Source organism: Ensifer sp. LBL, assembly GCF_050435225.1.
In the GTDB taxonomy this organism is placed as follows: Bacteria; Pseudomonadota; Alphaproteobacteria; order Rhizobiales; family Rhizobiaceae; genus Ensifer.
On the sequence record NZ_JBNDJY010000011.1, the window covers coordinates 1 to 82,911 of the forward strand.

The window sequence follows — 82,911 nt, forward strand, 5'->3', positions numbered from 1 at the left end:
AAGTTCCAGCCGATCTTGTCAGCTGTCTGATCGACCGCATCCAGCGAGAAGGTCCCGAGATAACCACGGCCCTGCGGCAAGAAGCTGGCGCTGTGAGTGTCGAGCGTATCGACGTCCGTAAACGTCACCGCGCCGTCCTGCGTGTGCGTCACCGCATTCTCGCCAGTCGCCTTGTCGGCGATCTCCGTCACCGCACCGCTCTGCACACCCGAGGTGATCACCGGGGCGTCGTTGGTGCCGGCGATCACGATCGTGACCGTCTGCGTCGCCTTGCCGCCGTGGCCGTCATCGACGGTGACGTCGTAGGTCTGCACCAGGATCTGGCCGGCCTGCAGCGAGTCGAGCACGCTGTCGGCAACCTGGAAGTTCCAGCCGACCTTGTCGGTTGTCTGGTTCAGCGGATCGAGCGAGAAGGTACCGAGATAACCGTTACCGCCGGCGGTGAAGCTGGCCGTGTGCGTGTCGAGCGTATCGACGTCGCGAAAGCCGATCGTGCCGTCCTGGGTGTGCGTGACCTTGTTCTCGCCCGGAAAACCGTCAAAGCGTTCCACCACGCCGCCGAGCTGCCAACCGGACGTGATCACCGGGGCGTCGTTGGTACCGGTGATCGTGATCGTCACGGTCTGGGTCGCCGTACCGCCCTTGCCGTCGTCGACGGTGACGTCATAGGTCTGCGTCAGGGTCTGGCCGGCCTGCAGCGAGTCGAGCACGCTGTCGGCGACCTTGAAGCTCCAGCCGACCTGATCGGTTGCCTGGTTCAGCGGGTCGAGCGAGAAGGTGCCGAGATAGCCGTTGCCGTTCGCCTTGAAGCTCGCCGTATGCGTGTCGAGCGTATCGACATCGCTAAAGCCAACCGCACCGCCCTGCGTGTGCGTGATCGTGTTCTCACCCGTCGCCTTGTCGGCGATCTCCGTCACAGCACCGCTCTGCACACCCGAGGTGATGATCGGCGCGTCGTTGGTGCCGGTGATCACGATCGTGACCGTCTGCGTCGCCGTGCCGCCCTTGCCGTCGTCGACGGTGACGTCATAGGTCTGCGTCAGTGTTTGCCCGGCCTGCAACGAGTCGAGCACACTGTCGGCGACCTGGAAATTCCAGCCGACCTTGTCGCCCGCCTGATCGACGGGATCGAGTGAGAAGGTCCCGAGATAGCCGTTGCCACCTGCCTTGAAGCTCGCCGTATGAACATCCAGCGTGTCGACGTCGCTAAAGCCAACCGCACCACCCTGCATATGCGTGACGGTATTTTCGTCGGTCGCCTTGTCGGCGATCTCCGTCACAGCACCGCTCTGCACACCCGAGGTGACGAGTGGTGCGTCGTTGGTGCCGGTGACCGTAATCGTCACCGTCGTCGACGATTTGTCACCGTCTCCATCGGTGATCTCGTAGGTGAACGTATCCGTCACCATCTGGCCAGCGGCAAGGCTCTGCACACCGGCGGTCGCGTTGTTGAGCGTGTAGGTGTAGCTGCCGTCGGCGTTGAGCACCAACGTGCCGTACTGACCCGCCGTCGAACCACCGACCAGGCCCGCCGTGCCGCCAAATGAAACGGAAGTCACCGATACGCCGTCGGCGCCCGCCACATCCTTGGCGCCGTCCGTGCCGTTCGCATCCGAACCACCCGAACCGGTCAGCACGTTGCCATCGGCCACAAGGGCGCCGTCTTCGGATACGCTGTCCGCATCCGCGACAGCGAGAGGCATGTCGTCCGAGACCGCGATGGTCACCGTGCCTTCAGCCCTGTCGCCGTCGGTATCGGTCGCAATCACCTTGACCTGGCCGAGGTTTGCAAGGTCATCGGGCGTGATGCCGGAATGGCTGGCGTAGTTGCTGTTCAAAGTCGCCGTTACCGTCGCGCTATCGCCTGCGCGAACCAGGTCGAGCGTGACGACAGCCGTACCACCGGCCCGACCGACGACCTGGGTATCGGAAACACGGTCCCAAACCAGCACACCGGTCAGCCCGCTGATGTCACCGAACGCAATTGCCGCGATCGCATCCGAACCCGCGACAAAGCCGATCGTGCCACTGCTCGTCTCGGCACCACCGACCGGCGCCGAGCCGTTCACGAGGTTCTGCTCATCGAGCGTCAGCGCTGCGGCTGCGGCAGGCGGATCGACCGACGGACCGGCACCGTCGATCACCTTGATCGTCTGGCTGTCGCTCGTCGTGTCGTTGTCGCCGTCCTTGGCCGACAGCGAGAACGTCACGTCGAGACCGCCGGCATTGTTGAGATTGCTTGCTGCCGTAAACGACCAGGTCTTATCCGCGTTGACCGTCAGCGTGCCCTCGGCGAGCGCGAATTCGACCTTCTGGCCTGCGGTCAACGTCAGCGTCTGCGTGGTGTTGCCGACCGTCACGTCCACCGTGCTGACACCGTCGGCACCTGCCGTCAGCGTCCAGCCGCCATTCAGCGTCTGCCCCTCAGCAACCTGTGCGGTCTCCGGGTTCGTGATGCCGATCACGGGAATGTCGTCAACGACGTCGACGCGCAGCGTGGCGGTGCCGGTCGCGCCGTCACCATCGGTGACCGTCAGGGTGAAAGTATCGCGATCCTGTTCGACATTGGCGCCCGGGTCGACGCCCGAGCTGGTGACCGGGCTCGTCAATTCATAGGTATACTGAGCGACACCTGTCGCGGGATCATAGGCAGTGATGGTCAGCACGCCGAACTGGCCGGCAACCGATTGCCCGACGAGACCGCCAATGGGAAAAGTCCGGCCGTTAATCGTCAGGCTGGCGATATCGCCGGCACCATCCGGATCGGAAATGGTGAAGATGCCCTTGACCGACGCGCTCCCGTCGCCGGCGCGCGAACCGCTGGCAAGGCCCGCTTCATCGACCTGTCGGTCGCTGACGAAGATGCCGCCGGGGCCGCTGCTGCCGTCGGGGACGATCGACGGCGCGTCGTTGGGGTCAAGCGTCGGCGCCAATAGCTCGGTCGTCTCGAGCGTCGGAAACTGCAGCGCTGTCGCCGCCAGCAAGTTGATGACCGGCCCGGCCTCGCCGATATCGACATTCGCCCCTGCGAAATCGCCGCCACTGCTCTGGTTCGAAACGACGCTGATGCTGCCGTCCGGGCCGGCCGCGACGTTGATGCCGTTTTCCCCAAGCACCGCCACGAGCGTTTCGCGCGGGATTTCGGCGTCCCCGATTAGGAAGGTCGGGACCTTCAAAGCCGCGTTGTGAATGGTGATCGTGGAACCGTCAGGCTGTTCCAAAACGATATCGCTGCCGACGACCTTGATCTTTTCGATCGACGCGCCCTCAGGCAAATGCACGACATTCGAAGCATCGGCGCTGACTTCCGCCGGCATGGGCGCTGCCTGAGGCGCCGTTTCGACGCCTTTCACGGGAGCGCCTGTCGCGGGGTCGATGAGTTCCGGCTCTCCTGCGGGAGCAGCCTGCGCAACCAGGCGGCCAGCCTTGCCGTCCGGCGCGTTGCGGAACTCGATCGCCTCTGCCGACAGAGCGGCGGCCTCGTTGGAAATTGCGGTGCCTTCGGTTGCCATGAAAATACCCCTCGACCTTTGCGGGGGACGAAAACATCAACCTTCCGGGAGCGCAATTGGCGCTGACGCCGCCGATCCAAAACGGCATACTATGTTATGCTAATACCCAAAATTGGTGACGTTAGTACAAATTTAGTATTTCTGGCCATCGCTTGGAAACCAACATCGCTTGCGGACCAGCGCCGCGATGCGGCAACCGCAAAATGCGCCTCATTTCAGCGAAGAGGACGACTGGATCTCCAGGCAACAGCGCAAGCCTTCGTTAGAGCTGAGCGGGTGTGTCCGGCGGCGGATGTCATCGGCAATGATCACCACGCCCGCCATGTCTCTTCAAGAAAGAAGAGGCCTGATCCGAAATAATACACAAGTATAAAATTTGAATAAAATTTTAGATAAAACGTATTTTTTCGAAACACTCTAAATAATACATACGGCTTTACCGGCATTTTTCTTTTCATTCGTACAGTGCTCTCAAGAAACCGAGAGACACGGCGATGAACAAGACGCGTTTGAAGCACGGCGGGAAATACCTGAAGACTTCGGTCTTCGCGATCGGCCTTGCGTCGCTTTTCGCAACGACACCCGCGCAGGCTGGCCAGCCGGCCGTGCTCAGCCCCGGCCTGCTGCACCAGATGGTGAGCCTGGCAAGCCCGCTCGCTGCCGTTGCGGCCCAGACCATCGACAACTGGTCGAAGCAGGCTTCCGAAGCCCTTAAGCGTCAGAACGTGCAGCAAGTGGCGCTGGCCACCCGCCCGGATCTGCGGCCCCAGTCGTCCGCGCAGCCGGAGCCATCTGCCGTTTTCCACTCGGTTGCGTTCCGCGTGTCATCGATCCCGGTCGCCCGCAAATGGAAGACGGTCTACCCGGCGGTCGTGGCAGCGGACTTCAGCCATTGCGCACAACAGAGCGGTTGCGCCGCCCGTGACATCCTCGGCAAGGCGATCGAAAACGCGAACGGTCTTGCCTTTCGCCAGAAGATCAGCGGCATCAACCGGACTGTGAACCGGATCGTTCGCTACCAGCCGGACGCGGAAAACTACGGGTCCAAGGACTATTGGGCGACGCCGGACGAAATTCTTGCCCGCGGCAAGGGTGACTGCGAAGACTATGCCATCCTGAAGATGGCTGCCCTGAAGGCGGCGGGGCTGCCGCCGGAGGCGATGTCGATCGTGGTTCTGCGCGACGTCAGGCGCAACCTCTATCACGCGGTTCTCGCGATCACGACGAGCCAGGGCCACTTCATCCTCGACAACCTCAGCGACGAGGTGAAGCTCGATAGCGCCTTGCCGAGCTATCAGCCGCTGTTTTCGGTCAGCGCCGATCGTTCGTGGATCCACGGCATCAAGACCACCGGCGACCAGGTCGCCGCCGCCGCACCGCCTGCCGACGTCATGCCCGGCGAAGGCATCGCCGTTCGCTGACCGTGCCCGCCAGGCTCGACCTGCCCGACGGCGCTGCCGTCAGCCGAGAATGAAGCCGATGATCACGTCCTGGTCGACGAGCGGGGCGAGTGCGGCGCTGAGTTTGCCACGCGTAACCTGCCCCTGCACGCCGATGGTGAAGCCCGCCGGCTGCGGTTCACCCGGGGCCGCTTTCAAGCGCTGGACCAGATCGACGAACTGAACATCGAACGAAAGTCTCAGCCCACGCGCCGCCTGCGGCTGCTGCGAGCGCAGCACGCGCGTCTGGACGAAGGCGAGAAAGGCGGCGTTGTAGGCGACGATGTGCTTGCTGCCCGTGAGCGCGAAAGCTGGCGACGGGCTGGCGCGCACCTGGCTGGCGACGGCCGCCAGGCTGCCGCGTTTCCTGGCCGATTCAAGCTGATCGTGAAGGTGGCGGGTGGCGACATAGCGCAGACGTGCCGTCAAGTTGCCTTCGCCGTCGAGTTCTCTTTCGCAGGCCGCGACGATATCGGCAAGTCGGCAGCCTTGCCGGGTGGCAAGCTCGCCCAGGCAATGCCAGTAGATTTCCTCGAGCTTGATGCCGCGGCGTTGACCGCTGACGGTAACGACGCGGAACCGCAGCGCGCTCATGTCCTCTTCATGTGCCAGAGGCGGCGTCTCGTTCATCGGTCAGCGCTCCCGCAGCGCTTCCTCGCGGGCCTTGTTGATCGGCTTCATCAGATAGGCAAGAATCGTTTTCTTGCCGGTCATGATGTCCACCGAGGCAATCATGCCCGGCATGATCGCATATTCGCGCCCATCCTTCACGAGGGCGGCCATGTCGGTTTTGACGCGCACGAGATAATAGGTCTCGCCGCTGTTCTGGTCGACGAGACTGTCGGCGCTGACGGTCTCGACAATTCCGCCGAGCCCCCCATAGATCGAGAAATCATAGGCCGAGATCTTGATCAGCGCCGGCTGTCCGGTGCGAACGAATGCGACGTCCCGTGGCGAAAGCCGCGCCTCGACGAGCAGCGTCTCCGACGTCGGCACGACGCCGCCGATCACCGCTCCGGGCGTCACATAGGCGCCGACCGTGTTGACATCAAGCGTATTGATGATGCCATCAACCGGCGAGCGAATGTCGGTATTGGCAACCCGGCTGGTGGCGCCGCGAATGGTCTCCTCGATCACTGAAAGCTGCGAAAGCGCCTCGGTTTTTTCCGCCAGGGCCTCCTGTTTCAGTTGCAGCGAGAGTTCGGTCACCTGCAGCGAAGCTTCCTTCAGCGCCGCCTCGAGCTTGCCGACCGATTCCTTCCAGAGCGCAAGCTGCCCCCTGGTGTCGGTCAGCTCCTTCTCGACCCGCAGCAGCTCCGTCTGCGCCACGAGCTTGCGTTTGGCCATCGGCTCGAGCAGTCCCTGCTCGCGCTCGGTGAGCTGCAGGCTTTCGCTCAGGCGGGTGATATTGGCCTGAGCCTCCGCCAGCTCCTTCTGACGCTGGCCCTCGCGGGCCTGCATGACCGAAAGCTTGTTGTTGAAATTGCCGGCCTTGGCCTGAAGCAGTTGCTCCTCGTTGGCGCAGATGGCGGGCGCAACTTTGTTGACATCCTCCGGGCAGCTGTACTGGGTGTCGTAGGCCCCCGTCTCTTCCAGCGCCAGCCGTGCGATCTGTGCGCGCAGCGAGCGGGCCTTGGCTTCGAGTTCGCCGAGCGACGAGCCGCTTGCCGTATCGTCGAGCCGCAGGATCAGGTCACCACGGCGCACGACCTGGCCGGGCTGCACGGCGATCTCGCGCACGATACCGGGCTCGCTCGATTGAATGATCTGCGTTTTCGAGACGGGAATGACCTTGCCTTCGCCGCGGGCGATCTCGTCGACCTCGGCGATCGCCGCCCAGGCGACGAAGGAGCTGATCAACAGCCCGATCACCAACAGTCCGGCGCGCGCGGCCAGCGGCGGTTTCTCAGTCATCTCGGCGCCCTCCGAAACGCGGGGACCGGCATTGCTTCGTCGTCGCGTGGGGAGAGTGGATCACAGCCCCGCTCCTTCCGCCGGTCCGGCAGGACCGGGACGCCGCTGCAACTGCTCGATGACCGCAGCCTTCGGCCCGTCGGCGACGATGCGCCCCCGGTCGAGTACCAGCAGCCGATCGACAAGGCTCAGCATGCTGTGGCGATGCGTCGAGATCAAAAGGGTGACGTCGCCGCTGAAGACGTTGGAAAGCTTGTTGATCAACTCGCGCTCGCTGGCGAGGTCCATAGCACCGGACGGCTCGTCCAGAAACACCACCTTCGGCTTGCGCAACAGTAGCCTGGCGATGGCGACCGCCTGACGCTGTCCGCCGGACAGCTGGGAACCGCGTTCGCCGACCGGCATGTCGTAGCCCCGCGGATGATGCGAGACGAACTCATCGACGCCGGCCAGCCTCGCAGCCGCAACCACCTCTTCGTCGCTGGCGGTCGGGTTCGCCATCAGCAGGTTTTCCTTGATGGTGCCGGAAAACAGGTCGGAATTCTGCGAGACGAACGAGACGGCCGAACGGACGACGGAAGGGTGCAGCTGCCGAATATCGACGCCGTCGAGCAGGATGCGCCCGGCGCTCGGCGCATAGAGACCCGCCAAAAGTCGGCCGATCGTCGTCTTGCCCGAACCGATGCGGCCGATAATGCCGACACGCTCGCCGGCCTTGATGGTGACGTTCATGCCGCTGACCACCTTGTGGTCCGTTTGCGGGTAGGCGAAATCGAGATTTGTAAAGGTGATGCTGCCGTTGCGGATCTCGCGGTTGACGAAGCCGATCGTGTCCGGCCGGTCTTCCGGCTGCTCCATCACGGCATTGAGGATCCGCAGCGACAGAATGGCCTGCCGCAGCCGCGCCAGCGTCATGGCGATCTGGCCGAGCGGCGCGACGGCGCGGCCGGAAAGCATGCTTGCGGCAATAATCGCACCGGATGAAATCTTGCCCTCGGTAAATTGGTAAGCGCCAGCCACCACGATGCAGACCGTGACCAACTGCTGCACGAACTGCGTCGCATGCGAAGCCCAGGAGGAAATCTCCTTGATCTGCTCGGACGTGTTGGAGGAATGCTTGGCGAGCTCGTTCCAGCGGCGAAGCAGCTGCTTTTCCGAATGCAACGTCTTCACCGTCTCGATCGCGCTGATCGTTTCGACCAAAAGCGCCTGACGCTGGGCGGATTCATTCGACGCGGCGGCAACACGGTTGCCGATCTTGTACTGCGCGACATAGCCGATCAGGAGGCTGAAGATGAAGGCGACCGCCGGGATTATGGCGATCCATCCCGCCACCGCGTAGACGGCTGCGATGAAAACGAAGACGAAAAGACTGTCGATGATCGTGCTGAGCGTGTTCGACGTGAAGAACTCCCGAACGAATTCGTACTGCATCGCCCGGTTGGCATATTCGCCGGTCGAAGGCGGCCGCGACGCCATGGTCGCGTGCAGGATCTTCTCGAACAGCATATAGGAGAGCTTCAGGTCCGCCTTGCGGCCGGCATAGTCGATCAGCGCCGCGCGCACCGTCTTCAAAAGGAAATCGAAGAGAATGGCGGTGCTGATGCCGAGCGCCAGCACCCAGAGCGTTGCGATCGCCTTGTTCGGCAGGATGCGGTCGTAGACGTTCATCGTGAAGAGCGGGGCTGCAAGCGCCAGCACGTTGATGAAGAACGCAGCGATGGCCACCTGCACATACGCCTGCCAGAACGGCTTGACCGTGGCGGTCAGCCAGTGGCGGCGATCGATGTTGCGCGCCTCGCCGACGCCACGCCCAGACGCGGTATTGAGATAGGTGGCCGAGAAGGACAAGGCATAGGCAAGCCCGCCGACGTCGAGGTCGGACAGCCTTATCGGCATCTCGCTGGGCGCAGCCAGCCTGTTGGAAAGGCTCAAAGTTCCGTCGGGCGCCTCTTCCAGAAGCGCCATGGCACGGCCATCCCGAAAGACGAGCAGCAACGGATAGACGAAATCCCGATTGCCGATCGCGCGCGCCGAAACGGGCTCCGTTTCCAGGCCGACCCGCTCGGCAATACGGGACACGTCCTCGGCGCTCGGCAACCGAGGGTCGAAGGGCACGTCTGAATAGAGCACGCTGTCTGACGAGGGGCGGTTCAAGAAGATGCAAATCTCCTTGAACGCCTCGGAAAAGCCGGTCAGAGACGGGCCAATCTGCACATGCCTGTCAATGCCTTGCATCACCACCGGTTGTGTCCACCCTGACGAGGACTATTCATTTCTGCCGGATCGGCGCCAAAAGGTCGAGCGGCAGATCGTTCGTCTGGCGCGACGGGACACGGCGATAGGTTTCTGTGGCCGGCGCATCCGGGACATTGAACTCATTGCGCGCATAGGCTTCCGCCTGCGCCGGCGCCTTGATTTTCATGGTCGGCAATAGCTGGCCTGTTGCCGCCAGCAGCCGGTACTCGGCAAACAGCGCTGCATACTGCGCGGTCTTCGCGAGAACGCTGACGTTGAAACGCGAATTCTGCGCACCGAGCACGTCGAGCAGCGAACGCTGACCGACCTTGAGCTGCTCGCGATAGGATTCGACGAGCTGCACGTTCATCTGCGCCTGCTGGTTCAGCGTGCGGGCAATGTCATACTGGCTGCCGCGGCGCTCCCATGAGATGCGCACGGCTTCCTCGACCTCGCGATGCGCCTGGTGGAAGACCAGGCGCTGCTCGCTTGCGCGGCGCATCTGCTCCTGCTCGTTGGCGACATCGATGCCGCCACGATAGAGGTTCCACTTCGCGACGATCCGGCCCTGGGCGTCCCAGGTATTGCCGGTCGAACCGTCGATATCGTTGCCCGTGCGTACGCGACCCTCGGCGAAGACTTCAGGCAGCATGTTCGAACGCGCCGCCTTGACCTGCGAGTCCGCGACGTTGATGTCGGAATCGGCGGCCTTGATCCGCGGATTGTTGGTGCGGGCAATCCCGATCGCTGTCTCCAGCGTCTTCGGCAGCGCGCCGGCGACCGACTTCGGCATGGATGGATTGGTGAGCGGCTGTCCGACCAGGCGGTTGAAGCTGATCTTGACCGTATCGAAGGCTTCTTCCGCCTCCTGCAGGCGCGCCTTGGCCGCAAGCAACCGTTCGCTTGCCTGCTGGCGGTCCGCGTCGGTGAGGGCGCCGCCCGAAATCAGCGAGCTGATATCCGACAGGATTGACTGGTGCACACCGACGTTCTTGCGCGCTTCGGCAACGATCTGCTGCTGGAGAATATATTCGAAATACTCGCGCACGATCTGCAAACCGATCGTCTCGGAGCGCTCCAGCACGCGGAAGGAGGCGCTGTCGACGCGCGCTGCCTGACGCTCGAGTTCAGCGCGACGGCCACCGCCATCGAAGAGCTTCTGCGTGATGGTCAGTCCAACGTCGGAAGGATAGAGCGGATCGTTCTCGATCGAACCAAGGCGACGGCTGCTGTCTTCGAGATGGCGCACGCCAGTCGAGGCTTCGACGTCGACACTTGGCAGATAGAGGCCACGTGCCTGCCGCAGTTCGAATTCGATCGCCTCACGGTTCTCGATCGACTGACCGATTTCCGGATTCGATTCCATCGCGATCTGAAGCGCTTCCCTCAGCGTCATCGCTTCCGCAGCACCACCCGCAAATACCGTCGACGCGAGCAGAATGGAAAGCAGCCCGCCCCCAATAAATTTCCCCACCTTCAAGTCTATCCCCCTCAGTACGCCATGCTGGTTAATCCAAGCCTACGCCGCAACTGCCTTATTTATCGACAGATAATACAGAGGTAATATAAAGCGGGGACCAATTTTGGGGTGGTCCCGAAAAGCCTCAAGCTTTCGCACGGCTATGTTGCAAAAATGGAACAACGGTGTTGCGCCGAAAGATTTCAGTAACCTATTGAAATGAAATAGGCCTCGCGACCGCACCGCTGATCACAGAAACCCCGTTGCAACAATGGGGTCAAGTGTACCACAACCCTAACGCGACCAAAAGACCTAACCTCAGCCGCCGCGAGCGATCGTTGCCTATCATCCCGACGCAAGCAACGTCACGACCTGTCCTTCAGGCCGATGGCAAGCGTACGAAGTCAACACGCTGGGTCCCCTCGCCGGCGACCATCACCGTCTCGGAGGCTGCAGCCCGGCGCAGGCGTTCCAGATCGACGCTGCCATCGAACAAGGCACCGCCAACGCTGAGTTCGAGGTCGACCTTGCTGCCATCGGCAGAGAAATGGGCGGACGACAGCGCCTTCGTCAGGCGGTTGGAGACATGTTCCGCATCGGTCTCCGTTGCGCCCACGAGCAGCACGTCGAAACTGGCGGGACCGGTTCGGGCGACGATATCGTCGCGACGCACGGACGTGCTGATCGTCGAGGCGACGAATTGCAGCAGTTCTTCGCTCCAGGCCGGACCGAAAGCGTTTCCGACGTCATCGAGATTGTTGATGCGCAAATGGATGAGCGCGCCATGCAGTTCCTCGCCGGCATGCTGGCGGCGGCGTTCGAGGCCATTGACCTGCTGAACGAGCCCGCGACCGGTCACGCAGCCTGTCGTGGCGTCATGGGCGACGACGTGATTGATCTGGTTGCGCAGGCGTTGCGCCCGCCGAAACTGTGTCGCTGCCACAACGATCAGCGGCACGCCCATCAAAAGGGAGATCAGCGCGGCACCGACCACGGCGGCCGCATAGGGCTGGTCGACCAGGGCGACCAGGCTGAGATAGACCAGGAGCTGGGCAAGCACGGCAAATCCAACAATGCCACCGACGGCATATCGCGCGATCCGCCAATCTTTCTGCCCGTTGAACTGCACGTCTCTCTGCATGCCTCGCTCCCGATTCACGAATGACGATCGGTCTAGCGTGAGTTTATGGATTTTCCATTTCGATGGTACCTACAACTTTATGCAGTGCGCCGGTTCTCCGCAAAAATGCATCAAAATGGGAATCGTTTTTCCGCCGCTGTGCCCGATGGGGCGCGCTCCGGCCGTCTGAGGCGAGGCACCTCACCCCGCATACAACACCGCGCCGGGGACGGAAAATAGTCCCCAGCGCGGCGCGACGTTGATTTGCTTATCGCGAATTGACGATCCAGAAGTCCTGCCAATCCTGCAGCTTGGCGAAATCGGCCTCCGAGGTCTCGGAATGCGGGACGTGCAGTTCATGCACGACGTCGATGACGCCGGAGGCTTCTTCCTTCGGAATTTTCGCTTCCTGGTTGGAGGAGATCTTGCCGTCGGCGAGCTGCGGCGCCATGCCCTCTTCGGTCATCATGAAGTGAACGAAGAGCTTGGCCGCGTTCGGATGCTTCGAGCCCGAGGCGATGACGGCCACGCGCGGGGTCAGCTGACCGACCCAGGGCTTCAGGCCGGCGCAGATGCCCATGCCGTAGCCATTCTTCTTCGCGTCACGGAAGATGGCGGAGCTCAGGAAGCCCATGAACGGCTTTTCCTGTCCGGCCGCACCGATGATCGGGCCGACATCGGTATCGCTGCGCGTCACGCTCGGCTTGTTCTTGGCCAGACGCTTGACCCATTCGGCCGTTGCGCTTGCCTCTTCCGTTTCGAGCGGCTTGCCGAAGAAGGCCTCGTAGGCCTTGCGCATCGCCTCGTCGTCATGGGTTTCGATCTGGTTGAACCAGAACATTGTCTCGTTACGCAGCAGCGGATCGGGAATGGCGACGCGGCCCTTCCAGTCCTCCGTCGTCAGCGCCCAGACGTTGTCGATCGGGCATTTGTCGCCATGCACGTCCGTGTTGTAGGCCCAGACCCAGGGGTTGAGGCTGGTGATCGCGGGCGTCTGGTACTGGACCGGCACGACCTCCTTCAGGTCCGGTGGCATCCAGCTGACGCCGGCGCCCTGTGCAATGATTTCCGTGGTGACCGAGGGAAGATTGCTCATGTTGAAGACGTCGGAGCGAACGCTGCCTGCAACCGCTTCACGCAGGATGACCTGCTGCTGGTCCTGGCCGCTGAGCTTCACGCCGGTCGCCTGAATGCCGTACTTCGCCGTGAAGTTCTCGGCCATGGAAACGATCTTGCCGGTCGCATCGACGACGGTGATCGGTCCTTCCTTCTTGGCCGCCTCGATCAGCGCTTCCAGCGTATAGTCGGCATCGGAAATACCGAGCTCGGCTGCGTCCTGCGCTGCCGCGGGTGCGGCGAGCGCCACCAGCGACACGCCGGCCAGAATGGCGCGGCGAACGGACTTTGGCAGTCTACCTTCTTGTATTGACAGCATTTTATCCTCCTTACGGTCAATTGCTCTGTCGGTACGGGATTGCTTCGTCTCAGGCGGCGATGCGCCGGCCCTCGGTATCGAAGATGTGCAGGTGATGGGGTTCGGCGTGGAAGAACACGGTGTCGCCGCGGGCAGCCGCCGGCAGCTCGCCGGCGATCGCGAAGAACTGTTCGCCGTCGACCGAAAGCTCGACGATCCAGCTTCCGCCGGTTGGCACCACTTCGACGACCCTCGCCTCCTTTGCGCCTTCCACCTTGGTGCGCGCCAGGCGCACGGATTCCGGGCGGATGCCGACGGAGCCCGCCGGCTGCGGCAATGTCCTTGAAGCCAGTTGGCCCCGCATCCAGGCGACCAGGGCGCCGGATCGCTCGCTGCCAAGCTCGATGATGTTGATCGGCAGGTTGCCGACGAATTCGGCGACGAAGCGGTTGGCCGGACGCTCATAGATGTCGTCGGGCGTGCCGAGCTGCTGCAGCTCGCCCTCGCTCATGACGGCGATGGTGGTCGCGAGCGTCATCGCCTCCCACTGGTCGTGGGTCACGAAGACGATGGTGGAACCGAGCTCCTGATGGATCCGCTTGAGCTCCGCCCGCATTTCCAGGCGCAGCTTGGCGTCGAGGTTCGACAGCGGTTCGTCGAGCAGGATGATGTCGGGCTTGAGCGCCAGCATGCGGGCGAGTGCCACGCGTTGCTGCTGGCCGCCGGAGAGCTGCGACGGCAGGCGCGTGCGGTAGCGGTCGATCGCGAGCTTTTCGAGGACCTCGGCGATGATCGCGTCGCGCTCGGGCTTGGCGACTTTGCGCAGCTTCAGCCCGAAATCGATGTTCTGTTCCACCGTCATGTGCGGCCAGAGCGCATAGTTCTGGAAGACCAGGCCGAGGCCGCGTTTTTCCGCCGGCACGTAGATGCCGTCTTCAACCGACACGATGGTGCGGTCACCCAGGTGAATCTGGCCGGCCGTCGGATGCTCGAGGCCGGCGATCATGCGCAGCGTCGTCGTCTTGCCGCAGCCGGACGGGCCGAGGAGGCAGAGGAAATCGGATTTCGGAATCTCGATGCTCAACCGCTCGACAGCCGCCTGCGCCGTGTTGCCGTAGCTCTTTCTGACATCGCGGATGCTGATGCTTGACATTACTTGCCTCCCAAACCGTCGGACAATTTGCTTTTTGTGAGTTTCTGGACGATCAGCGTGCCGCCGAAGGCGATGATGCAGATCATCAGCACCACGGCGTTGGCCGCCTGGCCGTAGCCGTAGTCGACCAACCTGAGCGCATAGGTCGTCAGCACGTCGGTCCCGGGGACGGCGAGCACGACGACGAGGCTCAGTCCCTTGATGCCGGAAATGAAGGGCAGCAGGATCCCGGTGACGAGCGCGCCCTTCTGGATCGGCACGACGACCGATGCCAGCCGCCGGAACCAGCCGGCACCGGCAATCCGGGCCGCCTCTTCCGGATCACGCCCGAGCTGCATCATCGCCGAGATGCCGGCCCGCGAGGCAAAGGGCATCTGGTCGGCAAGGATCGCCAGCACCAGAATGATCGGCGTACCGTAGAGTGCGGGAACGGGTCCGCGCTGAACCGCGAACATCGAGAGATACGCGGCGGCAAAGGCTATTCCCGGCACCAGATACGGCAGGAACGTCACTTGCCGCAGGAACGTGGCAATCATCGTCGAGGACGTGCGGGTAACGGCATAGCCGACGAGGAGCCCGAGGAAGCCTGCGCCGGCAGCAGCCGACCCGACGATCCAGAGCGTATTCCACGTCGCCTGCCAGAATTCCGGCGTCAGGAGGATGCCCTGCTTGAGCGCCGTGGTGCCGAGATCGGAGCCGATCCAATAGGCGAGCGTGAAGTTGTCGAGCGCAAAGACGCCGGGCACCTTCATCACCGTGGTCATGGCGAGCGCCAGCAACGGGACGACGGCGCTGACCAGGAAGACCAGCGTGGCGAGCCCCGCTGCGGGCAACCGGTAACCCCGCAGCGACGTCGTGCGGCTCATCGACCCCTTCGAGCCGATGACCACGAAACGGCGTGCTTCCTTCAGCAGGTACATGTCGAGCGTGATCGAGATGGTGCCGAGCACGACGATGGTCAACGCGAGGATCGCGCCCATGCCGGTCTGGCTGGTGGAGATGGCGCGAAACAGCGAGGTCGCCAGTACGTCGTAGCCGACGGGAACGCCGAGGATATAGGCGACGCCGAAGTCACCGAGACATTTGGCGAAGATCAGCGTGCAGGCCGAAACCAGCGACGGCAGCATCAGCGGCAGGATGATCTTGCGGGCGATCACGCCGTTGCCGGCGCCGATGACACGGGCGGAATCCTCAAGTGTGGAATCGAACTGCCGCAACGCATTGCCGAACAGCAGGATGACGAAGGGCGTATAGTGCAGGGCCAGGATCAGCGTGATCGGCAAGGCGCCGTAGGCGAGCCAGTCCGGCGGGGCGAAGCCGAGCGCTTCCATCCAGCTCGGCTGTCCACCGGTGGTCCGGTTCTTGAAGAGCGTCTGCCACGCAAGAGCAAAGGTCCAGGACGGCAGCATGTAGGGGATGATCAGAACGGTGGCGAACCACTTCTTGCCGGGCATGTCGGTTCGGCTGATCAGCCAGGCCATCGGGATGCCGACCACCAGCGCGACCGCGATCGCACCGAGGGCTATGGTCCCGGTGTGGAAAAGCGGCTGCCAGAAGACGTCGGTGGCGATCTTCGACAGGAAGACGCGGTTGAAATAGTAAAGCGTCAGCTCGCCCATCGATTGCCCGGAGCGGGCCTGGTCGGCGAACTGCACGAAGAACGCATCCGAAAGCAGAAGCAGGATGGGCGCGGCAATCAGATAGGCGAACAGCACGACCAGACCGACGCCCACCATCGTGGTGGGGTCCTGGTTGTGGACCCTGTAGTTGTAAATGGCTTTGCCAAAGTTTCGCATAGCAATCCCGTGGGTTGGAAGCCGCACAGCAGCCTCGGGCGGGTTGGCCCGGCCTGCGGTGACGTTTGTGGTAGGCGCGCGACAGGGCCTGCGCACGCGGCGCATCGGTCTCCCGTCGGGCTGTTGGATGAGGTCAGAAAGTGGAAGCGCCGGCCTTGTCGATGACCTCGCGCACGCTTGCCCAATCCCGATCGTAGCGGATCGGCAGGAAGCGCTCGTCGCCGTGAAACTCGCTCTTCATTTCCGCGGTGAACTCAAAGTCGAAGAAACACCGCTTCATCGCCGCGACCAGCGGCGGGGCGAGATCATGCGCATAGGCAAAGGACGACGTCGGAAAGATGCCGCTGGTGAAGATGACGCGGAGGTCTTCGCGCTTGACCATCCGCCGCTCAATCAAACGTTCCAACACGTCGGACGCGACGGCCGCCATGTCGTAGTCACCCGAGATCACGCCGAGAATGGACTTGTCATGACCGCCGGACATGATCGGCGCATAGTCCTCCCCCGGGCTCAGGCCTTCGCCCGGGAAAAGCGCGCGCGGCGCCAGATGCCCTGAGTTCGAGAACGCGGACGCGTGCGCCACGCGCCGCCCCTTGAGATCAGAGAGCGTCTTGAACGGGGAGTCCGCGCGAACGATGGCAATCAGATTGTAGCCGCGCACTACCTTTCCGATGCCTTTCGCGGCAAAGGGAACGGCGCCGGCGCGGTTGACCGCCTCGACCGTCGGTCCGGTCGAAAAGCCGGCGAAGTGCAACCGCCCGGAGCGCATGGCTTCGATCTCCGCCTTGCTCGACTGCACCGGGTAATAGACGATCTGGCGGCCGAGACAGGCGCCGAGATGGGTGGTGAAATCCTTGAACAGGCTGGCATAGATGGCCGGCTCCTCGATCGGAGCATAGGCCCAGACGAGCGTCTGCGGATCCCGCCATTTCGAAGGGTCTGTCGGCGCATCGGCAACGAAGTCCTTGTCGGCGTCGCAGTAGCGCTCGTCGAGATCGGGGCTTGTCCCGCAACCGGCTTTCGCCGTTGTCGACACGGGCAACAGCAGCACGCACGCCAATGCGAGGCCGGCCAAAAACAGCCTGTGCGCGTTCATGTCTACCCCTCCCCGAAGCTCCGCTCTCCCGGCGAAAGCTTCATAGTTCTCATCTGCTTTTGATCTGTGTATGGGAGTATCACTGTCACAATCCTGTCACCTGGAAACGCGATGCGCATTCTCCTGATCGAAGACACCCCCGACATCGCCTTTGCCATTTCCATGCGCCTGGAAAAGGAAGGCTACGAGGTCACGACCGCGTTCGACGGCGCGGAAGGAGAGCGGCTCGCCCTCAACGCCTCGCACGATCTGGTGATCCTCGACATCAACCTGCCGAAGCGGGACGGCTTCGCCATCCTGAGTGCCATGCGCCAGGGTGGGTTGACGCGTCCCGTCATCGTCATCACCGCCCGCAACCAGGTGGCCGACAAGGTCGACCTGCTCGAATTAGGCGCTGACGACTATCTGGTCAAACCCTTCGACCTACACGAGCTCGTCGCGCGCATCCGGGCCGTCTCCCGCCGGCACCTGGGAGCGGCGCAATCGGTTCTGCGCTTGGGCTCGATCTCCATCGACCTTTCGGCCCGCGCGGTGATGCTCGAAGGCCGCCCGCTCGACCTCGGCCGCCGCGAATTCGACGTGCTGGAGGCCTTGGCGACCCGCGCCGGCACGACGGTCAACAAGGAGCAGCTGGTCGTAAAGCTCTTCGGCTATGAGGACACGGGCACGCCGAATGCCGTCGAGTTGCTGGTTTCCCGGGTGCGCCGGAAGCTCGAGGACTGCGACATCGAGATCGTCACGCATCGCGGCGTGGGCTACATGCTGCGCCAGCGCACCGGGGGCGGCGCAAGCGGTGCGGTCTGACTATTCGATCGAGCGCCGCATCCTGTTCAGCGGCGCTGCCCTGCTCATCATCATCGGGCTTTTCCTGTTCTGGATGGTGCGCTGGAATGCACACAACGCAGCCGAAGAAGCCTTCGACCGCGTGCTCGGCGCGGCCGCACTTTCGATTGCCGACACGGTCTCGATCGAGGACGGCACCGCAAGCGTCGACCTGCCGCATTCCGCCTTCGCCATCCTCGGCACATCCCGGCTCAATCGCATCTTCTATCGGGTGGCCGCCCCCGACGGCACGATCATCACCGGCTCGCCGATCCTCGGTCTGGAGATCCCGCACGGGACGGGACCGCAGTTGCGGCTGGCCGACAGCACCTACAGGGGCGAGCGGATCCGCATCGCCGCCGTCGCCCGCTACAGCACCGACGCAGCCGGCGGCGGCTGGGTCGACGTTCTCGTCGGCGAGACCCGCGAGGCGCGCGATCAGCTCGGGCTGCACCTGACCTTCAATGCGGCCCTTCCCGCAATCGCCGTATCCGTGCTGGCATTCCTGCTGATCTGGCTGGCGGTCCGCCAGGCTTTCGCACCGCTGAGAACGGTCGAGGCCGATTTGCGCCACCGAGCCTCGTCTGATCTGAGCCCGGTCTCCGGCCCGGTGCCAAGGGAGGTGAGCGCGCTGATCTCGGCGCTGAACGACTTCATGGGCCGGCTTGATTCCGTGCTCGTCGGCCTGAAGAGCGTGACGGCCGACGCCGCCCATCAGTTGCGCACGCCGCTGACTGCCTTGCGCGCCCTTGCAGAACTTTCGATCGACGAAGCGCCGTCGGGCAGATTGCGTGACATTCTCGGGCGCATCCACGCCAACTCGGTCAATGCCAGCGTTCTCGCAAACCAGCTTCTGTCGGATGCAAGCACGCTGCACGGCATTGAATCGCGTCTGCGCGAGACCCTCGACATACGCCTCGTTGTGCGGGAGGCCATCCGTCGCCTGCAGGCCGAAGGTTCCTATCCCGCCCTCGACGACATGCTCACGCTTAACCTGCCCAGCAACGCCGTCGAGATCGAGGCAGAGGCCGTCAGTCTGCGCGAGATGATACGCAACATCATCGAAAACGCGCTGGTACACGCGCCGGGATCTATCGAGGTCACCGTGACGGAGGCGGATCGCCTGGTCCGTTTCGTTGTTTCCGATCGGGGGCCCGGGATTCCCATGGAGATGCGCAAGCAAATGTTCGAACGCTTTTCCCGGGCCGACAGCAGCAAACCGGGCTCGGGCCTTGGGCTTGCCATTGCCAGAACCGTCGCGGAAGCCATGGGCGGCAGCATCAGCCTCGACGATCGGGATGGAGGCGGGTTGTCGGTTGCGGTTTGCCTGCCCAAGGAGGGAACTCCGGCATGATCGTTCGCTTCACGTTCATGCTTCTTGTCGCACTCTTTGCCGCATCGCCGCCGGCGCGGGCCGCCCCGGAACGGCTGACCATCGTCGGGGTCGATGCACAGCCGACGATGCAGCCGCTGCTCGACGCCCTTCGGGCCGACATGCCGCACACGAAGGGCCAGTACAGGCAGGCGCGGCCGAGCCAGATCATTTCACGGCTGCTGGCGGGCGTCGACGACGCCGACCCGATCGACGTGCTCGTGCTGCCGACGCCGGATCTTGCCGTTTACCTCGCCAACGAAGGCAGTGTCTCGCGGCATGGCGCTTCGGCGGTCAAGCACCGGCCGCAACAGCAGGCCCACTGGCGGAGCGAAGTCTTCAGCATCGGCTACGACCCGGCGGTCTTTGTCGTGCGCAAGGGCGCGCTGGCACCGTCCGACGTCCCGCGCACCCGAACCGAGCTCGCGCGTACGCTGGAGCAGAACCGCGCGCGCCTGCTGCGCCGGGTCGGGCTGGTCAACATCGGCATCGACGATGTCAGCTATGCCTTCGCCTCGCAGGAGGCGCTTCGATCGCCGCTCTTCTGGCGCATATCCCGCGCTGTCGGTGCATCGCAGGCCCGCATATTCGACAGCAACGAGGAACTGTTGCAGGCGATGGCGGAAGGCCGCATCGACATTGGCTACAACGTGCCCCTGTCCGCCGTGCGCAAATGGATGCGCAAGACCGCATCGATCGAGATGGTCATCCCTGAAGACTACGTGCTGGCGCTGCCCTGGACGGCATTGATCCCGGAGAAGGCGCGCAATCGCTCGACCGCCGGCGATGTGGTCGATTTCCTGCTTTCCGATCGCGCCGACCGCGCGCTCGAACAGGTCGGCCTGACCCGGTCGCGCGACCTCGACACGATGAAGAACGTGCAATTCATCGAACTGGGACCGGAGCTGCTCGTCTATCTCGACGCCGTCAAGCGCAGCCGATTCCTCGACACATGGTTCCAGCTCGTCATCCAGGACTGAATAGCGAGACGTTGGAGCGATGCTCGCACGCCCTATGACTGCGCTGCAGCCTGGAAGGCAATAGCCAGCTTGCGGACCGCCCCCTCGATCTCGCCTGGCGTATAGGCAGCAAACCCCATGAGAAACCCGGGCTCGGGCTTGCCGCCGGCGTAAAGCGCCGACAGTCCCATGATCTCGATCCCCACACGTCGCGCGGCATCGACGGCCACGGCCTCCGAGATCGCGCCCGTCAGTGCGCACGGCATCTGCAGGCCGCCATCGGGCACCCGTGCTTCAAGGAACTGTGGCAGATGTTTTCCGACGAGCGTCGCCATAAGGTCGAGCCGGTCGGCGTAGATTCCGCGCATGCTGCGCACATGGGCGCCGAAATGCCCACCTTCCATGAACCGGGCAAGCGTCAGCTGCGCCATCGGCGCGGAGTGTCCGTCAAGCAGCGTGCGCGCCACGGTCATCGGCTTGACCAGCTCGGGCGGCAGAACGGCGTAGCCGATCCGGAGGCCGGGAAAGAGCGATTTGGTGAAAGTTCCGATGTAGATGGTCCGGTCGTGCGGATCGAGGCCCTGGAGACAGGCCGTCGGTTTGCCGGCGTAGTGGAATTCGCTGTCGTAATCGTCTTCGATGATCCAGGCCTGATGGCGGCTGGCCCATTCGATCAGCGCCAGGCGGCGATCGAGCGCCAGCGTCGCCCCGGCCGGGAACTGGTGCGAGGGCGTCAGAAACACCGCCTTGACCTTGCGTGTCTCCGCCTTGATCTGGTCGACGGCGATGCCGTGGCGGTCCACGCGGATCGGCACACATTCGAGCCCCGCCGCATCGAACGCCTTGCGTGCGCCGTAGTAGGCCGGATCCTCGATGAAGATACGGTCGCCGGGATCGAGCAGCATGTTGGCGCACAAGGTCAGCGCCTGCTGCGAGCTGGTGAGGATCAGCACCCGTTCGGCCGTGGCACGGGCGCCGCGCTCAAGGTTCACATAGTCGGCAATGGCACGGCGCAGCTCTTCGATCCCTTGCGGGTCGCCGTGAAGCAGCGCCCGTCTGCCGGTTTCGCGCAGGACCTGCCGTCCGAGGCGCTCCCAGAGCGCGAGCGGAAAACTGCGCGTCTCCGGCACGCCATGGGCGAAGGGGCGCGGCAACAGCTGCTCGCTGACGCCGCCGCTGCCAAACATGGCATTGCCGCGCCTGCTCAGGGCCGGCGCCTGGTTGAGCGACTGCGTGCGTCTTGGAGACTGGCGCCTGCCGGGCGCAAACTCCGTCACCTCGGCCACGAAGCTGCCGCTGCCGACGCGCCGGTCGATGAAGCCTTCGGCATGAAGCTGGCCATAGGCCGCTTCGATCGTATCGCGCGACACGCCGAGAGATTTGGCCAGCGCCCGCGAAGCCGGAAGCGGCTTTCCCGGCCCAAGCGCACCGTCGAGGATCAGCTGCCGGATCGCCCGCTGGATACGCCCATGAAGCGGCATGCCCGCCTGGGCGGGCTGGGCAATCCATGCCTTCACGGACTCGAGTTGGGAATGCTTGAACAAATGGTCTGGCCAGATTGAGAAAAGTGGATGGGTATATCGGGCCAATGACTGGCTATTTGTCAACGAGGCCTTCCAGTCCTCCCCGAAAATTCAGGAGCCCGATAGATCATGACCTCCCATGTCTCCCCGTCATCCCTTCGCTTCAACGATCTTGCTCATCCCATCGTCGCGGGCCTGATCTCCGTCATCGTCAATTATGGCGGCACCTTCATCCTGGTTTTTCAGGCTGCGAAGGTGGCTGGGCTCAGCCCCGCGGTGACGGCGTCCTGGGTCTGGTCGATATCCATCGGCGTCGGACTGACAGGGCTCTGGCTGAGCTGGCGCTACCGCGAGCCGATCATCACCGCCTGGTCGACGCCGGCCGCAGCCTTTCTCGTCACAGCGCTTGCGACCACGCCCTACGCCGAAGCCATCGGCGCCTACATGATCTCGGCCCTGGCTTTCGTCGCGCTCGGGCTTTCGGGCTATTTCGAGAAGGTCATCCGGCTGATCCCGCCCGGCATCGCCGCTGGCCTGCTCGCCGGCATTTTGCTGCAGTTCGGCATCGGCGCATTCGGCGGCGCAAGCGTCGACCCGCTGCTCGTCGGCCTGCTGATCGTCGCCTATGTCGTCCTGAAGCGCTTCTCCGCCCGCTATGCCGTGGTGGGCATTCTCGTCCTCGGGCTCCTGTTCCTGCTCGCAAAGGGCCGGGTCGACCTGTCGGGCCTGAAGCTCAAGTTCGCGGCCCCCATTTTCACGATGCCGGAATTCTCACTGAACGCGCTGCTTTCGGTCGCATTACCGCTGTTTCTGATCACGCTGACCGGCCAATACATGCCGGGAATGCTGGTGCTGCGGAATGACGGCTTCAAGACCAGCGCGAACCCGATTGTCACCGCGACGGGCCTCGGCTCGCTGATCATGGCGCCTTTCGGCTCGCACGCCTTCAACATCGCGGCAATCACGGCGGCGATCGCCACCGGCAAGGAGGCCCATGAGGATCCGTCCCGGCGCTGGATCGCGGGTATCGCTGCGGGCTTTTTCTACGTGCTCGTGGGCGTGTTCGGCGTCACGCTTGCGGCCGTGTTCATGGCGTTTCCGGCAACCTTCATCACTACGCTTGCGGGCCTTGCCCTGCTCGGCACGATCGGGGGCAGCCTTGCGGCAGCGACAGCCGACCCGGCCTCCCGCGAAGCGGCGCTCATCACGTTCCTGGCCTCCGCCGCCAACATCAAGTTGCTCGGCATCGGCGGGGCCTTCTGGGGTCTGGTGATCGGCCTTCTCGCCTATATCGTTCTGAACGGCCGCCTGCCGCAGCGCCGCGGGAACAAGCTGTCCTTGAGCGAGGGCGCAACGAAGTGACGGCACGACCGGACCCAGCCGCATTTTGGCGACCGCATCCGTGATGCGTGGCCCTATGGTGGGTCTGGGTCCGTCTCGCCGCCCCGCCCTTCCAGGAAGATCGGCAAGGTCCACCACGATAAAACCAAACGTCTCGGCGGATGGCGGCAAGTCAGGCCGCCATCCGCCGCCCACAGGCGAAGTCACAAAACGCCAATCGCTTTGGCGCGACCAAGCCTCACCATCCTTGACGCCAAGGTCGCCGCAGCGCTCGCAGCGAACAGCCTTTGACACCCTCGCCGGCTCAGATGCAAACGCCAGGTTGTTGCCGCTGGACAAGAGAAACGTAACGCTATAACACAACGAACGTTACGTTATTACATTATAGGAGATTTCATGTCCCGCTCCGGTTTGCCCGCGCTTTTTGCCACGACCATTCTTGCGACCCTCGCCTTTCCGTTGACCTCCCATGCCGAGGAAGAACAGCAGCGCGAGACCTGGCGTTTGTTCATTGCCGACCACACCAAGCCCGTGGTCCGCGCCATCGATCTGGAAACGGACAAGGAAATCGGCCGTTTCGACCTTGAGGGCTACGCCGCCCTTTCGTTGAGCGATACCGGGCGCACGGTCTTTGCCGTCCAGGGCGAACAGAACCTGATCCATGCCATTGACACCGGCATCGCCCTTTCCGATCACGGCGAGCACCGAGACATCGAAGTCAAGGAGCCAAGGCTTCTCGAGACGACGATCCGCGGACAAAAGCCGGGCCACGTGGTTGCCCATGGTGACGATCTCGCCATCTTCTACGACCGCGGCGGCAAGTTCGATCTGCTTGGCGAAAGCGCGCTTCTGGACGGCAAGGCGGAACTCAAGGCTTACGACACGACCGCCGCACACCATGGCGTCGCGGTCTCGACCGGCAACCATCTTCTCGTTTCGGTCCCGAACCTCGAAGCCCCGGTCAAGGAAGGCGAGCTTCCCCCTCGCCTGGGTCTGCGCGTCCTCGACAAGGAAGGCAAACAGGTCGGCGATGTCGCAACCTGCACGGGGCTCCACGGTGAAGCAACGTCCGCACGTCTGGTCGCCTTCGGTTGCGCCGAGGGCGTCCTGGTCGCGCGTCCGGGCGGGCTCGACGGCCCCAAGCTCGAGATGCTCGCCTATGGCGACAAGCTGCCGGAAGGCAAGGTCTCGACCCTGCTCGGGGGCACCTCGATGCAGTTCTTCCTTGGGAACTACGGAGAGGACAAGGTGGTGCTGGTCGACGCCGACGCGAAAGAACCCTACCGCCTCGTCGAACTGCCGCTGCGGCGGGTCGACTTCATCCTCGATCCGGCAAAGTCACGCAACGCCTACATCCTGACGGAGGACGGCAAACTTCACCTGCTCGACGTCGTGGATGGCGTGATCACCAAATCGGAGACCGTCACGGAACCCTATAGCAAGGATGGCCACTGGCGCGACGCAAGGCCCCGCCTGGCCGTCGCCGGCAACCACCTCGCGATCACCGATCCGCGCCAGAGCCTGGTACGCCTGGTCGACACGGATACCCTGAAGGAAACCCGCACCATCGCGGTTGAAGGACACCCCTTCGCGATCGTCGCAGCCGGCGGATCGGGTGCAACCCACTAGGAAACACAGGCAATAAAGTCTGGGCGCCGGCCGAAGGGCCGGTGCTCATCAGCAGGAGAGCCGACTGAATGCCCACGATCGCTCGGCCTTTGCTCTCGAAGGGCCGGCACACTCTCTAACTGTCCGACCGAAGTGCACCGACCGGCCGCCCCGAAAGTGCTCGTCCGGCACAAGACAGACTTCGAACAAATGTCGATTTCCTAGAGCCACCAGTCGATCAAGGGCGACTGTTCGGCGTGGTCGATCGCCACACCCGACCGCAGTGCCACCGAACAGCAATCTCCCCACCCGCTCTCCCAGCAGCTTAAGAAGGGAGACCAATGCTCGGCGAGCATTCACGGGTGCCTGGCGCCACACCCCACTCGCCCCGCCAGCTTCAGCGCGCCGACCACAGGTGGGTCACGCACGAGAAACACGATGAGGCCGTATCGCTCCCGGATGAGGCGGCTCACATGGCTGAAGAACCGGGCCTGGCTTTCCAATAGGCCGCCTCCGGCAAAAACCGGGCCGGGTGCGCCGCGTCGGTGAAGCCTGCCGACCAGATCTGCAAGACTGGACGCCCCGTCCTCCAGAACGCGCCCGGCGATCCTGGAGCCACGTGCTGCAACCTCGAAGATCGCCGGCACGTGGCATGCCAGGGAAGCCGCGGAAGGTGCCTCCGCCAGCCGCTCGTTCGCGCGCAGAAGTCTTGGGATCGCCAAGCTCTCCATCAGCGCCTGCGAAAGCAGGCGATCCGGCATTCCAAGGTCCTCGGCGGCGAGCGCCTCCTGAAGGGCGCGCCGGACCAAGCCGGCCCCGCCGCCGTCATCGCCAATGAGCCATCCCCAGCCGCCGGCCGATATCAGCGTGCCGGCGCGGTCTCTCGCGACAGCAATGGACCCCGTTCCGGCAATGAGCGAAATGCCTCGCCCATGGCCTGCAGCCGCAAGCAGCTCTGCGTCGTTCACGACCCGGATGTTCCACCCCGTCACATCACAAAGCGCGGTCTCGCAACGGCGGAGTGCCTGTTCGTCGTTGCAGCCGTTCGCCCCCATGACAACCCTCGACGGCGTAACCCCGTCGAAGGTCGCCTCCACGAGGCGCTTCAACCGAAGGCAATCCTCGTCGGAGTAGCTGGCGTGCCTCCAGGCAACCGTCGGAACCTGATGATCGACCCGAAGGACCCCGTCGTGAGCGATCATCCAGCGCGTCTTGGTGCCGCCGACATCGATGCCGAGAGCGACTTCGGGCGCCCGCATCAGATGTGTTGCCCGAGGTTTGCACCATCGCCGACGGCAACGACACCCCCGATGATCACCGACTTCACGTTGAGATCACTGTCGAGCACCACGAAGTCCGCCAACTTGCCCGTCTCGATGCTTCCGATGTCGCCGGCAGCGCCAACCAGTTCCGCAGGCGTCAGCGACGCCATCCGAATGACCGAAGGCAGATCGCGTCCGACGGCATGAGCCATCGTTCGAACCATCCGGTCCATCCCGTGCATGGAACTTGCAAGGCTTCCATCGGCGCCTCTGACCGAATTGCCGTCGCTGAACACCCAGGTGCCGTCATCTTCCGAGCCGAACCTGTACTTGCCGGGAGGCGCATCCATGGCGCGGTTCGCGTCCGTAACCAGGCAGGTCCTTTGCGGGCCGATCATCTCGAAGGCGAAGCGCAGGAGATCGTCGGAGAGATGGATTCCATCAGCGATCACCTCGGTGCTCATCTCGTCGTTCATGAGAACGTATTGTTCCATGCCCGCCTGCATCGGCGTGCCAAAGCGCTGCCGCAACGACGACACGGAGCTCATTGCGCACCAAAAGTGATCGACATGCCGCATGCCACGTGCAAACGCCGCCTCCAGCTCGCCCCATGCCGCATTCGAGTGGCCGCAGGTGATGAAGCAGCCTTGCTGGCGCGCAAACTCGAAAAACTCGAGCGCGCCTGGCAGCTCGGATGCGCATGTCGCGATCCGGACGATCTCCTTGGTCAGGAAGTATTCGTACTCTTCCCGAACGGGATCCCGGCGGCCTTCCTTAGAATGGACCCCAACCTTGTCCTCGGCGAAATAGGGACCGTAGAAGTGCACGCCGGAGATCCGGGCACCATCCGAGGGCAACCAATTCGATTGCACGTTTTCGCACGATTTGATCATCGCATCGAGTTGCTCGAACGATCCGGTGGTCGTCGTCGGGAACACCGAGGTGGTGCCATGTCGCGCATGGGCGCGATTGACCGTCCTTACCGCTTCAGCCGTGCCATCCATGTAGTCTGCGCCCGCGGCCCCATGGATGTGGATATCGACAAAGCCCGGGCAAATAAAGTGATCGGACATGTCGAGTACGCTCGCGGTCTCGCCAGGTTCCAAATCGGCCGCAACATTCGCAATGCGACCACCGCGACATTCGACCACCGCGTTTTCCAGAACCCTGTTCGGGAGGACGACATTTCCTTTGATAGCCAAAGCGCTCATCACATAATCCTTGTTGAGATCTTGTGATTCCTGTATATGCACGAATACGTACAATCGTGCAATCTGGATGGAGCAGGAAATTGGAATCGACCCCGGACGAGCGCCGAAAATTCATTCTTGCTGAACTGCAGTCAAAGGGCCGCCTTTCCACCGCCGACCTGGCAGAGCGCTTCTCGCTTTCGGAGGACACGGCGCGGCGCGATTTTCGGGAACTGGCAGCCGACGGCCTGATCAAGCGCGTTCACGGCGCTGCCCTCCCGGTGACGCCCGGTGAACAACCCTTCCAGGGGCGATACAAGATTGCCAGGGACGTAAAGACGAAGCTTGCACGCATCGCCGCCGAGATCGTTTTGCCCGATCAGATCATCATGATCGATGGCGGAACCACCAATCTCGAGCTTGCCAAGCATCTGCCACTGGACTTGAGGGCAACAGTCATCACCAACAGCCCAACCATTGCGACGGCGACAGCCGAACACCGAAACCTCGAGGTCATCCTTCTCGGCGGGGTCTTCGACAAGCGGAGCCAGATGACCTTGGGCGCGCGTGTCCTCGAGCAGATCCACGCCCTGAGCGCAGACATCTGCTTTATCGGCGTTCATGGTCTCCATGAGGAATACGGCCTGACCACCGCCGGCTATGACGAAGCGGCGGTCAAAGCCGCGATGCTGCAGGTGTCCGCCGAGGTGGTCGCGATCGCGACACCTGACAAGATCGGAACCGTCGGCGCCTACAAATTTGCCCCGCTCTCGGTGGTCGATGTTCTGGTGACCGACCGCAGTGTCCGCGACAACCCGACGCTGGAGAAAGTCAGCGCCAAGGTCTTAACGGATTAGTTTGCGCGGCCTTTTCCCAACCTTATACCCCGATCCGTCATTTTAAGGCTGCCTTAAGGTAGCGGCTTGATCGCTCCGCCCTCGAATGAAGACGAGGACGCAAGTACGATGCGGAAAGCAAGTTTGCTGGCACTGGTTTGGGTTTTGATTGCGGCGATCCTGCCGGCCCGGGCGCTCGAAGCGCCCCTGCCGATGGATCAGGCCTTCGTGCCTGCAATCGCCAGGCAGGACGACGGCCGGCTGGCGATCACATGGACGATCGCCGACGGCTACTATCTCTACAGGGACTTCCTGGCAGCAGAAGATGAGGGCAATCAACCGATCGCCCTGCAGACCGATCCGGGCACCGTCAAGGACGACCCAGGCTTTGGCACGACCGAGGTCTATTATCGGAACGCTTCGGCCCGGATCGCCGATGCGCCTCAAACCGTTCGCCTCACCTATCAGGGCTGCCAGGATGGCGGGCTGTGCTATCCGCCGACAACGCGGACAATCGATACCGCCGCGATGACCATCAGCAAGCCGGCGGGTGGCTTTGCCTTTGCGCCTGCCAAGGACGCACGCCCCGTGGAAGCGACGGACGCAGGGTTTTCCATCGCAGCTGACGGCGGCGAGACGGCGGTCGACCGACTGATGACCGGGGGCGGGCTTGCGCTGCTTCTTGCCGGCTTCCTCGGCTTCGGACTGCTGCTCGCCTTCACGCCCTGCGTCTTCCCGATGTATCCGATCGTCGCGGCCATGCTCACGCGCGAGGGAAAGGGACTGACCGCGGGACGCGGTTTCGTGCTCGCATCCGCCTATGTGCTGGCTCTGGCATCCGCCTTCGGTCTCCTCGGCATCGCGGCCGCATGGTCGGGGCAGAACCTGCAGATCGTGCTGCAATCACCCGTCGCGATCGGCGTGGTCGCGGCACTGTTCGTGCTGCTGGCGCTCTCCAGCTTCGGGCTCTTCGAGGTCAAGCTGCCGGCAGCGATCGGTAACCGCCTGAGCGGTGGCCGGCAGAAGGGCGGTTCGGTCGGTGCTGCCGCCCTGCTCGGTCTTTCCTCCGCTTTCCTCATCGGCCCTTGCGTCACCGCGCCGCTTGCCGGCGCTCTCCTCTACATTGCCCGGACAGGTGACATTGCGGTCGGCGCACTCGCCCTTTTCGCCCTTGGACTTGGCAAGGGCATTCCGCTGATCATCATGGCGACGATCGGCGGCAAGGCGCTGCCGCGCGCCGGTGCTTGGATGGAACGTGTCCGGCACGTCTTCGGCTTTGCATTTCTGGGAACGGCGATCTGGCTTGCGACGCCACTGGTGCCGGAGCGCTTCCTCCTCCTGCCCTGGGCCGTGCTGGCCCTTGCTTTCGGCATCTACGCGGGCACTTTCGACGGGCTGCGCCCGACGCGCGGCTATGGCGTGCTGGCGCGCTTGACCGCTGTCGTCTCGCTCATTTGGGGCGGTCTCCTGCTGGTGGGCTTCGGCCTTGGAGCCAGCGATCCGCTCACCCCGCTCGGTCCGCTCAAGGGGGCAGCGAGCGTTGGGCAGACAGCCACCATCCAGAAGTCGGACTTTACCAAGGTCGGCTCGGCCGGTGCACTCTCCAGCCTTCTCGACACCGCAGCCACCAACAGGCAACCGACCCTCGTCTATGTCACCGCGGACTGGTGCGTCACCTGCCGCACGATCGAACGCTCCGTGCTGACGGCGCCTGATGTCGTTGCCGGCCTCAACGGGGTCCGGCTGGCAAGCCTCGACGTCAGCACCCTCGATGCGGAGAACGGCGCGCTGATGCGCTCACTTGCCGTCGTCGGCCCGCCGACCATGATCTTCTTCGACCGCAGCAAGGAGGAGGCACCCGGTACACGCCTCGTCGGCGAAATCACGTCCGCCTCGCTTGCCGAGGCGGCACGGATCGCCAAGGGTGGTTCGCAATGAACGCCGTCGCGATAGGTCCCTTCGCCTTTTCCGCCGATCGCTTTTCGGTGATCGTCGGCCTGGTCGTGTTCATGCTGATCGGCTCTCTCCTTGCTTCGCGCGTCGACAACCGGCTTGGCAGCTTTACGACGACGGCCACACTCTTGGGCGTTGTCGGCGCGCGGGCGGGGCATGTGCTCGCCCATGCCGAGAGCTTCCTGCAGGAGCCGTTGCGCGTTCTCGCCATCTGGCAGGGCGGTTTTTCCCCGACAGGCGGCCTCCTCGGCGTTCTCCTCGCCGCGGTGATCCTCTGGCGAAAAGCACCAAAAGCCGCACCTTGGGCGATCTTGCCGCTCGCTGCCGGCCTCTTCGTCTGGGTCGTCGTTACAACCCTCACCGATAGCGGCGCGGCACCCCGTGCGCTGGAAACGTCCTATGCCGTGCTCGCACGGGACGAGACCCTTGCCATCGCCGAGCGCAAGGGCCGGCCTGCGGTTCTCAATCTCTGGGCAAGCTGGTGTCCGCCCTGCCGGCGGGAAATGCCGATGATGGCGGGGATGGCGGAAGGCAATCCCGAGGTCGACTTCCTCTTCGCCAACCAGGGCGAAAGCCGCGCTGCGATAGAATCCTATCTGCGCCAAACCGGCGTCGTCCTGGAAACCATCCTACTCGATCCCTTCTCGGACCTATCCCGGCACTACGGCGCGATCGGCCTTCCCGCCACACTTTTCATCAATCCGGACGGTACGCTCGCCGCGACCCATCTCGGCGAAATCTCGCGCGAGGCAATCGCCGAACGGCTCGCCGCCTTTTCATCTGAAGACAGGAAGCAGACAGAGTGATTGCTCCAGCCTTTCCGACTTCCGCCGTTTGCCTGCGCGGCATGGTCCTTGCCATCGCCACACGCGCCGTCGCTTTCGGCGTCACCCCATTCGCACAAGGAGAAATCTGATGCTCACCCGCAGAACCGTCCTGACCGCCACGGTCGCGACCGCCGCCGCCGTGCTTGTCGGAGGCCGACCATCCTTCGCCCAGCAATTGACCAAGGAGGAAGTGTTTTTCGACAAGGACGCGCCCGTCCTCGGCAATCCGAAGGGTGATGTCACCATCGTCGAGTTCTTCGACTATCAGTGCCCCTACTGCAAGAAAGTGCATCCGACGGTCGAGAAGGTGGTCAAGGCCGACGGCAACGTGCGGCTCGTGCTGAAGGACTGGCCGATTTTGGGCGAGGCCTCTGTCTTTGCCGCGCAGGCGGTGCTTGGAGCCGCCCAGATCGGCAAGTACCAGCCGGCGATGGAGGCACTGATGAAGACCAAGGCGAGGCTGTCGCAGGACGACATCGAGAAAGCGCTGATCGGCGCCAGTCTTTCGATGAAGGAGCTGACCGCAGCCGTGAACACCCACAATGCCAAGATTTCCGGACTGCTCGACCGCAACTACAGTCAGGCACTCGCCTTCAATTTCGCTGGTACACCATCCTTCGTCATCGGTTCGGCAATCATTCCCGGCGTTCTGGATGAAAAAGGACTGAAGGACGCCATCGCCAAAGCGCGGGGCTGAAGCGCGAACGTGCTGCGCTTACCGGACGCGGCTACAAAATGCGGCCAAGGGCCGTTTGCGCGCGACATGACCGATTGAAAGGGTCGCGCGCCGAGAGGTTCGGCCGGGGGTAGTTCGCCGACCGCTCCAAATGGACCAGGAATGCCACCTCATAGGCCGCCTTGCCGCGGCCTATCTGAGTGAAGACATCCTTAAGCGGAGAATTTCACCGTTACGCCGCGCTGCCGAAAGTATGCCTGCATCAGCTTCCGTCCGGAACGGTTGTTTTGCACGAGCCTGGTCGGATCGAAGACGGCCTCTTTCAAACCAGCCCGCGTCAAAGCTGCCTTGAGGGTCGCGATATGAAGATCGATGTCGGCATTGTCTGCCTGCAGCGATGCGTAAATGCGATCTGTTGCCTCTGCTACGGTCGGTTCGCTCACTCTACACTCCTGTTGCTGTCTGCCGGCGTTCGGCACGCCTCTCGGCTTGGCCCTATTTGCTGGCGCCGCCAACGTCAATCGCGAGACGGCAAAATGTGCTTCCGGAAGAGCGCAACAAGGCCGTAGAGCAGGTTATCGAAGATGCCGGTTTGACGCCTCGACGAAGGCTTCGAAAACACGAGCGCCCGGATGGCTGTCCGCATCCAGCATTTCAGGGTGCCATTGCAGCCCCATGGCAAAGGTCTGCGAGGCGACCTCGATCGCTTCGACCACTCCATCGGGGGCTCGGGCAGTCACGGTCACGGCATCGGAGACCTCGACGATCGCCTCACGATGAAACGTGTTCACGGCGAATGTTTCGACGGCGAGGATGTCGGCCATTCTGGTGCCGGCTACGATGCTGACGTCATGCGAGAAATTGGCCTGGTCGTGATTGAGCGCGCCGGGCCACGACGAATGGACATCGGAAACCATCCGGCAACCGTTGAGGCAGCCGAGCATCTGCATGCCGTTGCAGATGCCGAGCACAGGCTTGTCGCGGGCAAGGAAGCTCTCCATCAATGCCATGTCGACGGCCAGTCGATCCGAGGGCGGATACTGGGATTGGTCTCCTTCGACATACCAGCTTTTCGGAAAGTTGATGCGGCCGCCGACGCTTAGGAACCCGTCAAACTCCTCGACGACCTGGTCGACGAGATCGGGAATATAGGGAATGCCGAAGGCAAAGGCACCGGCGCGGCGCAGAGCGGAGAAGTAGTTTCTCGAGACGTCATAGCGTCCGCCGCCCGCACTGGTGTTTTCATCCATGATCACGGCGATCTTCGGCATGCGTTTCATTGGCTCATCCTAGATTTCAAAGATTCCACGCTCGGATGTCGAGCAACCTAGCCCATCTTTGCAGCAGGGCGGAACGGGCCTTCGCTCAACACATTCCATCGTTTAGGCCAAAGCCATCCGAACCCGATGGTTTCTGCCAATCTCGATCAGTTCGGACCGCACGGGAGCAGTAAAGACATCCGGCGCGGTGCTGCCATCGGAAACGAAGCTGCGGCCGGCAAGGTGCGGCACGGCGGCGTCGCTCGCCTGCCCGGCCGCCGGCTTCAACGCCGCATCCGGATCGGGAATGGCGGCAATCAGCCGGCGCGTGTAGGGATGAGTGGGCGCTTCGAAAATCTCGCGCCAGCCGCCCTCTTCCACGACTTCACCGAAATACATCACCAACACCCGGTCGCTCATATGCTCCACCACGCTCAGATCGTGGCTGATCATCAGATAAGAGAGGCCGAGCTTTTCCTGAAGGTCGAGCAGGAGATTGATGATCTGCGCGCGGATCGACACGTCGAGGGCAGAGACCGGTTCATCGAGCACGACGATTTCAGGCTCGAGGATCAGCGCGCGGGCAATACCGATGCGCTGGCGCTGACCGCCGGAGAATTCGTGCGGATAGCGCCCGGCCTGTTCGGGCGTCAGGCCGACGTTCTTCAGCATCGCCTCGATGCGGCCCTCGATCTCCGAGGCGGCGGTAATGCCGTGCAGCCGCAGCGGTGCGGCGAGCGAGGTGCGCACGGACTGGCGCGGATTGAGCGAGGCGTAAGGGTCCTGGAACACCATCTGCACCGCCTTCGCCCGGTCCATTCGGTGCGGCGCGCCAGGCCCCGCCAGCGGCTGACCGCGATAGCGGATCATGCCCTCGGTCGGTTCCTGCAGGCCGAGGATGGAAAGCGCAGTCGTCGACTTGCCGCAGCCGGATTCGCCGACGATCGACAGGCATTCGCCCTTGGCGAGCTCGAAGCTGATGCCGTTGACGGCGTGGAGCGTACGTCGTCCTTTGCCGAGCAGGCCACCGCCGGAAATCGGGAAACGGACGTGGAGATCGTCCACCTCTAACAGCGGAGCGGTCATGGCTGGCTCCCCTCCAGTTCACGGGGCATGATAAAGCGGCTTTCCGTCAGCTTCGAGCGGTCGTCGATGATGCTGTCGATATCGACGAGCCGCTGCCGCCCATGCTCGCTGCGGCTGCCAAGGCGCGGCAGAGCACCGAGCAGGCCGCGGGTGTATTCGTGCTTCGGGCTTTCAAAGAGCGCCCGCGTTTCGTTCTCCTCGACGAGGCAGCCCGAATACATCACCCCGACGCGCTGGCAGATGCTGGCGATGACGCCGAGGTCGTGGCTGATGAAGAGAACGGCCGTGCCGCGTGCCGCACAGAGTTCCTTGATCAGGCGCAGCACCTCCGCCTGCACGGTCACGTCGAGGGCCGTCGTCGGCTCGTCGGCGATCAACAGGTCCGGACTGCAGGCAAGCGCCATCGCGATCATCACCCGCTGACGCAGTCCGCCGGACATCTGGTGCGGGTAGTTCCTGGCACGCCGATCAGGATTGGGCACGCGCACGTTCCCGAGCGCTTCAACGGCGAGCTTTTCGGCTTGCGCCCAGCTTTTTCCCTGATGCAGCACGAACATCTCGGCGATCTGTCGCCCGACCGTCGAAAGCGGGTTCAGTGCCGTCATCGGTTCCTGGAAGATCATGGCGATACGGTTGCCGCGCAGCCGCCGCATCTCACGCTTCGGCAGTGCCAGCAGGTTCTGCCCCTTGAACAGTATCTCGCCGCCGGTGACGGCGAGAGGCCGTTTCAAAAGGCCCATGACGGCAAGCGACGTTACCGATTTACCAGAACCGGATTCGCCGACGAGGCCATAGGCTTCGCCGGGCATGATCTGGAAGGAGACGCCCTTGAGCAGCGGATGGTGGCTGGAACGGCCGAGCGAAACGCCAAGCTGGAGGTCCTTGATGTCGAGAAGCGGCGCGGTCATGGCTTGCGCGTCCTCATATGCGGATCGAGGCTGTCGCGCAGTCCATCGCCGAGGAGGTTGAAGCCGAGCACCGAAAGAAAGATGGCAAGGCCGGGAAAGAGCGCCGCCCAGGGGGCGAGCTGGATAAGTTGGCGGGCATCGGTCAACATCGAGCCCCAGCTCGGGAATGGCGGCTGGATGCCGAGCCCGAGGAACGAGAGTGCAGCTTCAGACAGCACCGCCGAGCCCATGCCGAGCGTCGCCATGACGAGGATCGGCCCCATCATGTTCGGCAGGATTTGTGTGAACATGATGCGCAGGTCGCCATAGCCCAGCGTCTGGGCCGCCTGCACGTAGCCCTGCGATTTCAGCGAGAGCGTTGAAGACCGGGCGATGCGGCAGGTCCAGCTCCAGTTGGTGAGACCGAGCGCGATCAAAAGCGACGGCAGCCCGGGGCCGAGCACCGCCATCACGGCAAGCGCGAAGATCAGCGAGGGGATGGCGAGCATGACGTTGGTCAGGCCGTTGACCAGGTCGTCCCACCAGCCGCCCCAATAGCCTGCGGTCATACCGAGCGTGACGCCGATGATCGAGTTGATCACCTGCGACACGATGCCGACGGTCAGCGAGATCTGCGCGCCGTAGAGAATGCGGGTATAGACGTCACGTCCCTGCGCGTCCGTGCCGAACCAGAAGGTGGCGTCCGGCGGCAGTTCGGAATTCATCAGGTCCGCATCGAGCACCGGGTCGAAGGGTGCGATCCAATGGGCAAGGAGACCGGCGAAGATAACCAGCGCCGTCAGCGTCGCACCGAGCCAGAAGTTGAAGCCGAGGCGCATGGGCGTCACTCCTGCTTGATGCGCGGATCGATCGCGGCATAGACCAGATCGACGGCGGTATTGATGATCAGGAACCACAGCACGATGACGAGGATCGTGCCCTGCACCACGGGAATGTCGCGGATCGCCACGCTGTCGACCAGGAGCGAACCGATGCCCGGCCAGGCGAACAGCTTTTCGATGACGACGGCCTGGCCGATCAGCGAGCCGAACTGCAGGCCGACCGTGGTGACGATCAGCACCAGCGCATTGCGGGCCACATGCCAGCGCACGACCTTCGCCTCGCTCATGCCCTTGGAATGGGCGGTGCGGATGAAATCGGCGTTCAACACGTCGAGGACGCCGGCCCGCGTGGTGCGTGCAAGCAGCGCCAGCGGTGTGACGCCGAGGGTCACGGCCGGCAGGATGAGATTCCTAAATGAGCCGTCGCCATAACCGAAGCTGGGCAGCCAGTTCAGTTGCAGCGCGAAGAGGTACATCATCAAAAGGCCGAGCCAGAATTGCGGCATGGAGAGGCCCGAAACCGCGCCGATCATCGTCACGGTATCGAGGATCGAACCGGGCCTGAGTGCTGCAAGAAAGCCGAGCGGCACGCCGACGACGATGGCAAAGACCATGGCGGCAACGGCCAACTGAAGCGAGGCGCCCATGCGGTCACCGATGAGGTCGATGACCGGCTGGCGCGTGCGGAAACTGGTGCCGAGATCGAACTGCGCGAGATCCGTGACATAGGTCACGAAGCGCTCCATCAGCGGCTTGTTCAGACCGAATTCCTCGTTGAGGCGAGCGATCATTTGCGGATCGGCGGCGCGCTTGCCGTCAGCAAAGAGGCTGGCCGCGAAGGTACCGGGGACGACGGAGAAGATAACGAAGATCAGCAACGCCACCACGACGATCGTCGGGACGACCTGCAGAATGCGGCGCAGGGTAAAACGAAGCATGAGCGGTTCCATTTTGGCCACCCGGATGGGTGGGACAACTGATGTGTGGGGCGGCCGAAGCCGCCCCGAACCTCTCAAGGGCTATTTGCGTGCGTCCGGAGCCGTGTCGTCGATCCAGATCTCGTCATAGGGCTGGACCGCCAGTTCCGTGGCGTTCGGGACAAGGCCGTGGATCCAGGGCTGGTAGGCCATGACCGCCTTGTTGTAGTTGAAGAACCAGACCGGCGCATCGTCCTGCACGATGTTGTTGGCCTGGCGAAGCAGATCGCCCTGCTTGGCCGGGTCGCGTTCCTGCTGGGCCGCCTCATAGAGCTTGTCGAAATCCGGGCTCGAATAGCTCGCGTAGTTGCAGGCCGACTGCGCCGTCTTGGAATAGAAGCAACGCAGCGCATTGAGCGGGTCGGGACCGGACAGGTTCGACCAGATGAAAGCCTGGAAGTTGTTCGACGTCACGGCATCGCCAAGCGCAGAGCTTTCGACCGGTTTCGGCTTCACGGTGATACCGACCTTCTTCAGCATCGGCAGGATGGCTTCGACGATCGGCACGCCCCAGCTTTCGTTCGGGCTCGCCGTCACTTCGAATTCGAAGCCATCGGCATAGCCTGCTTCCGCCAGCAGAGCCTTGGCCTTCTCAGGATCGAAGGCGTAGGGCGCCTTGTCCTTGTCGAAGGCCGGCGAAGACAGCGGCAGCCAGCCGGAAGCCGGGTAGGCCTTGTTCTTGACGAGCCGTTCGATGATCAGCGGCGCGTTGATCGCATGGTTGATCGCCTGGCGGACCCGCTTGTCCTTGAAAGGTTCGAAGGCCGGGTTGAAGCCGATGTTGCGCGTATAGACCTCGGCAACTTCGAGCAGGTGGTCCTTGAGCGCGTCCTCACCCTGATAGGCCTGGTACTGGGTAGGCCCGAGGATGGAGACATCGATTTCCTTGTTGCGGAATGCGACGTCGCGCGCGGCGTCCTCGGCCATCAGCACGATGTTGATGCGGTCGAGATAGGGCTTGCCCTCCTCGTAGTACTTGTCGAACTTTTCGACGACGACCTGCGAACCCGGCACGTGTTCCTTGAAGACGAAGGCGCCGAGGCCGACGGGGGTCTTGGCGAAGCTCGATTCATCCTTGACGTCAGACGGATAGATTACCGTCGTGTTCTGCATCAGCGGGAATCCGGGGTTGATCGGTCCGGTATAGGTGATCTCCAGCGTGTGGTCATCGATCTTCTTGAGACCGGAAATCTCCTCGGCCTTGCCGGCGATGAACTCATCCGCACCCTTGATGACGGCAATATAGCTTGCACCCGGGAAGGCGTTCTTCGGGTTGGCGATGCGCTTGTAGCTGTAGATGATATCGTCGGCCGTCAGCGGCTTGCCGTTGTGGAAGACGGCATTATCGCGCAGGCGATAGGTGTGCGCCGTACCGTCCTCGGACACCTCTTCCGAGCTTGCGAGTTCCAGCACCGGCTTGTTCTGGATCGAATCCCAGCTGTAGAGGGCGCGGTGGATCGCCTGGGTGATGAATTCTTCCTGCGTGTTCGGGCTTGCCTGAACATCAAGCGTAGCGAAGCTCGAGCCATAGGGTGCGGTAAAGACGAGCGTTCCGCCGTGGCGTTCACCCGCAGCCAGCGCTCCGGTTGCCACCCCGAGGCCGAGCATTGCGGCCAATGTCAATCTTTTCAGCATGCTGTTTTCCCTCTCGTGCCGTTTTCGGCTTTGTGTTGGTCAGTCCGGCAGGCCGTCAGCGCGCGTCATGCACGACGCGACCTGCAAGCAGGGTCATCAGGCAGCGTGTGCCTGAGAGGATGGTGTCCGCCGGTGCTTCCAGCAGGTCGTTGTCGAAGACGGCAATGTCGGCCCATTGGCCCGGCACCAGTTTGCCCTTCACGCCCTCGGCCTTCTGCGAATAGGCGCCGTACTCCGTGTAGGCCTGCAACGCTTCCTCGCGGCTCAGCTTCTCCGTCTCCACCATCACGGTGCCCTTGCCGGTCTTGCGCGTGATCATGGCGTGAAGGTTCGGGAAGGGGTCGGGCGAGCAGACCGGCGAGTCCGAGCCTGTCGAGGGCTTGAGGCCCATGCGCATCCAGGTGCCGATCTGGTAGGACGCCTTGCCGCGCTCATCGCCCAGCACCGAGATGTAGCTGTCGCCGAAATCGTGGATGAAGGCCATCTGCGGCGCGGGCAAGATGCCGGCCGCCTTCATGCGCCGATCCTGCTCGGGGCTCGAGAAGCCGCAATGCTCGATGCGATGACGCCGATCCGGATCGGGATTGGCGGCCAGCGCCTTTTCATAGGCGGTGATCAACTGCTCGATCGCACCGTCGCCGATCGCGTGGCAGGCCATCTGATAGCCGCGGTCGTGGCAGGATTTGACGATCGCCTCGACGTCGGCATCCGGCAGCATCTGCACGCCGAGATTGTCGGGCTCGCCGAGATAGGGCTTCGTCATCCAGGCGGTGCGCCCGCCGGCCGAGCCGTCGAGGAAGATCTTCACGGCACCGACGCGCAACAGGTCGTCACCCGCGCCGGAAATAAGCCCCGCCCGCCAGGAATCCTCGACGATCGAGACGCCGGGATCGCCCAGCAGCGTCAACCAGACGCGCACCGGCAAGCGGCCGGAAAGCTTGGCCATCTCATAGGCCTGGATTTCGGCAAAGCCGGCGAGCTGGCCGACCGCCGCATCCATGCAGCTGGTGATACCGAGCGACAGAAGATAGCGCCCTGCCCGCTCGATGCCGTCGATCAACTCCTCCGTCGTCACCTCGGGAATAGCCGTCTTGATGAGGTTCTGCGCGTTTTCCGCCAGGAATCCGTTGAGGCGGCCGTCCGTGGTGCCGATCACGCCGCCGTCAGGCACCGGCGTCGCCTCGGTGACACCGGCCAGGCTCAGCGCCAGCGAATTCGCGATGGCCACATGGCCGCAGGCGCGCGTCAAGAGCACGGGATGATCCGGCACGGCGCGGTCGAGCTCCTCGCGGGTCGGATGCCGGCCGACATCGAGCTTGACCTGATCATAGCCCCGCGCCCGCACCCAGGCGCCTTTCGGCGTGGCGGCCGCGCGTTCGGCGAGCTTTTCCATGAGGGCGGCAAGTGTCGGCGCGGCGGCAGGCGTCGCATCGACCCAGCCCATGGTGATGCCGGTGGAAATCAGGTGCAGGTGATTGTCGATGAGACCGGGGCTGGCAAAACGGCCTTCGAGATCGATCACCTCGGTATGCGGCCCCTTGAGGCTCGCCATCTCGGCATCGCTGCCGGTTGCCAGAACCTTGCCCTGCCAGATGGCAACGGCCTCGCTGGTCCCCTCCTCCCTGCCCCGCCAGATACGGCCGTTGTGCAGAATAAGATCAGCGTGAAGCTGGAAGGCCATTAACAATCCCCCTTTTGTTATCAGCTTGATTTCGTGAGCCTCCTCGCTGCCTCGAAATCAAAACTGTTTGCCTTGGGTGCAACGTGGAAGGTTTGTCGGGGTTTGGCTAATTCGCTTTTAGCAAAGGCTGATGCAATATCGGCATAGCGATTTCTTTCCAAGGACTTATGATCCCCTCGGCTGCAACGCAGGGGAGATCTGGGCATGGAGATCAAGTGGCTGGAGGACTTCGTGACGCTTGCCGACACATCGAGTTTTTCGCGCGCTGCCGAGTTGCGCAACGTGACTCAGCCTGCCTTCAGCCGTCGCATCAAACAGCTGGAGCGCTGGCTCGGCGCAACGCTGATCAACCGCGCCACCATGCCGGCGGAACTGACGTCGGCAGGTCGCAATTTCCTGCCCATCGCACAGGAGGCAATCCGAACCTTCTATGCAGCACGCGAGTCGCTGCGCCCGTCGCACGAAGAAGGCCTCATCCGCTTTGCCGCGCTCCATACGCTGACGGTAACGATCTTCCCGGGCTGGCTCAAACTGCTGGAAAATGCAGGTGGCGCCTTCAGCACCTCGCTGATGCCCGACCGCGGCGGCATCGAGGCCAATCTTGACGCCCTGATCGGCGATGAGGCGGATTTCTTCCTGACCTATGCGCATTCGGAGGTGCCGTTCCATCTCGACCGCGCACAATTCTCGTCGTTGACGATCGCCCATGACCGGCTGATCCCGCTCGCCGCGGCAAAGGTCTCCACCCCCGACGGCACGCTACCGGGACTGCACATCCTCGACCGGGCCGTGGCGCAGCCGCGGCTCTCCATTCCCTATCTGAGCTACGGGTTCAATTCGTTCTTCGGTGTCGCCCTTTCGCGTCTCATGCTGCGGCGCCCGCCCTTCCGGCGTCGCACCACGCATGAAAACACGATCAGCGCAGGGCTGATGAACATGGCCATGACAGGTGCCGGCGTTTGCTGGCTGCCCGAAAGCCTCGCCCGCGACGCGATCGATGCCGGGGCTCTGGTACCCGCTTCCGCGGATAAGGGCTGGAATCTCGACCTCGAAATACGCCTCTACCGTCACGCCGCAACGCGCAGCCGCAGGGTCGAAGATTTTTGGCAGACGGCAAAGCTCCTGCTGGAACGCGAGCCCGCCTAGACAGGCTCGCGGAAAGACCAACACGCGCAATTCGCCGCGTTGCGGGAGATAGTCTAAATCTTGACCTTCAGCGCACGCGGATCGTAGGCCGACGCCAAATGCACCGTCGCGGCATAGCGAACGCCAGCAAGATCGATCTCGAAGCGCTCCCCCTCGAGGAAGGTTTTGTCCACGCCTCCAGGGTTTTCAAGCAGACCGAGTGCGACCGAACGCCCAAGCGTGTGACCGTAGGCGGCAGAGCGGACCTCGCCGACCGGTTTTCCCGCACGCAGGATCAGTTCACCGCCCCAAAGCATCGGCAAGGGATCGTCGAGCGTAAACTGCACGATGCGGCGCGACTGCGTGCCTTTGGTCTTTGCAGCCACGAGCGCGTCGTGGCCGACGAAGCCGTCGGGTTTTCCCAGAGCAACGGCAAAGGCAAGACCGGCCTCGTAGGGGTTGATGTCGGGTGTCAGTTCGCGGCTCCAGGCGCGATAACCCTTCTCCAGCCGCAACGCCTCAAGCGCATAGTAGCCGCAATCCGTGAGGCCGAACGCGCGACCGACCTCGTGCAGCGCCTCGTAGACACCGACGGCGAATTCTGTCGGCACGATCAGTTCCCAGCCGAGTTCGCCGACATAGGTCATGCGGTTGGCGAAAGCCGTGGCGTAGCCGATATCGATCTCGCGGATGGTCGCGAAGGGAAAGCCCTCGTTCGAGATATCGGCCGAGGTGAGCTTCGCGAGAATGTCGCGCGACTTCGGCCCCATCAGCGCCAGGACTGCATAGGACGACGTCACGTCGGTCAAAGTCACGTGGGCGTCCGCGGCAAGGTTCTTGCGGATCCAGTCCGCATCATGGACCGCTTGGGCCGAACCTGTAATCAGCAAGAAACGATCGGCGGCAAGTCGCATGACGGTCAGGTCGCTCTCGTAGCCGCCCCGGGCGTTCAAGAGGCCGGTGTAGACGGAACGGCCGATCTCGCCGTCGATGTCGGCAGCGCAGATGCGATTGAGCGCCGCTGCCGCATCACGCCCCTGGACAAGCAGCTTGGCGAAGGAGGTCTGGTCGAAAATGCCGGCAGCGTCGCGCGTCGCCTTCATCTCCCGCCTGACCGCTTCATGCCAGTTCTGCCGACCGAAGGAATACGCGGTCACCGGGCGCTCGCCTTGCGCGGCAAACCAGTTGGCCCGTTCCCATCCCATTTTCGAGCCGAAGCACGCGCCCTTGGCGGCAAGGCGATCGTAGAGAGGCGAGCGGCGGAAGGGGCGCGCCGTATCGAGCTCCCGATTTGGCCAGGGCATCGCATAGTGCAGGCCGAGCGTTTCCTTGACGCGGTCGTGCAGCCAACGCGGATTGTTGTTGAAGCCGGCGAAGCGACGGATATCGACCGGCCAAAGATCCATGGTCGGCGCGCGGTTGACGATCCACTCGGCAAGCGCCCGACCTGCCCCGCCGGCGCTGGCAATGCCCATGGAGTTGAAGCCAGCGCCGACGAAAAAGTTCTTCAGTTCCGGCGCCTCGCCGAGAATGAAGTTGTTGTCCGCAGTAAAACTCTCCGGGCCATTGTAAAACTTCTTCACCTCTGACGTCGCAAGTTGCGGCACGCGCTGCAGCGCATTGTGCATCAGGATTTCGAACTGGTCCCAATCGTCAGGCAGAAGCGCGAACTCGAAATCATCGGGAATGCCGGCCATGCCCCAGGGCTTGGCTTCCGGCTCGAAGCCGCCCATGACGAGCCCACCGACTTCCTCCTTGAAATAGATGTATCCATCAGGATCGCGCATGACAGGCAGATCCGGATGCACGCCCTCGATGCGGCCGGTGACGATATACATGTGCTCGGCCGAGTGCAGCGGCACGGTGACGCCACACATCTGGCCGACCTTACGTGCCCATTGTCCGGCGCAGTTGACGACGATCTCCGCGGCAATGGCGCCCCGATCGGTTTCAACGCCGGTGACGGCGCCGTTCTTGGTCGAAATACCGATGACCCGGACGCGCTCGATCACCCGCGCGCCGCGATTGCGTGCGCCCTTGGCGAGCGATTGCGTGAGGTCTGTCGGATTGGCTTTGCCGTCGCCCGGCAGCCAGACGGCGCCGACGAGATCGTCGATCGCCATGACCGGCCAGAGATCCTGCGCCTCCTTCGGCGAGATCACCTCGATCGCCACACCTTGTGCACGGGCCGAGGCCGCCGTGCGTTTCAACAGGGTCATGCGGTCTTGCGTGCGGGCAACCGAGAGCGAGCCACAATTCTTCCAGCCGGTGGCAAGTCCGGTTTCGGACTCCAGCTCGCTATAGAGCTTGGTCGAGTATTTGATCAGACCCGTCATGTTGGCGTGGCTGCGCAGCTGACCGACGAGACCGGCCGCATGCCAGGTCGTGCCACCGCTCAATTGACCCTGCTCCAGCAAAACGACGTCGTTCCAGCCAAGCTTGGTCAAGTGATAGGCGACCGAGCAGCCGATGATACCGCCACCGACGATGACGACCTGTGCCTGTGTTGGAAATTCCTGTGCCATGAAACGACCTCCCGAACCCATGGAAGGCCGCACGGTAACAAAATGCAGGCAAAGAACAAGACATAAAGTTACAAAATATTACATTTCACACTTCTGCAACGACCAAGACCGGACCTTTGCGCTCAAGCGCCTCGCGGATTGCCTCCGGCGGATGCCGGTCGACAATCACTCCGGCGGCCGCTTCGAACCGGGGAATACGCAACGGCGTCAGCCGTCCGAACTTGGAGCTATCGAGGACGAAATAGGCCTTGGCCGCCGTTGCCACCATGCGTGAGCGCTGTTCGGCGCCGCTGCGGGTAAAGTCGGTCACCTCGCCATCCGGCGACAGGCCGCCGCCGCCCAGGAACGCGACGTCGACACGGAAATGGCTGATGGCCTCGAGCGCATCGATCCCGATAGCCGCTTCTTCATCCGGATCGATTTCGCCGCCGAGCATATGGACGCGCACCTGGGGCTGTCGGCACATCAAAAGCGCGATCGATAACGAAGTCGTACAAATCGTTAGGTTTTTTCGCCCAGCCAGAGCGTGGGCCACAGCAAGCGTCGTCGTGCCGGAATCAAGGAAGATCACCATACCGTCGCGCACGAGACCTGCTGCTGCACGACCGATCAGCGCTTTTGGCCCGGCATTCTCCTCCCGCCGCTCGACAAAGGCCGCCTCGGTCGGCTCGAACAGGGTGGCGCCGCCATGGACAAGATCGAGCTGGCCGCGATCGGCAAGAAGCTTCAGGTCGCGCCTGATGGTCTGACGCGAAACATCGAAGAAGTCCGCAAGCTCGCTAATACCGACGGTACCATCGGCTGCAAGACGCCTGAGGATTTCGCCGTGACGACGGGGAGCAAGAGCGCGAGCGTTTTGTTGTTCTGACATGTGACTATCTGTGTTCATTTTTGTCCATTTGACAAGCTGCGGCGCCTGCCCACGCCGCGACGCACGCGCAAAACTACTTCACCTCCCCGAATTCAAGCGAATTTCATCGGATCCTTGCTCAAACGGGGATTGGCAACAACGCGAAATGTTGCATAATGTAACTATTATTCCCCACTCGTACCACGTTGACGCCTTTTGTGATCAGGAAGAGACAATGCAACAGGCATGTGCGCACGCCCGCCACTTCACCTTCTACCTTCTCGATGGGTTCGCCCTGCATGGCTTCTCCGCAGCGATCGAAGCGCTACGCCTCGCCAATGACGTTGCCGGCCGCCCGGTATACGGCTGGCACATGGTAACAGCAGATGGCGCACCCGCCATCTCATCCTGCGGCACAGGCATCCCGGTAGCGGGGCCGCTCTCGGCCGAACGCACCCGGTTTGGCCGTGGTAGCGACACGGGCTTCATCGTCGTCTGCGGCGGCCGCACGAAACCGCCGGCCGACAGGGCCCTGGAAGCCTGGCTGCGATCGAGCGCACGCAGCAATGCGCGCCTCGCCGGGCTTGGCGGCGGCGTCTACTGTCTGGCGCGGGCGGGGCTGCTTGATGAGCGTCGCTGCGCCGTTCACTGGGAGCACTTTCCCGATTTCTCCGAAAGGTTCTTCGTCGCAAACCCGCGCCAGACCGCCTTCGAGATCGACGACGGGATCTACACCTGCGCCGGCGGCAACGCGCCCTTCGACATGTTCCTGCACATCATCGAATCGGACCTTGGTCGGGACGTGGCCACCCGCATCTGCGAGGCAGCGCTCTGTGAGCGGCTGCGCGAGACCGGCGAGCGCCAGCGCCTGCCGCTGCAGGCGCGCCTCGGCATCGACAACCCGCTATTGATCCGTGTCATCGAAAAGATGGAGGCAAGTCTCGCCGAGCCGTTGAAGCTCGCCGACATGTCACCATCGACCGGATTGTCCCGACGCCAGATCGAGCGCCTGTTTCGAAGGGAAATGGGTCGCACGCCGGCGCGCTACTATCTCGACCTGCGGCTGGAGCGCGCCCACCTGCTGCTCATCACCTCGTCCCTTCAGGTCATCGAGATCGCAGTCGCCTGCGGCTTTTCCACCGCCTCGCACTTTTCCCGCACCTACCGCGAACGCTACGGCCTTACGCCGCAGCGTTCGCGTCTCAACGAGATGGAGCGCCTGCGCGTCGGAAACGGCCGCAAGGCGGTGATGGCGGAACTCCGGGTGGCTTAGGGAGGGGCGCAGAAAAAGCGCCGCCCCCTTCAGAGCGAAGGGAGGCGGCGCTTTGCAAAGGCCTGGAAGCGAGTTAGCGCCAGGCCTGGGTGCGCGCGAGCAAGCCGCGGGAGATCAGCGCGTGGACAAGTTTGGCGGCAACATTTGTGTAGAAGATCATCATGCCCATCGCGGCCGCCGGCGCGATGTCGCCGGCGTCATCCATGTTGAGCACGGCAACCGACGCGAGTTTCGTATCGGTCGAGTAGAGAAACACCACTGCCGAGACGGTCGTCATCGCATTGACGAAGAGATAGATCGCGATGTTGAGGATCGCCGGCAGGCAGACCGGCACCGTGACCCGAAAGAACAGCCGGTGGAAGGGCTGCTTCAGCGAGGCGGCGACGGATTCGAATTCCGGGTCCATCTGCTTCAGCGCCGTCAACGCGGTCAGGTGCGCGACGGTGTAGAAGTGCGTCACGGTCGAAACGACCAGGATCGTCATCGTGCCGTAGATCGGGTGCAGCGGATTGGCCGGGTTGTTGAAGAAGAAGATGTAGGCAAGGCCGAGCACCATGCCGGGCACCGCCATCGGCATCATTGCAAGGAAATGAAACAGGCCACGGCCGAAGCGGAAGCCATCGGCCTTCTCGACCATGTAGGCGCCGGCAAAGACGACGACCAAACCGAAGAGCGCTGTCAGCAGGGCAAGCCGGATCGAGTTGCCATAGGCAGCCCAACCGCCACCATCCATCAGGTCGAAGGCGAAGTTCTTCGCTGTCAGCGTCAGGTCATACGGCCAGAATTTCACGACCGCCGCGATCTGGCACATGGCAATCATGCCGAGAATGAACAGGCTGACCAGGCAGGCGAAGGCAAAGCAGAGCGTATCCGTACGAGCATTGCGTTTCGGCGCATAGGGTACCGCGCGCGCCGACAGCAACGCCACCTGCCGTTTCTGCATGCGCTGGTCGACATAGAAGGCAAGCACCGCCGGCACGAGCAGGATGACGGAGACGACGGCTCCCATCTCGAAGTTCTGCTGGCCGATCACCTGCTTGTAGATATCGACCGCGAGCATACCGTATTGCCCGCCGATCACCTTGGGCAAGCCGAAATCGGTGATGACAAGCGTGAAGACGACGAAGGCCGCCGAGACGATCCCGTAGCGCGCGCCGGGCACCGTGACCGTCGTAAACGTGCGCCATTTGCTGGCCTTCAACGAAGCCGCTGCCTCGTAATGCCGGGCGTCAGCCACGGAAAGGGCGGTCAGGATGATCAGAAAGGCGTGCGGCAGGGTGAAGAAGATCGAGCCTATGACGATACCGATCGGTCCATAGATGGAATAGCCGAGCAGCCAGTCTTTGAAGACCCCCTGATTGCCGAAGAGATAGACGAGCGCGATGCCCGGCAGCAGCGAGGGGACGAGGATCGGGATCGTCAGGATGCCGCGAAAGAGCCCCTTCAACGGCATGCAGCTTCGTGTCAGCCCGAAGGCCAGCGTAAAGGCGATCGCGACCGTGAACACGGTGCTGATGACCGCCATCAGCACGGAATTGTAGATCGACTGCGCAAGGGCTGGCGTCGAGAAATACGTGCCGAAATTCTCGAAGCCGAGGCTGCGGGCGGGCCGGAGCACAACACGCCGGAACGTGCCGGAATCGTATTCGCGCCACTCCGTGCCCTTCTCCAGTGTGGAGCCGACCAGGAAGGCCGCGTCATCGCTGGTGCCGCGAATGCGGTAGTGGACGGGACTGCGGAATTTGAACTCCGGGAAGAACTTCGTGGCCGCAAGCCGCCCGTCGGAACTCACCGAAAGCTCGGCTTCCGTCACGGCAGCGAGTGTACGGTTCAGGTCTTCGGCGCTAGCGATTGGACCCCAGTTCGCACCGGTCTCGTCGCTCACTTGGAACTCGAAGGCTGAAAGCTCGAACCTATAGGTCGAAAGCGACTTCGACAGCATCACGAAGAGCGGCGCGCCGAGTGCCACCACCAGATAAAGCCCGATGACCGCCATGAAGCCGAGCTTGATGCGATCGTCTTTGGAGGACTCCTGGCGCAGCCGCTTGCCGATCAGGGGAAGGTGGGGTGCTTCCAGAACCATGTTCATCGTCCGGCACCCCTCGGATAGAGCAGCAGGCGCTCGCGCGGTATCTCCACCTGGATGGCGCCGCCGGTTTCGATCCGCAGGCGTCTGACCGCGTTGACCGAGAAGTCGGCAACCAGCGTGCGTTCGCCGAGACGGGGTGCCGTCAGGCGCGTGCGCCAGAACATGCCGAGGAACTCCATCTCGCGCACCTCGGCATCGATCAGGTTCTGCGGTGTGGCCGGCCGGTCGCTGGCGTTGACGGCATGGGCATCCGCTCCGTGGGGAATGATGTCGACCGGGCGAACGACCGCCGTTGCCGCATGGCCGGCGGAAAAATCCTCTGTCGAACAGCAGAAGGCGGAGTGGCCGATCTCGACTTCGCCATCTCCAAGCACCCGCGCTTCGAACTGATTGGTCTCGCCGATGAAGTCGGCGACGAACAACGTCTCGGGATGACGGTAGATTTCGGTCGGCGAGCCGACCTGCTCGATGACGCCGTGGTTCATGACGACGATCCGGTCGGCCATGGCGAGCGCCTCCTCCTGGTCGTGCGTCACCATGATGGTGGTGACGCCGAGCTTTCGCTGCAGTGCCTTGATCTCATGGCGAAGATGCACGCGGACCTTGGCGTCGAGTGCCGACAGCGGCTCGTCGAGCAACAAGAGCCCCGGCGAAATGGCGATGGCGCGCGCAAGCGCGATGCGCTGCTGCTGGCCGCCGGAAAGCTGCGCCGGATATTTTTTGCCGTGAGCCGAAAGGCCGACGGTTTCCAGGAGTTCGGCGACACGGGATGCAACACCAGCCTTCGACCGGCCTGTGTTTTCCAGGCCGAAGGCGATGTTCTGCTCGATGGTCAGGTTAGGAAAGAGCGCATAGGACTGGAAGACGATGCCATAGTCACGGCTCGAGGCCGGCAGCGTCGAGATGTTGCGTCCGTCCTGCAGGATGGTGCCCTTGGTCTGAAGATCGAGACCGGCAATCGCCCGAAGCAGCGTAGTCTTGCCGCAACCGGAGGGGCCGAGAAAACAGATGAACTCGCCCCTGGCGATGGAGAGCGAAATATCGCGCAGCGCGACGAAATCGCCATAGGTCTTCCACAGGTCCGAAATCTGCAGATAGGGGGCGGTGTCCGTCGCCGCGTAATCGGCAGTCAGCGAACGGCTGGTTGGTGTCGGTTCGATCGACAGGGCATGCCTCATCTGCAAGCTCCGCTGGCTTGAGGAATCTCAGGAGAATGCGAGCGGGCGCAGCGCAATCGCGCTGCGCCCGGCCGATCAGGCTCAGCTCTTCGGCTCAGACTTGGCGTCGTAGCGTTTCTGCCATTCCTTGAGGATTGCCGCGCGGTTGTTGGCGGCCCACTCGAAATCGTTGACGATCATCCTGGATGCAATGTCGTCCGGCAGGTGCTCGACCTGCTTGGCGACGCCCGGATAGGCAACGACGGCGTAGCCGGCGTTGTACATCTCGTTGGCTTCCTTGGTGACCGACCAGTCGACGAGGGTCTTGGCGGCTTCGAGATTTGCCGTGCCGGCGATGATCGCGGTTGCCTCCGCCTCCCAGCCCGAGCCTTCGGCCGGGAAGATGATGTCGATCGGCGCACCGGCGCTCTTGGCCTTGGCGCCCGGAAACTCGAAGGACACGCCGATCACCGCTTCGCCGGCGCCTGCCATCTTGCACGGCTTGGAACCGGAATGGGTGTAGGCGGAGATGTTCTGGTGGAGCTTGTCCATGAAGTCCCAGGCCTTCTCGTCACCCCACATCTGCATCCAGCCCGAGACGTCGAGGAAGCCGGTGCCCGAGGATGCCGGGTTCGGCATCACCACATGGCCCTTGTATTCGGGGTTCGTCAGGTCCTTCCAGCTGGTCGGCGGCTTGAGGCCGAGCTTTTCGCCTTCCGCCGTGTTGTAGCAAAGGGCTGCAACATAGGCGTCCATGCCGACCCAGCTCGGCGGCGTGTCCTGGTCGACGAATTTCGGGTCGAGCGCCTCGACGCCCGCCGGCTTGTAGGGCTCAAGCATGCCTTCGGTTTTGAGGAGCAAGAGCGAGGTGGCGGCAAGCCCCCAAACCACGTCGGCCTGCGGATTGTCCTTTTCGGCGAGCAGCTTTGCCGTCATGACGCCGGTGGAATCGCGCACCCAGTTGATCTTGATATCCGGATGCGCCTTCTCGAAGGTCGCCTTGTAGCGGTCAAGGTCGACGGCCTCGACGGCGGTGTAGACAGTCAGCTGGGTTTCAGCAAAAGCGACGGCGGGAAGCACGGCGGAAGCAGCACTGGCAAGCATGATGAGCATGCGTCTGTTCATGTTGAAGTTCTCCTCTGAAGTCCTGGAAATACCGGGGAAGCACGGCGGGCAATCTTGCTGCTGCCCTGTTGTGATCGGCTTCGGGAACCATTCTGCGCAGCGGTTTCTGGTAAGTAAAATTTATTATTCTTATCGTTCAGAAGATAAAAACTATGGATGCTCTGCCGCAAAACGAGGCAAGCCGGCAGGCAAACGATGAAGCCATCAGCAACACCCAGGACAATGTCGCTCGACCTGCAAAACGAAGAGGCAGATCGACGATTGCGCGGGAAACGAGCTGCCGCGACCGTCCGGCGTTCAATAAAAAAGGGAGCCGCCATGGCAGCTCCCAGAGGGGTGAATCTGCGGGGGAAGCGCGTCAGATCACCATGGCAAGGAGAAGGTCTTGACGTTGGTAAAGCTCTTCATCGCCTCGATGACGCCTTCCTTGTAGCCGTTGCCCGAATCCTTGATGCCGCCGAAGGGGCTCATCTCGATGCGGTAGCCCGGCACTTCCCAGATGTTGACCGTGCCGACCTTGAGGCCCGCGATGTACTTCTGCATGCGCCGGAAGTCGTTGGTGCAGACGCCGGACGAGAGGCCGAAGGCGGTGGAGTTCGAGAGCGCGATCAGCGCGTCGTCGTCATCCGGCGCGCGCACGATCGGTATGATCGGCGCGAAGGTTTCCTCCATCACCAGTTCGCTCGAATGCTTGACCCTGTCGACGACGATCGGCGGCAGGAGGGCGCCCTTGCGGCCGGGATCGTAGAGGATCTCCGCCCCCTCTTCCGCTGCCCGGTGCACCCGCCGCTCGAAAACTTCCGCCGCCTTGGCGTGGACGACCGTGCCAAGGTCCGTCGCGCGATCCATCGGATCGCCGAACTTCAGCTTTTTCGCCCGCTCCAGCACCAGCGGCACGAAACGATCTGCAACGCTTTCCTGGCAAAGGATGCGCTTTACCGCCGTGCAGCGCTGGCCGGAATTCTTCGTCGCGCCGGCAACGGCAAGATCCGCCGCCCTGGCGAGATCGGCGTCCGAGAGATCATTAAGGATGATCAGCGGGTCATTGCCGCCGAGCTCCAGGATCTGCCGCTTGTAGTGGGCGTGAGCCGCGATCAGCTTGCCGACAGGAACGCTGCCGGTAAAGGTAATGAGGTCGAAATTCGGATTGGTGATCATCTCCATGCCGATATCAGCGGGCCACCCGGTCACGACCGAGAGCATTTCCGGTGGCAGACCGGCCTCATAGAGAATGTCGGCGAAGATCAGCGCCGTCATCGGCGTCAGCTCGGTGGGCTTCAGCACCACACAATTGTTGGTCGCGACGGCCGGCGCCACCTTGTGCGCCACCATGTTGAGCGGGTGGTTGAACGGCGTGATCGCCGAAATGGCGTTGAGCGGTTCGCGTGTGGTGAAGATCTTGCGGGCCTTGCCGTGCGGGGTGAGGTCGCAGGAGAAGATCTCGCCGTCGTCATGGATGCACATCTGGCCCGAAAGCGTCAGCACGTCGAAGGCACGACCAACCTCGTAGAGCGAGTCCTGCTTGGAGATCCCGAGCTCCAACGTGATCAGATCGGAGATCTCCTCCTTGCGGGCAACGAGCAGGTCCGCGGCCTTGAGCAGGATGCGCTGGCGCTCGTAGCGCGTCAGCTTTGGCTGATAGGCAGCCGCGATCTCGAAGGCCTTGCGAGCGTGCTCGGCGCCGCCCGCCGGCACCGTGCCGATCACCGCATCGTTGAAGGGATAGCGCACCTCGACGCGCCCTTCGGTATCGACCGCCTTGCCGGCGATGCGCATGGGCTCGTGGCGAATTGCAAATGCTGTTTCCACCTTGGTCATCGCTCCCTCCCTAGTGTGCTGTCTGGGCTGCTGCGACGAGCGCGTAGTAGAACGCATCGAAATTGCGCAGCGATGCGGATGTCAGCAATTCGGGAAGCTTGCGGTTGGCGATGAACGGCACCGCCTGTTCGGTCAACCCGCCATGCGAGCGCAGCGGTTCGTTCAGCGCCGCGAGATCGTGGCGATGTTCGCTGGTGCCGAGGGTCTTGTTTTCCGACGAGATCAGCACGAGATCGCCGATCCGGTCGTCCGGCAACTCGAAGCGTACGCAAGCTTCCGGGCGGGAGAGCACGACGTCGATGCCTTCGATCGCCTGCAACCGCTCAATGATCTCCTCCTTGTCCGCACCTTCGGGCAGATAGGCCGTAGCAAACGAGCCGAGCGCGCCGTGATGCACGACATAGGGGTCCGTGATCGGCAGGATGACGCGGGCGGCGTCCTTGCCGAGCCATTGGTCGAGCAGGTCCTGCACGTAGATGACATCAGGCGAACCGTCCGCCTTATGCTTCGGCTTCATGCCGTGGTCGGCCGTGACGATGATGGCCGCGCCAAGTGCATCGAGTTCGGTCAGGTACTTGTCGAACATCTCATAGAAGGCGTTCGCCTGGGGTACGCCCGGCGCATATTTGTGCTGCACGTAGTCGGTGGTCGTCAGGTACATGACGTCAGGGCGGAATTCCTTGAGCAGCTTGACGCCGGCGGCAAAGACGAATTCCGAGAGATCGGCCGAATAGACTTCCGGCACCGGGCGGCCGAGCCAAGCCGAGGCATTGTCGAGGCCGTTTTCCGCCTTGGTCGTCTTGTCCGCCTTTTCAGACGAGAAGCAGATCGCTCTGCCCTCGTCGAACTTGAGCCCGTGGCCGAGCAGCGCCCTGAGCTTGTCCTTCGCCGTCACCACGGCGACCTTCGCACCGGCATCGTAGAACGCCTTGAAGATGGTCGGCGCGCGCAGGAAGCGCGGATCGTTCATCATCACTTCGTTGCCGGTCTGCGGCTCGTAGAGATAGTTGCCGCAGATGCCGTGGATCGCCGGCGGACGGCCGGTGGCGATGGAAAGGTTGTTCGGATTGGTGAAGCTCGGGATGACGCTGAGCGCGGTGCGCTCCGTGCCGGTCTTGCGGATGCGCTCGAGCGTCGGCATCAGCCCGGCCTTGATGGCTTCGTCGAGATAGGCCGGCTCGCAGCCGTCGAGGCAGATGGCAATGGCCGGGACATTCGGCCAAGGATAGGTGCGGCGGTTGGCGGTAACAGTGATCTTGGACATCTTGTTCATCGTAATTTCCTCAGTTCAGGCGGCGAGACGGCGGCGTTCTTCAAGGGCGACGGCCGGGGGAGCGGCGCTGTCGACGCCCATTTCGGAGAGTGAGTTGCGGGCGGCATCGACCACGCGGCGCATGACATGCTCGTCCATGCGGCCGATGCAGCCGACGCGGAAACTGTCGACCACCGTGAGCTTGCCCGGATAGATGATGAAGCCTTTGTCCTTCATCAGGTCATAGAAGCGGTCGAAGGCGAAGGCGGGATGCGCCGGGCTGAAGAAGGTGACGATGATCGGCGACAGCCACTGGTCGGCAAGCAGCGTCTCGAAGCCTGCCTCGCGCATGCCGGCGACCATGACGTCGCGGTTGCGGGCATAGCGGGCTCCACGACCGGCGACACCCCCCTCTTCCCGATGCAGGCGCAAGGCTTCCAGGAAGGCCGCGACCACGTGGGTCGGCGGCGTGAAGCGCCACTGGCCCGTCTTGTTCATGTAGTCCCACTGCGCGTGCACATCGAGGCTGAGCGAATGGCTACGCCCCTTTGCGGCCTCCAGCTCGCTCTTGCGGGCGATGACGAAGCCGAAGCCGGGCACACCCTCGATGCACTTGTTGGCGGAAGAAACGATCGCCTGGTAGCGGAAATCGGCGATACCGGCCGGCACTGCGCCGAAGGCACTCATGGAGTCGACCAGCAACTTGCGGCCACGGGAGTAGACCGTGTCGGAAATCTCCTTCAGCGGATTGAGGATGCCGGAACTCGTTTCGCAATGGACGACCACGACATGGGTGATAGCGGGGTCTGCATCGAGTGCCGCTGCAACCTCCGGACCGCGCGGCGGCATGTAGTCGCCCTTGTCGATCGTCACATGGTCACGACCGAGATAGGAAAGCGTCTGGGCGATGCGCTTGCCATAGGCGCCGTTCATCAGCACCAGCACCTTGCCGTCCTTCGGGACGAAGCTGCCGAGCATGGCCTCGACCGAAAACGAGCCGCTGCCCTGCATCGGCACGCAATCGTACTCGCCCTTGGTATCGCCGGCGATCTCCAGCAGTTCCTGGCGGAGCCTGGCGGTCATTGCCCGGAAATCGCCATCCCAGGAACCCCAGTCCCGCAGCATGGCTTCCTTGACCTGATAGGCCGTGGTCAGCGGACCGGGGGTCAGGAGATAAGGCTCGCCCAGCCTTGGCGTTTCCAGGGGCGCGATGGTTCTTTCAGAAGCGGTGTTTGGCATTGTCCGTCCTCGCGGTTGGCGTGTTCGAGAACGACAATGGGGCGGAAAGATCTATCTGTAAAATCGTTCTTTTGTATCAATCTATCGATAGAAATTATACATCTAGGCGGCCGGCACCAGCCGGCTTTCGAGAAGGTCCCCACTCTCGCGCAGGCGCGGATAGGCCATGGTCGTCACCAGCGAATTGACCTCCTTCAGCGCCCGAACGATCTCCAGATGCATGTCGCTCGAAAGGATGCTGGTCGCGATGCCTTGCCGAAGCCGTTCCAGATGGCATTTGCTGCTCTCTTCGACCAGCCGACGCACATGTTCCTTCTGCCGAACCATTTCGCGCGCTATCACCGGGTCCGGGGAGACGAGAAGATTGGCCGCCAGCCTGACGTTGGACGACACGGCCGCGTGCAGCAAAGTGAGCTCCTGCCATCCCTCCTGCGAGAAGGTGCCTGCGCCCGCAAGCCGCTCCTCGGCCATTTGCAGAAGGCTCTTTGCGATGACGTCTCCGGCATATTCGAGATGGATCGCCGCTTCGGTGAGTTCGATGCCGCGTCGCGATTGGTCTTCGGTGAGGATGCCGCGGTTGACGGCGGCGATGTAGAGCTTGATTGCGCTGTGGGCCACGTGGATGTCGCCGTCGATGCTTCTGAGTCCCTTCACCGCCTGCGGTGTCGGCGCGTGAATGACGGTCATGACGGGCTCCAGCATCCGGGCGATAAGATTGCCCATGTGGAGCACCTCGCGTGCCGCGGCCGCGAGCGCCTGCGCCGGCTTGTCGATCAGCGCCGGGTCAAGGGCGCTCACATGAGCCGCTCGGTCATTGGCACCGGCGGCCTGCGGCATCAGCAACCGAACGAGGCGCGCCATCGGCCCGCAGAAGATCACCCCGACGAGCACCAGGGCAGCGTTGAAGAGCACATGCAGATTGACGAGCTTGCCCGCCACGGTCTCCCCGGGCAGCCAGTCGAACGGAGAATGCAGCGAAAAAAGACCGAAGATCGCTGCGCCGAACAGGGCGCGGAAGAGGAGATTGCCAAGCGGCAGGCGTCGGCCTTCGACCGGCAGGCCTCGGGTCAGCCACAGCGCGATGAGCCCGCCGCCGACGTTGACGCCGAGCACCAGGGGAATGCCGACCTCCGGAGGCACGATGCCCTTCACGGCAAAGGTCAGGATTAAGAGGATCGCGGCCACGCTGGAGTGCAGCGCCCAGGTGAAGACGGCAGCCAGGATCATCACGGTCAAGGCATCCTTGCCGATGAAAGCGACGACGGACGGCAGCATCGGGCTCTGCGAGAGCGGCTGCGTCGCATGGCCGATCATCTGCAACGAGAGCAGCAGCAGACCGATGCCGAGCAGGGTGCGCCCGGTCTCCACCGTCTTGCGGGCCGATGCCTTCAGATGCGCGAGACCGCCAACGGCGATCAGAAGCGGCGCCAGCCAATGCAGGTCGAAGGACAGGATCTTGACGACGAGCGCCGAGCCGAGATCGGCGCCAAGCAGCACGGCCAGGCCCGTATCAAGCGCCAGCGCACCGCTGACGGCAAAGCCGGCGGCAAGCATAGCGACCGCGGTCGAACTCTGCAGCGCAATGGCAACGGCGCAGCCGCAGATGGCCGCACGTGGTCGTCCACCGGCGCCGCCGACGGTGCGCGCGACGATGTCGCCTGCCGCTGCCTCGACGCCCTTTTTCACGAGGCTGACGGCGTAGAGGAGGAGGACGGTGGCGGCGGCGAGCTCGAGGACGATGGCCGGGAGGTTCATGAGGCGCGCTCCGGATAGAGGTGGAATCTGAAAACTATCCGCGCCCGCTTTACATAAATCAAATCGTTCGTTTTAATCAAACCATCGATCAAATCTATTCAAAGAGGCGTCGTACGCATGCGCTATGTCCAGCTTCGCGCCTTTCACAACGTCGCCATCCACGGCGGCTTCTCGCGCGCCGCCGAAGCGCTCTTCCTCACCCAGCCGGCGGTCTCGGACCAGGTGCGAAAGCTCGAGGAGGAATATGATGTCCTCCTCTTCAACCGGAACAAGAAGCAGGTGACGCTGACCCAGGCCGGCCAACAGCTCCTGGAAGTCACCCGCCGCATGTTCGACGTCGAGCAGCAGGCGCTCGATCTCTTGTCGGAATCACGGGCGCTGAGAGCGGGAAAACTGCGGATCGTTGCCGATGCCGCACACCACCTGCTGCATATCCTTGCCGCCTTCCGGCGCACCTATCCGACCGTCCAGGTCTCGATCGATTCCGGTAACACCGAAACCGTCATCACCAGCCTGCACGCCTATGAAGCGGACATCGGCGTTCTCGGCGAGATCCCGCAGTCGAGCGACTTCGACATTCTGAAACTCAATTCCACGCCGATCATCGCCTTTGCGAGCCGCGACTACCCGCTGCAAGGCAAGAAAAAGGTGACTTTCGCCGAACTCGTGAAACACCCCCTGGTCATGCGCGAGCAAGGTTCCAAGACGCGGCAAAAGCTCGAAACGATGTCGCAGCAATGCGGTGTGCAACTGACGCCGCTCATCGAAGCCGAAGGTCGCGAGGCGGTGCGCGAGATCGTCGCCGCCGGCGGCGGCGTCGGCTTCGTATCGTCAGCAGAGTTCGGCCAGGACAGCCGCCTCATTCCCATCGAGATCGACGCGCCCGAGATGCTGATGGACGAAGCACTCATCTGTTTGCGCGAGCGTAGCAACGGAAAACTGGTCAGCGCCTTTTTCGACATTGCCCGCAGGCTCACCGCTACACCGGCCTGATCATCACCCGGACGGCAGCGACGCAATTCATCGCGCCAACCAACCACCATCGACCGGCACGACCGCGCCATGCATGTAGCGCGATGCCGGCGCCAACAGAAACACCGCAGCCTCGCCGATATCCTCAGGCGTGCCCCAGCGGCCGGCAGGAATACGGTCCAGGATTGCCGCCGAGCGGTCCGCATCCGCGCGCAACGCCTCGGTGTTGTTGGAGACGATGTAGCCAGGTGCGATCGCGTTGACGTTGATGCCCTGGCTTGCCCATTCGTTGGCAAGGATGCGGGTAATGCCGAGTACCCCATGTTTTGAGGCGGTATAGGACGCGACACGAATGCCGCCCTGAAAGGACAACAGCGAGGCGATGTTGACGATCCGCCCGGCCCGCTTCTCGTCCAGGAGTTTTCGGCCATAGGCCTGGCAAAGAAGAAACGCCGCCTTGAGATTGAGGTCGATCACGTCATCCCAGTCGGCCTCCGAGAGTTCGGTGGAGGCCGACCGACGAATGATGCCGGCATTGTTGACCAGTCCATCCAGAGCACCGCATTGCCCCCAGACGCGGTCAATCAACGTTTTGACCGCATCTCCATCGGCGAGATCGCAGGCAACCGGCAGGACCCGGCCGCCCGCCGCCTCGACCTTTTCGACCGTCTCGGCCATCGACGAGCGCCCGACCGCGATCACTTCACCGCCGGCCCGGCCGATCGACACCGCGATGCCTTGGCCGATCCCGGTGTTGGCGCCCGTGACCAGCACGCGCTTGCCTTCGAGGCTGAAGGCCGAGAGATCACTCATCGCAGCGTCTCCATCGGCACCGGGTCGGCGTCGGTGTAGTCGACATTGTCGCCCGCCATCGCCCAGATGAAGGCATAGCTGGAGGTGCCGCAACCGGAATGGATAGACCACACCGGCGACAGCACGGCCTCTTCGTTCGCCATCACGATGTGACGGGTCTCGGAAGGCTCGCCGAGAAAATGGAAAACCCGCGCCGGCTCCGGAAGATCGAAATAGAGGTAGGCCTCCATGCGTCGATCATGGATATGCGCCGGCATTGTGTTCCACACCGATCCCTTCTTGAGCTCCGTCATTCCGACGACCAGCTGGCAGGTCTCGATCCCATTGGTGAACTGAAAGATCGATCGTTCGTTCGATGTTTCCAGGCTGCCGAGATCGAGCCGCTTCGCGCCCGCGATCGTCAGCAGCGCCGTCGGATAAGTACGGTGCGCCGGGGCCGACAACAGATAGAACTTTGCCGGCTTCGACCGGTCGTCCGACGAGAACACCACGTCCGCTCCCATGCCGACATAAATCATGTCACGGGGACCGAGCGCATGGCTCTTGCCGGAAACGACGGCCCGTCCCGGCCCGCCGATGTTGACGGCGATCAACTCGCGGCGCTCGAGAAACGTCTTCGTTCCCATCGGTTTGATGGCTTTGAGCGTCAATTCGGTCTCGACCGGCATCGCCCCACCGATCACCATGCGGTCGTAATGGGTGTAGGTGAGGTTGACGCGATCGCTCGCAAACAGATGGCCAATGTGGAAATTGTGGCGCAGCTCGTCGGTTCCCATCGCTGCGGCGGCAAGCGGATCAATGGCGTGGCGGGATGTAAAATCGGGGATCGTCATATCAAGTCTTTCGGTCGTTGTAAGAGGATCGAGGGATGTCAGAGCGGTCGGCCGCGCATCAGCGTGACCCTGGTCCCCGTCTCGGACAGGCGCCGTCGCAGCGCCTCGACGTCGGGTGATCGAGGCAAGCGGGACAGTTTCCTTGCGCCTTCTCCCGCATCGGCCTGGGCCAACACGGCCACCGCGAGCGTGCTGACGCCGGCTGGAACAGTCCCGCGCAATTGCGGAACCAAGGTTTTTGCGGAAACCAGGTTGGTGTTCGGGGCAGCGATATGGCAGCGGCCTTCACGAGGGCTCGTCGAACCGAGGTCGAGGATGGCCGACAGATCCGAGGTCGTAGCGACGACGGCGCGACCAGCATCCTGTTTGCAAACTTCGCCGGCGTCTCGCCCGACTGCAAAGCCGCCTTCGATGGTGGCGAGCGGCCGCGGCGTGTCGATGCGGTGCAGCCGAACCTGAAAATCGCCGTCCCAGTAAAGCCAGGTCTCGACCGAGACTTCGGCGAAGGGCCGCCAACGCGCATAGAGAAGGTTGTCGGCGACCAACGCCTCTTCGTTGGTTTCGCGCACGCGGAAATGTACGCCATCATCACTGAAGCCGATCATGGATTCGAGCACGGAATTATCGAACCGCCAGAGATCGTTCTCGACGCTGAAGCCGTAGCGCGCCGAATAGGCGAACTTCGCGTATTTCTCCGGCGCGAAGCGGATGAAGGTGTTCTCGGCGCTCGTGTGCTGGCCAGAGGAGAGCGCAATCGCATCCCCTGGCGGATTGGCGATCAGGAAACCGATATGCGGCTGTGTGGAGATGGCGGATCGCTTCGGGCAGGCGTCCTCGTCGCTCGCCCAGAAAGGATGGTCCGCCGGCAGCATCAGCGGAAGGAAGGCCTTCAGCGCCCAATAGGGCGATTGCGCGGAATTGTATGGTTCCGACATGATGAGGTTGGGATAGGCGTAGCCGACGGGCATCACGCCATCGCGCGCGGCGAAGGGGTGCTTCGCCCACCAGCGCAGATGACGCAGGAAATAGCCCTTCTGCTGGCCAAAGGGGATCTCCTCGTCGCCTGCGAGCGCCATGGCGCCGAAAAAACCGGCAATGGCAAACCGATAGGTCATCGAGCGGCCGAAGCAGAGCGCCGGCCCGTCATCGGCAAACCATCTCGCCATGTCTCCGGCGATCAGTCGGGCCCGTTCGCGATACCTTTTCGTCCAGTCGCCGCCATCAAGCACGGCCAGGATCAAGCCGTAGAAATGGAAGGCGAAGGGAATGTAATGGTCGGCGCGACGCGTGTCCCCATCGTGATACCAGCCATCGCCGAGGTAGAACGCGTCGAGTTCCCGCCGGTACTGATCGTCGAGGTCTCGATCACAGTCGACCCCGACGTGTCTCAACCCCATGCTGACGAGCAGCCGGAAGAACTTCCAATTGTTGTCGCTGTATTCGCAGGCATGGCCTTTGAGCAGATAGGCAGCGACGTTTCGCTGTTCGGCCGCAGAGAGCGGCACCCAGAGCCTCTCCGGTACGAGCCTCAGTGCAAAACCGATCGCGGCCAATTCCACAAGGCGCTGGCTGCGGTCGAACGGGTCGCCCCAGTATTCCGGGTGTGCCGGATCACAGCCACTGGCGAGCCCGCGCGCGATCGGCGCCCAGTCGATCCACGTCGCGCCGCCGACTTCGGCCGGTGCCAGGCCCCAGAGCAGACGGGAATAGCCCTCCATGTCGGCGGACGCCTGGTCGAAATGTGCCGCATGCGCATCCAGCCGGATGCGTGCGCCACCGGCAGACCGATATTGTTCAACCGGCTCCACCAGCGCCTTGAGCGCTGCCTCGACATCGGCGCGGCCCTTCATCTGATTGCCGGCCCAGGGCTTGAAGAGAGTTTCGGGGAAGATCGTGTCGGTCATGCGAAAAGCTTCCGTTCAAACATTGCTGCGCGGGAAGGATGATTTCTCGCGCAGCCCGGCAAAATCGAGCGGATGCTCAGGCCTTGAGAATGCGGTCGGCCGACGAAACGAGTTCGCTGCCTGCTTCGGCCGGCGTCAATTGGCCAAAGGCGACCTTGTCGGCGAGCGGCCGGAAAACACGCTCGTCAAGCTCGCCGGCGCCGAGCGGCACCGCCGGCGGGTAGGCTCCGACGCGGCCGGCGATGCCGTTGACGTAATCGACTGTCTTTTTCGCCGTGGGGTCGATCGAGGGAAGTACGGCAGTCTGAACGTCGGTGTTCACGGGCACGCCGCGTTCGACCTGAAGGATCTTGCCGGCCTCAAGGTCGTTGACGAAGAAGTCGATGAACTGCGCTGCCAACTCCGGGTTCTTCGCGGTGCTTGCGATCGACCAGTGCAAGCCGGGGCGATAGAAAAGACCAGAGGGACCATCGGCGCTGCTGACCGGCAGCGAGGTGATATCGAGCGTGCTCTTGGAGATCTTCTGGAAGGCCGGCAGCTGGTTTGAGAAGGCAATCGCGATGGCCGCGTTGCCGGTTGCCAGTGGGTTGCTGTCGACCAGCACCTTGTCGAGCGCTTGTATCTCCGCCGACACGCAGCCGCCGTTCTTGGTGAGGCTCTCCCAATAGCCGAACCAATCGGCCGCATCGCCGGCCTCATAGCCGAGTTTTCCGGCTTCGGTGTAGAGCTTCTTACCGCGCTGATGCAGAAACGCCTCGAAGGCGTATGTGTAGCGCGACGCGTTTCCAACCGCCCAGACGTTCTTCTTGCCGATCGCCTTGGTAAGGTCGATTGAGAACTTGGCAAAGTCGTCCCAAGTCGTCTTGGCCGAAGGCGGCGCAAGCCCTGCTTTCGTGACGGCATCAGCGTCGTAGATCATGGCAAAGGCGTTCAGCGACAGCGGCATGCCGGTCACCTTGCCGTCGACCGTTCCGAGGTCGAGCACACCTGGCACCAGCTTGTCCGTACGGATCACCTTGCCGAGATAGTCGTTGAGCGGCAGGTTGGTGGACCGGCGGCTATAATCGGCAAAGCGGCTGGGCTCGAGCTGGAAAATGTCCGGGGCATTTCCACCGGCGATCATCGTCGTCAGTTTGGCCCAGTAGTCGCTCCCGCCCACTTCGCCGACGATCTTGGCACCGGAATGCGCCGCCTCGAAGAGCTTGGCAACGCCAAGCGTGCGCTCGGCTCGGCTGGGCGTGCCCCACCAATAAAGGCGCATGGATTCCTCCGCAAAGGCGCGGAACGCGGGCATCGTCGTCAGCGTGGCGCCCGCCCCGAAAAGCGCGGCGTTACGCAAGAAGTGGCGTCTGTTGATCATGTTCTCCTCCTCCATGATTTGTTTCTTGAGATCTCTCTTTGCGATCAATGGCCGATGCGGTCGCCGGCCTCGTCGAACAGGTGGCAGTTTTCCGCAGCAATCCTGACGTCCAGCGTCGAGCCGGCAGTGATCGGGCGCTGGCCATCGAGCGCAACCGTCAGCGACTGCCCGTCGGCAAGCCGGCCGTAAACGATGGTCTGACCGCCGAGATGCTCGACATGGACGACGGTCAGCGCGCCGAGTTCGAGCCCGCCGGTCGCATCGATACCGATATGTTCGGGCCGCAGGCCGAGGCTGACCTTTGTGCCAGCGGCGATGTGCTCCTCGATCGGGAGCCGCGCATGTCTGCCGGCAATATCGATCGAAACACCTCCGTCGCGGATGTCGCCTGCGACGGCATCGAGGAAATTCATCTTGGGCGAGCCGATGAAGCCGGCGACGAAGCGGTTGGCGGGCCGGTTATAGATCTCGAGCGGCGTGCCGTGCTGTTCGATGACCCCGGCGCGCAAGACGACGATACGGTCTGCAAGCGTCATTGCCTCTACCTGGTCATGGGTGACGTAGATCATCGTCGCCCCGATATCCTTGTGCAGCTTGGCAATCTCGACGCGCGTCTGGACGCGAAGCTCCGCATCCAGGTTGGAGAGCGGCTCGTCGAACAGGAAGATCTTCGGATCACGCACGATCGCCCGGCCGATCGCCACGCGCTGCCGCTGGCCACCGGAGAGCTGCTTCGGCTTACGATCGAGCAGATGGGTAATCTGTAGGATGTCGGCCGCCTTGCGCACGCGCCTGTCGATTTCGGGCTTCGGCATCTTGGCCGTTTCGAGGCCGAAGGACATGTTCTTGTAGACGCTCATGTGCGGGTAGAGCGCATAGGACTGGAAGACCATGGCGATGCCGCGCTGGCTCGCCTCCTTCTCGTTCATGCGCTCGCCGCCGATCGACAGTTCGCCGCCGCTGATCGGCTCGAGCCCTGCGATCATGCGCAGAAGGGTCGACTTGCCGCACCCCGATGGGCCGACGAAAACCACGAACTCTCCCGAGCCGATCGCCAGATCGACGCCGCGGATGATGTCGAGATTGCCAAAGCTCTTCTTGATCTTGTTCAAAGCCAGCGTCGTCATCGTTTCCGTCCCTATCTCTCGATTCCAGTTGATGTCAGCGCTTCATGCCGGTTGTCGCGATGCCTTCGATCAGAAGTCGCTGGAACAGCATGAAGAGGATGAAGATTGGCAGCACTGTCAGCGTCGACATGGCAAAGAGCGAGCCCCAGTCCGACGTCCCGGTGGAGTCGACAAAGGTGCGCAGACCCAGCTGGGCGGTGTATTTTTCGATGTCGTTCAGGTAGATGAGCGGCGCGAAGAAATCGTCCCAGGTCCAGATGAACGAGAAGACTGCTGCCGTCGCCAAAACAGGCGTTGAGAGCGGCAGGATCACCTTCAGGAAGATACGCAACGGGCCGCAACCATCCATGATGGCCGCCTCGTCGAGCTCGCGCGGGATGCCCCGGAAGAACTGCACCATCAGGAAGATGAAGAAGGCGTCGATCGCCAGGAACTTCGGCACCACCAGTGGCAGGATGGAGTTCACCCAGCCAAGCTTGAGGAACATCACGTATTGCGGAATCAGCACCGCATGTTGCGGCATCATCAAGGTGCCGAGCATCAGCGTGAACCAGAAGCCGCGCCCCTTGAAACGCAGCCGTGTGAAGGCATAGGCCGCCATCGAGCAGGAAAAGAGATTGCCGATGACGACGAGCAGCGAAATCACCAGAGAATTGAAGAACATCCAGCCAAAGCCGACGCTCAAGCCGCTCCAGCCGCGACGATAGGCATCGACCGTCGGATCGGTCGGGATCAGGCCCGTCGAGGTAAAGATCTCGCTGTCCGGCTTGAACGAGCTCGCCACCATCCAGAGCAGCGGATAGAGCATGAGAAAGCTGACCGCCACGAGCAGCGCATAAAGCAGAGCACGTTTCCACGGGGATGCGGTGGATGCGCCGGCGTCGGCGCGCGAAGCGATGGTGGTCGTCGAAAGAGCGGCATCAGTCATCATAGTGAACCCAGAACCTGGCCGTCAGGAATGACATGGCGGTGAAGAAGGCGATGATGAGCACCAGGACCCAGGCCAGCGCCGAGGCATAGCCGAAGCGGAAATTGGTGAAGGCCTCCTGGTAGAGGTAGAGCGTGTAAAACAGCGTGGAGTCGATCGGGCCGCCGGTTCCGTCGCTGATGACAAAGGCCGAGGTAAACGCCTTGAAGGCATCGATCGTCAGGATCACGGCATTGAAGAAGATCACCGGCGTCAAAAGCGGCAAGGTGATCTTGAAGAACTGCCGTGCCTTGCCGGCGCCATCGATGCTTGCCGCCTCGTACATGTCCTGCGGGATCTGACGCAGACCGGCGAGAAAGATGATCATCGAGGATCCGAACTGCCAGACCGCCAGGAGAACGAGCGTATAGAGCGACGTCGAAGGGTTCGAGATCCAGCTTGGCCCTTCGAAACCGAACAACGTGTTGAGCGCCTGATTGAGCAATCCGTCGCCGGCAAACACCTGTCGCCACAGGACCGCCACGGCGACGCTGCCGCCCACCAGAGACGGCAGGTAGAAGATCGCACGGAAGAGCGACAGGCCTTCAAGCCCCCTGTTCAGCGCCACGGCCACGGCAAGCGCAAAGAGCAACTTCAAGGGAACGGACAACAGCACGAAGGTGAAGGTCACGTTCATCGCGGTCCAGAAGCGTGGATCATCGGTCGCGATGCGCACGTAGTTTTCCGCGCCAACCCAGTTTGCTGCGCCAAGGCCGCTGTAGTCGGTCAGAGACAGATAGAACGAAGCGACCGCTGGCCCGAGCGTCAGCAGAAAAAAGCCGATGAGCCACGGCGTCAGAAAGCCGTAACCGGCCAAGCTTTCTGCGAACCTGAGCCCGCTGCCGGCAACCGGTCTTTCAGTTGTCCCTGATATGGACATGGTACCTCTCCTGCGATGCCCGGCTCCTCCCGAGCATCCGATTCCTACCGGTTAGAAATTTTCCCGTCAACAGAAAGTTTCGTAGTTGACGAAATTATCGTAATCGTGCGAAAACTTCACGAAACCAACGTGAGGCTTATCATGCGCATCGAACGAAACGGCTACTTCAACGCGGTCGAAATGGTTGGCAATCGTCCCAATCGCGAACGTCACCAGCAAGCTTTGGAACGCTGCATTGCCAAATTGCGCCAGACCATGCCGACGATCGGCCTGCGCAATCCGAAGATCGGCCTGCCGGATCAGACTTGGAGCTATTGCGGGCCCTTTGACTGGGTCGTGAGCTTTCAAGCCGGCCAGCTCTGGCTTGCGCTGGAACTCACGGGCGACCCCTGCTTTCTGAACGCCGCGCGGGCCCGCCGCGCCGTCTTTCGCGACATCTTGCGCCATCGCGATGCGCAAGACCACGATCTCGGCTTCCAGTTTTCATTGAGCTGCGTCGCGGAGTGGCTGCTGACGGGCGACCGGGAGGCCCGCGATCTCGCTCTTGAGGCTGCGGCAAGGCTGCTTGAGCGCTATCGCCCGGATGCACGGTATATCCAGGCCTGGAATGCGCGTCCGATCCATGGCGGCATTCGCGCCGAATTCGTCAATGGGCGCGTCATCGTCGATACGATGCAGAACCTGGCGCTGCTGCACTGGGCCCACCGCGAGACCGGCCGCAGCGATTTTGCCGAAGCCGCCGACGGCCACGCCGAAACGACCCTGAAGCACCTGGTTCGCGCCGATGACACGAGCTTCCACACCTTCCTGTTCGACCCTTCAAGCGGCAAGCCGCTGCGCGGGGAGACCCATCAAGGATATGCGGACGATTCCTGCTGGTCGCGCGGCCAGGCCTGGCTGATCCATGGCTATGCGCAATGCGCGGCAACCACCGGCAACCCTCACTTCGCCGACGCGGCCAGGCGTCTGGCTGCCAAGGCCGAAGCCCTGATGGGCAACGACGACGTTCCGGTCTGGGACTATTCGGTTCCCGATGCCAAGTCAGCGCCCCGCGACAGTTCCGCGGGCGCGATCATGGCGGCCGGCACCTTCATCCTCGCCGGGCTTTGTGAACCGGAGGAGGCACAGCGCTGGTACGCACTCGGCGATCGCCTGATCGGCGGCCTGCTCGACAGTTGCGACCTGACCGGCGATCCGAAGGCGGAAGGGCTGCTCGCCCATGGCGCAGCCCATGCCAGTGCCGGCTACTCCGATGCGATGCTGCCCTATGGCGACTATTATTTCATGGAGGCGTTGATGCGGTCGCTTGGGCACACGCGCTTCTTCTGGTAGTGGACGATCATGACCATGCAGCCGCCATCAATCTCGCCTTCCGCGGCCAGTTAGGATCTTCGTCGATATGGATGACGAATCGAACGCCCCGACACTCAAGGACATCGCCGACGCCGCGGGCGTTTCGGTCGCATCCGTATCGAAGGTGCTCAACAATCGCGGTGGCGTCGGCGACGAGAGCCGGCGCAAGATCCTCGACCATGCGGAGCGGCTGGGTTACCAGGTTCGGGCGGCGCGCTCGCTGATCCGCGCCGGCGTCGAGAGCACTGTGCTGGTGATGCCGGCGCAGTTTTATGCAAGTTCGGCTTTCTACGAGGACGTGATCCAAGGCGTGCTTGCAGAGGCTAGCACAAGCTCGCTCAGGATCGACGTCCGGCTCGTCTCGCTGGATCCGGAGATCGCCATCAGCGAAATCTCCGACATTCTGCGCGACATCCGGCCAGGCGCCCTTGTCGTGCTCGGCATGGACCATCCCGTCATGATCGACAGGATTGTCGATAGCGGCATCCCGGCCGTCATCATCAACGGCATGGACCGGACGATGCGGCTCTCCTGCGTACTGCCCGACAACTGGTCCGCCGGCTGGCTCGCTGCGCAAAGGCTGCTTGCGGCCGGCCACCGCGAAATCGTGCACGTGACCATTCCCCACCGCCTGTCGTTGCGCCGGCGGCTCGAAGGCTTCCGGATCGCGCTGGAGGAGGCCGGGATGACCTTCGACGAAAACAGGCACCTCTTCGATCTCGGCCGCATGGGCCTGCAAGAGCCCGACACCACGCCGGCGATACGGCAGGCCATAAAGCAGGGACGTTTCGCCGACACGACCGCGTTCTTCTGCAGCACCGATCTGATCGCGATCAACGTCATGCAGGCTCTCGAAGCCAGCAGCCACGCGGTTCCGGAAGACTTCTCGATCATCGGGGTCGACGATATTGCCATCGCCCGGCACAGCCGCCCGCCACTGACGACGATGCGCATCGATCGGGGCGAGCTTGGCCGCGCCGGAATCCAGCTTCTGCTGGAACGGATCAACGACCCCGAAATCAATGTGCGCCGGGTCAATCTCGGCGTCCGCCTGGTTGAACGTTCCACCGTCGCTGCGCCGAGAAGCACCCGTCACGCGAAAAGGGCGTGAGACAGCAGGGGGCGAACTCTGCCTGGAGAGAACCGCGATCGACGGCCGAAGACCCTGTTCATCGGAAACGTGCGCTGTAGAACGGTGCAGCCAACCACTCGGCCGCTCTGAAACGCAGCCTCACCTCGCGTGACATCGATTGTAGCTTCGTCACGTCTCACAAGGCATGTCACGCAACCGTCACGCGCAATAGATCAGCAAGACTGCTAAGAAGTAGAAAAAGCAATCATTGCTCGAGTGGCAACATGCCCCGATACCTCTTTCATATTCACCTGTCCGGCAGGATCAGTCGCGATGACCATGGGGCGTTTCACGCCAATGACAGTCAGGCGGTGACCAATGGCAGGTCGATCGCCGACAAGATCGCGGAAGACGACAGGCACCGTAGCGTCATCGTGACTGTCGAACGCGCAGGCGGCATTGTCCTGGCGCGCGTGACTGCCAGGCGGGCCATGCCACCCTGGCAATCTGCGAGTTCGAAATTCGAGCACGCCTGGAGAGAACTGGCCGGCCTTGACGTCAGCCAATTCCGCAGGGTGCGTTAATTCAACTCACGCCTTATCGACGCGAGCGCGGTGCCCCCCAATCGCGCGGGCGATGGTTCGCAAACGACGGCCGCCGATGATCCTCCGACCTACGCCGTGACAATGGTTGCCAGCACGCTGACGCAATCGCCAGATTTGACGAGGCCGGGGAAATGGCGAGCGACGAGGATGCCGTCCATCTTTGCCCTGATGTCCAGCGGTTCGTCGCCTGTGCGGCCGATCGGGTAGATCCGGGCCACGATTTCCCCGCTCTTCACCTGGTCGCCGAGATCGACGAACGGCTCGATGAGGCCGCTGTCCTCGGCAAAGCAAAAGCAATTTCCGTCGGGCATGTCGAGCCACGTGGTTTCTGCGCTTTCGACAGTGCCTTTCATGATGCCCGCCGCTTTCAGCACGTTGGAAACGCCCGTCTTGGCGATGGCAGCACTCCTCGCCGTCGCCGTGCCGCCGCCGCCAAGCTCGGTGGTGATGAAGACCTTGCCCATCTCCTCCGCGGCCGTGTCGTACATGCCGACGGCATCGATCTCCAGCATCTTCATCGACCACGGGGCGCCGAATGCCCTGACGAGGTCAAAGGATTTCTCCTCCTGTGCCTTGTCCGGCAGGATGTGGGCCGCGCAGAAGGGCAGGAAATCGAGCGTCTTTCCGCCGGAATGAAAGTCGAGCACGATATCGGCAAGCGGTAGCAGCGTGCGCTGAAAATAGTCGGCAATCTTCTGGGTCACTGTGCCGTCCGGCGCCCCCGGGAAACTGCGGTTCATGTTTCCCTTGTCGATCGGCGAGGTGCGGGCGCCGGCCAAAAAGGCCGGATAGTTCATCGCCGGCACGATGATGACGCGACCCGTTATCTCTTCGGCCTTCAGCGTGCGGGCGAGATCGAAGAGCGCAATCGGCCCCTCATATTCGTCGCCGTGGTTGCCGCCGGTGAGAAGGGCCGTCGGCCCCTCCGCGTTCTTCACGACCGTCACCGGGATCATTACCGAGCCCCAGGCGGAATCGTCGCGGCTGTAGGGCAGACGCAGGAAACCGTGCTGCACACCGTCGGCTGAAAAATCGACCGTGGGGTTGATCGGCGACGGACGAAGGTTGAGTTCCCGCATGGCTCAATCCTTCACGAGCAGCTTGCGCGGCACATTGGCAAGGCACTCGACGCCGGTCTCGGTGATCAGAATGCTCTCCGTGGTCTCAAAGCCCATGTCCTCGAGCCAGAGCCCCGTCATGAAGTGGAAGGTCATGCCCGGCTTCAGTTCGCTGCGGTCGCCGGGTCGCAGGCTCATCGTGCGCTCGCCCCAGTCCGGCGGATAGGAAACGCCGATGCCATAGCCCGTGCGGTTGTCCTTCACGATCCCGTACTTCTTGAGCACGGCGAAGAAGGCGTTGGCGATATCCTCGCAGGTATTGCCGGGTCGCGCTTTTTCGAGGCCTGCCTCCATGCCCTCCAGCGTGGCCTTTTCCGCGTCGAGGAACGCCTGCGTCGGTTTACCGAGGAAGACGGTGCGCGAGAGTGGCACGTGGTAGCGGTGATAGCAGCCGGCAATCTCGAAGAAGGTGCCCTCGCCTGTCTTCATCGGCCGGTCGTCCCAGGTGAGGTGCGGCGCAGAAGCCTCCACGCCCGAGGGCAGTAGCGGCACGATCGCCGGATAATCGCCGCCGATGCCGTCAACGCCACGGGTTCCGGCATCATAGATTTCCGCGACCAGATCGCATTTGCGCATGCCGACCTCGATCTTGTCGAAGATGCGCTCATGCATCTTTTCAACGATCCTTGCGGCGTTGCGCATGTAGCCGATTTCCGCCTCACTCTTGACCGCGCGCTGCCAGTTTACGAGGGCGGTCGCATCGACGAAGCGGGCGTTCGGCAGGTGCTTCACAAGCGCCGCGAAGGCGGCGGCGGAGAACCAGTAATTGTCCATCTCCACGCCGATCGTCAGCTTGTCCAGGCCGCGTTCGGCGAGCTTGGCCGATAGGTAATCCATCGGGTGGCGCTCGGTGTTCTGCACATAGTGGTCCGGATAGCCGATGATGTTTTCGTGCTTGAGGTAGGCGGTGAATTTGGCGCCGTTGGCATCCTGGCCGCGGCCGTACCAGATCGGTTCACCCGCCGGCGGTACGACGACACATTGGTGCACGTAGAAGGACCAGCCGTCATAGCCGGTCAGCCAGTTCATGTTCGACGGATCGCTGACGATCAGCACGTCGATGCCCTTGGCCTCCATGGCTTTCCGCGTTTTTTGAAGACGCGTTTCATACTCCGGAAGTGAGAACTTCAGGTTCGCTTGTTTCATCGGTTTTTCCTCTATACCCGGCGAAAAGCCGGTCTCAACTCTCGAAGATCGTGCCGGTGCCCGTCGCAGCCGCGCGGGCGGCAGCAAGCGTTGCGATGGCCGTGTCCTGAATGCCCGTGCCGGTCAGGTCCGCCACGGTGATCTGCTCGGGGCCGCTACGGCCCGGCTTGCGCCCGACAATTATCTCGCCGAGTTCGGGGAAGATCGTGCCCTCCGCCACCAGACCCGCTTCGATGGCATGGTGGAGTTCACCGAGCCTGCGCGTCTGTTTGAGGCTGTCGGCGACGTAGAGGCCGACGCCGGTGACAATGGCGGGCTCGATCTCGTTTTTGTGCTCGGCGTCCGACCCCATGGCCGTGACATGCTGGCCAGGCTGGAGCCAGTCGGTCCGAAGTACCGGTGTTTCGGACGGCGTGGTGGTGACGATGATGTCGGCGCCATCGACAGCCGCGCGGCCGTCGGCCTCGGCACGAACCGGAAAGCCGAGCTTCACCGTCATGTCCGCTGCGGCGGCCTTAGCCTTTGTAACGTCTCTTGCCCAGATGCGCGCTTCGCGGATCGGCCGCACGAGGCTTAAGGCCTCAAGCTGCAACCTTGCCTGCATGCCGGCGCCGAAGATGGCGGCGACCTTGGCATCCGGGCGCGAAAGGTGCCAAGCCGCAACGGCGCCGGCCGCGGCGGTCCGCACATCCGTCAGGTAGCCGTTGTCGAGCAGTACGGCCTCTACCAGGCCAGTTTTCGTGGAAAGCAGCACCATCAGGCCGTTGGTGCTCGGCAGGCCGATCTTCGGATTGTCGAAGAAGCCAGGACTGATCTTGATGGCGAAACCGTCGAGACCGGGCACGTAAGCCGTCTTCACGTCCACCTCGCCGCGCGCTTCGGGAATGTCGAGCCTCAGGATCGGCGGCATGGCGACCGCCTTGGTAGCAAGCGCGCGGAACGCGTCTTCCACACAGGCAATCGATTCAAGATCGAGCGGAACGATGCGCCTCAGTTCTGCCTCGGTGAGAATCTTCATCGTGGTCATGCCGCTGCCTCCGCCAGCGGACCAACCCCGCCATTGATGACCCGGCGATGCAGGTCCATGTCGACATTGCGGCCGGAGAGGATAACTGCCACCGGCCCATCCAGCCCGCCAAGTCGGCGGGAAAGCAGGGCTGCGATGCCGACCGCCCCTGCCCCCTCGATCACCTCGCGCTCCTGGGAATAGGCATGCCGCATGCCGGCGGCGATCTCGTCTTCGGAAAGCAGGATCACGTCGTCGAGCAGTGCCCGACACATTTCGAAGGTCACGGCGTTATCGAGGCCGATGCCGCCACCGAGGGAGTCGGCAAGGCTCGCCACCTCCTCGACGGCAACCGGCCCTCCGGCATCGAGACTGGCCTTCATCGCAGCACCTCGCTCCATGGTGAGGCCGATGACGCGGGTCTTCGGCGACCGCCCTTTCACCGCCGCGGCGACACCCGCCGCAAGCCCACCGCCCGAAAGCGGCACAAGCACTGTCGCCACGTCCGGCATCGCCTCAAGGATCTCCAGCCCGAGCGTGCCCTGGCCGGCAACGACAGCCCGGTTATCGAAGGGTGCCACCATGACGAGACCGTCTTCAGCAACCAGGCGATCTACCTCAAGCTGCGCCTCGTCCTGCGATTTGCCGACGATCCGGACATTGGCGCCGAGCCTGCGGATCTCCGACACCTTGTTGTCGGGCACAAGCCTGGACATGCAGATTGTCGCAATCGAACCTTCAGTCCTGGCGGCATGGGCGAGCGCCCGACCATGATTGCCGGTCGAGGCAGCGACGACCCCCCTTGCCCGCTCCTCAGGCGTCAGCGAGAGCACGGCATTCGTGGCGCCGCGAAGCTTGAAGCTGCCCGTCGTCTGGTGATGTTCGAGCTTGAGGCCGACAGGAACACCGCAGCGTTCGGAGAGCGACGCGGAAAATACGAGAGGCGTATTCAAGACCCGACCGTCGATGCGCCGGGCCGCCTGTTCGATATCCGCCAATGTTACGGGGAGGTTCGACATCGCTACCGGTCCGAATAGGCAAGCGTCATGAGGCGACCGAGTTCCGGCCGCGCGGTTTCATTGCCGCAGAGCCGCAGGCACGCCCATGCGGTGGCGAGGTTGCTGGTAACGACAGGCTTGCCGATGATGGCCTCGATCTCTGCCGCGACGCTTGCCGCGCGCACAGCCGTGCAGGATATGAAGAGTGCGTCGCTACCGGGTGCAGTCGCTTGCCTCGCAAAGGCAACGATTTCGTCCGGAGAAATGCGCGCCATCTCCCGGTCGTCGTTAAGTCCAAGGCAGGTGAAACGGGCGATCTCGAAGCCGAGGGACAGGAAATAGTCGGCCATCGGCTTGCTGGTCTCGATCGTATAGGGCGTGAGCACCGAAATGCGCTTGGCGCCGAACGCCTTGAGACCACAGACGGCCGCCGCAGTCGGCGTGACGACGGCGGCACTCGGTTTGGCGGCGCGCACGGCCGCTCCCACTTCCGCGTCGCCGATGACGACCGAGGCGGAGGTGCAGGAATACATGACGACGTCGAGGGGCTCGTCCGGCAAGATGAGCGCGGCCGCCGAGGTCAGCGAGGGCTGCATGGCGCGCAGGTTTTCCGGCGTCACCGGGTTCGCGTAAGGAACGCGCGTTGTGTAGACGCCGATCCGCTCGCTTGCCACCATACGCTGAAAGTCCACTTCCGTGGTGTGGTCGGTCGCAAGGATGATCAGCCCGACGCGCTTTTCGAGCGGACGCTCATCCAGCTTCGGCATGCGCGAGGCGAGAGTAAGGTCGAACGTCTGCATCAGCGTTCCTCCACTCGGGCGTAGCGTTCTTCCAGCCAGCGCAGGAAGACGACGGAGATCAGGCTCATGATCAGGAAGAAGACCCCGACCAGCGTCATCGGCTCGATATAGCGATAGCTGCTGTTGGCGACGCTTTTCGCCTGGTTCATCAGCTCGAGCACGGTGATGGCGGAAAGCAGCGGCGTCTCCTTGAACATGGCGATCAGATAGTTGGCGAGCGCCGGGATCATCGGCGGGATCGCCTGCGGCAGGATGACGTGGATCCAGGTCTGGCGGCCGGTGAGGTTCGTCGCCTTGGCCGCCTCCCATTGGCCGCGCGGCACGTTCTCGATACCGGCGCGGTAGACCTCGGCCGCATAGGTCCCATAGTGAAGCCCGAGGCCGATGATACCGGCGAGCATTGCCGGCAGGCGGATGCCGATATCCGGCAACACGAAGAAGATGAAGTAGAGCTGCACCAGAAGCGGCGTGCCGCGAATGAACTCCACGATGAAGCCCGTGGCCTTCGCAATCGGCCTGGGCGCGGTCATGCGCAGGATGGCAAAGACGAGGCCGATGACGGCGGCAAATGCTGCGCCGAACACGGTCGCCAGAATGGTGATCTTCAGGCCCTCAAGCAGGGCCGGCATGATTTCCCAGACGAAATTCCAATCCCATTCCATCGTCAGGTCCTCACGCCATCAAGGCCGCGCGTTACCCGGCGTTCCAGCCAGCGCATGCCATTGGAGATGGCGAGCGCCATCAGGAAGTAGAGTACGAGGATCGTTGCGAAAGGAATGAGCGTGCTGCCGGTCTGGGCGCGGACCACCTGGGCCTGAAAGGTCATATCGGTGAGCGAGATCAGCGACACGACGGCCGTGCCCTTCAAAAGCTCGATCGCGTTGTTGCAGAAGGTCGGGAGCATCAACGGCAGAGCCTGCGGAAGGATAATGTAACGCATCGACTGATAGCGCGAGAGATTGAGCGCTATGCAGGCCTCGCGCTGCTCGCGACCGATAGCCTTGACGGCGCCGCGCACGACCTCCGCCCCATAGGCTCCCACGTTCAGTCCCAGCGCCAGCACGCCGGCCTGAAGCGGTGACAGGGTGACACCGGCGAATGGCAGCACGAAATAGACCCAGAAAAGCTGAACGAAGATCGACGTGCCGCGGAAAAACTCGATATAGGTGGTGGCAAGCGCGCGAACCACGAGAAAGCGGCTGACGCGCCCGAGACCGGCGACGAATGCCATGACGACGGCGAGCATCGAGCCGAGCACGGTAAGCTCAAGCGTCACCAGCGCGCCTTCAAGGATCAGCCCTATGTAACCAGACCAGTCGGTCATCGTTCTTCCAACTACGAGGGAGCGGATTGCCTCTCCCCGGCTCGGGAAGAGGCCGAATTGCTGCGGTGCTTACTTGGTGGCGCAGAGCTTTTCGCGGGTCGTCGACATCGCGGCTGCGGCCGAGAAACCATAGGGCTCGATGATCTTGGCAAATTCGCCCGACTGCTTGAGCTTTGCCAGTTCCACGTCGAAGGCGTCGCGCAAGGCTTCCTCACCCTTCTTGAAGGCCGCGCCGTCGCAATAGACTGGAGCGCCTTCAACCGGCGCGACGACTTCGACGCTGGGGTCGTTCGCCTTGGAGACAAGAGCGTTGATCGAAAGCACCGGGAGCGAATAGACGTCGATACGGCCGTCCTGCAGCATCTTCAGCCCGCTTTGGCCATCCGGCACGACAATAACGCGGTCGCGCGGGACGCCGGCTTCAAGCGCGAGCTTTTCTTCCGTACCGCCACCTGGCGCGCCGATCTTGGCATCCGGATTGTCGGCGATGTCCTTGTAGCTCTTCAGCTTCAGCGGGTTGCCCTTTTTCAGCGCGAAGGCTTCGGCGTCGCACAGGATCGGTTCTGAATAGGCAACGGCGTTGCACCGTTCCGGCTTCATGAAGAGGCCGGCAGTGATGACGTCGTGGCGGCCGGCCTGCAGGCCCGGGATCATCGCACCGTATTCCGAGATCGAGGCGACGATGTCTTCGACCCCGAGGCGTTTGAAGACCTCTCGTGCGACGTCCGGAGCTGCGCCGGAAACCTTGCCGTCGGCAGCAACTGCCGTAAAGGGCGGCTCGTTGGCGATGGCAACGCGGGCGAAACCCTGTTCCTTCAGTTCCTCAAGCTTGCCGTCGGCCCAGGCTGGTGCTGCGGCGAGCATTGCCGTCAGGGCGCCCGTGCTGGCGGTTATGGTCAAAAAGGTTCTCATGCTCATCGTTCCGAACTCCTCTGGCTGTCCCTGGTTTTTGTTTGGAGCCTTGTTTCCGGGCGGCAAAGCCGCTCAGACGCGGTGCCCTGCCGCGATGATCTTGCGCAGGAAGGTCTGCGTGCGTTCCTGCTTGGGTGCGCGGAAAATCTCGTCGGGCTTGCCCTCCTCGACTATTCTGCCGCGGTCGAAAAAGAGAATGCGGTCGGCAAAATCATGGGCGAAGCCCATCTCATGCGTGACGAGCAGCATGGTCATGTCTGTTTCGACCGCGAGCTTGCGCATGACATTCAGCACTTCTTCGACGAGTTCCGGGTCGAGCGCCGAGGTCACCTCGTCAAACAGCATGATCTTTGGCGAAAGAGCCAGCGCCCGGGCAATCGCAACGCGCTGCTTCTGTCCGCCGGACAGTTGCGCCGGCATGCTCTTTGCCTTGTCGGCCATGCCCACCATGTCGAGAAGCTCCATCGCCCGCTTCTCCGCCGCGGCCTTCGCCATGCCTTTCGTCAGCATCGGCGCCAGCGTGACATTGTCGAGCACGCACTTGTGCGGGAAGAGATTGAAGTGCTGGAAGACCATGCCGATCTTCTCGCGCATCTTGTGCAGATGGCGGTCATCGGCCGGCGCGAGACTGCCATTCTTCGGCATGTGATAGAGCTGGTCGCCGTCGACCTCGATATGGCCGGCGCTGATCGCCTCCAATGTCATGAGAATGCGCAGGATCGTTGTCTTGCCCGATCCGGAGGGACCGATCAGCGCCAGCTTTTCGCCCGGAAGCACGTCCATCGACAGACCGTCGAGTACGGTCAAGGGACCGTAGCGTTTGGTAATGTTGTCGATGCGGATGATCGGCGCTGCCATGCATGTCTCTCCCTATTGAGACAAGTGATGGCGCAACGATGCGCGGCAATCAAAATCATGTCAATGTCAATAATAATATCAGTACAATTATTCTGACATCGCCCATTTGCAAGGCAGATCACTCAAATCGCGAGCAACAGCGCTTCCGGATTTCCGCTGGCGAGCGAGGCGAGAATGCCAAGTCCAGTGCGCAACTCCTGCTCGGTGGTCGAGCCGAGCGAGATGCGCACCGCCGGCTGCCAGCCCTGGTCGGCCGTGCGGAACGAAGAACCGGGCGCTATCGCCACACCGCGCAGACGCGCCTGGGAGACGAAGCCGTCTTCCGTATGCCCTTCCGGCAACGGCAGCCACACATGCAAGCTCTGTGGATGGGTATAATAGGGCAAGCCTGCGAGCGCCTCCTCGGCGATCGCGTGACGAACGCCAAGTGCCCGGCGCTGCCAATTGACAAGTTCCATCGCCGTGCCGTCGCTGACCCAGAGGGTTGCGATCTCGGCGATTGAAGGCGTCGCCATCCAGTTCGAGACGAGATGGCGGTTGGCAACCGCCGCAACATAACGATCCGGGGCGGCAAGATAGCCGATGCGCAGGCCCGGTACCGTGATCTTTGTGAAGCTGGTGACGTAGAGGGTGCGCTCCGGCGCATAGGCCGCAATCGGCGGCGCCCGACCTTCCACAAGCGGCCCCAGGATGTCGTTCTCGATGATCGCGATATCGTGGCGCCGTGCGACGTCGGCAAGCGCCTGCCGGCGCTCAGGCCCCATCAAGGCGGCGGTCGGATTGATCACCGAGGGCTGGAGAAAGACGGCGCGGATGACGCCCGTGCGACAGGCCTCATCCAGCGCCTCGGGGATCATGCCTTCGCGATCGATCGGCAAGCCCTCGAGATGAAGGCCAAGATAGCTGGATAGCGGTACGAGCGTATGGTGGCTGATCGCTTCCGTCGCAACGGTCGAGCCTGGCGGAGCAACGCTCATCAGCGCCACTGTCATGCCCGAGGTGGCGCCGTTGGTCAGGCTGATGTTGAGCGGGGACACCTCCAGTCCACAACGCGACAGCCATTCGGCTGCGACATTGCGATGGCGCGGGAAAACCATGTTGGGCCGGAAGGAAAGCGCCGAACTCGACGGAAGGTTTTCCGCCAGCCAGCCGAAGGCTCCGCGCATGCGCTCCAGATGCAGCTGTTCGCACACGGGTTTGAGGATCGAAAGGTCGACAAGCTCGCCAAGACGCTCGGGCAGATACGGCGGCTCAGGCTCTTTCGGCCTTGTCTGCACGAAGGAGCCGCGACCGATTTCGCCAGAGATGAGCCCCCGTCGGATCAGCTCGTCATAGGCACGACTGACGGTCTGCACGGAAAGCTTCAGGTCGTCGGCGAGCTTGCGATGGGGCAGAAGGCGCGTCCCGTTCGGCAAGTGCCCTTCCTGGATGGCGCGAGCGATCTGTTCGGCGAGAGAGAGATAAGCCGGCCGGCGCAACTGGGATATATCGGGTCGCCAATTTGTCATGATTTTGACAGTGCTCAAAATCAGTTCAATTGACAACGCCAAAATGGTTTCCCATTGTCTTTTCCTCCACTTTGACACGATCCCCGCCCGGAGGGCGCCCTGAATGAAACTCGACGCCATCGACCTGCGCATCCTGGAGGCGATCCAGGAGAACGGGCGCATCACCAAGCTGGCGCTGGCGGAACGGGCGGGCCTCTCACCAACGCCCTGCTGGCTGCGCCTGCGCAAACTTGAGAAGGCCGGTATCGTCGCCGGCTATCACGCGCGCGTTGCAGTGCGACGCGTTGCGCCTGTTGCCAGCGTCATGATGGAGGTGACGCTCGCCAATCATCGGCAAGTGGATTTCGAACGCTTCGAACGGGCTGTCGCGGCAACACCCGAAATCGTTGCCTGCTGGTCGGTCGGCGGTGGCGTCGACTACATCTTGAAGATCGTGGCGCGTGACATCGACGCCTACCAGCGCCTTGTCGACAGCCTGCTCGACCGCGAACTCGGCATCGACCGCTACTTCACTTACATCGTTACCAAGACGGTGAAGGAGGAGACCGTGCTTCCGCTCGAGACGTTGCTTCCCCCTTCCGAATAGAGAGATTGTCTACGGCCGGCCCCATCTTTGGCCAAAGTCTCTAACGCCGACCCCGGCAATGGACAATCTGTCCCTCGCCCTCTGGCAGACTCCCTCCAGACACCAAGAGGAGGCCGCCATGACCGCCGTATTTGCCCGCACGACCTTTCACGACGCGCTTGCCCGCCTTGCCGATCCGCACCTTTTAAGGGAGCTCTCCTATGTCGGTGGGCGCTGGATTGCGAGCCGCGACGGCGCAAGCTTCAAGGTGACGGATCCCGCCTCGGCGGCGACGCTTGCCTGGGTCGCCGCCCTTGATGGTGAGCAGACCGGGGAGGCCATTTCGGCGGCGAGTGACGCGCTGCCCGCCTGGCGCAGCATGCTGCCGCAGCAGCGCGCCGCGATCCTGCGCAAGTGGCACGACCTGATGCTGGAGGCGCGCGAGGATCTTGCCCTCTTGATGACCCTGGAGCAGGGCAAGCCCATTGCCGAGTCCCGCGGCGAGATCGACTACGCGGCCTCCTTCATCGAATGGTACGCGGAGGAAGGAAAGCGGCTGAATGCGGAAAGCGTCACCAGCCATCTGCCCGGAGCAGAGATGATCGTGCGGCGCGAGGCGCTCGGTGTCGTCGGGATCGTGACGCCCTGGAACTTCCCCTCCGCCATGATCACACGCAAGGCCGCTGCCGCGCTCGCGGCTGGCTGCACGGTGGTTGCGCACCCCTCCAGCGAAACACCGCTTTCGGCACTCGCCCTTGCCGAACTCGGCGAACGGGCCGGAATTCCCGCGGGGGTCTTCAATGTGGTGACCGGAGACGCCGCCACCATCGTCGGCCGCGTGAACGCCGATCCGCGCATTCGCGCCATGAGCTTCACCGGCTCGACGGAGATCGGCAAGCTGATTGCAGGCCAGTGCGCGGAGACCATGAAGCGGCTGGTCATGGAACTCGGCGGCCATGCGCCGCTGATCGTCTTCGCCGACGCCGATGTGGAGAAGGCAGCCGACATCGCCGTCGCCGCGAAGTTCGCGACCTCCGGCCAGGATTGCCTCGCCGCCAATCGCATCTATGTCGAACAGCCCGTCGTTGCGGCCTTTACCAAGGCGTTTCAGGTTCGCATCGAAGCGCTGAAGGTTGCCTCGGGCCTCGACCCAGACGCCGAGATCGGTCCTCTGATGCACGAGCGTGCCATCGCCAAGGTGGAAGAACAGGTCGCCGATGCGTTGAAGCGCGGCGCGAAGCTCCTCACCGGTGGCAAGCGCCACAAGGCAGGCCCTCTGTTCTTCCAACCGACCCTTTTGACGGATGTACCGGACGATGCGCTGATCATGCGTGAGGAGACCTTCGGCCCGGTTGCCGCCGTCTCCGCCTTCGACACCGAGAGCGAAGTGATCACCCGGGCAAACGACACCGAATACGGCCTCGTCGCCTATGTCGTCACCGAAAACGGCGCACGCCAGATGCGTCTTGCGCGAGCTTTGGAATACGGCATGGTTGCGATCAATCGGGTGAAATTTACCGGCGGACCGATCCCCTTCGGCGGCTGGAAACAGTCGGGCCTTGGCCGCGAAGGCTCCCGCCACGGCATCGAGGCCTTCACCGAACTCAAATATCTCTGCATCGACACAGCCGCCTGAACGCGCGCCACACTTCATACGCGAAAGGAAAGACCATGCTCGAAAAAAGCAACGAACTCAGCGCCTGGGACCGTGATCACTTCTTCCACCCGTCCACGCACATGGGCATGCATGCGCGTGGCGAAACACCGACCCGGGTGATCGGCGGCGGCGAAGGTGTGTACATTACCGACACCAGCGGCAGAACGAGCCTCGATGCTTTTGCAGGTCTCTACTGCGTCAATGTCGGCTACGGCCGGCAGAAGATCGCCGACGCGATCGCCGAGCAGGCGAAGAATCTCGCCTACTATCACGCCTATGTCGGCCATGGCACGGAAGCCTCGATCACGCTCTCGAAGATGATTATCGACCGCGCGCCGGAGGGCATGAGCCGCGTCTATTTCGGTCTTTCAGGCTCCGATGCAAACGAGACCAACATCAAGCTGATCTGGTACTATAACAACATCCTCGGTCGGCCGGACAAAAAGAAGATCATCTCTCGCTGGCGCGGCTATCACGGCTCCGGCGTGATGACGGGCTCGCTGACCGGACTGCATCTCTTTCACACCGCGTTTGACCTGCCCCGCGCACCGATCCTGCACACGGAAGCACCCTACTTCTTCCGCTGCCCGGATCGCTCGATGGATGAAGAGCAGTTCTCGCAATATTGCGCCGACAAGCTTGAGGAAATGATCCTCGGCGAAGGCCCGGAGACGATCGCCGCCTTTATCGGTGAGCCGATCCTCGGTACGGGCGGTATCGTGCCGCCGCCGAAGGGTTACTGGCAGAAGATCCAGGCCGTGCTCGAAAAATACGACATCCTGCTCGTCGCCGACGAAGTGGTGACCGGGTTCGGGCGTCTCGGCACGATGTTCGGATCCGACCACTATGGCATGAAGCCCGACCTCATCACCATCGCCAAGGGTCTGACCTCGGCCTACGCACCGCTTTCCGGCACGATCGTATCGGAAAAGATGTGGCAGGTGCTAGTGCAAGGCTCCGACGAACTGGGCGCGATCGGCCACGGCTGGACCTATTCCGCCCATCCGATCTGCGCCGCCGCGGGCGTTGCCAATCTCGAACTGATCGACGAGTTGCGCCTGGTTGAAAACGCCGGCAACACCGGCGCCTACTTCCGCGCGGAGTTGACGAAGGCCCTCGCCAATCACAGACATGTGGGCGAGGTGCGTGGCGATGGCCTCATGGCCGCAATCGAGTTCGTCGAGGACAAGGACGACCGGGTCTTCTTCGACCCGGCAAAGAAGATCGGCCCGCAGATTGCGGCCGCCATGCTTGAGCGCGGCGTCATCGGCCGCGCCATGCCTCAAGGCGATATCCTCGGCTTTGCGCCACCGCTTTGCCTCACCATGGACGAGGCCGATATTGTCGTCAAAGCGGCGGCCGAGGCCGTCACGTCAGTCCTGGGCAAAGCATAGGCGCAGAGCAGCCATAGATGCCTCAGTCTTGAACCCTGTCGTCGATGGGGCGGGTAACTCCCGCGCCATCGACGACTGCCAGGCCTGCAGTGAGGTTGAAGCCTAGACGGCGAGCGTGAATGTGGATCCCCGCGGATATCGGGCCGAACTGCCCCGACAACGGCTCGGAGAACGACGAGGCAATTCGTATACCCTATTGGATCGGCATCGAAAATCGGCCGGCGAGTCGTGTTGACTCTGGCCTTCACTCGGTTGAAAAAAGGACGATCTTAAAAAAAGGATTACTAATGCCTGAAGAAAACACGACGCCAGCCACCCTGGTTGCCGAGGGCTCAGCGACTGTGCACACACCTGAACGCGCAAAGCGAAGCACAGCAAAACGTCAAAAAGCGGCCGGGGAAACGAAGAGCGCGACTTCGAAGGCAACAGCATCAAAACCCTCCGCCAAGTCCAGAAAATTCAGCGAACAAGAAAAACTCGAGAAGCTCAGGCAGATCGGGGCACAGGTCGCTGACGGCGCGAGTACGATGAAAGATGCGATCAAAAGCGCAGGAATATCCGAGCAAACCTATTATAACTGGAAGGGTAGCTTGAAGGCGGACGATCAGCCGAGCAGCAAATCCGCTTCGGCCGGCGACGAGTTTGCTGAACTCGTGCAGCTCGAGGCCGAGAACCAGAAGCTACGAAAGCTCTTGGCAGAAAAGTTGCGCGCGGAGAATGCCGAGTTGCGCAAGAAGCTTGGCATCGATTGAGGCAGGGAGAAGCCACGCGCTGAGCGCTGTGGCTCCACTGCTCCTTTAGCGGTCGGTTGTGATCCAAGCACCTGACTTTGTGCAACCAGTCGTGCCGCAGCATTTCGATCCACATTGGGTTCAAACTATATGAAAACGCCACAACGCAGGTTCGTTGTTGAGTTCAAATCCGGCCGCCGTCAGCCAAAAGTGCCAACGGGTTCGATATGGGGAAACACCGACCTCAAGACCCTCGCGCGCGAGATTGAAACCGAATCGGCTCATCTGTTCGGCCACCGGGAATTGGGTGGCAACGGTGGTACTGATCACGCCGCTGATGCTGCTGTTCCGAGTTTTGTGGAAGAACCGGCCGTCGTGACAGCCTCCGATGCAGCCCATGCAGTGGCTGACCCGGTGGCTGGCGCACAGTCAGATGACGTAGTCGCTGGTTCCACGTCCGCCCCGCTCATGGTCGCCAAGACCCGCAGCGCACCAAAGCAGACGTCCAGGAAGAAAGCTTCCCGCCCGGCGCCGAATACTACTTTGGCATCCGTGGGCGAGGACCCGGATCTACAATCGAGATCGACGCCAATGACGTCTCTCGAAGAACTGGCCGCACTTGATGCGGAAAACAGTCGCCTTCGAAAATTGTTGGCGAACCAGCTCCGTGTGCAGAACGCGACGCTCAAGAGAATGCTGGAGCGGTTTTAGCTTCCGACTTTATGTTCCGCTGGAGCGACCGTTTGCTCTGAATGCCATCCTGCGCGATGTCATTGGGTCACAGGAGCGAGGTTGAGTTCAGGCCGGCTTTGCTCGGTTTTGTCGCTGTGCCTTAGAACGGACAAAAGCCCGCGGGATTTCTCCATGCGGGCTTTTTGATTTGGTTGCGGGGGCAGGATTTGAACCTGCGGCCTTCAGGTTAT

At 62.7% G+C, this 82,911-nt stretch carries 68 protein-coding genes; 21 read left to right on the plus strand and 47 right to left on the minus strand.

Annotation, left to right across the window (positions count from 1 at the left end):
* Positions 1 to 3,512, minus strand: a 3,512-nt coding sequence (locus OKW20_RS30260; protein ID WP_429178191.1) for a beta strand repeat-containing protein, incomplete at its 3' end; no start/stop codon positions are given.
* A 494-nt stretch (positions 3,513 to 4,006) separates the two neighbouring features.
* On the opposite strand from OKW20_RS30260, the gene OKW20_RS30265 reads away from it, so the two are divergent.
* Positions 4,007 to 4,933: a transglutaminase-like cysteine peptidase gene (locus tag OKW20_RS30265; protein ID WP_429178193.1), complete on the plus strand. Its 927-nt coding sequence runs from the start codon at positions 4,007 to 4,009 to the stop codon at positions 4,931 to 4,933.
* A gap of 39 nt (positions 4,934 to 4,972) precedes the next feature.
* On the opposite strand, the gene OKW20_RS30270 is transcribed toward OKW20_RS30265, so the two are convergent.
* The 9 genes from OKW20_RS30270 to phnD form a co-directional block, all read right to left on the minus strand.
* Entirely contained in the window at positions 4,973 to 5,581 is a 609-nt protein-coding gene (locus OKW20_RS30270) for a ribbon-helix-helix domain-containing protein (RefSeq protein ID WP_429178195.1), read from the minus strand.
* A gap of 3 nt (positions 5,582 to 5,584) precedes the next feature.
* Positions 5,585 to 6,865: an HlyD family type I secretion periplasmic adaptor subunit gene (locus tag OKW20_RS30275; protein ID WP_429178197.1), complete on the minus strand. Its 1,281-nt coding sequence runs from the start codon at positions 6,863 to 6,865 to the stop codon at positions 5,585 to 5,587.
* A gap of 60 nt (positions 6,866 to 6,925) precedes the next feature.
* The gene (locus OKW20_RS30280; RefSeq protein ID WP_052201921.1) at positions 6,926 to 9,103 is read right to left on the minus strand and encodes a type I secretion system permease/ATPase; all 2,178 of its coding nucleotides are present in this window, start codon (positions 9,101 to 9,103) and stop codon (positions 6,926 to 6,928) included.
* A 34-nt stretch (positions 9,104 to 9,137) separates the two neighbouring features.
* Positions 9,138 to 10,499 (minus strand): TolC family outer membrane protein, encoded by a 1,362-nt coding sequence (locus OKW20_RS30285; RefSeq protein ID WP_082006105.1) that lies wholly within the window; start codon positions 10,497 to 10,499, stop codon positions 9,138 to 9,140.
* Positions 10,500 to 10,941: 442 nt separating this feature from the next.
* Positions 10,942 to 11,703: a GGDEF domain-containing protein gene (locus OKW20_RS30290; RefSeq protein ID WP_429178199.1), complete on the minus strand. Its 762-nt coding sequence runs from the start codon at positions 11,701 to 11,703 to the stop codon at positions 10,942 to 10,944.
* A gap of 247 nt (positions 11,704 to 11,950) precedes the next feature.
* Positions 11,951 to 13,117: an ABC transporter substrate-binding protein gene (locus OKW20_RS30295; protein ID WP_429178201.1), complete on the minus strand. Its 1,167-nt coding sequence runs from the start codon at positions 13,115 to 13,117 to the stop codon at positions 11,951 to 11,953.
* 49 nt (positions 13,118 to 13,166) lie between these two features.
* Positions 13,167 to 14,249 carry an ABC transporter ATP-binding protein gene (locus tag OKW20_RS30300; protein ID WP_429178203.1) on the minus strand — a complete coding sequence of 361 codons (1,083 nt, stop codon included), beginning with the start codon at positions 14,247 to 14,249 and terminating at the stop codon, positions 13,167 to 13,169.
* Positions 14,249 to 16,045: an ABC transporter permease gene (locus OKW20_RS30305; protein WP_429178205.1), complete on the minus strand. Its 1,797-nt coding sequence runs from the start codon at positions 16,043 to 16,045 to the stop codon at positions 14,249 to 14,251. The genes OKW20_RS30300 and OKW20_RS30305 overlap by 1 nt, the downstream gene beginning before the upstream one ends.
* 133 nt (positions 16,046 to 16,178) lie before the next feature.
* Positions 16,179 to 17,141, minus strand: a complete 963-nt coding sequence (phnD, locus tag OKW20_RS30310; protein ID WP_429178207.1) for a phosphate/phosphite/phosphonate ABC transporter substrate-binding protein — start codon at positions 17,139 to 17,141, stop codon at positions 16,179 to 16,181.
* A gap of 111 nt (positions 17,142 to 17,252) precedes the next feature.
* Between phnD and OKW20_RS30315 the strand changes: the two genes are divergently transcribed.
* Genes OKW20_RS30315 through OKW20_RS30325 form a run of 3 tightly spaced genes read left to right on the plus strand, consistent with a single transcriptional unit; the run spans position 17,253 to position 20,315 of the window.
* Positions 17,253 to 17,945 (plus strand): response regulator transcription factor, encoded by a 693-nt coding sequence (locus tag OKW20_RS30315; RefSeq protein ID WP_429178209.1) that lies wholly within the window; start codon positions 17,253 to 17,255, stop codon positions 17,943 to 17,945.
* Positions 17,935 to 19,317, plus strand: a complete 1,383-nt coding sequence (locus OKW20_RS30320) for a sensor histidine kinase N-terminal domain-containing protein (protein WP_429178211.1) — start codon at positions 17,935 to 17,937, stop codon at positions 19,315 to 19,317. The genes OKW20_RS30315 and OKW20_RS30320 overlap by 11 nt, the downstream gene beginning before the upstream one ends.
* On the plus strand, positions 19,314 to 20,315 hold the full coding sequence (locus OKW20_RS30325) for an ABC transporter substrate-binding protein (protein ID WP_429178213.1): 1,002 nt from the start codon (positions 19,314 to 19,316) through the stop codon (positions 20,313 to 20,315). Before OKW20_RS30320 ends, OKW20_RS30325 begins: the two co-directional genes overlap by 4 nt.
* A gap of 32 nt (positions 20,316 to 20,347) precedes the next feature.
* On the opposite strand, the gene OKW20_RS30330 is transcribed toward OKW20_RS30325, so the two are convergent.
* Positions 20,348 to 21,838: a PLP-dependent aminotransferase family protein gene (locus OKW20_RS30330; protein WP_429178215.1), complete on the minus strand. Its 1,491-nt coding sequence runs from the start codon at positions 21,836 to 21,838 to the stop codon at positions 20,348 to 20,350.
* Positions 21,839 to 21,946: 108 nt separating this feature from the next.
* Here OKW20_RS30330 and OKW20_RS30335 point away from each other — a divergent pair, with 108 nt between their 5' ends.
* Both OKW20_RS30335 and aztD read left to right on the plus strand, forming a co-directional pair.
* A complete protein-coding gene (locus OKW20_RS30335) occupies positions 21,947 to 23,179 on the plus strand; it encodes a benzoate/H(+) symporter BenE family transporter (RefSeq protein WP_429178217.1) in 1,233 nt (410 codons plus the stop codon).
* Between the two features lie 375 nt (positions 23,180 to 23,554).
* Positions 23,555 to 24,787: a zinc metallochaperone AztD gene (gene aztD, locus OKW20_RS30340; RefSeq protein WP_429178219.1), complete on the plus strand. Its 1,233-nt coding sequence runs from the start codon at positions 23,555 to 23,557 to the stop codon at positions 24,785 to 24,787.
* A gap of 335 nt (positions 24,788 to 25,122) precedes the next feature.
* Here the strand turns inward: aztD and OKW20_RS30345 are convergent, their stop codons facing one another.
* Both OKW20_RS30345 and OKW20_RS30350 read right to left on the minus strand, forming a co-directional pair.
* Positions 25,123 to 26,025 carry an N-acetylglucosamine kinase gene (locus tag OKW20_RS30345; protein WP_429178221.1) on the minus strand — a complete coding sequence of 301 codons (903 nt, stop codon included), beginning with the start codon at positions 26,023 to 26,025 and terminating at the stop codon, positions 25,123 to 25,125.
* The gene (locus tag OKW20_RS30350) at positions 26,025 to 27,239 is read right to left on the minus strand and encodes an N-acetylglucosamine-6-phosphate deacetylase (protein ID WP_429178223.1); all 1,215 of its coding nucleotides are present in this window, start codon (positions 27,237 to 27,239) and stop codon (positions 26,025 to 26,027) included. Before OKW20_RS30350 ends, OKW20_RS30345 begins: the two co-directional genes overlap by 1 nt.
* A gap of 80 nt (positions 27,240 to 27,319) precedes the next feature.
* Between OKW20_RS30350 and OKW20_RS30355 the strand changes: the two genes are divergently transcribed.
* From OKW20_RS30355 to OKW20_RS30370, 4 genes are all read left to right on the plus strand, one after another.
* Complete coding sequence (locus OKW20_RS30355; protein ID WP_429178225.1) at positions 27,320 to 28,075, plus strand: DeoR/GlpR family DNA-binding transcription regulator; 756 nt, start codon at positions 27,320 to 27,322, stop codon at positions 28,073 to 28,075.
* A gap of 123 nt (positions 28,076 to 28,198) precedes the next feature.
* Positions 28,199 to 29,992: a protein-disulfide reductase DsbD gene (gene dsbD / locus OKW20_RS30360; RefSeq protein ID WP_429178227.1), complete on the plus strand. Its 1,794-nt coding sequence runs from the start codon at positions 28,199 to 28,201 to the stop codon at positions 29,990 to 29,992.
* Entirely contained in the window at positions 29,989 to 30,813 is an 825-nt protein-coding gene (locus OKW20_RS30365) for a prolipoprotein diacylglyceryl transferase family protein (protein WP_429178229.1), read from the plus strand. Before dsbD ends, OKW20_RS30365 begins: the two co-directional genes overlap by 4 nt.
* A 109-nt stretch (positions 30,814 to 30,922) precedes the next feature.
* Positions 30,923 to 31,531: a DsbA family protein gene (locus tag OKW20_RS30370; protein ID WP_429178231.1), complete on the plus strand. Its 609-nt coding sequence runs from the start codon at positions 30,923 to 30,925 to the stop codon at positions 31,529 to 31,531.
* A 191-nt stretch (positions 31,532 to 31,722) separates the two neighbouring features.
* Here OKW20_RS30370 and OKW20_RS30375 read toward each other — a convergent pair whose 3' ends face one another.
* The 8 genes from OKW20_RS30375 to OKW20_RS30410 all read right to left on the minus strand — a co-directional run bounded on the left by OKW20_RS30375 (position 31,723) and on the right by OKW20_RS30410 (position 39,877).
* The gene (locus tag OKW20_RS30375) at positions 31,723 to 31,953 is read right to left on the minus strand and encodes a hypothetical protein (protein ID WP_192448382.1); all 231 of its coding nucleotides are present in this window, start codon (positions 31,951 to 31,953) and stop codon (positions 31,723 to 31,725) included.
* 132 nt (positions 31,954 to 32,085) lie between these two features.
* Positions 32,086 to 32,790, minus strand: coding sequence for a gamma-glutamyl-gamma-aminobutyrate hydrolase family protein (locus OKW20_RS30380; protein WP_429178234.1), 705 nt, complete (start codon positions 32,788 to 32,790; stop codon positions 32,086 to 32,088).
* 102 nt (positions 32,791 to 32,892) lie between these two features.
* Positions 32,893 to 33,855 carry an ATP-binding cassette domain-containing protein gene (locus tag OKW20_RS30385; RefSeq protein ID WP_429178236.1) on the minus strand — a complete coding sequence of 321 codons (963 nt, stop codon included), beginning with the start codon at positions 33,853 to 33,855 and terminating at the stop codon, positions 32,893 to 32,895.
* Entirely contained in the window at positions 33,852 to 34,763 is a 912-nt protein-coding gene (locus OKW20_RS30390) for an ABC transporter ATP-binding protein (protein WP_429178238.1), read from the minus strand. Before OKW20_RS30390 ends, OKW20_RS30385 begins: the two co-directional genes overlap by 4 nt.
* A complete protein-coding gene (locus tag OKW20_RS30395) occupies positions 34,760 to 35,581 on the minus strand; it encodes an ABC transporter permease (protein ID WP_043620630.1) in 822 nt (273 codons plus the stop codon). The genes OKW20_RS30390 and OKW20_RS30395 overlap by 4 nt, the downstream gene beginning before the upstream one ends.
* 5 nt (positions 35,582 to 35,586) lie before the next feature.
* Positions 35,587 to 36,522, minus strand: coding sequence for an ABC transporter permease (locus OKW20_RS30400; RefSeq protein ID WP_043620668.1), 936 nt, complete (start codon positions 36,520 to 36,522; stop codon positions 35,587 to 35,589).
* A gap of 81 nt (positions 36,523 to 36,603) precedes the next feature.
* On the minus strand, positions 36,604 to 38,196 hold the full coding sequence (locus tag OKW20_RS30405; protein ID WP_429178241.1) for an ABC transporter substrate-binding protein: 1,593 nt from the start codon (positions 38,194 to 38,196) through the stop codon (positions 36,604 to 36,606).
* 55 nt (positions 38,197 to 38,251) lie between these two features.
* On the minus strand, positions 38,252 to 39,877 hold the full coding sequence (locus tag OKW20_RS30410; RefSeq protein WP_429178243.1) for an amidohydrolase: 1,626 nt from the start codon (positions 39,875 to 39,877) through the stop codon (positions 38,252 to 38,254).
* 204 nt (positions 39,878 to 40,081) lie between these two features.
* Here OKW20_RS30410 and OKW20_RS30415 point away from each other — a divergent pair, with 204 nt between their 5' ends.
* The gene (locus OKW20_RS30415) at positions 40,082 to 41,023 is read left to right on the plus strand and encodes a LysR family transcriptional regulator (protein WP_429178245.1); all 942 of its coding nucleotides are present in this window, start codon (positions 40,082 to 40,084) and stop codon (positions 41,021 to 41,023) included.
* Between the two features lie 53 nt (positions 41,024 to 41,076).
* On the opposite strand, the gene OKW20_RS30420 is transcribed toward OKW20_RS30415, so the two are convergent.
* Positions 41,077 to 43,527 (minus strand): GcvT family protein, encoded by a 2,451-nt coding sequence (locus OKW20_RS30420; protein WP_429178247.1) that lies wholly within the window; start codon positions 43,525 to 43,527, stop codon positions 41,077 to 41,079.
* A gap of 85 nt (positions 43,528 to 43,612) precedes the next feature.
* On the minus strand, positions 43,613 to 44,398 hold the full coding sequence (locus OKW20_RS30425) for a DeoR/GlpR family DNA-binding transcription regulator (protein ID WP_429178249.1): 786 nt from the start codon (positions 44,396 to 44,398) through the stop codon (positions 43,613 to 43,615).
* 214 nt (positions 44,399 to 44,612) lie between these two features.
* Here OKW20_RS30425 and OKW20_RS30430 point away from each other — a divergent pair, with 214 nt between their 5' ends.
* Complete coding sequence (locus OKW20_RS30430; protein ID WP_429178251.1) at positions 44,613 to 45,650, plus strand: GlxA family transcriptional regulator; 1,038 nt, start codon at positions 44,613 to 44,615, stop codon at positions 45,648 to 45,650.
* Between the two features lie 73 nt (positions 45,651 to 45,723).
* On the opposite strand, the gene OKW20_RS30435 is transcribed toward OKW20_RS30430, so the two are convergent.
* The 7 genes from OKW20_RS30435 to OKW20_RS30465 all read right to left on the minus strand — a co-directional run bounded on the left by OKW20_RS30435 (position 45,724) and on the right by OKW20_RS30465 (position 56,085).
* Positions 45,724 to 47,733 carry a putative 2-aminoethylphosphonate ABC transporter permease subunit gene (locus OKW20_RS30435; RefSeq protein ID WP_429178297.1) on the minus strand — a complete coding sequence of 670 codons (2,010 nt, stop codon included), beginning with the start codon at positions 47,731 to 47,733 and terminating at the stop codon, positions 45,724 to 45,726.
* 2 nt (positions 47,734 to 47,735) lie between these two features.
* Positions 47,736 to 48,917: a putative 2-aminoethylphosphonate ABC transporter ATP-binding protein gene (locus tag OKW20_RS30440; protein ID WP_402326223.1), complete on the minus strand. Its 1,182-nt coding sequence runs from the start codon at positions 48,915 to 48,917 to the stop codon at positions 47,736 to 47,738.
* Positions 48,918 to 48,998: 81 nt separating this feature from the next.
* A complete protein-coding gene (locus OKW20_RS30445; protein WP_043616072.1) occupies positions 48,999 to 50,021 on the minus strand; it encodes a putative 2-aminoethylphosphonate ABC transporter substrate-binding protein in 1,023 nt (340 codons plus the stop codon).
* A 363-nt stretch (positions 50,022 to 50,384) separates the two neighbouring features.
* Positions 50,385 to 51,839 carry a phosphonoacetaldehyde dehydrogenase gene (phnY, locus tag OKW20_RS30450; RefSeq protein ID WP_429178254.1) on the minus strand — a complete coding sequence of 485 codons (1,455 nt, stop codon included), beginning with the start codon at positions 51,837 to 51,839 and terminating at the stop codon, positions 50,385 to 50,387.
* Between the two features lie 10 nt (positions 51,840 to 51,849).
* Positions 51,850 to 53,112, minus strand: a complete 1,263-nt coding sequence (gene phnA / locus OKW20_RS30455) for a phosphonoacetate hydrolase (RefSeq protein ID WP_205240052.1) — start codon at positions 53,110 to 53,112, stop codon at positions 51,850 to 51,852.
* A 15-nt stretch (positions 53,113 to 53,127) separates the two neighbouring features.
* Positions 53,128 to 54,330, minus strand: coding sequence for a 2-aminoethylphosphonate--pyruvate transaminase (locus OKW20_RS30460; protein WP_429178257.1), 1,203 nt, complete (start codon positions 54,328 to 54,330; stop codon positions 53,128 to 53,130).
* Between the two features lie 102 nt (positions 54,331 to 54,432).
* The gene (locus OKW20_RS30465) at positions 54,433 to 56,085 is read right to left on the minus strand and encodes a Na/Pi cotransporter family protein (protein ID WP_429178261.1); all 1,653 of its coding nucleotides are present in this window, start codon (positions 56,083 to 56,085) and stop codon (positions 54,433 to 54,435) included.
* Positions 56,086 to 56,202: 117 nt separating this feature from the next.
* On the opposite strand from OKW20_RS30465, the gene OKW20_RS30470 reads away from it, so the two are divergent.
* The gene (locus OKW20_RS30470) at positions 56,203 to 57,078 is read left to right on the plus strand and encodes a LysR substrate-binding domain-containing protein (protein ID WP_043616065.1); all 876 of its coding nucleotides are present in this window, start codon (positions 56,203 to 56,205) and stop codon (positions 57,076 to 57,078) included.
* Between the two features lie 27 nt (positions 57,079 to 57,105).
* Here OKW20_RS30470 and kduD read toward each other — a convergent pair whose 3' ends face one another.
* From kduD to OKW20_RS30505, 7 genes are all read right to left on the minus strand, one after another.
* Positions 57,106 to 57,870: a 2-dehydro-3-deoxy-D-gluconate 5-dehydrogenase KduD gene (kduD, locus tag OKW20_RS30475; RefSeq protein ID WP_043616063.1), complete on the minus strand. Its 765-nt coding sequence runs from the start codon at positions 57,868 to 57,870 to the stop codon at positions 57,106 to 57,108.
* Entirely contained in the window at positions 57,867 to 58,703 is an 837-nt protein-coding gene (gene kduI, locus OKW20_RS30480) for a 5-dehydro-4-deoxy-D-glucuronate isomerase (protein ID WP_429178263.1), read from the minus strand. The genes kduD and kduI overlap by 4 nt, the downstream gene beginning before the upstream one ends.
* A 38-nt stretch (positions 58,704 to 58,741) precedes the next feature.
* Positions 58,742 to 60,607: a DUF2264 domain-containing protein gene (locus OKW20_RS30485; RefSeq protein WP_429178265.1), complete on the minus strand. Its 1,866-nt coding sequence runs from the start codon at positions 60,605 to 60,607 to the stop codon at positions 58,742 to 58,744.
* Positions 60,608 to 60,683: 76 nt separating this feature from the next.
* Positions 60,684 to 61,967, minus strand: a complete 1,284-nt coding sequence (locus tag OKW20_RS30490; RefSeq protein WP_429178267.1) for an ABC transporter substrate-binding protein — start codon at positions 61,965 to 61,967, stop codon at positions 60,684 to 60,686.
* A gap of 44 nt (positions 61,968 to 62,011) precedes the next feature.
* Positions 62,012 to 63,094: an ABC transporter ATP-binding protein gene (locus tag OKW20_RS30495; RefSeq protein ID WP_429178269.1), complete on the minus strand. Its 1,083-nt coding sequence runs from the start codon at positions 63,092 to 63,094 to the stop codon at positions 62,012 to 62,014.
* A gap of 34 nt (positions 63,095 to 63,128) precedes the next feature.
* Positions 63,129 to 63,902 carry a carbohydrate ABC transporter permease gene (locus OKW20_RS30500; protein WP_223737547.1) on the minus strand — a complete coding sequence of 258 codons (774 nt, stop codon included), beginning with the start codon at positions 63,900 to 63,902 and terminating at the stop codon, positions 63,129 to 63,131.
* Between the two features lie 112 nt (positions 63,903 to 64,014).
* Complete coding sequence (locus OKW20_RS30505) at positions 64,015 to 64,941, minus strand: carbohydrate ABC transporter permease (RefSeq protein WP_052201762.1); 927 nt, start codon at positions 64,939 to 64,941, stop codon at positions 64,015 to 64,017.
* Positions 64,942 to 65,082: 141 nt separating this feature from the next.
* Here OKW20_RS30505 and OKW20_RS30510 point away from each other — a divergent pair, with 141 nt between their 5' ends.
* The 3 genes from OKW20_RS30510 (at position 65,083) to OKW20_RS30520 (ending at position 67,950) form a co-directional block, all read left to right on the plus strand.
* Entirely contained in the window at positions 65,083 to 66,273 is a 1,191-nt protein-coding gene (locus OKW20_RS30510; RefSeq protein WP_052201761.1) for a glycoside hydrolase family 88 protein, read from the plus strand.
* A 67-nt stretch (positions 66,274 to 66,340) separates the two neighbouring features.
* Positions 66,341 to 67,405 (plus strand): LacI family DNA-binding transcriptional regulator, encoded by a 1,065-nt coding sequence (locus OKW20_RS30515; RefSeq protein ID WP_043616047.1) that lies wholly within the window; start codon positions 66,341 to 66,343, stop codon positions 67,403 to 67,405.
* A 245-nt stretch (positions 67,406 to 67,650) separates the two neighbouring features.
* The gene (locus OKW20_RS30520) at positions 67,651 to 67,950 is read left to right on the plus strand and encodes a DUF6894 family protein (protein WP_043616044.1); all 300 of its coding nucleotides are present in this window, start codon (positions 67,651 to 67,653) and stop codon (positions 67,948 to 67,950) included.
* An 89-nt stretch (positions 67,951 to 68,039) separates the two neighbouring features.
* On the opposite strand, the gene doeB is transcribed toward OKW20_RS30520, so the two are convergent.
* From doeB to OKW20_RS30570, 10 genes are all read right to left on the minus strand, one after another.
* On the minus strand, positions 68,040 to 69,050 hold the full coding sequence (doeB, locus tag OKW20_RS30525) for a N(2)-acetyl-L-2,4-diaminobutanoate deacetylase DoeB (protein WP_429178273.1): 1,011 nt from the start codon (positions 69,048 to 69,050) through the stop codon (positions 68,040 to 68,042).
* 3 nt (positions 69,051 to 69,053) lie between these two features.
* Positions 69,054 to 70,235 (minus strand): ectoine hydrolase DoeA, encoded by a 1,182-nt coding sequence (gene doeA / locus OKW20_RS30530; protein WP_429178275.1) that lies wholly within the window; start codon positions 70,233 to 70,235, stop codon positions 69,054 to 69,056.
* A 34-nt stretch (positions 70,236 to 70,269) separates the two neighbouring features.
* On the minus strand, positions 70,270 to 71,262 hold the full coding sequence (gene eutC / locus OKW20_RS30535) for an ectoine utilization protein EutC (protein WP_429178277.1): 993 nt from the start codon (positions 71,260 to 71,262) through the stop codon (positions 70,270 to 70,272).
* Positions 71,259 to 72,260: a hydroxyectoine utilization dehydratase EutB gene (eutB, locus tag OKW20_RS30540; protein ID WP_429178279.1), complete on the minus strand. Its 1,002-nt coding sequence runs from the start codon at positions 72,258 to 72,260 to the stop codon at positions 71,259 to 71,261. Before eutB ends, eutC begins: the two co-directional genes overlap by 4 nt.
* A gap of 2 nt (positions 72,261 to 72,262) precedes the next feature.
* Entirely contained in the window at positions 72,263 to 73,039 is a 777-nt protein-coding gene (gene eutA / locus OKW20_RS30545; RefSeq protein ID WP_429178281.1) for an ectoine utilization protein EutA, read from the minus strand.
* A complete protein-coding gene (gene ehuD / locus OKW20_RS30550) occupies positions 73,039 to 73,701 on the minus strand; it encodes an ectoine/hydroxyectoine ABC transporter permease subunit EhuD (protein ID WP_429178283.1) in 663 nt (220 codons plus the stop codon). The genes eutA and ehuD overlap by 1 nt, the downstream gene beginning before the upstream one ends.
* Before the next feature lie 2 nt (positions 73,702 to 73,703).
* On the minus strand, positions 73,704 to 74,363 hold the full coding sequence (gene ehuC, locus OKW20_RS30555) for an ectoine/hydroxyectoine ABC transporter permease subunit EhuC (protein ID WP_192448350.1): 660 nt from the start codon (positions 74,361 to 74,363) through the stop codon (positions 73,704 to 73,706).
* Positions 74,364 to 74,432: 69 nt separating this feature from the next.
* Positions 74,433 to 75,275, minus strand: coding sequence for an ectoine/hydroxyectoine ABC transporter substrate-binding protein EhuB (gene ehuB, locus OKW20_RS30560; protein ID WP_429178300.1), 843 nt, complete (start codon positions 75,273 to 75,275; stop codon positions 74,433 to 74,435).
* A 72-nt stretch (positions 75,276 to 75,347) separates the two neighbouring features.
* Entirely contained in the window at positions 75,348 to 76,133 is a 786-nt protein-coding gene (gene ehuA, locus OKW20_RS30565) for an ectoine/hydroxyectoine ABC transporter ATP-binding protein EhuA (protein WP_043616018.1), read from the minus strand.
* Positions 76,134 to 76,255: 122 nt separating this feature from the next.
* Entirely contained in the window at positions 76,256 to 77,677 is a 1,422-nt protein-coding gene (locus OKW20_RS30570) for a PLP-dependent aminotransferase family protein (RefSeq protein ID WP_245281623.1), read from the minus strand.
* 67 nt (positions 77,678 to 77,744) lie between these two features.
* Here OKW20_RS30570 and OKW20_RS30575 point away from each other — a divergent pair, with 67 nt between their 5' ends.
* The 5 genes from OKW20_RS30575 (at position 77,745) to OKW20_RS30595 (ending at position 82,699) form a co-directional block, all read left to right on the plus strand.
* The gene (locus OKW20_RS30575; RefSeq protein ID WP_429178286.1) at positions 77,745 to 78,227 is read left to right on the plus strand and encodes an Lrp/AsnC family transcriptional regulator; all 483 of its coding nucleotides are present in this window, start codon (positions 77,745 to 77,747) and stop codon (positions 78,225 to 78,227) included.
* 118 nt (positions 78,228 to 78,345) lie between these two features.
* Positions 78,346 to 79,842, plus strand: a complete 1,497-nt coding sequence (locus OKW20_RS30580) for an NAD-dependent succinate-semialdehyde dehydrogenase (RefSeq protein ID WP_429178288.1) — start codon at positions 78,346 to 78,348, stop codon at positions 79,840 to 79,842.
* Between the two features lie 35 nt (positions 79,843 to 79,877).
* Positions 79,878 to 81,257 carry an aspartate aminotransferase family protein gene (locus OKW20_RS30585; protein WP_429178290.1) on the plus strand — a complete coding sequence of 460 codons (1,380 nt, stop codon included), beginning with the start codon at positions 79,878 to 79,880 and terminating at the stop codon, positions 81,255 to 81,257.
* A gap of 119 nt (positions 81,258 to 81,376) precedes the next feature.
* On the plus strand, positions 81,377 to 82,009 hold the full coding sequence (locus OKW20_RS30590) for a transposase (protein ID WP_429178292.1): 633 nt from the start codon (positions 81,377 to 81,379) through the stop codon (positions 82,007 to 82,009).
* 129 nt (positions 82,010 to 82,138) lie between these two features.
* Entirely contained in the window at positions 82,139 to 82,699 is a 561-nt protein-coding gene (locus OKW20_RS30595; RefSeq protein ID WP_429178294.1) for a hypothetical protein, read from the plus strand.
* The last annotated feature ends 212 nt before the right edge of the window (positions 82,700 to 82,911 follow it).

Excerpts from the sequence above, each read along its gene's own strand:
- OKW20_RS30460 (WP_429178257.1), bottom strand. The coding sequence starts at position 54,330 with ATGCCAAACACCGCTTCTGAAAGAACCATCGCGCCCCTGGAAACGCCA.
- OKW20_RS30465 (WP_429178261.1), bottom strand. The coding sequence starts at position 56,085 with ATGAACCTCCCGGCCATCGTCCTCGAGCTCGCCGCCGCCACCGTCCTC.
- OKW20_RS30345 (WP_429178221.1), bottom strand. The coding sequence starts at position 26,025 with ATGCGGGCGCCCGAAGTCGCTCTCGGCATCGATGTCGGCGGCACCAAG.
- OKW20_RS30350 (WP_429178223.1), bottom strand. The coding sequence starts at position 27,239 with ATGAGCGCTTTGGCTATCAAAGGAAATGTCGTCCTCCCGAACAGGGTT.
- OKW20_RS30420 (WP_429178247.1), bottom strand. The coding sequence starts at position 43,527 with ATGGCACAGGAATTTCCAACACAGGCACAGGTCGTCATCGTCGGTGGC.
- phnD (WP_429178207.1), bottom strand. The coding sequence starts at position 17,141 with ATGAACGCGCACAGGCTGTTTTTGGCCGGCCTCGCATTGGCGTGCGTG.
- OKW20_RS30400 (WP_043620668.1), bottom strand. The coding sequence starts at position 36,522 with ATGCTTCGTTTTACCCTGCGCCGCATTCTGCAGGTCGTCCCGACGATC.
- OKW20_RS30485 (WP_429178265.1), bottom strand. The coding sequence starts at position 60,607 with ATGACCGACACGATCTTCCCCGAAACTCTCTTCAAGCCCTGGGCCGGC.
- OKW20_RS30385 (WP_429178236.1), bottom strand. The coding sequence starts at position 33,855 with ATGACCGCTCCGCTGTTAGAGGTGGACGATCTCCACGTCCGTTTCCCG.
- OKW20_RS30295 (WP_429178201.1), bottom strand. The coding sequence starts at position 13,117 with ATGCTGTCAATACAAGAAGGTAGACTGCCAAAGTCCGTTCGCCGCGCC.
- OKW20_RS30265 (WP_429178193.1), top strand. The coding sequence starts at position 4,007 with ATGAACAAGACGCGTTTGAAGCACGGCGGGAAATACCTGAAGACTTCG.
- OKW20_RS30435 (WP_429178297.1), bottom strand. The coding sequence starts at position 47,733 with ATGGTTCTGGAAGCACCCCACCTTCCCCTGATCGGCAAGCGGCTGCGC.
- OKW20_RS30305 (WP_429178205.1), bottom strand. The coding sequence starts at position 16,045 with ATGCGAAACTTTGGCAAAGCCATTTACAACTACAGGGTCCACAACCAG.
- aztD (WP_429178219.1), top strand. The coding sequence starts at position 23,555 with ATGTCCCGCTCCGGTTTGCCCGCGCTTTTTGCCACGACCATTCTTGCG.
- doeB (WP_429178273.1), bottom strand. The coding sequence starts at position 69,050 with ATGCGGGAACTCAACCTTCGTCCGTCGCCGATCAACCCCACGGTCGAT.
- OKW20_RS30500 (WP_223737547.1), bottom strand. The coding sequence starts at position 63,902 with ATGCTCTATCCGCTGCTCTGGATGGTGGCGAGCTCGTTCAAGCCGGAC.
- OKW20_RS30515 (WP_043616047.1), top strand. The coding sequence starts at position 66,341 with ATGGATGACGAATCGAACGCCCCGACACTCAAGGACATCGCCGACGCC.
- OKW20_RS30590 (WP_429178292.1), top strand. The coding sequence starts at position 81,377 with ATGTGGATCCCCGCGGATATCGGGCCGAACTGCCCCGACAACGGCTCG.
- phnA (WP_205240052.1), bottom strand. The coding sequence starts at position 53,112 with ATGAACAAGATGTCCAAGATCACTGTTACCGCCAACCGCCGCACCTAT.
- OKW20_RS30300 (WP_429178203.1), bottom strand. The coding sequence starts at position 14,249 with ATGTCAAGCATCAGCATCCGCGATGTCAGAAAGAGCTACGGCAACACG.
- kduD (WP_043616063.1), bottom strand. The coding sequence starts at position 57,870 with ATGAGTGATCTCTCGGCCTTCAGCCTCGAAGGCAAGCGCGTGCTGGTC.
- OKW20_RS30585 (WP_429178290.1), top strand. The coding sequence starts at position 79,878 with ATGCTCGAAAAAAGCAACGAACTCAGCGCCTGGGACCGTGATCACTTC.
- OKW20_RS30325 (WP_429178213.1), top strand. The coding sequence starts at position 19,314 with ATGATCGTTCGCTTCACGTTCATGCTTCTTGTCGCACTCTTTGCCGCA.
- ehuA (WP_043616018.1), bottom strand. The coding sequence starts at position 76,133 with ATGGCAGCGCCGATCATCCGCATCGACAACATTACCAAACGCTACGGT.
- OKW20_RS30520 (WP_043616044.1), top strand. The coding sequence starts at position 67,651 with ATGCCCCGATACCTCTTTCATATTCACCTGTCCGGCAGGATCAGTCGC.
- OKW20_RS30390 (WP_429178238.1), bottom strand. The coding sequence starts at position 34,763 with ATGACCGCGCCGCTTCTCGACATCAAGGACCTCCAGCTTGGCGTTTCG.
- OKW20_RS30580 (WP_429178288.1), top strand. The coding sequence starts at position 78,346 with ATGACCGCCGTATTTGCCCGCACGACCTTTCACGACGCGCTTGCCCGC.
- OKW20_RS30470 (WP_043616065.1), top strand. The coding sequence starts at position 56,203 with ATGCGCTATGTCCAGCTTCGCGCCTTTCACAACGTCGCCATCCACGGC.
- OKW20_RS30370 (WP_429178231.1), top strand. The coding sequence starts at position 30,923 with ATGCTCACCCGCAGAACCGTCCTGACCGCCACGGTCGCGACCGCCGCC.
- OKW20_RS30575 (WP_429178286.1), top strand. The coding sequence starts at position 77,745 with ATGAAACTCGACGCCATCGACCTGCGCATCCTGGAGGCGATCCAGGAG.
- OKW20_RS30445 (WP_043616072.1), bottom strand. The coding sequence starts at position 50,021 with ATGAACAGACGCATGCTCATCATGCTTGCCAGTGCTGCTTCCGCCGTG.
- OKW20_RS30365 (WP_429178229.1), top strand. The coding sequence starts at position 29,989 with ATGAACGCCGTCGCGATAGGTCCCTTCGCCTTTTCCGCCGATCGCTTT.
- OKW20_RS30490 (WP_429178267.1), bottom strand. The coding sequence starts at position 61,967 with ATGATCAACAGACGCCACTTCTTGCGTAACGCCGCGCTTTTCGGGGCG.
- OKW20_RS30495 (WP_429178269.1), bottom strand. The coding sequence starts at position 63,094 with ATGACGACGCTGGCTTTGAACAAGATCAAGAAGAGCTTTGGCAATCTC.
- OKW20_RS30380 (WP_429178234.1), bottom strand. The coding sequence starts at position 32,790 with ATGAAACGCATGCCGAAGATCGCCGTGATCATGGATGAAAACACCAGT.
- OKW20_RS30335 (WP_429178217.1), top strand. The coding sequence starts at position 21,947 with ATGACCTCCCATGTCTCCCCGTCATCCCTTCGCTTCAACGATCTTGCT.
- ehuC (WP_192448350.1), bottom strand. The coding sequence starts at position 74,363 with ATGACCGACTGGTCTGGTTACATAGGGCTGATCCTTGAAGGCGCGCTG.
- OKW20_RS30505 (WP_052201762.1), bottom strand. The coding sequence starts at position 64,941 with ATGTCCATATCAGGGACAACTGAAAGACCGGTTGCCGGCAGCGGGCTC.
- OKW20_RS30510 (WP_052201761.1), top strand. The coding sequence starts at position 65,083 with ATGCGCATCGAACGAAACGGCTACTTCAACGCGGTCGAAATGGTTGGC.
- OKW20_RS30410 (WP_429178243.1), bottom strand. The coding sequence starts at position 39,877 with ATGGCCTTCCAGCTTCACGCTGATCTTATTCTGCACAACGGCCGTATC.
- eutC (WP_429178277.1), bottom strand. The coding sequence starts at position 71,262 with ATGACCACGATGAAGATTCTCACCGAGGCAGAACTGAGGCGCATCGTT.
- OKW20_RS30290 (WP_429178199.1), bottom strand. The coding sequence starts at position 11,703 with ATGCAGAGAGACGTGCAGTTCAACGGGCAGAAAGATTGGCGGATCGCG.
- OKW20_RS30280 (WP_052201921.1), bottom strand. The coding sequence starts at position 9,103 with ATGCAAGGCATTGACAGGCATGTGCAGATTGGCCCGTCTCTGACCGGC.
- doeA (WP_429178275.1), bottom strand. The coding sequence starts at position 70,235 with ATGAAACAAGCGAACCTGAAGTTCTCACTTCCGGAGTATGAAACGCGT.
- OKW20_RS30315 (WP_429178209.1), top strand. The coding sequence starts at position 17,253 with ATGCGCATTCTCCTGATCGAAGACACCCCCGACATCGCCTTTGCCATT.
- OKW20_RS30595 (WP_429178294.1), top strand. The coding sequence starts at position 82,139 with ATGAAAACGCCACAACGCAGGTTCGTTGTTGAGTTCAAATCCGGCCGC.
- kduI (WP_429178263.1), bottom strand. The coding sequence starts at position 58,703 with ATGACGATCCCCGATTTTACATCCCGCCACGCCATTGATCCGCTTGCC.
- OKW20_RS30395 (WP_043620630.1), bottom strand. The coding sequence starts at position 35,581 with ATGCGCCTCGGCTTCAACTTCTGGCTCGGTGCGACGCTGACGGCGCTG.
- OKW20_RS30425 (WP_429178249.1), bottom strand. The coding sequence starts at position 44,398 with ATGTCAGAACAACAAAACGCTCGCGCTCTTGCTCCCCGTCGTCACGGC.
- OKW20_RS30440 (WP_402326223.1), bottom strand. The coding sequence starts at position 48,917 with ATGAGGCATGCCCTGTCGATCGAACCGACACCAACCAGCCGTTCGCTG.
- eutB (WP_429178279.1), bottom strand. The coding sequence starts at position 72,260 with ATGTCGAACCTCCCCGTAACATTGGCGGATATCGAACAGGCGGCCCGG.
- OKW20_RS30430 (WP_429178251.1), top strand. The coding sequence starts at position 44,613 with ATGCAACAGGCATGTGCGCACGCCCGCCACTTCACCTTCTACCTTCTC.
- phnY (WP_429178254.1), bottom strand. The coding sequence starts at position 51,839 with ATGACCAAGGTGGAAACAGCATTTGCAATTCGCCACGAGCCCATGCGC.
- OKW20_RS30415 (WP_429178245.1), top strand. The coding sequence starts at position 40,082 with ATGGAGATCAAGTGGCTGGAGGACTTCGTGACGCTTGCCGACACATCG.
- OKW20_RS30285 (WP_082006105.1), bottom strand. The coding sequence starts at position 10,499 with ATGACGCTGAGGGAAGCGCTTCAGATCGCGATGGAATCGAATCCGGAA.
- ehuD (WP_429178283.1), bottom strand. The coding sequence starts at position 73,701 with ATGGAATGGGATTGGAATTTCGTCTGGGAAATCATGCCGGCCCTGCTT.
- OKW20_RS30270 (WP_429178195.1), bottom strand. The coding sequence starts at position 5,581 with ATGAACGAGACGCCGCCTCTGGCACATGAAGAGGACATGAGCGCGCTG.
- eutA (WP_429178281.1), bottom strand. The coding sequence starts at position 73,039 with ATGCAGACGTTCGACCTTACTCTCGCCTCGCGCATGCCGAAGCTGGAT.
- OKW20_RS30405 (WP_429178241.1), bottom strand. The coding sequence starts at position 38,196 with ATGCTGAAAAGATTGACATTGGCCGCAATGCTCGGCCTCGGGGTGGCA.
- ehuB (WP_429178300.1), bottom strand. The coding sequence starts at position 75,275 with ATGAGAACCTTTTTGACCATAACCGCCAGCACGGGCGCCCTGACGGCA.
- OKW20_RS30275 (WP_429178197.1), bottom strand. The coding sequence starts at position 6,865 with ATGACTGAGAAACCGCCGCTGGCCGCGCGCGCCGGACTGTTGGTGATC.